The organism is Curtobacterium sp. BRB10, from assembly GCF_031844325.1.
Lineage (GTDB): Bacteria > Actinomycetota > Actinomycetes > Actinomycetales > Microbacteriaceae > Curtobacterium > Curtobacterium poinsettiae_A.
In genome coordinates this window covers 1-112804 of the sequence record NZ_JAUZVA010000009.1, presented here as the reverse complement: position 1 = coordinate 112804, position 112804 = coordinate 1, and the positions used below count along the sequence as shown (strand labels likewise).

General features: G+C 71.6%; 98 protein-coding genes and 2 tRNA genes. 34 read left to right on the top strand and 66 right to left on the bottom strand.

Annotated features, from left to right (window positions below; translation table 11 throughout):
- Positions 1-15 precede the first annotated feature (15 nt).
- Together Q9R26_RS17190 and mca are read right to left on the bottom strand one after the other, a co-directional pair.
- The gene (locus tag Q9R26_RS17190) at positions 16-306 is read right to left on the bottom strand and encodes a hypothetical protein (protein WP_209133640.1); all 291 of its coding nucleotides are present in this window, start codon (positions 304-306) and stop codon (positions 16-18) included.
- Positions 303-1193, bottom strand: a complete 891-nt coding sequence (mca, locus tag Q9R26_RS17185) for a mycothiol conjugate amidase Mca (RefSeq protein ID WP_311228002.1) — start codon at positions 1191-1193, stop codon at positions 303-305. The genes Q9R26_RS17190 and mca overlap by 4 nt, the downstream gene beginning before the upstream one ends.
- A 19-nt stretch (positions 1194-1212) precedes the next feature.
- Here mca and Q9R26_RS17180 point away from each other — a divergent pair, with 19 nt between their 5' ends.
- Together Q9R26_RS17180 and greA are read left to right on the top strand one after the other, a co-directional pair.
- The gene (locus Q9R26_RS17180; protein WP_017886738.1) at positions 1213-1704 is read left to right on the top strand and encodes a DUF4307 domain-containing protein; all 492 of its coding nucleotides are present in this window, start codon (positions 1213-1215) and stop codon (positions 1702-1704) included.
- Between the two features lie 71 nt (positions 1705-1775).
- A complete protein-coding gene (gene greA / locus Q9R26_RS17175; RefSeq protein ID WP_182067140.1) occupies positions 1776-2264 on the top strand; it encodes a transcription elongation factor GreA in 489 nt (162 codons plus the stop codon).
- Positions 2265-2396: 132 nt separating this feature from the next.
- On the opposite strand, the gene ilvA is transcribed toward greA, so the two are convergent.
- Positions 2397-3656, bottom strand: a complete 1260-nt coding sequence (gene ilvA, locus Q9R26_RS17170; protein WP_209133644.1) for a threonine ammonia-lyase — start codon at positions 3654-3656, stop codon at positions 2397-2399.
- 48 nt (positions 3657-3704) lie between these two features.
- On the bottom strand, positions 3705-4964 hold the full coding sequence (locus Q9R26_RS17165) for an AI-2E family transporter (protein WP_311228001.1): 1260 nt from the start codon (positions 4962-4964) through the stop codon (positions 3705-3707).
- Positions 4965-5057: 93 nt separating this feature from the next.
- Here Q9R26_RS17165 and Q9R26_RS17160 point away from each other — a divergent pair, with 93 nt between their 5' ends.
- On the top strand, positions 5058-6341 hold the full coding sequence (locus Q9R26_RS17160; RefSeq protein ID WP_311228000.1) for a DNA glycosylase AlkZ-like family protein: 1284 nt from the start codon (positions 5058-5060) through the stop codon (positions 6339-6341).
- 4 nt (positions 6342-6345) lie between these two features.
- Here the strand turns inward: Q9R26_RS17160 and Q9R26_RS17155 are convergent, their stop codons facing one another.
- Both Q9R26_RS17155 and Q9R26_RS17150 read right to left on the bottom strand, forming a co-directional pair.
- Positions 6346-7248, bottom strand: a complete 903-nt coding sequence (locus tag Q9R26_RS17155) for a M48 family metalloprotease (protein ID WP_182067134.1) — start codon at positions 7246-7248, stop codon at positions 6346-6348.
- A gap of 19 nt (positions 7249-7267) precedes the next feature.
- Positions 7268-7849 (bottom strand): LemA family protein, encoded by a 582-nt coding sequence (locus Q9R26_RS17150; protein WP_027464499.1) that lies wholly within the window; start codon positions 7847-7849, stop codon positions 7268-7270.
- A gap of 218 nt (positions 7850-8067) precedes the next feature.
- Between Q9R26_RS17150 and Q9R26_RS17145 the strand changes: the two genes are divergently transcribed.
- Positions 8068-10440, top strand: a complete 2373-nt coding sequence (locus Q9R26_RS17145) for an Ig-like domain-containing protein (protein ID WP_311227999.1) — start codon at positions 8068-8070, stop codon at positions 10438-10440.
- Between the two features lie 239 nt (positions 10441-10679).
- Complete coding sequence (locus Q9R26_RS17140) at positions 10680-12365, top strand: AMP-binding protein (RefSeq protein ID WP_311227998.1); 1686 nt, start codon at positions 10680-10682, stop codon at positions 12363-12365.
- A 67-nt stretch (positions 12366-12432) separates the two neighbouring features.
- Here the strand turns inward: Q9R26_RS17140 and Q9R26_RS17135 are convergent, their stop codons facing one another.
- The 9 genes from Q9R26_RS17135 to Q9R26_RS17095 form a co-directional block, all read right to left on the bottom strand.
- A complete protein-coding gene (locus Q9R26_RS17135; protein ID WP_027464496.1) occupies positions 12433-13773 on the bottom strand; it encodes a threonine/serine exporter family protein in 1341 nt (446 codons plus the stop codon).
- Positions 13774-13806: 33 nt separating this feature from the next.
- Positions 13807-13873, bottom strand: a tRNA-Ser gene (locus Q9R26_RS17130).
- A tRNA-Leu gene (locus tag Q9R26_RS17125) sits at positions 13873-13946 on the bottom strand. The genes Q9R26_RS17130 and Q9R26_RS17125 overlap by 1 nt, the downstream gene beginning before the upstream one ends.
- Before the next feature lie 71 nt (positions 13947-14017).
- A complete protein-coding gene (locus Q9R26_RS17120) occupies positions 14018-15493 on the bottom strand; it encodes an NAD(P)/FAD-dependent oxidoreductase (RefSeq protein ID WP_182066284.1) in 1476 nt (491 codons plus the stop codon).
- 40 nt (positions 15494-15533) lie between these two features.
- Complete coding sequence (locus tag Q9R26_RS17115) at positions 15534-16082, bottom strand: DUF501 domain-containing protein (RefSeq protein WP_182066283.1); 549 nt, start codon at positions 16080-16082, stop codon at positions 15534-15536.
- A 76-nt stretch (positions 16083-16158) separates the two neighbouring features.
- A complete protein-coding gene (locus tag Q9R26_RS17110; RefSeq protein ID WP_311227997.1) occupies positions 16159-16692 on the bottom strand; it encodes a septum formation initiator family protein in 534 nt (177 codons plus the stop codon).
- Positions 16693-17035: 343 nt separating this feature from the next.
- Entirely contained in the window at positions 17036-18319 is a 1284-nt protein-coding gene (eno, locus tag Q9R26_RS17105; RefSeq protein ID WP_027464494.1) for a phosphopyruvate hydratase, read from the bottom strand.
- A gap of 123 nt (positions 18320-18442) precedes the next feature.
- A complete protein-coding gene (gene hisS, locus Q9R26_RS17100; protein WP_182066281.1) occupies positions 18443-19687 on the bottom strand; it encodes a histidine--tRNA ligase in 1245 nt (414 codons plus the stop codon).
- A gap of 286 nt (positions 19688-19973) precedes the next feature.
- On the bottom strand, positions 19974-20669 hold the full coding sequence (locus Q9R26_RS17095) for a MazG family protein (RefSeq protein ID WP_311227996.1): 696 nt from the start codon (positions 20667-20669) through the stop codon (positions 19974-19976).
- Positions 20670-20759: 90 nt separating this feature from the next.
- On the opposite strand from Q9R26_RS17095, the gene nhaA reads away from it, so the two are divergent.
- A complete protein-coding gene (nhaA, locus tag Q9R26_RS17090) occupies positions 20760-21938 on the top strand; it encodes a Na+/H+ antiporter NhaA (RefSeq protein ID WP_311227995.1) in 1179 nt (392 codons plus the stop codon).
- Between the two features lie 159 nt (positions 21939-22097).
- On the opposite strand, the gene mfd is transcribed toward nhaA, so the two are convergent.
- From mfd to Q9R26_RS17010, 16 genes are all read right to left on the bottom strand, one after another.
- Positions 22098-25706: a transcription-repair coupling factor gene (gene mfd / locus Q9R26_RS17085; RefSeq protein WP_311227994.1), complete on the bottom strand. Its 3609-nt coding sequence runs from the start codon at positions 25704-25706 to the stop codon at positions 22098-22100.
- A gap of 86 nt (positions 25707-25792) precedes the next feature.
- The gene (locus tag Q9R26_RS17080; protein ID WP_311227993.1) at positions 25793-27214 is read right to left on the bottom strand and encodes a hypothetical protein; all 1422 of its coding nucleotides are present in this window, start codon (positions 27212-27214) and stop codon (positions 25793-25795) included.
- 156 nt (positions 27215-27370) lie between these two features.
- Positions 27371-27955: an aminoacyl-tRNA hydrolase gene (pth, locus tag Q9R26_RS17075; RefSeq protein ID WP_182066276.1), complete on the bottom strand. Its 585-nt coding sequence runs from the start codon at positions 27953-27955 to the stop codon at positions 27371-27373.
- A 29-nt stretch (positions 27956-27984) separates the two neighbouring features.
- Entirely contained in the window at positions 27985-28614 is a 630-nt protein-coding gene (locus Q9R26_RS17070) for a 50S ribosomal protein L25/general stress protein Ctc (RefSeq protein ID WP_182066275.1), read from the bottom strand.
- A gap of 328 nt (positions 28615-28942) precedes the next feature.
- Positions 28943-29917, bottom strand: a complete 975-nt coding sequence (locus Q9R26_RS17065; protein ID WP_311227992.1) for a hypothetical protein — start codon at positions 29915-29917, stop codon at positions 28943-28945.
- Between the two features lie 8 nt (positions 29918-29925).
- Positions 29926-30582 carry a response regulator transcription factor gene (locus Q9R26_RS17060; protein WP_182066273.1) on the bottom strand — a complete coding sequence of 219 codons (657 nt, stop codon included), beginning with the start codon at positions 30580-30582 and terminating at the stop codon, positions 29926-29928.
- Positions 30579-31853, bottom strand: coding sequence for a histidine kinase (locus Q9R26_RS17055; RefSeq protein WP_311227991.1), 1275 nt, complete (start codon positions 31851-31853; stop codon positions 30579-30581). The genes Q9R26_RS17060 and Q9R26_RS17055 overlap by 4 nt, the downstream gene beginning before the upstream one ends.
- Before the next feature lie 84 nt (positions 31854-31937).
- Positions 31938-32858 (bottom strand): hypothetical protein, encoded by a 921-nt coding sequence (locus tag Q9R26_RS17050; RefSeq protein WP_311227990.1) that lies wholly within the window; start codon positions 32856-32858, stop codon positions 31938-31940.
- Between the two features lie 143 nt (positions 32859-33001).
- Positions 33002-34354, bottom strand: coding sequence for a D-mannonate dehydratase ManD (manD, locus tag Q9R26_RS17045; RefSeq protein ID WP_259362876.1), 1353 nt, complete (start codon positions 34352-34354; stop codon positions 33002-33004).
- Positions 34351-35634: a mannitol dehydrogenase family protein gene (locus Q9R26_RS17040; protein ID WP_311227989.1), complete on the bottom strand. Its 1284-nt coding sequence runs from the start codon at positions 35632-35634 to the stop codon at positions 34351-34353. The genes manD and Q9R26_RS17040 overlap by 4 nt, the downstream gene beginning before the upstream one ends.
- Positions 35631-36518, bottom strand: a complete 888-nt coding sequence (locus Q9R26_RS17035; RefSeq protein ID WP_311227988.1) for a sugar phosphate isomerase/epimerase family protein — start codon at positions 36516-36518, stop codon at positions 35631-35633. Before Q9R26_RS17035 ends, Q9R26_RS17040 begins: the two co-directional genes overlap by 4 nt.
- A complete protein-coding gene (locus tag Q9R26_RS17030; protein WP_311227987.1) occupies positions 36515-37726 on the bottom strand; it encodes a Gfo/Idh/MocA family oxidoreductase in 1212 nt (403 codons plus the stop codon). Before Q9R26_RS17030 ends, Q9R26_RS17035 begins: the two co-directional genes overlap by 4 nt.
- A complete protein-coding gene (locus tag Q9R26_RS17025; RefSeq protein WP_182066267.1) occupies positions 37723-38562 on the bottom strand; it encodes a sugar phosphate isomerase/epimerase in 840 nt (279 codons plus the stop codon). Before Q9R26_RS17025 ends, Q9R26_RS17030 begins: the two co-directional genes overlap by 4 nt.
- A 73-nt stretch (positions 38563-38635) precedes the next feature.
- Positions 38636-39595 (bottom strand): carbohydrate ABC transporter permease, encoded by a 960-nt coding sequence (locus Q9R26_RS17020; protein WP_206647628.1) that lies wholly within the window; start codon positions 39593-39595, stop codon positions 38636-38638.
- Positions 39592-40614: a carbohydrate ABC transporter permease gene (locus Q9R26_RS17015; RefSeq protein ID WP_182066266.1), complete on the bottom strand. Its 1023-nt coding sequence runs from the start codon at positions 40612-40614 to the stop codon at positions 39592-39594. Before Q9R26_RS17015 ends, Q9R26_RS17020 begins: the two co-directional genes overlap by 4 nt.
- Complete coding sequence (locus tag Q9R26_RS17010; RefSeq protein ID WP_311227986.1) at positions 40614-41969, bottom strand: extracellular solute-binding protein; 1356 nt, start codon at positions 41967-41969, stop codon at positions 40614-40616. The genes Q9R26_RS17015 and Q9R26_RS17010 overlap by 1 nt, the downstream gene beginning before the upstream one ends.
- Positions 41970-42089: 120 nt before the next feature.
- On the opposite strand from Q9R26_RS17010, the gene Q9R26_RS17005 reads away from it, so the two are divergent.
- From Q9R26_RS17005 to Q9R26_RS16995, 3 genes are all read left to right on the top strand, one after another.
- A complete protein-coding gene (locus Q9R26_RS17005; RefSeq protein WP_311227985.1) occupies positions 42090-43169 on the top strand; it encodes a LacI family DNA-binding transcriptional regulator in 1080 nt (359 codons plus the stop codon).
- 61 nt (positions 43170-43230) lie between these two features.
- Complete coding sequence (gene uxaC, locus Q9R26_RS17000; RefSeq protein ID WP_311227984.1) at positions 43231-44670, top strand: glucuronate isomerase; 1440 nt, start codon at positions 43231-43233, stop codon at positions 44668-44670.
- Between the two features lie 156 nt (positions 44671-44826).
- Positions 44827-45426: a class I SAM-dependent methyltransferase gene (locus Q9R26_RS16995; protein WP_311227983.1), complete on the top strand. Its 600-nt coding sequence runs from the start codon at positions 44827-44829 to the stop codon at positions 45424-45426.
- Positions 45427-45546: 120 nt separating this feature from the next.
- Here the strand turns inward: Q9R26_RS16995 and Q9R26_RS16990 are convergent, their stop codons facing one another.
- Entirely contained in the window at positions 45547-46086 is a 540-nt protein-coding gene (locus Q9R26_RS16990; RefSeq protein ID WP_311227982.1) for a gluconokinase, read from the bottom strand.
- Positions 46087-46198: 112 nt separating this feature from the next.
- Between Q9R26_RS16990 and gndA the strand changes: the two genes are divergently transcribed.
- On the top strand, positions 46199-47656 hold the full coding sequence (gene gndA, locus Q9R26_RS16985) for an NADP-dependent phosphogluconate dehydrogenase (protein ID WP_311227981.1): 1458 nt from the start codon (positions 46199-46201) through the stop codon (positions 47654-47656).
- 80 nt (positions 47657-47736) lie between these two features.
- Here the strand turns inward: gndA and Q9R26_RS16980 are convergent, their stop codons facing one another.
- Entirely contained in the window at positions 47737-48474 is a 738-nt protein-coding gene (locus Q9R26_RS16980; protein WP_311227980.1) for a hypothetical protein, read from the bottom strand.
- Between the two features lie 109 nt (positions 48475-48583).
- Between Q9R26_RS16980 and Q9R26_RS16975 the strand changes: the two genes are divergently transcribed.
- Positions 48584-50218, top strand: coding sequence for a molybdopterin-dependent oxidoreductase (locus Q9R26_RS16975; protein WP_311227979.1), 1635 nt, complete (start codon positions 48584-48586; stop codon positions 50216-50218).
- A 156-nt stretch (positions 50219-50374) separates the two neighbouring features.
- Here Q9R26_RS16975 and Q9R26_RS16970 read toward each other — a convergent pair whose 3' ends face one another.
- The 10 genes from Q9R26_RS16970 to Q9R26_RS16925 all read right to left on the bottom strand — a co-directional run bounded on the left by Q9R26_RS16970 (position 50375) and on the right by Q9R26_RS16925 (position 62001).
- Positions 50375-51154 carry a putative protein N(5)-glutamine methyltransferase gene (locus Q9R26_RS16970; protein ID WP_311227978.1) on the bottom strand — a complete coding sequence of 260 codons (780 nt, stop codon included), beginning with the start codon at positions 51152-51154 and terminating at the stop codon, positions 50375-50377.
- 74 nt (positions 51155-51228) lie between these two features.
- Positions 51229-52206, bottom strand: a complete 978-nt coding sequence (locus Q9R26_RS16965) for a ribose-phosphate diphosphokinase (RefSeq protein ID WP_182066255.1) — start codon at positions 52204-52206, stop codon at positions 51229-51231.
- 61 nt (positions 52207-52267) lie between these two features.
- Entirely contained in the window at positions 52268-53695 is a 1428-nt protein-coding gene (gene glmU / locus Q9R26_RS16960; RefSeq protein ID WP_182066254.1) for a bifunctional UDP-N-acetylglucosamine diphosphorylase/glucosamine-1-phosphate N-acetyltransferase GlmU, read from the bottom strand.
- A 133-nt stretch (positions 53696-53828) separates the two neighbouring features.
- On the bottom strand, positions 53829-55211 hold the full coding sequence (locus Q9R26_RS16955; protein ID WP_311227977.1) for an MFS transporter: 1383 nt from the start codon (positions 55209-55211) through the stop codon (positions 53829-53831).
- A 212-nt stretch (positions 55212-55423) separates the two neighbouring features.
- Positions 55424-56455 (bottom strand): NAD(P)-dependent alcohol dehydrogenase, encoded by a 1032-nt coding sequence (locus Q9R26_RS16950; protein WP_311227976.1) that lies wholly within the window; start codon positions 56453-56455, stop codon positions 55424-55426.
- Entirely contained in the window at positions 56452-57744 is a 1293-nt protein-coding gene (locus tag Q9R26_RS16945) for an ROK family transcriptional regulator (RefSeq protein WP_311227975.1), read from the bottom strand. Before Q9R26_RS16945 ends, Q9R26_RS16950 begins: the two co-directional genes overlap by 4 nt.
- A 151-nt stretch (positions 57745-57895) precedes the next feature.
- The gene (locus tag Q9R26_RS16940; protein ID WP_182066251.1) at positions 57896-58945 is read right to left on the bottom strand and encodes a sugar phosphate isomerase/epimerase; all 1050 of its coding nucleotides are present in this window, start codon (positions 58943-58945) and stop codon (positions 57896-57898) included.
- 34 nt (positions 58946-58979) lie between these two features.
- Entirely contained in the window at positions 58980-60116 is a 1137-nt protein-coding gene (locus tag Q9R26_RS16935; RefSeq protein WP_311227974.1) for a Gfo/Idh/MocA family oxidoreductase, read from the bottom strand.
- The gene (locus Q9R26_RS16930; RefSeq protein ID WP_182066249.1) at positions 60101-60808 is read right to left on the bottom strand and encodes a ThuA domain-containing protein; all 708 of its coding nucleotides are present in this window, start codon (positions 60806-60808) and stop codon (positions 60101-60103) included. Before Q9R26_RS16930 ends, Q9R26_RS16935 begins: the two co-directional genes overlap by 16 nt.
- Positions 60805-62001, bottom strand: a complete 1197-nt coding sequence (locus Q9R26_RS16925) for a Gfo/Idh/MocA family oxidoreductase (RefSeq protein ID WP_311227973.1) — start codon at positions 61999-62001, stop codon at positions 60805-60807. The genes Q9R26_RS16930 and Q9R26_RS16925 overlap by 4 nt, the downstream gene beginning before the upstream one ends.
- Before the next feature lie 97 nt (positions 62002-62098).
- Between Q9R26_RS16925 and xylA the strand changes: the two genes are divergently transcribed.
- The 3 genes from xylA (at position 62099) to Q9R26_RS16910 (ending at position 65902) form a co-directional block, all read left to right on the top strand.
- The gene (gene xylA, locus Q9R26_RS16920; RefSeq protein ID WP_182066248.1) at positions 62099-63292 is read left to right on the top strand and encodes a xylose isomerase; all 1194 of its coding nucleotides are present in this window, start codon (positions 62099-62101) and stop codon (positions 63290-63292) included.
- A gap of 32 nt (positions 63293-63324) precedes the next feature.
- The gene (gene xylB / locus Q9R26_RS16915; RefSeq protein WP_311228005.1) at positions 63325-64830 is read left to right on the top strand and encodes a xylulokinase; all 1506 of its coding nucleotides are present in this window, start codon (positions 63325-63327) and stop codon (positions 64828-64830) included.
- Between the two features lie 82 nt (positions 64831-64912).
- The gene (locus Q9R26_RS16910) at positions 64913-65902 is read left to right on the top strand and encodes an acetylxylan esterase (RefSeq protein ID WP_311227972.1); all 990 of its coding nucleotides are present in this window, start codon (positions 64913-64915) and stop codon (positions 65900-65902) included.
- A 13-nt stretch (positions 65903-65915) separates the two neighbouring features.
- Here Q9R26_RS16910 and Q9R26_RS16905 read toward each other — a convergent pair whose 3' ends face one another.
- Both Q9R26_RS16905 and Q9R26_RS16900 read right to left on the bottom strand, forming a co-directional pair.
- Positions 65916-66878 carry a helix-turn-helix transcriptional regulator gene (locus Q9R26_RS16905; protein ID WP_259580558.1) on the bottom strand — a complete coding sequence of 321 codons (963 nt, stop codon included), beginning with the start codon at positions 66876-66878 and terminating at the stop codon, positions 65916-65918.
- The gene (locus tag Q9R26_RS16900) at positions 66875-67042 is read right to left on the bottom strand and encodes a hypothetical protein (RefSeq protein WP_311227971.1); all 168 of its coding nucleotides are present in this window, start codon (positions 67040-67042) and stop codon (positions 66875-66877) included. The genes Q9R26_RS16905 and Q9R26_RS16900 overlap by 4 nt, the downstream gene beginning before the upstream one ends.
- 196 nt (positions 67043-67238) lie before the next feature.
- Here Q9R26_RS16900 and Q9R26_RS16895 point away from each other — a divergent pair, with 196 nt between their 5' ends.
- Positions 67239-68561, top strand: a complete 1323-nt coding sequence (locus tag Q9R26_RS16895) for a glycosyl hydrolase family 18 protein (RefSeq protein ID WP_311227970.1) — start codon at positions 67239-67241, stop codon at positions 68559-68561.
- 97 nt (positions 68562-68658) lie between these two features.
- Here Q9R26_RS16895 and Q9R26_RS16890 read toward each other — a convergent pair whose 3' ends face one another.
- The 4 genes from Q9R26_RS16890 to Q9R26_RS16875 are packed head-to-tail and all read right to left on the bottom strand — an operon-like array spanning position 68659 to position 74388.
- Entirely contained in the window at positions 68659-71190 is a 2532-nt protein-coding gene (locus tag Q9R26_RS16890; protein WP_396136841.1) for a glycoside hydrolase family 3 N-terminal domain-containing protein, read from the bottom strand.
- Positions 71187-72068, bottom strand: coding sequence for a carbohydrate ABC transporter permease (locus Q9R26_RS16885; RefSeq protein WP_111024614.1), 882 nt, complete (start codon positions 72066-72068; stop codon positions 71187-71189). The genes Q9R26_RS16890 and Q9R26_RS16885 overlap by 4 nt, the downstream gene beginning before the upstream one ends.
- Positions 72068-73090, bottom strand: a complete 1023-nt coding sequence (locus tag Q9R26_RS16880) for a carbohydrate ABC transporter permease (RefSeq protein WP_182066460.1) — start codon at positions 73088-73090, stop codon at positions 72068-72070. The genes Q9R26_RS16885 and Q9R26_RS16880 overlap by 1 nt, the downstream gene beginning before the upstream one ends.
- 2 nt (positions 73091-73092) lie before the next feature.
- The gene (locus tag Q9R26_RS16875; RefSeq protein ID WP_182066459.1) at positions 73093-74388 is read right to left on the bottom strand and encodes an ABC transporter substrate-binding protein; all 1296 of its coding nucleotides are present in this window, start codon (positions 74386-74388) and stop codon (positions 73093-73095) included.
- Positions 74389-74534: 146 nt separating this feature from the next.
- On the opposite strand from Q9R26_RS16875, the gene Q9R26_RS16870 reads away from it, so the two are divergent.
- Positions 74535-75578 (top strand): LacI family DNA-binding transcriptional regulator, encoded by a 1044-nt coding sequence (locus tag Q9R26_RS16870; RefSeq protein ID WP_182066458.1) that lies wholly within the window; start codon positions 74535-74537, stop codon positions 75576-75578.
- A 13-nt stretch (positions 75579-75591) separates the two neighbouring features.
- Here the strand turns inward: Q9R26_RS16870 and Q9R26_RS16865 are convergent, their stop codons facing one another.
- Positions 75592-76587 (bottom strand): helix-turn-helix domain-containing protein, encoded by a 996-nt coding sequence (locus tag Q9R26_RS16865; protein ID WP_311227969.1) that lies wholly within the window; start codon positions 76585-76587, stop codon positions 75592-75594.
- Between the two features lie 109 nt (positions 76588-76696).
- On the opposite strand from Q9R26_RS16865, the gene Q9R26_RS16860 reads away from it, so the two are divergent.
- Positions 76697-77143: a MarR family winged helix-turn-helix transcriptional regulator gene (locus Q9R26_RS16860; protein ID WP_182066456.1), complete on the top strand. Its 447-nt coding sequence runs from the start codon at positions 76697-76699 to the stop codon at positions 77141-77143.
- A gap of 95 nt (positions 77144-77238) precedes the next feature.
- Here the strand turns inward: Q9R26_RS16860 and Q9R26_RS16855 are convergent, their stop codons facing one another.
- From Q9R26_RS16855 to Q9R26_RS16840, 4 genes are all read right to left on the bottom strand, one after another.
- A complete protein-coding gene (locus Q9R26_RS16855) occupies positions 77239-78087 on the bottom strand; it encodes a carbohydrate ABC transporter permease (RefSeq protein WP_247737520.1) in 849 nt (282 codons plus the stop codon).
- Positions 78087-79055, bottom strand: coding sequence for a carbohydrate ABC transporter permease (locus Q9R26_RS16850; protein ID WP_182066455.1), 969 nt, complete (start codon positions 79053-79055; stop codon positions 78087-78089). The genes Q9R26_RS16855 and Q9R26_RS16850 overlap by 1 nt, the downstream gene beginning before the upstream one ends.
- Positions 79052-80371, bottom strand: coding sequence for an ABC transporter substrate-binding protein (locus tag Q9R26_RS16845; protein ID WP_311227968.1), 1320 nt, complete (start codon positions 80369-80371; stop codon positions 79052-79054). The genes Q9R26_RS16850 and Q9R26_RS16845 overlap by 4 nt, the downstream gene beginning before the upstream one ends.
- A 232-nt stretch (positions 80372-80603) precedes the next feature.
- Positions 80604-81620 carry a LacI family DNA-binding transcriptional regulator gene (locus Q9R26_RS16840; protein ID WP_259362898.1) on the bottom strand — a complete coding sequence of 339 codons (1017 nt, stop codon included), beginning with the start codon at positions 81618-81620 and terminating at the stop codon, positions 80604-80606.
- Between the two features lie 201 nt (positions 81621-81821).
- Between Q9R26_RS16840 and Q9R26_RS16835 the strand changes: the two genes are divergently transcribed.
- The 8 genes from Q9R26_RS16835 (at position 81822) to Q9R26_RS16800 (ending at position 90059) form a co-directional block, all read left to right on the top strand.
- Positions 81822-83057: an ABC transporter substrate-binding protein gene (locus tag Q9R26_RS16835; RefSeq protein ID WP_182066453.1), complete on the top strand. Its 1236-nt coding sequence runs from the start codon at positions 81822-81824 to the stop codon at positions 83055-83057.
- Between the two features lie 2 nt (positions 83058-83059).
- On the top strand, positions 83060-84025 hold the full coding sequence (locus Q9R26_RS16830) for a carbohydrate ABC transporter permease (protein ID WP_111033625.1): 966 nt from the start codon (positions 83060-83062) through the stop codon (positions 84023-84025).
- The gene (locus tag Q9R26_RS16825) at positions 84018-84905 is read left to right on the top strand and encodes a carbohydrate ABC transporter permease (protein WP_396136840.1); all 888 of its coding nucleotides are present in this window, start codon (positions 84018-84020) and stop codon (positions 84903-84905) included. The genes Q9R26_RS16830 and Q9R26_RS16825 overlap by 8 nt, the downstream gene beginning before the upstream one ends.
- A gap of 32 nt (positions 84906-84937) precedes the next feature.
- Positions 84938-85771 carry a ThuA domain-containing protein gene (locus tag Q9R26_RS16820; RefSeq protein WP_311227967.1) on the top strand — a complete coding sequence of 278 codons (834 nt, stop codon included), beginning with the start codon at positions 84938-84940 and terminating at the stop codon, positions 85769-85771.
- On the top strand, positions 85768-86871 hold the full coding sequence (locus Q9R26_RS16815) for a Gfo/Idh/MocA family oxidoreductase (RefSeq protein WP_311227966.1): 1104 nt from the start codon (positions 85768-85770) through the stop codon (positions 86869-86871). Before Q9R26_RS16820 ends, Q9R26_RS16815 begins: the two co-directional genes overlap by 4 nt.
- A gap of 181 nt (positions 86872-87052) precedes the next feature.
- Positions 87053-88426 (top strand): ATP-binding protein, encoded by a 1374-nt coding sequence (locus Q9R26_RS16810; protein ID WP_182066448.1) that lies wholly within the window; start codon positions 87053-87055, stop codon positions 88424-88426.
- Positions 88423-89046, top strand: a complete 624-nt coding sequence (locus Q9R26_RS16805; RefSeq protein ID WP_182066447.1) for a response regulator transcription factor — start codon at positions 88423-88425, stop codon at positions 89044-89046. Before Q9R26_RS16810 ends, Q9R26_RS16805 begins: the two co-directional genes overlap by 4 nt.
- A gap of 131 nt (positions 89047-89177) precedes the next feature.
- On the top strand, positions 89178-90059 hold the full coding sequence (locus Q9R26_RS16800) for a hypothetical protein (RefSeq protein ID WP_311227965.1): 882 nt from the start codon (positions 89178-89180) through the stop codon (positions 90057-90059).
- Positions 90060-90124: 65 nt separating this feature from the next.
- On the opposite strand, the gene opgC is transcribed toward Q9R26_RS16800, so the two are convergent.
- The 4 genes from opgC to Q9R26_RS16780 form a co-directional block, all read right to left on the bottom strand.
- Entirely contained in the window at positions 90125-92614 is a 2490-nt protein-coding gene (opgC, locus tag Q9R26_RS16795) for an OpgC domain-containing protein (RefSeq protein WP_311227964.1), read from the bottom strand.
- Positions 92611-93021: an ATP-binding protein gene (locus Q9R26_RS16790; RefSeq protein ID WP_182066444.1), complete on the bottom strand. Its 411-nt coding sequence runs from the start codon at positions 93019-93021 to the stop codon at positions 92611-92613. The genes opgC and Q9R26_RS16790 overlap by 4 nt, the downstream gene beginning before the upstream one ends.
- Entirely contained in the window at positions 93018-95090 is a 2073-nt protein-coding gene (locus Q9R26_RS16785; protein WP_259580543.1) for a glycosyltransferase, read from the bottom strand. The genes Q9R26_RS16790 and Q9R26_RS16785 overlap by 4 nt, the downstream gene beginning before the upstream one ends.
- Positions 95091-95279: 189 nt before the next feature.
- Positions 95280-96038, bottom strand: coding sequence for a TetR/AcrR family transcriptional regulator (locus tag Q9R26_RS16780; RefSeq protein ID WP_311227963.1), 759 nt, complete (start codon positions 96036-96038; stop codon positions 95280-95282).
- A gap of 155 nt (positions 96039-96193) precedes the next feature.
- Between Q9R26_RS16780 and Q9R26_RS16775 the strand changes: the two genes are divergently transcribed.
- Positions 96194-97117: an NAD-dependent epimerase/dehydratase family protein gene (locus Q9R26_RS16775; RefSeq protein ID WP_311227962.1), complete on the top strand. Its 924-nt coding sequence runs from the start codon at positions 96194-96196 to the stop codon at positions 97115-97117.
- Positions 97118-97233: 116 nt separating this feature from the next.
- Here the strand turns inward: Q9R26_RS16775 and Q9R26_RS16770 are convergent, their stop codons facing one another.
- The 3 genes from Q9R26_RS16770 to Q9R26_RS16760 form a co-directional block, all read right to left on the bottom strand.
- On the bottom strand, positions 97234-98568 hold the full coding sequence (locus Q9R26_RS16770) for a fibronectin type III domain-containing protein (RefSeq protein ID WP_209133733.1): 1335 nt from the start codon (positions 98566-98568) through the stop codon (positions 97234-97236).
- A 217-nt stretch (positions 98569-98785) separates the two neighbouring features.
- On the bottom strand, positions 98786-100615 hold the full coding sequence (locus Q9R26_RS16765) for a DEAD/DEAH box helicase (RefSeq protein WP_209133735.1): 1830 nt from the start codon (positions 100613-100615) through the stop codon (positions 98786-98788).
- Positions 100616-100706: 91 nt separating this feature from the next.
- On the bottom strand, positions 100707-101171 hold the full coding sequence (locus Q9R26_RS16760; RefSeq protein WP_259580537.1) for a MarR family winged helix-turn-helix transcriptional regulator: 465 nt from the start codon (positions 101169-101171) through the stop codon (positions 100707-100709).
- A 96-nt stretch (positions 101172-101267) separates the two neighbouring features.
- On the opposite strand from Q9R26_RS16760, the gene Q9R26_RS16755 reads away from it, so the two are divergent.
- Together Q9R26_RS16755 and Q9R26_RS16750 are read left to right on the top strand one after the other, a co-directional pair.
- On the top strand, positions 101268-103472 hold the full coding sequence (locus tag Q9R26_RS16755) for an MDR family MFS transporter (RefSeq protein WP_311227961.1): 2205 nt from the start codon (positions 101268-101270) through the stop codon (positions 103470-103472).
- A gap of 81 nt (positions 103473-103553) precedes the next feature.
- Positions 103554-104141: a TetR/AcrR family transcriptional regulator gene (locus Q9R26_RS16750; protein WP_311227960.1), complete on the top strand. Its 588-nt coding sequence runs from the start codon at positions 103554-103556 to the stop codon at positions 104139-104141.
- Between the two features lie 188 nt (positions 104142-104329).
- Here Q9R26_RS16750 and Q9R26_RS16745 read toward each other — a convergent pair whose 3' ends face one another.
- Positions 104330-105091, bottom strand: a complete 762-nt coding sequence (locus tag Q9R26_RS16745; protein ID WP_262137040.1) for an SDR family NAD(P)-dependent oxidoreductase — start codon at positions 105089-105091, stop codon at positions 104330-104332.
- Between the two features lie 68 nt (positions 105092-105159).
- Between Q9R26_RS16745 and Q9R26_RS16740 the strand changes: the two genes are divergently transcribed.
- Entirely contained in the window at positions 105160-105738 is a 579-nt protein-coding gene (locus Q9R26_RS16740; protein WP_311227959.1) for a TetR family transcriptional regulator, read from the top strand.
- Positions 105739-105786: 48 nt separating this feature from the next.
- Positions 105787-106197, top strand: a complete 411-nt coding sequence (locus Q9R26_RS16735; protein ID WP_311227958.1) for a VOC family protein — start codon at positions 105787-105789, stop codon at positions 106195-106197.
- Positions 106198-106230: 33 nt separating this feature from the next.
- Here the strand turns inward: Q9R26_RS16735 and Q9R26_RS16730 are convergent, their stop codons facing one another.
- Positions 106231-106500, bottom strand: a complete 270-nt coding sequence (locus Q9R26_RS16730; protein ID WP_182066433.1) for a hypothetical protein — start codon at positions 106498-106500, stop codon at positions 106231-106233.
- A 94-nt stretch (positions 106501-106594) separates the two neighbouring features.
- On the opposite strand from Q9R26_RS16730, the gene Q9R26_RS16725 reads away from it, so the two are divergent.
- Positions 106595-107470: a DUF808 domain-containing protein gene (locus tag Q9R26_RS16725; RefSeq protein WP_311227957.1), complete on the top strand. Its 876-nt coding sequence runs from the start codon at positions 106595-106597 to the stop codon at positions 107468-107470.
- Between the two features lie 96 nt (positions 107471-107566).
- Here the strand turns inward: Q9R26_RS16725 and Q9R26_RS16720 are convergent, their stop codons facing one another.
- Entirely contained in the window at positions 107567-108448 is an 882-nt protein-coding gene (locus Q9R26_RS16720; RefSeq protein ID WP_209133746.1) for an SDR family oxidoreductase, read from the bottom strand.
- Between the two features lie 85 nt (positions 108449-108533).
- On the opposite strand from Q9R26_RS16720, the gene Q9R26_RS16715 reads away from it, so the two are divergent.
- The gene (locus tag Q9R26_RS16715; RefSeq protein WP_311227956.1) at positions 108534-109112 is read left to right on the top strand and encodes a helix-turn-helix domain-containing protein; all 579 of its coding nucleotides are present in this window, start codon (positions 108534-108536) and stop codon (positions 109110-109112) included.
- Positions 109113-109190: 78 nt separating this feature from the next.
- Positions 109191-109625 carry a VOC family protein gene (locus Q9R26_RS16710; RefSeq protein WP_311227955.1) on the top strand — a complete coding sequence of 145 codons (435 nt, stop codon included), beginning with the start codon at positions 109191-109193 and terminating at the stop codon, positions 109623-109625.
- A 64-nt stretch (positions 109626-109689) separates the two neighbouring features.
- Here Q9R26_RS16710 and Q9R26_RS16705 read toward each other — a convergent pair whose 3' ends face one another.
- Positions 109690-110643, bottom strand: a complete 954-nt coding sequence (locus Q9R26_RS16705; protein ID WP_311227954.1) for a manganese catalase family protein — start codon at positions 110641-110643, stop codon at positions 109690-109692.
- A 141-nt stretch (positions 110644-110784) separates the two neighbouring features.
- Here Q9R26_RS16705 and Q9R26_RS16700 point away from each other — a divergent pair, with 141 nt between their 5' ends.
- Positions 110785-112170 (top strand): FAD-linked oxidase C-terminal domain-containing protein, encoded by a 1386-nt coding sequence (locus Q9R26_RS16700; RefSeq protein WP_311227953.1) that lies wholly within the window; start codon positions 110785-110787, stop codon positions 112168-112170.
- A 122-nt stretch (positions 112171-112292) separates the two neighbouring features.
- On the opposite strand, the gene Q9R26_RS16695 is transcribed toward Q9R26_RS16700, so the two are convergent.
- Positions 112293-112688: a hypothetical protein gene (locus tag Q9R26_RS16695; RefSeq protein ID WP_182066426.1), complete on the bottom strand. Its 396-nt coding sequence runs from the start codon at positions 112686-112688 to the stop codon at positions 112293-112295.
- Positions 112689-112804: the final 116 nt, after the last annotated feature.

Sequence of the window (112804 nt, the reverse complement as noted above, 5' to 3'; positions counted from 1 at the left end):
CGCTTCGGAGTCGCGTCAGCCGCGCTCGGTGTCGTCGCCGACGTCGGCCCGGCCGCCCTCGGCCGCGCGCCGCTCCGGCTCGTCCGTCGCGGTGCCGTTCGCCTCGGCCTCGAGCCGCTCGCGCACCTCGGCGCGGTAGCGGGTCCGACGGATGCGTCGGGTCATGTCCACCACGAGCAGGATCGTCACGATCGCGACGAGTGCGATCGCGATGAACCCGACGACACCCGGGGTGACGTCGACGTCGGGGACGACCGAGGGGCTGGGACTGGGGGTGGCGGCGAGTGCCGCCGCGATGGTGCTCACGAGGTCGGTTCCTTGTCGGCTGGGATCCCGGCGAACAGGTCGGTCTCCGGGAGCTCGGTCGGCACGCGTGCCTCCACGAGCTGGTAGTCCTCGGTCGGCCACACCGTCGCGAGGAGGTCGTTCGGCCAGTAGAAGAAGGCGCTGTCCAGTGCGACCTGGCTGGCGTGCGCGCGGAGTGCGGCGTCACGCTGGTCGAAGTACTCGTGCACGTCGACGTGGGTGGTGGCGAGGTCGGGCCGGTCGGCGAACCGCTCGACCCACTCGCGCAGCTGCTCGACGGCGGGGCTGTCCGGGTCGCGCTCCTGCAGGGCCTCGAAGATCGTGCTGAAGCGGCGCGGGTTCATCGTGCGCTCGTAGTAGAGCTTCGCGATCGACCACGGGGCACCGGCGGACGGGTACGCCGACGGGTCGGCGGCAGCGGACCACGCGGCCATCGACACCTCGTGTGTGCGGATGTGGTCGGGGTGCGGGTAGCCGCCGTTCTCGTCGTAGGTGACGAGCACGTGCGGGCGGAACCGGCGGATCACGCGGACGAGGGCCTCGGTGCTGTACTCGAGCGGCACCGTGGAGAACGTGCCCTGCCGGACCGTCTCGCCCTTCTCGGCGTCGGGCAACCCCGAGTCGTGGTAGCCGAGCCACACGTGGTCGATGCCGAGCGCCTGCTGCGCCGCGGCCATCTCGGTGCGGCGGTACCCCGCCATGTCACGGTGCGCACGGCTCGTCGCCGGCTCGCCGAGCTGGTCATTCAGGATGTCGCCGGCCTCGCCACCGGTGCAGGACACGACGAGCACCTGGTGCCCGTCGGCCACGTACTTCGCGGCGGTCGCGGCGCCCTTGCTCGACTCGTCGTCGGGGTGGGCGTGGACGGCCAGCAGACGGTAGGGCACGTGGGGTTCCTCACTGCGGGTGAGCGGCGTCGGACGCGGGCAGCGCACAGCATCGCGTGAACTACCCTGGGATCAGGATATCCACCCCGGGAGCCCCGAACTGTCCGAACAGCACCAGACCGCCACCCTCGACGAGCGCTACGGCCGCACCCCGGCCCGCAAGCGCCGCAGCCGCCTCTTCGCGATCGTCGCGGCCATCGCGGTCGTCGTGGTCTTCGGTGCGTGGGTGATCTGGGCCGGGCTCGACCAGTCCGACCGCGGCCTCGACCAGGACGTCATCGGGTACGAGGTCCTGTCCGAGCACAGCACCGTCGTCCACTCGCAGGTGTCCGTCGACCCGGGCGTGGAGGCGAAGTGCGCCGTGCAGGTCCTCGACAAGAGCTACTCGATCGTGGGCTGGAAGGAGATCACCGTCCCGGCGTCCGAACAGCGCAGCCGGAGCATCTCCACGCAGGTCACCACGACGACGCGGGGCGTGACCGGCTTGATCCACGACTGCTGGATTCCCTAGACTGTCCTGATTCGCCTCTCGAGACCGACCACTCGGCCGGTCTCGTTTTTTCATGGTCGAAGGGACAGAACATGAGCAACGACACGCAGGTCACCTGGCTGACCCAGGAGGCGCACGACCGTCTCAAGGCGGAGCTCGACGAGCTGAGCGGCGAGGGCCGTGCCGAGATCGCGCGCCGCATCGAGGCGGCTCGCGAGGAGGGCGACCTCAAGGAGAACGGCGGCTACCACGCCGCGAAGGACGAGCAGGGCAAGATCGAGGCCCGCATCCGCGTCCTCACCGAGCTCCTCAAGCACGCCACCGTCAGCGAAGCCGAGTTCGACGGCACCGTCGAGCCGGGTACCGTCGTCACGGCGGTCATCGCCGGCGACGAGTCCACCTTCCTGGTCGGCAGCCGCGAGATCGTCGCCGAGGGCTCCGACCTGACGGTCTACAGCCCCGTCAGCCCCGTCGGGGCGGCCATCGTCGGCCTCAAGGCCGGCGACGAGGCCACGTACACGGCGCCGAACGGCAAGGAGATCGCCGTCGAGGTCGTCAAGATCGAGCGCTACGAGCCGTAGACCCGGCCCACTGCAGACGGGAGGCCCGTGGCGACGCCGCCACGGGCCTCCCGTCTGTCCGCTGGTCGCGCCCAGGACGCGCACCGCGCGTCCGACGGTCCACGCGTCGAACGACTCGTGGATCGTCGCGGACTAGTGCTCGAGGAGTTCCGGGCGGAAGCCGACCTCGTGCAGGCGCTGGATGACCTCCTGCGCGTGCTCGGGGCCGCGTGCCTCGATCGACAGGTCCAGCGCGACCTCGTTGATGACCAGGCCCTGTCCGTGGCGGGTGTGCAGCACCTCGACCACGTTCGCACCGGCATCCGAGATGACCTGGGCGACTCGGGCGAGCTGACCCGGGCGGTCCGGCAGCATGATGCGGATGCCGATGTAGCGCGAGGCCGCGACGAGCCCACGGGTGATCACGCGCTCCATCATGAGCGGGTCGATGTTGCCGCCGCTCAGCAGCACCACGGTGCGGCCGGTGTCGCGGACGGCACCGGACATGATCGCGGCGACGCCGACGGCCCCCGCTGCCTCGACCACGAGCTTGGCGCGCTCGAGCAGGACGAGCAGTGCGCGGGCGGTGTCGTCGTCCGAGACGGTGACGATGTCGTCGACCAGGTCGCGGATGATCGGGAAGTTCAGGTCGCCGGGGCGTGCCACCGCGATGCCGTCGGAGATGGTCGGCTTCGTGGTGATGGTGACGGGCTCGCCGGCGGTGATCGAGGACGGGTAGGCCGCGGCGTTCTCGGCCTGCACACCGATGACCCGGATCGGCCGTCCGAGGCGCTCGGCCATGCCCTTGACGGCGAGTGCGATGCCGGAGATGACGCCGCCGCCACCGATCGGCACCACGACGGTGTCGACGTCCGGCACCTGGTCGATGATCTCGAGGCCGAGCGTGCCCTGCCCGGCGATCACGGCCGGGTGGTCGAACGGCGGGATGAACACGGCGCCGGTGTGGGCGGCGAAGTCCTTCGCGGCGCTCAACGCCTCTTCCACGGAGTGGCCCCGCAGCACGACGTCGGCGCCGTAGTGGCGGGTGGCCTGCAGCTTGGGCAGTGCGACTCCGACCGGCGTGAAGATCGTCGCGGGGATGCCGAGCTCGCGCGCGGCGAGGGCGACGCCCTGTGCGTGGTTGCCGGCGCTCGCGGCCACGACGCCCTTGGCACGCTGCTCCGCGGACAGGGTCGAGAGGCGGTTGTAGGCACCGCGCACCTTGTAGGCACCCGTGCGCTGCAGGTTCTCGCACTTCAGGTGGACGGGGGACCCGAGCAGCTCGGCGAGGAACTGCGACGTCTCCATCGGGGTGACGCGTGCGACACCCTTGATGGTCTCGCGCGCCGTCTCGATGTCCGCGAGGGTCGGGATCGCGGTGAGCGTGTGCGGAGAGGCGCTGGTGTCGGTCACTCCCCCATCATCGTCGCTCCCGGCCCCCGCGGCGAACTCGTGTGACGCTCAGTTGGTGCTGGCGGTGTCTTCTTCGGCCGAGGGACCCGAGTCGACGCCCGGTGCCGGGACGTCGTCGCCGACCTTGTGCCGACGGCGTCGGAGCAACTGGATCTGCCCGTGCTGCCCGCGCTTCGGCGTCGCTTCGAGGACGTGGTCGGAGTCGAGCCGCCGCCAGCGTCCGCTCGCGATGGTGGTGACCATGGCGTTCAGCGTCGCGATCAGCGGGACGGCGAAGAACGCTCCGGCGATGCCGGCGAGACCGGAGGCCGCGGTGACGCCGAGGACGACCGCCAGCGGGTGGACCTTGACCGCGTTGCCCATGACGAGCGGCTGCAGGATGTGGCCCTCGATCTGCTGGACCAGCAGCACGACCCCGAGCACCAGGACAGCCGCGAGGGGACCGTTGAAGATCAGCGCGACGAACACCGCGAGGAAGCCGGTGACGATGGCACCGACGACCGGGATGAAGGCGCCGAGGAACACGAAGGCGGCGATCGGGATGACCAGCGGCATGCCGCCGAAGAAGAGCCCGACGATGAAGGACCCCAGGCCGATGCCGACCGCGTCGACGAACGCGACGAAGATCTGCACGCGGATGAAGCTCGTCAGGGTGATCCAGCCGGCGACACCGGCGCCGTCCACCGCTGCGCGGGCCTTCCTGGGGAACAGCCGGACGGACCAGCGCCAGACGTTCTTGCCGTCGATCAGCAGGAAGATCGTGGTGAACAGGATGATGAAGAGCGCCTCGAAGGCGTGCGTGGCACCCGAACCCGCGCTGGCGACCCCGGACAGGATCGACGCGGAGTTGTCCTGCAGCCACTTCGTGCCGTCGTCGAGCCAGCCGTTCACGTCGGACTGGCTGATGCCGAACCCGGAGCTCAGGACGAAGTCCTTGATGTTCGCGTACTGGTCGACCGTCCGGTCACGCAGGGACGGGTAGGACGCGATGATCTGGTCGACGACGAGCCAGATCAGGCCGCCGAGTGCCGCGATGCCGCCGAGCAGGCTCATCACGACGGCGAGCCACTTGGGCACGTGGTGCCGCTGCAGCCAGTTCGAGATCGGCACGAGGAGCGCCGAGACCACGATGCCGACCAGGAACGGGATGAGGATCTCGCTGAAGACCGTGACGAGCCAGATGAAGACGGCGATCACGCCCACGACGACGAGCGCCCGCCACGACCACGCACCGGCGATGCGCACGCCGACCGGGACGGATTCCTCGACCACGGGGTCGGGGTGTGTCTGCTTGCTTCCCCATGCCATGGGCCCGAGTGTAGCGATGTGCTTCGCGTCAGGTGCCAGATGCGGCATACGTTCGTGGACCCTCATGTCGGCGGGGTTCGGTAGCGTCGCGGCATGCCCAGGTCGACGCTCTCCGCCGCCGAGGCCCGCCGGGTCGCACTCGCCGCGCAGGGGTTCGGACGACCACCCGTCGAGCCGGTCTCGACGCGTGCACTGAACGCCGCGTTCGGCCGGCTCGGGCTGTTGCAGATCGACTCCGTGAACGTGTTCGAGCGCAGCCACTACCTGCCGCTCTTCGCCCGGCTCGGGGCCTACGACCGGTCGACGCTCGACCGGCTGACGCTCGGACGCTCGGGCCCGTACACCGAGTACTGGGCGCACGAGGCGGCGTTCATCCCCCGCGACGACCTGCGGCTCTTCCGGTGGCGGATGGACGCCCTGCGGGAGCGTGACGCCGGCCCGACCCGGGTCGACGGTGTCACCCGGACCGCTGCCGTCCGGCGCGAACTGCACGCGCGGCTCCGGGCCGAGGGGCCGATGCGGGCGAGCGCGGTGGAGCACGAGTCGAACGTTCGGCGCGGCCCCTGGTGGGGGTGGAGCGACGTGAAGCTCGGGCTCGAGCAGATGTTCCGCTGGGGCGAGGCGGTGAGTGCCGGACGAGCCGGTTTCGAGCGGGTGTACGCCCTGCCGGAGCAGGTGCTGCCCGCAGGCTTCCTCGAGACCGCCCCGCCGCGTGCCGACGCCGTGCGCGAACTCGTGCGCCAGGCCGCACGGGCGCTCGGCATCGGCACCCGAGCGGACATCGCGGACTACTACCGGCTGCGCTCCGACGACACGGCCACCGCGATCGCCGAGCTCACCGACGCCGGCGAGCTCCTGCCGGTTCGGGTCGAGGGGTGGGGCGAGCGGGCCTGGCTGCACGCGGGCGCTCGGGTCCCCCGGCAGATGACCGCGGACGCGGTGCTGAGCCCCTTCGACCCGGTCGTCTGGTTCCGGCGACGGGCCGAGCGGATGTACGGCTTCCACTACCGGATCGAGATCTACACGCCGGCCCCGAAGCGGGTGTTCGGCTACTACGTGCTGCCGGTGCTGCAGGACGACCGGCTCGTCGGCCGGATCGACCTGAAGAGCGACCGGCAGCGCGGCGTGCTCCGCGTCCGGACCGCCTGGCAGGAGCCGGGCGAGCACCTGGACCCCGAGCGTCTCGCCGACACACTGCGACGGACCGCGAGCTGGCAGGGCCTCGGCGCGATCGAGGTGACCGATCGCGGTACCGCTGCTGCGGCCGTCGCCGGGTCGCTCGGAGTGCCCCTGGTGCCGCACGAGTCCGCTGACGACGCGGACGCCCCGGAACCGGTCGAGACGGCCGACGACACGGCCGCCGACCGCGTCTTCTGATCCGTCAGAACCGGTCGGCGTTCGCCCGCAACCGCGCGATGCGGTCGGGCAGCGGCGGGTGGGTCGAGAACAGCCGGTCCATCACGCCGGGGCGCATCGGGTCGGCGATCCACAGGTGCGCCATCGAGGAGTTCTGCGTCTGCATCGGTCGGCCGTACGCACCGAGCTTCTCGAGGGCCCGCGCCAGGCCCTCCGGGTGCCGGGTCGTCATCGCCCCCGTCGCGTCCGCCAGGTACTCGCGCTGCCGGGACACCGCCGCCTGGACGCCGGCCGCGGCGATCGGGGCCACGATGACGGCGACGATCCCGGCGATGAGCAGCACCGGGTTGGCGCTGCCGCCGTTGTCCGAGTTGCGGTTCCGCCCGCCGGACAGGCCGCTGAAGATCGAGATGCGGAGCAGGACGTCGGCGATGAGGCCGACGGCCACGACGAGACCGAAGACCATCGTGGACACCCGGATGTCGTAGTTCCGGACGTGTCCGAGCTCGTGCGCCATCACGCCCTGCAGCTCCTGGTCGTCCATGAGCTCGAGCAACCCCGTCGTCGCCGCCACCACCGCGTGCTCGGGGTCGCGCCCGGTGGCGAAGGCGTTCGGCGAGGGGTCGGGGATGACGAACACCCGGGGCATCGGCATGCCGGTCGCGATGGCGAGGTTCTCGACGGTCCGCCACAGCCGTGGTTCGGAGACGCGGTCGATCTCGACCCCACCGGCGATCGCGGTGGCCTGCCGTGCCGCCAGGAAGTACTGCACCACCGCGTACCCGAGGGCGACCACGAGGACGATGAAGCCGATCGAGACGTTGCCGGCGAGGTACCCGCCGAGGAACCCGAGCGCGCCGATGATCAGCAGGAACACCAGGACGATGACCACGGTGTTGCGCTTGTTCCGCGCGATGGCGCTGTACACGTCGGATCCGACGCTGGGGTCAGAACTGGACGCGCGGCGGCTCGGCGATGGCCGCCGGCTCGTTCGTCTCGAAGAACGGCGCCTCGGAGAAGCCGCGGTTCTTCGCGAACGTGGAGTTCGGGAACACCCGGATCTTCGTGTTCAGCTCACGCACGCCACCGTTGTAGAAGCGGCGGGCGGCCTGGATCTTGTCCTCCGTGTCGACGAGCTCGGACTGCAACTGCAGGAAGTTCTGGCTCGACTGCAGCTGCGGGTACCCCTCGGCCACCGCGAACACGCTCTTCAGCGCCTTCTGCATGTGCCCCTCGGCGGTGGAGGCCGTGTCGGCGTCACCGGCGGACAGGGTCTCGGCGCGGGCCTTCGTCACGTCGTCGAAGACCGCCTTCTCGTGCGTGGCGTACCCCTTGACCGTGTCCACGATGGTGGGGATGAGGTCGGCGCGGCGCTTCAGTTGCACCGAGATGTCGCTCCAGGCTTCGTCGACCCGGACCTTGAGCGTGACGAGGGAGTTGTACGTCACCCAGAGGTAGATCCCGATGATCACCAGGACGACCACCACCACTCCGACGACGATGAGCGTCGTGACGAGTCCGGTGTCCATGCGGGCGTACTCCTTTGCGCGTCGGGATCCGCGGTGCTGCGTTGGCCTGAACGGCCATCGTGAAGTCTATCGACGCGCTGAGCATGCTCCGTTCCGTGAGCAGTGTTCACGGCCGATTCCCGAGTCACGCACACCGGGTTCCCGGACTGCGGCCCGATACCGAACCTCATCCGCGAGGTGTATTGACCGGACGCCCGAGATCCCGTGGGATGGGTCCGGTGAACACGAGCGGGGAGAACGTGGTCGAGGGGGCCGTCGGGGGTGACGGCCCTCGTCGTCGTCCCCGCTTCGCCCTGCTCGCAGCGGCGACGACGGTCCTCGTCGCCGGTCTGCTCGGCGCCGCCGCAGCCCCGGCCGTCGCGGTCGCCGCGGACGGCACGTCGGTGGAGGCTGCCGCTGCGGACGCCCCGGCAGTCCCCGCCGCCCGGGCAGCCGCCACTCCCACTGCGACCCCCGAGCCGAGCGAGATCGCTCCGCCGAGTCCCGGCCGGCCGGGCGCTCCGACGCCCACCCCCACGCGTCCCGCCGTCCGGCCCACCATCGCCGACCCGGGTGACGTCACGACGGGGACGACGCGCTTCCACGGCACCGGCACCCCCGGGCACACCGTCCGGGTGACCGGTCCGGCCGCGACGGGTTCGTCCGGGTGCACGACCCGGGTGGACCCGAACGGTTCCTGGGCCTGCCTCGGCACCGTCCGCTCCGGCCCGCAACAGGTCTTCACGGTGCGCGACCTCGTCGCCGCGCTGCCCGTCGCGAGTGCACCGGCCTCGGACGTCATCGTCCCGCCGACACTGGCGGCCGCCGGGCCCACCGGCGGCACGGTCTCCGGGACGGGGTACCCCGGATCGACGGTGCTGCTGTCGGTGTCCGGGTCGTCGGCCCAGCAGACCGCCCGGGTCGGTGCGGACGGCCGGTGGGTGGCCGCCCTCGGGTCGCTCGCCGACGGCCGGTTCACCGTCACCGCGTCGCAGACCGCCAGCACGGCGCGCGGCTACCGGTCGGACCTGCGGAGCGCGGCCTCCGCTCCCGTGACGGTCACGGTCGACCGCACGGCGCCCGCGGCCCCGCGCATCGCGACACCGGACGACGGCGAACGGATCGGCACCCGTTCGACGACGGTGGCCGGGACCGGTGAGCCGGGCGCCCGCGTGACCGTGTACGTCGACCGTGCGCCGGTGTGCGGCGTCGTGGTCGCGTCGGACGCCTCGTGGTCGTGCTCCACCGCGGGGTCGACGCTGCGCGCCGGCGTGCACCAGCTCACCGCCACGCAGCACGACGCCGCGGGCAACTACTCCCGGTCGTCGGCCGCCGTCCGTGTCACGGCGTGGTCGACCACCACGGCCCCGACCGCCACACCGACCCCGGGCGCCACGGACACCCCGGGGACGCCGGGCGCGTCGACGCCGGGGTCCGGCGCGACGACGGGCACCCCCGGCGCGACCGGCCACGGTGGCACCGGCAACGGCAGCGGTAGCGGCAACGGCAACGGCAACGGCACGAACGCCGCGGGTCACGGGGGCGACGGCGGCAACAGCGACGAAGCCAGCGGCGCAGCAGGCAACGGCACCGGCACCGGCAGCGCCCCGGTCGGCGCCGGCAGCGCCGGAGGCCACCCGGACTGGTCCGGCCCCGCGGGCGACTGGACCGCGGCGACGACGTACGACCGCGCCGTCCCGACCATCCAGGCCGCGTTCTCGTGGCGGATCGTCCTGGTCGCCACCGCCGTCGCCGCCGGGTTCCTCGTGTTGGTCGCCGCGCCGCTCGCCCTCGTGGCCGCGGTCACCCGGGGCCGCCTCCGCTCGCCGTTCGCCGGGCTGCTCGGACGCAACCGCTCGCGGTCGGACCGCTCTCGCGGCGACGACGTCCTGCCGACCTGGGCGTCGATCACCGTCGCGGTTTCCGTCGCGGCGCTGTGCACCCTGCTCGGGGTCGGCGTCGAGCTCGAGGCCCGCTACGCCCGTCTGGCGATCGCCGTCCTCGCCGGTACCGGCGTCCTGACCGCCGCCGTCGTGTTCGCCACGCGGTGGGCAGCCGGCAGCGACCACCGCACCGTCGGGTTCCGGGTGTCGCCGTGGCTCGTGCTCGCAGCCCTCGTGGCGTGCGGCGTCACCCGCGCGGCGGACCTGTCCCCCGCACTCATCGTCGGGGTCGTCCTCGTGCCGTCCGTCCGCCCCGGACTCGGCACCGGGATCGCGACGAGCGCCCGGGGTGCGACCTGGCGGGTGCTGGCCCTGCTCGGACTCGCCGCCGCCGGCTGGGTGCTGCACAGCCTGCTCGGGGGCGGTGGTTTCTGGGTGTCGCTCGGGTCGGAGTTCGCCATCACACTGTGCGTCGGCGGCCTCGGTGCCGTGGTCGCGACCCTGCTGCCCGTCACGGGGTCCGCGGGCAGCGCGCTGCTCGCCGCCTCGCGCGCTCGGTACGTCGCGCTCGCGGTGGTCGCCGTCGCGCTGACCACCGCGGTCTACTCGGGGACGACCGGCACGCACGCCGCACCGGCCCTGCTCGTCGGGATCGCCGCGGCCTGCGTGGCGGCCGCGATCGCGGCCCTGGTCTGGCTGCGCACCGACCGGCGCGCGGCCCGCGTCTGAGCCGAGCCGAGCCTCCCGAGCGGCGCTCCGCACCGGTCGTGGGACAGGAACCGCACATCGGACCCGGTTCGCGGACGGCGGGATAGTGTGACGAGCGGTGCACGTCGCACCGCACGGAGCACCTTCGCCGTCGCGCGCGGCCGACCACGCCGCACCGGACCAGCGGGGCAGCGGCGCCTCGTGACCGGTGCCCGCGCAGGACACTCAGCGTGCACCGCACGACCGCGGCAGGAGCGATGATGACCGACACCCGACCCGACACCGACACCCCCACGCGGTCCGACTACGACGCGACGCGCTTCCGCGAGGTGTTCGAGGGCAGCTTCACCTACGCGAACGGCTTCGTCCGCAACACCCACCGCTTCGCCGGCCGACTCGCTCTGCGCGAGCCCGAGTCGGACCGCTCGTGGACCTACGCCGAGCTCGGCGACGTCGTCGACCGGATCGCCGGGTGGCTCGTCCGGCACGGTGGCGGACGGGGTTCGGTCGTGATGGTCGAGCTGTTCAACACACCCGAGTTCGCGATGCTCTACCTGGCCTGCCACCGCATCGGCGCGGTGTTCTCGCCGACGAACTTCCGGCTCGCCCCCGACGAGGTCGCGTTCATCATCGAGGACTCCGCACCCGCCGTCCTGGTGCACGACACCGAGCGGACGAGTGCGATCACCGCTGCGCTGGGGTCGTCGCCGCACCGGCCGGACCAGGTCGTCCCGGTCGGCGGCGACCACGACCGGTTCGCCGAGCTGCTCGCGTCCGAGCCCCTCTCCCCCGAGGAACTCGCGGCGATCGGTCCGCGCAGCACCTACGACGAGTCCACCCGGCTCTACACCTCGGGCACCACCGGTCGTCCGAAGCCGGTGCCGCTGCCGAGCCTGGTCGAGGTGCTCAGCGCGCACGACGTGGTCATGCACTTCCCGCTCAGTCCGTTCGACAAGACGCTCAACATGTCGCCGCTGTTCCACCGCGGCGGCCTGTACTCGGGCGGCCCGAACCCGGTGTTCTACGTCGGCGCGGAACTCACGACCCTGCGCCACTTCGACGCCGACCGGGTGCTCGACCTGGTCGAGTCCGAACGCCTGACGTTCCTGATCGGCGCTCCGCCGAACCTGGTGCAGCTCGCCGACGCGCAGGAACGTCAGGCGCGGGACCTGTCGAGTCTGAACGGCATCGTCACGATGGGCGCACCGCTCGACCGCGCCGCGGCCCTGCGCTACCAGGAGCTGCTGTCGCCGCGGATCTTCAACGGCTACGGCACCACCGAGACCTTCTGGAACACGTTCCTCCGGCCAGAGGACTTCCCGGACGGCGCCGGTTCGACCGGTCGCGCATCGACGGACGACGACGTCGCCGTCGTCCGCGTGCACGAGGACCGTCTGGCAGACCCGACCGACACGGTGGCGAAGGACGGCGCCGAGATCGGCGAGTTCGCCGTGCGGACCGTGAAGTCCGGCTACTCGTACCGGAACCCCGGGCTCGAGGCCGAGAAGTTCGCGAACGGCTGGTTCTACCCCGGCGACCTCGCCACGTGGGACGAACACGAGCGGGTGACGATAGTGGGCCGCAAGGACGACATGGTCATCTCCGGCGGCGAGAACGTGCACCCCGTCCAGGTCGAGGCGGTGCTGCAGGAGCACCCCGGGGTCGCCGACTCCATCGTGGTGGGCGTGCCGGACCCGCGGTGGGGCGAGGTCGTCACGGCGTACGTCGTCCGTGCCGGCGATCGGCTGCCGGCCGACGACGCCGAGGCAGCCGCCGTGCTCGAGGAGTGGACCGGATCCCATCCGGGCCTCGCCCGGTACAAGCGCCCGCGGCGGTACCGCTTCGTCACGGACGTCCCCTACAACGCCACCGGCAAGAAGGTGCACTACCTGGCGAAGGACACGGCCGCGGCGGACCAGGCAGCCGGCCGGCTGATCGAGCCGTAGCGGGCCCGGTACCCGACCGGTGACGGACTGGAGGCCCGTGGCGGCGCCGCACCGGGCCTCCGGTCCGTCAGCTGGTCGCGTCCACCGCGCGCCGGGGCGCGTTGCGGGCGAAGAGCCCAGGTAGGAGCCCGCCGATCTTCGTCCCGATGCACAGGCTGACGAAGGTCGCGAGCGGGGTCGCGAGCGCCTCGGGATCGAAGGTGGCCACCGCCACGAGCCCGACCGTCCCCGGCACGAGCAGCAGGAACGCCGGGAAGAACGACACCGTCGCCGGGATCGCCGGCACGAGCCGCTCGAGCAACCGGGTCGCGACGAACAGCAGCGCCGCTGCGGCACCGGTCGCGACGACGCTGCCCCAGAGCGGCGTCGTCGTGCTCACCACGGCGTAGGCGGTGACCATGACCGCCACCGACACGAGCGTCAGGCGCCACCCGGACCGGAACACCAGACCGAGCCCGACCGCGAGCACCACGACGGCGACCCACGACACCCAGTACGCCGGCACGGACTCCCAGCCGGCCAGGTCCGTGCCGACCCCCGCGACCTCGCCGACGAGCGCGGCCGACGACGGGTCGACGTGCAACCCGGTCAGGGCGCTGCCGGACGCGATGCCGGCGGCCATGAAGCCGAGCATGATGAGGCCCTGCACCAGCCGCGACGACCCGGTGACGATGTCCGCGGCGGTGAGTTCGAGCAACGCGTTGGTGATGAGCGCGCCCGGGACGAACACCGCCACCGGGGCGCAGACCGCGAAGAGCGGGACCTGCTCGAACCCGGTGCCCGCGGCGACCAGGCCGACGATCGCCGTCGACACGAACGCGGCCAGGAACGGGATGATCGCCACGGCCTCGCGGAAGCGTCGGAGCACCAGTCCGATCACGCCGACCAGGCCACCGACGACCAGCGCCAGCACGATCGCCCACCACGGGCACCGGAAGACGACGGCCAGGCCGGCGGAGGTCAGGGCGTTGCCGAGGATCCACGGCAGGGCGGGTGGCGGGACGGTGCCGGCGCGGATGGCCCGGACGCGGGCCGGGATCTCGGCGAGGGCGATCGAGCCGCTCTCGAGCCCGAGCACGACGCGGTTGGCGCGGGCGGCCTGGCGGGAGGACAGTTCGACGCCCTCGGCGTTGACGATGGTGGCGGCGCCCGTCGAGACCTCGCTCACCATCACCAGGGCGGGCAGGACGCCGATCGCGAGCGTCGGTCCGACCCCGGCGGCGTCCCGCGCCTTCTCGAGCGCCGACCGGACGTCGGTGACGGAGCTGCCGGCGTCCAGGAGCAGGGCTCCGAGGGTGCCGAGGAGCATGCCGACCGGGACGCTCTCGCCGTCGACGACCTCGACGTGGGCCTCCGGTCGGCGGAGGGCGTTCTGCAGGTTGGCGAGTGCGCTTCCGAGTCCGACCACGATCGTCGATGCTACTGGGCGCGCGGTGTTCGGTACCCCCGGTGGGACTCGAACCCACAACTCGGCGATTGTGAGTCGCGTGTCGGTTCACGAAGTCGGTACCCCCGGTGGGACTCGAACCCACAACTCGGCGATTTTAAGTCGCATGCCTCTACCGGTTGGGCCACGGGGGCGGGCCGCAACAGCCTACCGATGCACGAAGGCGGTCACCCTTCGCAGGTGACCGCCTTCGTGACGAGTGGTGCTACTTGGCGTCGGCCGGGGCCGTCACCGGCTCGGCGGCGTTGGAGACGTCCTTCGCGGGTTCGCCGTAGACGGGGCCGGCGGCACCGGCGACCTTGCCCTCTTCCGGAGCCTGGGCTGCGGCGGGCGCGGCCGGAGCCTCGGCAGCGGGCTTCGGACGGGACGCGAACGCCTCGAACGCGGCACGGGGGGTCTCGCGGTCGTCGAGCGACACGATGTCGCGGCCGAGGAAGAAGCCACCGACCCAGTCGCCGATGACGCGCCACTTGCGCTCCCACGACGGCATGGCCAGGCCGTGGTAGCCGCGGTGTGCACCCCAGGCCAGGAAGCCCTTCATGGCGAACTTGCCGGACTGGAACACACCGGTTCCCAGGCCGAGGCCGGCGACGGCGCCGAGGTTCTCGTGCTTGTAGTCGGTCGTCGCCTCGCCACGGATGGTCGCTACGACGTTCTTCGCGAGCTGCTTGGCCTGGCGCACGGCGTGCTGGGCGTTCGGCACGCAGAACCCGCCGACACCGCCACCGGTCAGGTCCGGCACGGCTGCGACGTCGCCGCAGGCCCATGCGTCGGCGATCACGCCGTTGTCGTCGACCACGCGCAGGTCGGGCTGCACGCGGATGCGGCCACGCTGCTCGAGCGGGAAGTCGGTGCCCTTGACCATCGGGTTCGCCATGACACCGGCGGTCCAGATGATGAGGTCGGACGGGATCGTCTCGATCGCTCCGTCGCTCGTCTTGAGCTCGCAGACGCCACCGACGGCCGAGGCCAGCTGGGTCTCGAGGTGCACGGTCGCGCCCCGCTCGGCGAGGTTCTTGAGCACCCAGTGCGAGGTCTCGAGCGAGACCTCGGGCATGATGCGGCCCATCGCCTCGACCAGGTGGAAGTGCGTGTCGTCGAAGGACAGCTGCGGGTGGCTCTTCAGCAGGTCGGTGACGAAGGAGCGGAGCTCGGCGAACACCTCGATGCCGGCGAAGCCACCACCGACGACGACGACGGTGAGCAGGCGGTCGCGCTCGGGACCGGCCGGCAGGTTCGCCGCCTTGTGGAAGTTGCTGAGGATGCGGTCGCGGATCGACGCGGCTTCCTCGATGGTCTTCAGGCCGATGGCCTCGTCCGCGACGCCCGGGATCGGGAACGTGCGGGACACCGCGCCGGCGGTCATGACGATCTGGTCGTAGGACTCCTCCCACGCCTCGCCCTCGGTCGGGGTGATCGTCGCCGTCTTGGTGGCGTGGTCGACCCCGGTGACCTTCGCCGTGACGACGCGGGTCTTCTTGAGGTGACGACGGTGCGCGACGACCGCGTGACGCGGCTCGATGGAACCGGCGGCGACCTCGGGCAGGAACGGCTGGTACGTCATGTACGGCAGCGGGTCCACCATGACGACCTCGGCTTCGCCCTGGCGAAGGTGCTTCTCGAGCTTCCATGCGGTGTAGAAACCGGCGTAACCGCCGCCGACGACGAGGATCTTGGGCACGGGGGATGATCTCCTTGGATGGGGGTGTGCGGGAGTCGAGTCAGACTTCGCCGCCACCCGCCCCGACTCCAGCGTCTGCACCGTCATCATACGCCCGGCATGTACACCGGGAGGGCGACCAGTCCGCGCGCTCGAGCGCGAGGTCACCGATGGGGTTGACGCCGGGTCCGGCGGCGAGGGCGTGGCCGACGAGGGCGTGCAGGCACTTCACGCGGGTGGGCATGCCACCGGCGCTGATGCCGTCGATCTCGTCGACGTGTTCGATCGACTCGCGATCGGCCAGGTAGGACTCGTGGGCCGCGCGGTACTGCGCGGCGACTTCGGGGTCCTCGAGCAGGGCTGCCAGCTCGGGCATGACCTGGTTGGCCTCGAGGGTGCTGACCGCAGCGGTGGCCGCGGGGTGGCACAGGTAGTAGAACGTCGGGAACGGGGTGCCGTTCGACAGCCGGGGCTTCGTGGAGACGACGGTGGGGTTGCCACAGACGCAGCGTGCCGCGATCCCGATGACGTCACGTGCCGGTCGGCCGAGCTGCGCCGACACGACCTGGACGTCGTGGTCGGAGGGCGGGTCGAAGGGAGGGGTCGTCACGGGAACGTGAGCCTACCGGAGAAGCGGAACCCCTCGCACCGTCGGGCCGGACGGCTCCGCGCCCCGCGGTCCGGGACTACTTGCTCTCGCCCGTCCCGGAGACGTCGGGGGCGACGAGGTCGGCTGCCCGCTCGTCGGTGAGCCCGGACTGCAGCACCGACGAGAGCATCGCCTGCACCCAGTCGACCTTGGGCGTCTGCACCTTCGCGCTCACGGGGGTGCCCGAGTCGGTGGTGGGGGTCGTGTCGGCGGCCTCGTCCTCGGCGCCCATCACGAGGTAGCTCTCCTCGCCCGGGTACACGTAGAGCAGCCGATCGCGGGCCTGTGCCTCGATGTACGCCGGGTCGTCCCAGCGCGCGACGTCCTTCTTCTTCTGCGCGACGTCGGCCTTCTGGCTCGCGACCTCCTGCTGCTGCTGGGCGATCTGCTCCTGCTGCTGGATGAGCGTCCGGAGCGACGGCGCGAGCACCACCACGAAGAGCACGATGATCGCGAGCATGAGCAGGCTGAACCCGGAGAAGTGGATCGAGCGGTACCAGGGCTGCGCGGGCGTGCTGCCGTCGGGCAACGCCACGGGGACGCGGCGGACGCGGGGCTTCTGGCTGGGCACGGTCCGACGATAACCCGGCACGGTCGGTCGGGGCCGCCCGGCACGCGGCCGTTCGGCGCCCTCCCAGCGTCCCGCCTCGTCACGCCGAGGCAGCCGGGAGGCACGGCTCCGGCCCGTCCCTCCCGTCCCGCACCTGGAGTGGTCACCACACACCGCCCGGTGCACGTCCGGTGGTCACGTCCCGTCGGCCAGACCCGGTCCAGCCGACGACTGGTGACCACTCGACGCAGCACGCGCGGCACGTCCTGACCGCTCGGCACTCCGGGGCCACACGCACGACGAGACGCCGTCCTCCCGGAGGAGAACGGCGTCTCGGTGGTGCGGGTGCTGCTGGCCGGGCTGGTTACAGCGACGCGGCGCGCGGGAAGGCCGAGCGACCGGCGTACACCGCGGCGTCGCCGAGCTCTTCCTCGATGCGGAGCAGCTGGTTGTACTTCGCGACACGGTCCGAGCGGGCCGGGGCACCGGTCTTGATCTGGCCACCGTCGACCGCGACCGCGATGTCCGCGATCGTGGTGTCCTCGGTCTCGCCGGAGCGGTGCGACAGGATCGAGGTCAGGCCGTGACGGTGCGCGAGCGAGACCGCGTCGAGGGTCTCGGTGAGCGTGCCGATCTGGTTGACCTTGACGAGGATCGAGTTCGCGGCCTTCTCGTCGATGCCCCGCTGCAGACGCTTCGGGTTGGTGACGAACAGGTCGTCGCCGACGATCTGGACCTTGTCGCCGAGCTCGGCGGTCAGGTGCGACCAGCCCTCCCAGTCGTCCTCGGCCAGCGGGTCCTCGATGGTGACGAGTGGGTAGTTCGCGACGAGCTCGGCGAAGTAGGAGGTGAACTCCTGGCTCGAGAGCTGCTTGCCCTCGAACTGGTACTTGCCGTCCGAGAAGAACTCGGTGGACGCGACGTCGAGGCCGACGGCGATGTCCTTGCCGGGCGTGTAGCCGGCCTTCTCGATCGCGGTGAGCAGGAAGTCGAGCGCCGCGCGGTTCGACGCGAGCTCCGGCGCGAAGCCGCCCTCGTCGCCGAGGCCGGTGGCCAGGCCCTGCTTCTTCAGCTCACCCTTGAGGGCGTGGTACGTCTCGACGCCCCAGCGGAGTGCCTCGGAGAAGGACTCGGCGCCGTAGGGCACCAGGAAGAACTCCTGGATGTCGACGTTGGTGTCCGCGTGGGCACCACCGTTGACGACGTTCATCAGCGGGACGGGCAGCGTGTGCGCGTTCGGGCCGCCGAGGTAGCGGAAGAGCGGCAGGTCGACCGAGTCGGCCGCGGCACGGGCGACGGCGAGCGAGGCACCGAGGATCGCGTTCGCGCCGAGGCGGGACTTGTTCTCGGTGCCGTCGAGCTCGATGAGCGCGGCGTCGACGAGGCGCTGGTCGGTGGCGTCGAAGCCCTCGAGCGCCGGGCCGATCTCGTCGAGGACGGCGTCGACGGCCTTGAGCACGCCCTTGCCGCCGTAGCGCGAGGCGTCGCCGTCGCGCAGCTCGTACGCCTCGAACGCGCCGGTGGATGCACCGGACGGGACGAGCGCGCGGGACACGACGCCGTCGTCGAGGAGGACCTCGACCTCGACCGTCGGGTTGCCTCGGGAATCGAGGACTTCGCGTGCGCCTACGGCATCGATCAGGGCCACGGGGTACTCCCTACACATTGGTTGTGGTGATTGCGGTGTCGATCCTAGCGAGCGGAGGTGAACACGACATCGGCCGTGACGCCCCGCCGTTGACGAGTCCGCGCTGGAACGAGGACCGGGTGCTCAGTCGAGCGGGCGGAACTCGACGCCCTCGAGCGACGCGGTGTCCGCCGAGACGGTCGCGAACGCCGTGAAGCCCTGGGCGGCGAGGCCGGCGAGCAGGTTCTTCGTGTTCTTCGTGCGGCGCTCGAGCCGGACGCGTCGGTGGGACGCCATCGCCTCGGTCTTCAGCGCGGCGAGCCGGACCGGGTCGACGTCCTTGTCGTACACGAGCACGACGGCGTCGGCCTCGGCGGACTCCGGGAGGGTCACGAGGTCGACGAGCCGCTCGAACCCGAGCGAGAACCCGACCGCGGGGACGTCCTGCCCGAGGAACCGGCCGATCATCCCGTCGTACCGGCCGCCGCCACCGAGGCTGTAGCCGAAGTCGGGGTGCGCGACCTCGAAGATCGTGCCCGTGTAGTAGCCCATGCCGCGCACGAGCGTCGGGTCGAAGCGCAGGTCGACCCCGGGGAGCGCCTCGCGCAGGCGGAGCAGGTCGGCGAAGGCCTCGGTGTCGAGCCAGGGCGCCCCCTCGACCGACGTCCAGTCGGCGGCCTCGAGTGCGCGGATGGTGTCCTCGAGCCCGGGCAGGTCGGCGCCCACGGTGCTGCGGAGTTCCGCCGCGACGCCGTCGGCGCCGATCTTGTCGAGCTTGTCGATCGTGATGAGTGCGCGGTCGGCGGCGGCCGTCCCGGTGATCCCCCACGACGCGAGGAGCGCCAGCAGGATCCGGCGGTCGTTGATCCGGATCGTCGTCCCGCTGACCCCGAGGGCGTCGAGGGCCGCGGTCGTCGCGCGGATGAGCTCGATCTCGGCGAGCTGCCCCGGCTCACCCAGGATGTCGATGTCGCACTGCACGAACTGGCGGTAGCGGCCCTTCTGCGGGCGCTCGGCACGCCAGACCGGGGCGATCTGCACGGATCGGAACACCGACGGCAGCTCCGCGCGGTGGGAGGCGTAGAACCGGGCCAGCGGGACCGTCAGGTCGAACCGGAGACCGAGGTCGGCGAGGTCCAGCGGTGCTTCGGCCGCCCGCAGGTCGTCGGTGGTGAGCCCGCGCTTCATCACCGCGAACGCCAGCTTCTCGTTGTCACCGCCGAGTCCGGAGTGCAGCCGCGCAGCGTCCTCGACCACCGGGGTCTCGATCTCGTCGAAACCGTGTCGCGAGTAGACGTCCCGCACGACACCGAGCACGTGCTCGCGCCGGGCCTTGTCCGCCGGGAGGAAGTCACGCATGCCACGGGGTGCCGTCACGGTCGTTGCCATGCGGTCAATCCTGGCAGATGGGCGTCCCGGCCTTGCGCATCCGCCGACCTGCTGACATACTGCATGCAGAACCTCGGTCCGGATCGTGCCTGATCCGCGCTCCGGACCGATTCGCGGGGCGACGTGCTGCAGTGCGTCCCGCGGTTCGAGCGGGCTTCCCTGTCGGCCCCTCTCCCTGGTGGAGCCGACGCCCGCTCCCGGGCGCCCTCTCTTTTTCGGGTTGGGAGGGCGCCCGTTCCCCCTGCCCGGATCCTCCGAGCCCCGAGACGACGTCGCGCGCCGGGGATCACTCCACAGCGCGACCGGCCTCCTCCAGCGCTGAGACGGCGGCCCGCAGACTCGCGACCGGGTCCACCCCTCGTCCTGCCGCAGCCGCGACCTCCCCGAGCACCGCTCGCCCCCACTCGGCGTCGACCGTCCCCACCCCGTCGTCCGCAGCCGGCGCAGCGGACGAACCACGGGCCTCCAGGCCAGCGCCGGAACCGACGCCGACGACGGACGCGACGACCGCGTCGGCGTCCCCACGTTCCTCCAGGCGTTCCAGCAGCTTCACCGCACGCTCCAGGGGCGGCATCGCCCGCGGCACCCCGTCGAACGCACTCCGCCGACTCGCCTTCTCGGCGGCCTTGGCCGCACGCCAGACCCGGACGACGTCCTCGACGGTGTCCGCGGTCTCGTCCCCGAACACGTGCGGGTGCCGCCGGGTCATCTTGTCCCGCACCCCGGCGGCGACGTCCTCGAGGGTGAAGTCCCCCGCCCGGGCGGCGATCCCCGCGTGCAGGACCACCTGGTAGAGCAGGTCGCCGAGTTCCTCGCGGACGTCGTCCGGGTCGCCGTCGTCGACGGCGTCGACGAGTTCGTACGACTCCTCGACGGCGTAGCGGGCGAGCGAGGCGTGGGTCTGCGCCTGGTTCCAGACGCACCCGCCGTCCTCGGCGAGCAGGCGGTCGACGACGGTCACGAGGTCCGGTACGGCGGTCATCTGGTCATCGTGCCACCCGCGTAGACTGGTCGTGGTGTGTCGGGAAGTCTGGTCGACGGACAATCACCCGACCCCTCGAGACGGAGATCCATGTCGTCCCTCGTCCGCTCCCCCCGCTTCAGCGCCATCGCGCTCCTCACCGCCGCCGTGCTCGGCCTGGTGGTGGCGAACTCCCCCGTCGGCCCCGGCCTCGAACGACTGCTCGACGCGCACCTGCCGCTCGGTGCCCTCGGCCTCGACCTGTCGATCGCGCACTGGATCAGCGACGGGCTGCTCGCGGTCTTCTTCCTGCTCGTCGCCATCGAGCTCAAGCAGGAACTCGTCGACGGCGAGCTGTCGAACCCCAAGACCGCGATCATCCCCGCCATCGCGGCGGTCGGCGGGGTGCTCGTCCCGGCCGGTGTCTTCCTGCTCGTCACCGCGGGCACGCCGTACACGCACGGGTGGCCGATCCCGACGGCGACGGACATCGCGTTCGCGCTCGGGGTGCTCGCCATGTTCGGTCGCGGGCTGCCGAGCGGCATCCGGGTGTTCCTGCTCGCGCTGGCTGTGCTGGACGACCTCATCGCGATCATCATCATCGCCGTGGTGTTCGCCCACGACACCGACTTCCTGGCCCTCGTGGGTGCTGTGGTCGCGCTCGCGGCGTTCTGGCTGCTCGGCCGCATGCTCCGCCCGGGGCGCAGCGGCCAGACGCTGATCATCGTGGCGATGGTCCTGGTGGGGCTCGTGACGTGGTGGCTCGTGTACCACTCCGGTGTGCACGCCACGATCGCCGGCGTCGCCCTCGGTCTCGTGCTCCCCCGCCGCCCTGGCCACACCCTGCACGAGAACGTCGAACCGTGGTCGAATGCCGTCGTGCTGCCGGTGTTCGCGTTCGCATCGGCCGCCGTCGTCATCCCCGCGGTCGGCATCAGCGAGCTCTCCCCCACGTTCTGGGCGGTCGTCGTCGCCCTGCCGGTCGGCAAGGTCATCGGCATCACGCTGTTCGGCACGGTCGCCACGCGGATCTTCCGCTCGCCCGGCCGCTCGTCGCTGTCGTTCTTCTCGATCATCACCGTCGGCGTGCTCGGCGGCATCGGGTTCACGGTGTCGCTGCTCATGAACGAACTGGCGTTCGCCCGCAACGAGGAGATCCTCGACGAGGGCGTCCTCGCCGTGCTCGTCGGATCGGGCATCGCGATCGTCGCGTCGGCGGTCGTCGTCACCCTCCGGGCGCGCGCCTACCGCGCACGCCGCGAGCTGTCCGAGGCCGAAGACACCGAGTAGCGACTCGCCGGCCGGGGTTCGCACCCGTTCCGCGACGATCCACGCGTCGTTCGACGCGTGCTCTGTCGCAGACGGCGTGTGCGCCGTGGACGTGGCGACGGACGGACTGGAGGCACGGTGCCAGCTGGCACCGTGCCTCCGGTCCGTGTGCGCTCGCGTCTACGCGGCCGGCGCCTCGGCCGGGGTCGTCGCCCCGTACACGGCGGTGAGGATGCTCTCCACCCACCGGATGAGGGCGTCGTCCGGCAGCGCCTGGTCGTGCGGACGCGGCATCGGGATGCTCGTCGCGTTCTGCTGCGGGAACCAGCGCGCCCCCGGGAACATGCGCTTCAGCCGCACCTGCGACGAGTCGGCGAGTTCCTTGCCGGCGACCCGCAGGTTCGAGCCCATCACCACGACGTCGGACAGGCCGACCTGCTGCGCCATGCGACGGAGGCGGGAGACCTCGACCAGGGTCTGCACGGCCTGCGGCGGCTGTCCGTAGCGGTCGGTGAGCTCGTCGAGCACCATGTCGATCGCGTTCGGTTGCGCCGTCGGGGCCGAGGCGGCCGAGAGCTTCTGGTACGCCTCGAGCCGGAGCCGCTCGGACTCGACGTAGTCCTCGGGGATGTGCGCGTCGACGGGGATCTCGAGCCGGAGCTCGGTCTGCCCCTCGGCGACGTCGCCGCGGAACTGCGACACCGCTTCGCCGATCATCCGCAGGTACAGGTCGAAGCCGACGCCGGCGATGTGTCCGGACTGCTCCCCGCCGAGCAGGTTTCCGGCCCCGCGGATCTCGAGGTCCTTCATGGCGACCTGCATGCCCGCGCCGAGCTCGTTGTTCGCGGCGATGGTCTCGAGGCGGTCCTGCGCGGTCTCGGACAGCGGCTTCTCGGAGTCGTAGAGGAAGTACGCGTACCCGCGCTCCCGCCCGCGGCCGACCCGACCGCGCAGCTGGTGCAGCTGGGACAGACCGTACTTGTCCGCCTTGTCGATGATGAGCGTGTTCGCGTTGGCGATGTCGAGGCCCGTCTCGATGATCGTCGTCGAGACCAGGACGTCGAAGCGGCGCTCCCAGAAGTCGACCATGACCTGCTCGAGGGTGCTCTCCGACATCTGCCCGTGCGCCACGGCGATGCGGGCGTCCGGCACGATCTCGGCCAGGTGCGCGGCGACCGACTGGATGTCCTTCACGCGGTTGTGCACGTAGAACACCTGCCCCTCGCGCAGCAGCTCGCGGCGGATCGCCGCCGCCACCTGCAGGTCCGACTGCGGCCCGACGAAGGTCAGGATGGGGTGGCGGTCCTCGGGCGGGGTGGCGAGGGTCGACATCTCGCGGATGCCCGTGACCGCCATCTCGAGCGAGCGCGGGATCGGGGTCGCCGACATCGCCAGGACGTCGACGTTCGTCTTGAACTTCTTGAGCTGGTCCTTGTGCTCGACGCCGAACCGCTGTTCCTCGTCGATGATGACGAGCCCGACGTCCTTGAACGTGATGCCCTGCGAGAGGATCCGGTGGGTCGCGATGACGATGTCGACCGTGCCGTCGGCGAGCCCGGCGATGGTCTCCTTCGACTCCTTCTCGGTCTGGAACCGGCTGAGGGCGCGCAGGTGCACGGGGAACCCGGCGAAGCGCTCCTGGAACGTCTCCATGTGCTGGCGGACGAGCAGGGTCGTCGGGACGAGCATGACGACCTGCTTGCCGTCCTGCACGGCCTTGAACGCGGCACGGATCGCGACCTCGGTCTTGCCGTAGCCGACGTCGCCGGAGAGCAGGCGGTCCATCGGGATCGGGCGTTCCATGTCGCGTTTGATCTCGTCGATCGTGGTGAGCTGGTCGGCGGTCTCGGCGAACGGGAACGCCTCTTCCAGCTCGCGCTGCCACGGGGTGTCCGGACCGAACGCGTGCCCCTTCGACGCCATGCGCGCCGAGTACAGCTTGACCAGGTCGACGGCGATGTCGCGGACGGCCTTGCGCGCCTTCGACTTGGCGGCGGACCAGTCCGAGCCGCCCATCTTCGACAGGGTCGGGGACTCGCCGCCGACGTACCGTGACAGCTGGTCGAGCTGGTCGGTCGGCACGAAGAGCTTGTCGCCCGGGTAGTTGCGCTTCGACGGCGCGTACTCGAGCACGAGGTACTCGCGCTGCGTCTTCACGGCGTTGCGGCCGCCGCTGGAGACCTCGCGGCTGACGAGCTCGACGAACTTGCCGATGCCGTGGGTCGCGTGCACGACGACGTCCCCCGGCTTGAGCTGCAGCGGGTCGACGACGTTCTTGCGCCGGCTCGCGAGCTTCTTGACGGTGCGGGCGCCCTGCTGGACGCTGCGGCCGTAGAACTCGGCCTCGCTCAGCACCACGATGCGGGGGTCGGGGATCGCGAAGCCGTGCTCGACGCTCGCCGTCGTCACGACGGCAACGCCGGGCTCGGGCGGCGCGGTCACGGCGTCGGCACGTGCGGCGACCCCGGCGTCGGCGAGGACCTGCACCGCACGCTCGACGAGGCCCTGGCCCTGCGCGGTCACGACGACCGCCCACCCGTCGTCCGTCAGCGACTTGACGTGCGCGATCGCCCCGTCGGCACTGCCGGCGAAGCTCGGGACGGCCTCGGCCCGGACGCGGATGTACTCGCCGGCCTCAGCGGCGGCCTCGGCGTCGGTGAGGACGCGCTCCGTGTCCCCTTCGTCGAGGCCGGAGTCGAACGGCGACACCGTCCACCAGGTGCGCTGGCCGCGGGTGTTCTTGAGCTGCTGCACGGTCAGGAAGTTGCCCGCGTCGAGGTCGATCGGGGCCTGGGCACCGGCGACCGCGGCGCTCCAGGCCGCCTGCAGGAACTCGGTGTTCGTCTCGGCCAGGCTGTTCGCGCGGCCGTTCACCCGCTCGGGCGAGAACACCGCGATGGTGGCGTCGTCCGGCAGGTAGGAGGTCATCGGCACGAGGTCCTGCACGAGCGCCGGTGCGAGGGACTCCATGCCCTCGACCGGGATGCCCTCGGCGATCTTCGCGAGCATCTGGGACAGGTTCGGGAACTCGTGCAGCATCTCGCGCGCCCGCTGCCGGACGTCGTCGCTGAGCAGGAGTTCGCGCGAGGCCGTCAGCTCGACCGAGCCGAGGTCGTCCTCTGTGGTGCGCTGGTCGGCGACGGAGAACGCCTTGATCGCCTCGATCTCGTCGCCGAAGAAGTCGACGCGTGCCGGGTGGTCGGCCGTCGGCGGGAAGACGTCGAGGATGCCACCGCGCACCGCGAACTCACCACGGCGGGTGACGAGGTCGACGCGCGAGTAGGCGAGGTCCACCAGCTGGGACGCGATCGCCGCCAGGTCGTTGCCCCGCGAGTCGGTCCGCAGCACCACCGGCGCCAGGGACGTCAGATTGCTCGCGATCGGCTGCAGCGCGGCGCGGACGCTCGCGACGACGATGGTCTGGCGACGCTCGGCCGGGTCCGCCGCCTGCCACGCCGCGAGCTTCCGGAGCGTCGCGATGCGCGTGCCGACGGTCTGGGCACTCGGGCTGAGGCGTTCGTGCGGCAGGGTCTCCCACGCCGGGAACTCGAGCACGTCGGCGTCGGGGACGTAGCTGCCGAACGCTTCTCGGACCGCCTCGGCTTCACGCCCGGTCGCCGTGATGACGAGGACGCACTGCGGACCGTTGCGTTCGGCGAGCAGCGCGCCGAGCAGCGGCACGCGCAGGCCGTCCACGACGGAGAAGTCGGCGTCGCGCGGTGCGGCGCGCAGCACGCGATCGAAGGCGGAGGCGCGCGAGAGCGCAGGGATGATGCCCGAGATCGTCACTCCGCCCATGGTACCGGCGAGGTCCGACACCCGGACCGGTGTGCGCAGCGGGCGAACAGGGGCCGGTGTGCGGGGTGGTGGTGCGGTCAGCCGCGGTTCCGGCGGGTGCGAGAGCTGCGGACCACGAGCCCGAGCCCGAGCAGGACCGCGGCGGCGACGAGCGGACCGGCGACGGAGGCACCGGTGACGGCGAGGGCCGACCGTGTCGGAGGAACGGCAGGGGCGGCGGTCCCGGCGGCCGTGGTCGGAGTGGCAGCACCGCCGGCTGTGGTGGGACCCGCGGCTGCCGCGCCCCCGGTGACCACCGGCGCCGTGGGGGCCGTCGCCCCGGGTGTCGGAGCGACGGGCGTGGAGACCTCGGGGGTCGGTGGCACGGGCCCGGTCGTGGGGGCGGGCACGGTCGGTACCGGAACAGGGGCGGTCGTCGGCCGTTCCGTCGGGGTGACCGTGGCCGTCGGGACCGGAACCGGCGTCGGCGCACCGGTCGGTTCGGGTGCAGGGGTCGTCGGCACCGGTTCCGGGGCCTGCGTCGTCGGCGGCCCCACGACCGTCGTGCTCGCGGTCGGCTCGGCCGCGAGGGAGCGCGTGGCCGTGACGACACGACGTCGGTTGTAGTCCGCGACCACCATCCGGGGTCCGTCGACGGACACCGCCGTCGGGTTCGCGAGCGGGGACCCGTCAGGCGCTGCGTCGAGTGCCACCGTCCAGGCCTCGCCGTCGTACGACCACACCCTCCCGCCACTGTTGTCGACGGCGAACACCGAGTCGTCGTCGTCCACCGCGACCCCGAGCAGACGGGCGCGCTCGGTGGCCGGGAACCCGAGGGCCTGGACGCTGCCGTCCGACCGTTGCATCCGCCAGACCTCATCGCGCTGGGCATCGGTGACGACGAGCGCGCTGCCGTCCGCACTGAGGGCGACCCCGCCCGGGTCCGTCCAGGGGCCGGTGACCGTCGTCCAGTCGCCCGATCCCAGGTCCGCGGTCCACAGTTCGCCGCTCCCGGGGACGGCAGCCCACACCGTCGTGCCGTCCACGGCGAGCTCGGAGACCGACCGGCGGACGGGTGGTGCGGGGATGCGTCGGACCGAGCCGCCGTCGAGCACCGCGACGGTGCGTCGACCGGCCTCCGCCACGACGAAGCGCCCGTCCGCCAGGGCCACGACGGCCGATGGGTTCCACATCGCCGCGTCGTGCGTGCCGAACCCGGCGACGGTCTCCCAGGTGCCGTCGACGTCACGACGCAGGACCCCGTTCGCCGCGAAGTCGGCCACGACGAGGCGTCCGAGTGCGTCGTGGTCGACGTCGTTCGGTGCCGAGAAGGACGCCGCCACCGGCGGTGCTGTGGTCTCCGCGGTCTGGGGAGCCCACTCGTCCGGCACGGCGCCGACCGCGGGGACGGTGAACCCGTTGAGCACACCGACGGTGACCAACCCGGCGACGAGCACGGCGACGCCGCCCGGCAGCACGGCGGCCCGGAGCGCGCCGGAGATCGTCGTGCCCTGCGTCATCCGTGCCCCCGGCCTTCGTCGTGGGACCCGTCGCCCCGACGAGAACCTACCCGCGGCGGGGTACGCCGTCGGTCCCCCAGTTCGGGGACTGCGCGGGAACAGGACAGCGACGGGACCGAGCCCGCGCGAGCACGTGCGCCGGGCTGACGGACGGGATCAGGACGGGGCGTGCACGCGCTGCTGTGCGGCGAGCAGCCCGACCTCGGCGATCGCCTGTACCGCGTCGGCGGCGTCGGCCAACAGGATCGGAAGGGTCTTCTTCTCGGCTGCGGAGAAGTCGCGCAGCACGTAGTCGGCCGGGTCCTGCCGACCGGGCGGACGTCCGATGCCGACCCGGACGCGCGTGAACTCGTTCGTGCCGGTGGCCTTGATGATGTCGCGCAGACCGTTGTGGCCGCCGTGCCCGCCGTTGCCCTTCAGGCGGACGGTGTCGAACGGCAGGTCGAGTTCGTCGTGCACGACGACGAGGTCGGCCGGGGTGGCGCTGTAGAAACCGAGTACCGAGGAGACCGGTCCGCCCGAGGTGTTCATGAACGACCCGGGCTTCGCCAGCACGAGTCGCGTGCCGCCGGGCACCAGGCGCCCCTCGGCGACCTGGTTCGGCGTCTTGTGCTTCTTGAACGTCGCACCCATGCGCGAGGCGAGTTCGTCGAGGACCATCTGGCCGACGTTGTGGCGGTTGCCGGCGTAGTCGGGCCCGGGGTTCCCGAGCCCGACCACGACGAGGATTCGATCCGTCACAGCGTCGACCAGATGTCTTCGGAGGGGTGTTACTCGGAGACCGGCTCGGAGCCGCCCTCGGCACCCGCTTCGGCGCCGGCCTCGGCCGATGCCTCGTCCGCGGCGTCGTCGTCCGCGGTGCCACGCGGGGTGACGATCTGCACGACGAGCGCCTCGCCGTCGGTCTCGAGCTCGGCGCCCTCGGGGAGGGTCAGCTCGGCGGCCGTGATCTGCTTGCCGTCCTCGAGGCCCTCGACATCGACCGTGACGTGCTCCGGGATGTCGGTCGCGAGCACGAGCAGCGAGACCGTGTTGAGGTCCTGCACGTGGATGGTGCCGGAGAAGGACTCGCCCTCGACGACGACGGGCACGTCGACCGTGACCTTCTCGCCGCGGCGGAGGACCACGAGGTCGATGTGCTCGATGATCTGGCGCACCGGGTCACGCTGGACGTCCTTGACGAGGGCGAGCTGCGCAGCGCCCTCGATGTCGAGGTCCACGACCGCGTTGGCGGTACGGACGAGCAGCATGGTCTCGTGACCGGGCAGCGAGATGTGCTTCGGCTCGGTGCCGTGGCCGTAGACGACCGCGGGGATCTTGTCGGCCGCGCGGAGCTTGCGAGCAGCGCCCTTGCCGAACTTGGTGCGGACTTCCGCTGCGAGCTTGGTGTAGTCGGCCATGGTGCCTCCTGGTGTCGGGGACGACGCCGGGGTGCCGGCATCGTGGGGGTCTGTGGTGTTGCAACTCGAACGCGTGCACGCGTGAGGAACGATCCCAGGGTCTTGCCGGGTATCCCACCGCGTCGATCACGGCCGCGCGTACGCAGCCCTCGCCGAAGTCAGGGACTGAGTCTAGCAGGACCGTCCGGGCGTGTCGCGCGCCACGGTCCGGACGCACACCAGTGACGGACGGGAGGCCCGTGGCGGTCCCGCCACGGGCCTCCCGTCCGTCGCCCCGCGCGGCGGGCGCGGGGCGCTCCCCCCAGGACCGCTCCCCGCGACTGCCGGGTCAGTCGACGTCTGCAGGCGCCGCCGGCGCGAGCCGCGCGATCGCCCTGTCGAGGCGGGCGTCGACCTGCAGCTGCCTCGTCGAGCCCTTCCGGAGCACGACCGCATCGGTCGCGGTGACGTGCAGCAGCCGCTCCCACTCCGCCGCGTACAGCGCGTTGCGGTAGCCGGAGGACCCCTGGCACGCGACGTCCCGTCCGGCGACGGCGATCTCGGCCTTCCCCGGATCGTCCGAGAACAGGACGACCTGGTCGCCGTCACGTGCGCTGACGTGCATCGAGGGGGTCGGCATGCCCTCCGGACCCTCAGGCAGGTCCAGCACACCGGACGGCGCCATGCAGGTACGCCACCCGGCCGCGGCTGTACGGACCCGGTCGTCCTGGCGCGCGTCCAGCGCCGCCAGGTACGTCAGGCGCTGGGCCAGTTCTGACGCCGCCTGCTCGGTGCCGCGCAGCGTGGTACCGAGGGTCTTCCGGGCCGCGTTCCAGCAGCGGGCGGCCACGCCGTCCGGGAGCGCGGCGAAAGCCGCCTGACGGTCGGGGTCGTACCCCCACTTCCGCATGCCCTCCTGGTTCGCACCGGCGGTGGACGGCCCGTGGTAGCCGCGGGTCTCGGCGAGCGCCGCGGTCAAGGGCCGGGTGGTCGCGAGTGCGGGTGACGGGTTCGCCCGAGCGGCGGTGTCGCCAGCGTCGTCGTCGGCCTGCAGCCCGGCCCCGGTCGCCCAGGGAGCCGCGTCGTCGATGCCAGCCTTCCGCAGGCAGGGTTGTGCCACCAGGTTCTCCGCGTACGTGCTCTTCGACGAGGCCGGTGCGGCGAAGGCGTCAAGCGGCATCGTCCACGCCGTGCTGTCCTGTTCGACGGTGGGTGCGACCGCGACGTCGGCGCGATCGGGCAGCCCGTGGACCACGGCGCTGGCCAGTCCGGCGAGGACGACGACGAGGGTGCCGGTCTTCGCGATGCGGTTGGTGATCTGCATGGTTCCCCCTAGGCGCGGACGAGGCCGCGTTCGTGTGCGGTGATGACGACCTGGATCCGGTTCCGGAGTCCGAGCTTCATCAGGACGGCGCGGACGTGGGTCTTCACGGTGGCGTCGCTCAGGAAGACGGACTCGGCGATCTCGGCGTTGCTGAGCCCCTTCGCGACGAGCAGGAAGACCTCGCGCTCGCGGGCGGTCAACGCGTCGAGGACCTCTTCTCGCCGATCGGTCACGGCCGGGGTGCCCTGCGCGCGAAGCAGGTCGAGCGCCTCGGCTTCGGTCGGTGCCGGTCGGCCAGCGTGCACGTCGCGGATGGTCGCGGTCACGACATCGGGCAGGGCGTCCTTCGTCAGGAAGGCGGCGGCTCCGGCACGGAGTGCTGCGAGGACGGCGTCGTCGCGGCGGATGGTGGTGAGCGCGACGACCCGCGGGCGGTCGTGGGTCGAGTCGGCGAGACGCGTCAAGGTCTCGATGCCGTTCATGACCGGCATCCGCAGGTCGAGCAGCAGCACGTCGGGGTGCTCGGCGGCGCAGAGCTCGAGGGCGGCGGCACCGTCACCGGCGGTCCCGACGCAGGACATGTCGTCCTGGGCGTCGACGAGCATCTGCATCCCGGTGGCGAACAGTCGCTGGTCGTCGACGACTGCGACGCGGACGGCGGTCATCGGACGTGCTCCGGCAGGCCGGTCTCGGTCTCAGCCGTCGCTGCGGTCGGCAGCACCCCGGCCGTCGCCGCGGGCGGCACCACCGCGGTCGTCGGGATCCACGCCGTGACCACCCACTCGTCCGGGGTGTCGCCGACACCGGCGCGCAGCCAGCCGCCAGCCAGTCGGGCGCGCTCCTGCATCCCGGCCACACCGGACCCCGTGCCGTCGAGCTCCACGAGGGGTTCGCTCCCCCGCGACGACACGACGACGCCGAGCCCCGGTCCGCGCCAGTCGAGCGCAACCCGCGCCGTCGCTGTCCGGCCCTGGTGCTTCAGCACGTTCGTCAGGCTCTCCTGCGCGATCCGGTGCACCGCGCTGGCGCCGCCCGCGGGCAACAGCCCGGCCCCGTGCTCCTCGAACGTCGCGGTCATACCGAGCTCCCGCATGTCCTCGACCAGGTCGGGGACGTCGCGCAGCCCGTGGCGATCGGCGTCGTCGCTCGCCTGGATGCGTTCCACCAGGGCGCGGACGTCGCCCAATGCCGAGCGGCTCACGTCGGCGATGTCCTGCAACGCTCGGGCGGCGTGGTCGTCCCGCACGGCGATGGCCGCGGCACCCTGGGCCTGGGAGACGACGACCGCCAGCGAGTGGGCGAGCGAATCGTGCACGTCACGGGCGATCCGCGCGCGGTCCTGCTCGGCCCGGAGCTCTGTCGTGGTCACCTCGGTGCGGCGCTGTGCCTCGACCACCCGGACCCGGGCGAGGCCGATCCGCCACGCGGCACCGATGGCCACGCCGACCGCCCAGGCGACACCGCTGACCCCCACGAACGCGAACGCGATCGTGACGAGGTCGGACCGGGTCCCGCCCGAGTGCCCCACCCAGCTGCTCCAGACATCCTGGTCGGCAGCGGTCGGGACCGCCATCGCCCAGGCGGCCGCCGCACTCGCGAGCAGGAGCACGGGGACGGCCAGGTAGCGGAGCAGGTCGGACCGGCCGGCGCCGACGACGCCGACGACGATCGCGATCGCCAGGTACTCCGGCCAGGTCGTGTCGGTCGGCCGGGTGAGCAGTCGGGCCGCCTGCAGGAGCGGGATGCCGACGACCAGTCCGAGCGCGGTCCCGGGCATCCACGCGGCGAGGCCGATGGCGACGGCGAAGGCCGACACCACGACGACGTGATCGGCGAGCTCCGCGCGCCCGGCTTCGGCGACGATCCAGAGCACGAGGTACACGGCGCCGGTGGCGGGGGCCAGCAGGTGCCGGTACCGGCGGAGGAGGGAGGTCATGACGCGAGCGTATGGGCCGCGCCAGACGGGGACCGAGCCGTGCGGCCGCTTTTCATCCGAGGTGATGAGGTCCGACCGGACGGCTCAGCGGCCGACCTTGCGGCGGTGCTCCTGCGCGGCGTGCAGGACGTCGCGGGCCCGGTCGCTCGCAGCCTCGGCCTCGTCGCGGGCTGCCTCGAGGCGGGTGATGTCGGCTTCGGCCTGCTCGAGGGCACGCTGGAGCTCCGCGCGGCGCTCCTCAGCCTGTTCGAGGTCGGCCTCGGCGGTGTCGAGTGCGGCGTCGGCGTCGCGGGACTCCGTGCGCGCTGCGGTCTCGGCCTGGCGCGCGGCCTTCCGATCGGCGGCCGGGTCGCTGTCCGCTTCGGGCTCAGGTTCGAGTTCGGGTTCGGCGTCCGGTTCCGGGGCATCGCGCTGCGCGGCCCTGGAGGCACGGCTCGCCTGCCGCGCACCCCTCGCCTGGGAGATGGGGATGGGCGGGGCATCGCTGCCGGACCAGGCATCGGGGACCGCGTCCGGGTCCGCGAGCGCCCCGTCGAGGTCGACCGCGTCGAACCCCACGCTCTCGAGCGCCGTCACGAGCAGCCCCGACCGGACGGCCGCGCCGGCGTGCGGGTCTGCCATCGCCGCCTCGATCGTCGCCCGGACCTGCTCGAGCACCGCCGGGGTCACGGGGTGTCCGGCGTCGGACGCCAGGTCCGCACCGGCCTGCGCGAGGGCGTCGACGACCTCGGTGCGCTGCCGACGGAGGGTCCGGATCGCGTCGGGGTCGGCGTCGGCCTGGGCCCTGCGGAGCGCCGGCCCGAGGTCGACGGCGTCGTCGAGGGCACCGTCGTGGGCGAGCAGGTCGATCACCCAGGCCGCCGGGGCGGGCTTCCGGAGCCGCCCGATCGCCGTGGCGAGGGCACGGTCGTCCTTCCGCACCGCGCGCTGCCGAGCGGTGCGCTCAGCGACGAAGTCCTGCGGCGCGACGAGCAGCAGCTCCCTGGCGACGTCTGCGAACTCCACGCGACCACTGTGCCCGTTGAACACCAGGCCCGTTCAACACCAGGCCCGTTCAACACCGCTCCCGTTCAACACCGCGCCCGTTCAACACCGCGCCCGTTCAACACCGCGCCCGTTCAACACCGCGCCCGCCACAGCGTCGAGGACTACCAGTCGTGGACGGTGCCGTCGGCCAGGCGGTTGAACGGCAGGTACGCCTGCTCGTAGGGGTACTTGCCGGCCTCGTCGACGTCGAGGCTGACCCCGAGGCCCGGCTCGTCGCCCGGGTGCAGGTAGCCGTCGGTGAACGTGAACGTCTGGTGGAACACCTGGTTGGTCTGCGGCCCGTGCTGCATGTACTCCTGGATGCCGAAGTTGTGGATCGCGAGCCCGAGGTGCATCTGCGCGGCGAGTCCCACCGGGGAGATGTCGGTCGGCCCGTGGAAGCCGGACCTGACCTGGTACAGCGCCGCGTACTCCATCGTCTTCTTGAGCGGGGTGACGCCGCCCATGTGCGTGACGGCTCCGCGGACGTAGTCGATGAGCTGGTCGCGGATGATGTCCTTGAAGTCCCAGATGGTGTTGAAGACCTCGCCGATCGCCAGCGGCGTCGTGGTGTGCTGCCGGACGAGCTTCAGGGCCTCCTGGTTCTCGGCGGGGGTGCAGTCCTCGAGCCAGAACAGGTCGTACGGCTCGAGCGACTTGCCGAGCTTGGCGGCCTGCAGCGGGGTCATCCGGTGGTGCCCGTCGTGCAGCAGCGGCAGTTCGGGACCGAACTCGTTGCGGACGGCCTCGAACACGGTGGGGACGTGGCGCAGGTAGGCGCGGGTGTCCCAGTCCTCCATCGCCGGGTGGGCACCGCGCTGCGCGGGCTCGAAGTCGTAGCGGACGCCGGCGTTGCCCTCGGTGGTCCTGTTCGACGCGATGCCGTAGATGGACTCGAGGCCGGGGACGCCGGTCTGCACCCGGATCGAGCGGTAGCCCTCTTCCTGGTGTTCGCGGATGGAGTCGAACAGCTCGGGCAGCTCCTTGCCCGAGGCGTGGCCGTACGCCATGAGCCCGGTGCGCGACGCCCCGCCGAGCAGCTGGTAGAGCGGCATGCCGGCGACCTTCGCCTTGATGTCCCAGAGGGCCATGTCGACGGCGGCGATCGCGGCCATCGTGACCGGACCACGGCGCCAGTACGACGACCGGTACAGGAACTGCCAGGCGTCCTCGATGCGGCTGGCGTCACGGCCGACGAGCAGCGGGACGACGTGCTCGGACAGGTAGGCGGAGACCGCGAGCTCACGGCCGTTCAGGGTGGCGTCGCCGAGTCCGGTCACGCCGTCGGCCGTGGTGAGCTTGAGCGTCACGAAGTTCCGGTTCGGGCTGGTCACGATGACCTCGGCCCGCTCGATCAGCTGGCCGCGGTCCGCCGAGGCCCAGGTGTCCGGACGGCCAGCGGTGGTCTCGGCCGGCCCGCTGTCGGTGGCGCCGGGGACCGGGGCCGCAGGGTTGGTGGTGTTCGTGTCGGTCATGCGTGGACTCCTCCGTTGGAGCGTTCGCGGGCGCGTGCCGCGGCGGTGCGGATGCGGTCGGCCGCCGCCGTCACGGCGACGACCACGGGGGTGGTGTCGAGCTCGGGCGCGACGACAGCCAGGACGTCGTGCACGTCCGAGTCTGGCCCGGGGGCACCGGGGTCGTCCACCAGGTCGGGTTGCTGGGAGACGTGCAACCACCACGCGGCGAGGGCGGTGGCCGCTCCGGTGCCGATGCCGACCGAGGGGTCACGGGCGAGCCGGTGGCGCACGACGTCGACGACACGGACGGGCAGCTTCTGCGAGCCGCCGGACGCGATCTGCCGCAGGGTGTGCCGGATGCGCGGGTTGGCGAACCGCTCGACCAGGGCCGCGCGGGCGTCGGTGACCTCGGCCTCGGGCAGCGGGAGCTCGAGTGCGGCTTCGTCCCAGAGCTGCTCGACGGCGGTGCGGCAGACCGGGTCCTCCATCGCCGAGGCCACGGTGTCGTGGCCGAGCTGCAGCCCCAGGTAGGCGAGGAGCGAGTGCGAGCCGTTCAGCAGCCAGAGCTTCCGCTGCTCGTACGGGGTGACGTCGTCGACGACGCGCACCCCGGCGGTCTCCCACGCCGGGCGGTCGATCCCGTCGAAGGCGTCCTCGAGCACCCACTCCGCGAACGGCTCGGTGACGACGGGGACCCGGTCTCCGGCGAGCGCACCCGGCAGTTCCGACAGGTCCGCAAGGTCGGTGTCGGTGGTGGCCGGGGTGATCCGGTCGACCATCGAACTCGGGAACGCGACGTTCGCCTCGATCCAGTCGCGCAGGTCGTCGTCGGTGACGGCGTCGAGCACGGCACCGCGCAGGACCACCCCGTTGTGCGTCAGGTTGTCGAGACTGACCAGGGCGATGCGCCCGGAGCCGGCGGCACGGCGGGCGTCGAGCCCCGCGACCAACCGAGCGGGGACGTCGGAACCGGCCCGGTAGCCCTGCTCGGTGACCGTCAGCGTGACGATGGTCGTCGCCGGCGACGCGACCACGTGCCTCCAGGCCGCGACGTCGCTGCCCGGGTGGGCGGCCACGATCGTGTCGAGCACCTCGGCGTCGTCGCCGGACGCGGCTCGGGTGACCAGCGTGTACCGGCAGTCCTGCGCGGCCAACGCGTCCGCTGCCGCGGGCGAGCGGCCGGTGAAGGCGGTGATGCCCCACGGCTCCCCCGTGGTGTGGGCGGTGTACCAGGCGAGGTGGGCGCGCGCGAACGCGCCCACCCCGACGTGGACGATGCCCGGACGGCGCTCCGTCATGCCGTCACCGGCACGAGGGAGCGGAGGTACGCGAGGTTGTCGGCGGTGCGGGCCCCGAGCGGCAGGTCGGTGGAGAAGTCCTCGATCGTGACCCACCCGTCGTAGCCCACCTGGCGGAGCGCGTCGAGGTACTCGGACACCGACGCCTGGCCGGCGCGCAGGGGTGCCCACTCGTGCTGCCAGATCGAGCTGCCGTCGGCACGGGTGTCGCCGGTGTCGACCCAGCGGGCGTTCTTCACGTGGGCGTGAGCCAGGTACGGCCCGAGCAGTTCGAACGCGGCGAGGTGGTCCTCGTACCCCTCGATCACGAGGTTGCCGAGGTCGTGGATGACGCCGACGTGTGCGGGGTCGAGACCGTCGATCAGTCGCAGTGCCGCGGAGGCCGACGGCGTGATCGTCATGTGGTGCAGCTCGACGAGTGCCTTCACGCCGAGCTCCGACGCACGCGACGCGACCCACTCGAGGTCGGCGCGGGTACGGTCGACGAGCTGCGGGTAGGTCTCGCCGGTGCGTTCCGTCTCGGCGCGGTAGTTCGGCATCGTGACGCGGACCTGCCGGGCACCCAGTTCGCTGGTCACGCGCAGCATCGTCTCGACGCCGTCGTGGTCGGCGGCCGGCTGGTAGCCGCCGATGCCCGAGTACTCGAGCCCGGCGGCGTCGGTGACCCGGGCGATCTCGCCGACCCGGTCGCGGATGCCGGTGTACTGCCACGTCGAGTTGTTACCCGCCCAGAACGACCGCTCGGCGGAGACCTCGGTGCCGTCGGCCGGGCGGTCGTCGACGATGCGCCACTCGATGCCGTCCCAGCCCTGTGCGGCCAGGGTCTCGGCGGCTTCGGACGGGGTCCAGTCGGGGGTCGAGGCGGTGAACACGGAGAACTTCATCGGGTGGCTCCTTCGGTCGTGGGGGCGGTTGCGGGTGTGCCGACGACCGGCACCACGTCGTCGTACGTCCCCTCGATCACGTCGTCGATGCGCACGGGTCGTCCGAGCGTCGCGCTGACGTAGAGCCCGCGGACGGTGGCGAGCGACACCAGGGCTGCGTCGACGGTGACACCCGGTTCGCGTCCGTGCCGGATCGCGTCGACGATGTCCGTGTACTGCCGAGCGTGCCCCGCGGCGAAGTGGTCGGGCTCAGCGGGGCCGCCGACGACGTGCTCGGGCGGGACGACGTCGTCCTTCTGGTCGACGGCTCCGGCGACCGCGGTGGCGTTCGACGTGGTCGCGGCGGACTCGAGCGTGGCGGTGTCCGGGGCGATGTGGAAGTACGCGAGCCGGTCGTCGTCGACGATGGCGGAGCCGTGCGTGCCGTACACGGCGTAGCGCGCGGACAGCCCCGGGTACGCGGCGGTCGTGCAGTGGACGACGCCGAGCGCGCCGCCGGCGAACCGGACGGTGGCGACGGCGGTGTCCTCGACCTCGATGCGGTCGTGCGCGAGCAGCCCGGTCTGCGCCGAGATCTCGACCGGGCGACCGAGTGCCCAGACGAGCAGGTCGACGGTGTGGACGCCCTGGTTCATCACCGCCCCGCCGCCGTCGAGGGCCCAGGTGCCGCGCCAGTCGCCGGAGTCGTAGTACCCCTGCGACCGGTACCACGCGACGCTCGCGAGCCCCGAGGTCACGGTGCCGAACCCGCCGTCGTGCGCGGCCCGGGCGACGGCTGCCGACGCCGGGTCGAAGCGGTGCTGGCTGATGACGCTCGTGACGAGCCCGCGGTCACGAGCGGCTGCGGCGAGCGCCGCGATCTGCCGTGCACGGGGCATCGTGGTGTCGAGCGGCTTCTCGATGACGACGTGCTTGCCGGCGGCCAGGGCGGCCTCGGCGAGCTGCACGTGCATGCCGGACGGCGAGCAGATCGCGACGACGTCGATGTCGGTCTGTTCGATCGCCTCCTCGATGGTGGACGTCGTGATCGGGCGGGCGGCACCCAGCTCCTGGACCGCGTCCGCGGCGCTCGTGGCGGCTTCGGGCACGGCGTCGACGAGGGCGACGACCTGCAGGTCGGGGTGGCGGACGGCGACGGTGGCGTGGTGGCGTCCGATGACGCCGGTGCCGACGACGGCCAGGCGGAGCGGGTTGGTGGGGTCGGTCATCGCAGGGTGACTCCGATCTGGTCGGTGAGGGTGCGGAAGGCCCGTCCGGCACGACCGAAGGCCGCGGGGCCGGAGAACCCGCCGAGGGAGGTGAAGTCGCTGAGGTGCGGCTCGAGCGAGGCGTACCCGGAGTACCCGGCGTCGCGCAGCGCGCTGAGGGTCTGGAGCAGTTCGCCGTCGCCCTCGCCCGCGGGCACCACCGACGAGTCGGCGGCCAGTGCGTCCTTGACCTGCAGGTAGTCGACGTACGGGGCGAGCTGCGCCCACCCGTCGGTGAACGGCTTGACGCCGCACTGCACGTAGTTCGCGTTGTCCCAGGCCAGTCGGAGCGCCGGGGACCCGACGCTCTCGACGATGTCGAGCACCCGCGCGGGGACGTCGCCGTAGATGTCCTTCTCGTTCTCGTGCAGCAGGGTCACGCCCTCGCGTGCGGCGAGGTCGGCCAGGGCGCGCATCCGGACGAGGACGTCGTCGCGGACGTCCTCCGGCTGCCGGCCTTCGAAGTAGAACGAGAAGATCCGGATGTTCGTCGTGCCGAGGGCGTGCGCGGCACGGATCGCACGGGCGAGTCGGGACACCTCGTGCTCGACGGGTTCGTCGACGGGCACCTTGCCGATCGGCGAGGCGATCGCGGACACGGTCTGTCCGCGCTCCTCGAGCAGGCGGTGGAGTCCGGCGAGCTGGTCCTCGTCGAGGTCGACGACGTTCACGCCCCAGGCGCTGCGGACCTCGATGGCGCTCGCGCCGAGCGCCTGCAGGACCGCGACCTGGACGACGGGGTCGGCGTCGATCTCGTCGCCGAAGCCGGAGAGTTCCCAACTGGGCTGGTCGGTCATGGTGTCCTTTCGTTCGGACGGGAGGCGCGTGGCGGGGCCGCCACGGGCCTCCGGTCCGGTTCTGGGTTGCGGCCTACTTGACGGAGCCGGCGGTGAGCCCGCCGACCAGGTAGCGCTGGAAGATCAGGTACAGGGCGACGACGGGGACGGCGCAGACGATCGAGGCGGCCATCATCTGGCCGTAGATCGGGACGGCGCCGCCCTCTTGGGTGGTGCCGAGCACCTGCAGGACGACGGCGACCGTCCGGGTGTTCGGGGTCGTCATGATCGTGGAGAACAGGACGTCGTTCCAGCCGAGCAGGAAGGCGAAGATCGCGGACACGACGATGCCGGGCCACGACAGCGGGAGCACGATCTTCGTCAGGATCTTCGTCGAGCTGGCGCCGTCGATGCGGGCCGCTTCCTCGAGTTCCTTCGGCAGGCCGCGCAGGTACGTGACCATGACCCACGTGGAGAACGGCAGGGCGAAGGTCAGGTAGGTGACGAACAGTCCCCACCGGGTGCCGATGATCTGCACGCCGGTGGCGCTGGCGATGTTCGAGAACACCACGAAGACCGGCAGGAGCAGGAGCGTGCCGGGGATCGACTGCAGGGCGAGGAGCCCACGCAGGATGGTCAGCCGCCCGAGGAACCGGAACCGGACGAGCACGTAGGCCGTCGACACGGCGAGCGCGGCACTCGCGACGGCGACGGCACCGGCGGTGAGCATCGAGTTCACCAGTCCCTCGCCGAGGGCGACGGTGGACCAGATCTCGACGTAGTTCGACAGGGTGAACTCGGACGGGAAGTACTCGCCGCGGGCGACCGCGACGTCGGAGTTGACCGAGCCGAACAGGATGTAGAGCACCGGGACGGCGATGAAGGCGATGATCACCGCGATGACGGTGACGAGCAGCCAGCGCGGCAGCAGCCGGGTGACGTCGGTGTCGTAGGGGCGCTTGCTCCGTCGCCCGCCGCTGCCGGTCGTGATGCTCTCGGTGAGCGTCGCGGTGGGGCGGGTTCGGGTGCTGAAGGACGTGCTCGGGGTGGTCATGCGCGTGCTCCGTCGATGTCGGCGGCGGTCGGGGCGGCTGCGAGCGTGGCGCGGTCGGCGCGACGCTGCTTCCGGCTGGGCCCGGCGTCGTCACCGGTGTCGAGCTTGACGGCTCGCAGGTAGACGAACAGCGGGATCGCGACGATCACGAGCGAGCAGATCGCCATCGCTGCGGACAGACCGAAGCGGAACGACTGGAAGCTCGCGATGTACGTCAGGACGGGCATCACCTCGACGCTGGACGGCAGCGGGATGCCGAACAGCACGAACGGCAGCGTGAAGTTGTTGATGTTGTGCAGGATCGCGATGATCACGGCGAGGCTGAGGGGTCCGCGCAGGTACGGGAAGATGATGTAGCGGAGCTTCGCCCACCAGGTCACCCCGTCGAGCGCGGCGGCCTCGTGCACCTCGTTGTCCACGGCCTGCAGCCCGGCAAGGGACAGCAGGTAGACGAACGGCCAGCTCGTCCAGATCATCACGCCGGCGAGCGCCCAGTACGACGCCGAGCCGTTCAGCCACAGCACGTCGGTGTGCAGGATCGAGTTCACGACGCCCTGCGGCTGGAGCATCGTGCGGAAGAAGGTGCCGACGACGAACGCGGGCAGCACGTAGGGGATCAGGTAGATCGACCGGACGAGGCCGCGCCCCGGGAACCGGTTCTGCGTGGAGATCGCCGCAGCGACCCCGATCGGCACGGTGACCGCGGTGACCAGCACCGACAGCGACACCGAGATCCAGATCGAGTGGAGCAGGGGCGAGTTCGTGAAGGCCTCGGTGAAGTTCGCGAACCCGACGAACGGGGCGCTGAACCACTGGCGGAGCGTGTACTGGTCGAGGTCGAGCATCGCGATCCAGAAGCCCACCAGGAGCGGCACCACGATGACGGCGAGCATGAGGACCCCGCCGGGGATGAGCATCCAGAGCGGACGCTCGCGTTTGTAGAGGGGCGTCCCGCCGACCGGGCGGACGGGCCGGGGCGGCGCCGCGTCGGTGCGGGGCCTGGTCTGCGTGCTGGTCATCACAGACCTCCGTTCTTCTGACGGTCGAGGGTGGCCTGGGCGTCCTGCTGGGCGTCCTGCAGTCGCTTGCGGAGCTGGTCGTCGGTGACCTCGCCGGACTTCAGCGACGGGATCGACTGCACGACGACGTCGACCAGGGCGAGCTGGATGTCGGACCAGGCGCCGGTGAACGCGGTCGGCTTGGACAGGCGGCCGGCGTCGATGATCGGTTTGAGCTGCGGGTTGTCGGCCGCCAGGTCGGCGGCAGCCGAGGCGTTCGTCGGCAGGTTGCCGAACAGGTCGTAGTACTCGAGCTGGGCCTTCGGGGCGCTGAGCTGCTTGACGAACGCGAACGACAGCTCCTGCTTGGTGCCGTAGTCGGCGACGACCCAGTTGTCGCCGGACAGGATGCTGGCGGCCTCGATGCCGTCGGACGGCCGCTCGGACGCCCCCGGCGGGACGGTGGGCAGCAGTGCGAACTCGTACTTGCCGTCGACCTTGGTGTCCTGGAACGAGTTGATGGCGGTGGTGGTCGTCATCGGGAAGAACGCCGCCTTGCCCTCGGTGAACTGCGCGAGGGCCTGGGCGTTGTTCCAGCCGATCGCGGCCGGGTCGACGACACCGTCCTTCGTCACCCAGTCGAAGTAGGTGCGGTAGGCGTTCTCGACGGCCTCGCTGTCGATCTCGGCCTTCGAGCCGTCGACGATCGTGTTGCCGGCGTTCTGGGCCATCCCCCAGACGAACTTCCAGGGGTCGAAGCCGTCGGCGTAGGCGATCGCCATGCCGTGGTGTCCGTCACCCGTGGTGGCCTTCGCGTCGGCGGTGAGCTCGTCCCACGTCGTGGGCATGTCGGTGATCCCCGCCTCGGCGAGCAGGTCCTTGTTCACCGCCATCACGAACGGACGGCTGGCGAACGGGATCCCGATCTGCTTCGACGGACTCGGACCGGAGATGCCGAACGACGCGGGGTCGAACTGGTCCTTGCCGCCGATCGCGTCCCACTCCTTCGTGCCCATCTCGACGAAGGCCCCGGTGGCGTACGCGGTCGGGGTGAAGGTGGTGCCGATCGCGTAGACGTCGGGGCCCTGCCCGGAGATGACACTCGTCTGGATCGCGGTCAACTCCTCCTGCGCGGACGAGTAGGTCTCCCACTGGATGTCGGCACCGGTCGTGCGCTCGAACTCGGCGGCGGTCTCCCGCTGCCACTGCTTGCGTTCCTCAGGGTAGGTGGTGTCCGCGCCCATCATCACGCGGAGGGTGTTCGGGTCGTCGCCGCTGCCGTTCACCACGGCACATCCCTGCAGGGACAGTGCGGCGAGGGCGACCACGGCGACGGCACCGACGAGGGTGCGGACTTGCAGTCTTCGCGTCTTCACGGGGGTTTCCTCCTCGAGACCTCCTCCGAGCGGCGCTGCTCGGTGGCACCACTGTTCCGCCGTTGGCAACATGCGGCAACCGGTTGCCACTTGTTGCCAGACGCGAATACGTTCGGCCTCGTGAAGGACCTCTCGACGGACGGCGGCGGGCGCACGGGCGGTGCCACGGGCGCTGCGCGTCGCGTCACCATCCGCGACATCGCCGACGCCACCGGGGTCGCTGCGTCCACCGTCTCCCGCGCCCTGTCCCTGCCCGACCGGGTCAACGCCGTCACCCAGGAGCGCATCCAGCGGGCGGCCCGCGAGCTCGGCTACGTCGCCAACTCGCAGGCCCGGGCACTGACCTCGGGCCGTACCCGCGCCGTCGCAGTGCTCGTGTCCGACATCACGAACCCGTTCTACTTCGACGTCATCCGCGGCACCCAGCACCAGCTCGCCGGAGCCGGTTGGACGCAGCTGCTCGTCGACACCGAGGAGTCCGCCGACGCCGAGATGGCCGCGCTCACCGCCGTGGGGGCGAAGGCCGACGGGGTCGTGCTCACGGCGTCACGACTGTCGGACGCGCAGATCGCGCGGTTCGCCGAGCGGATCCCCCTCGTCGTGGTGAACCGTCGGCCCACCGGCGTGCCGTCGGTGCTCATCGACACCCCCGGCGGAGTGGAGCAGGCGGTGCAGCACCTGGTGTCGCTCGGACACCGGGAGATCCTGTACGTCGCCGGGCCGGACAGCTCGTGGTCGAACGAGCGTCGGTGGCGCGCGCTCGTGCAGGTCGCCAAGCGCCTGGGGATCCGCGTCGCCCGGGTCGGGCCGCACGCCCCCTTCGTCGACTCCGGCGCCGCGGCCGCCGACGCCGCCGTCCACGCCGGTGCGACCGCGTGCATCGCCTTCAACGACCTGATCGCCATCGGGATGCTCGCCCGGCTGCGGGAGCGCGGGGTCCGCGTCCCCGAGGACATGAGCATCGTCGGTTGCGACGACATCTTCGGCGCCGACTTCTGCAACCCGCCGCTCACCACGATGACCTCGCCGATCGAACGGGCCGGCCGGGTGGCGATCCGGATGCTGCTCGGACGGCTCGGTGCCCTGCCCGCCGACGAACTGCCCGGGGAGCACATGTCCGGCGCCGTCGCCCTGCCCACCCACCTGACCGTGCGGGAGTCGACCGGGCCGGCGGCCCGCGCCGGCACCGGCACCGGCTGATCCCGCACGAGCAGCCCCCGCTCTCGCAGACCCGAACTCGCCGCCCCCGAAGGAGTCGATGATGACCCGCACCAGCACCCCCACCCGGCTCGCACCGCACCCCGACCGGCTGCTCCCCGCCGACCCCGGAGCGCGAGCCGTGGCACGCACCGTGTACGAGGCGGTCAAGGACGCCCCGATCATCTCGCCGCACGGGCACGTCGACGCGGCGCTGATCGCCTCGGACCAGCCGTTCAGCGACCCCGCGGCGCTGCTCATCACGCCCGACCACTACGTGCTCCGCCTGCTGCACGCAAACGGGGTGGACCTGGCCGCGCTGGGACGCGCGGACCTGTCGGGAACCACCCCCGTTCCTCCAGGCCGCGCCGTCTGGCGGCAGCTGGCGGAGCACTGGGACGACTTCCTCGGAACCCCCGTGCGCTACTGGTTCGAGACGGAGCTGCACGACGTGTTCGGGCTCGACCAGGCGCCGTCCGCCGCGAACGCGGACGACCAGTACGACCACATCGCCGGCCTGCTGGCCGCCCCCGCCTTCCGGCCACGCGCGCTCTTCGACGCCTTCGGCATCGAGGTCCTCGCCACCACGGACGGCCCGGCGGACGACCTCGCTGCGCACGCGCAGCTCGCGGCGGACCCCGGCTTCACCGGCCGCGTGCTCCCCACCTTCCGCGCGGACGCCGTGTTCGACCCGACGCGGTCGGACTGGAGGCCCGTGGTCGCGTCGATCGGCGAGGCGGCCGGCATCGACACGGGCACCCACGCAGGGCTGTTGGCGGCGCTCCGCGCACGTCGCCACCACTTCATCGAGCACGGCGCGACCGCCACGGACACCGGGGTGCTCGACGCGGGCTCCGCTCCCCTGCCCTCGAACGAGCGGGAACGCATCCACGCGGCGGCGCTGCGCGACGCGTCGTCGGTCACCGAGGCCGAGGCGGCGGCGTACCGGCACGACATGCTCTACCGCTGGGCAGAGATGAGTGTCGAGGACGGCCTCGTCATGCAGCTGCACCCCGGGGTGATCCGGAACCACCACACCCCGACGCTCGAGCGCTTCGGGCCGGACACCGGGCACGACCTGCCGGCCGTCGGGTCCTTCACCGAGCCGCTCCGGCCGCTGCTCGAGTCCTTCGGCACCGCTCCGGGCTTCCACCTCGTGCTGTTCACCGTCGACGAGACCGTCTTCTCGCGCGAGATCGGGCCGCTCGCGGGCTTCTACCCCGCCGTGTACGCGGGCGCGCCGTGGTGGTTCATCGACACCCCGGCGGCCATCGGGCGCTACCGGGCGGCCGTCACCGACTCGGCGTCGTTCACCAAGACCTCCGGGTTCATCGACGACACCCGCGCGTACTGCTCCATCCCCGCGCGGCACGACATGGCGCGGCGGGCGGACGCGGCGTACCTGGCGTCGCTCGTGGTCACGCACCAGGTCTCCGAGGAGGACGCCGTCCGCACCGCCCGGCGCATCGTGTCCGACATCCCGCGGGCGACGTTCAAGCTCTGACGCTTGGATGCCGTGGTGCGAGGCGCTGCCGCGTGGCTGCCGTGGTGCGAGGCGCTGCCGCGTGGTGCGAGGTTCCGTGCCTGGTGCGAGGGTTGCCGGGTCGCACGGAACACGGAACCTCGCACGCTTCGGCGCTGCGGCGGTACGGTCGGGCGCATGACGGAGCGGGTGACGGCGGCGTACAGCGCTCGGGCCGACGAGTACGCGGCACTGCTCGGGTCGATGAACGCCGTCCACCCCGACGACCGGGCCTTCGTCGGCGCCTGGGCAGCCGGTCGCAGCGGTCCCCTCGTCGACGCCGGGTGCGGCCCCGGTCACTGGACGGCGCACCTCGCACGGCAGGGGCACCGGGTCACCGGCATCGACGCGGTGCCGGAGTTCGTCGAGCACGCACGACGGACGCACCGCCCCTCGGTCGAGTTCCGGGTCGGGTCGCTCGACGCGCTCCCGCTCGCGGACGGCAGCGTCGACGGGGTCCTGGCCTGGTACTCGGTGATCCACCACGAACCGTCGCGGATCGGTGAGCCGCTCGCCGAGTTCCGCCGGGTGCTCACCCCCGTCGGTGGGCTGCTGCTCGGGTTCTTCGAGGGCGACGCGGTCGAAGTCTTCGACCACGCGGTCGTCAGCGCGTACCGCTGGCCGGTCGCGTCCCTGGTGACGGTGCTGGACGAAGCGGGCTTCGACGTCGTGGACGTCCACACCCGCACGGACCCGGGGAACCGGCCGCACGGGGCGATCAGTGCGGTGCGCCGCTGATCGCTGTCCGTTCAAGCGACCGGTCGGACGTCCGCGACCATCGAGCTCAGAGCCGCAGCGATCTCCGGCACGGCATCGAGGCGCTCACGACGCGGTGTCCTTGCAGGTCGTCGACGCTCGTCAGTGGGTGGTGACCGCGAGCGCGGCGAGGATCTCCCGCACGGTGTCGTCGACCGATCCGTCGATCGGCACCGCGACGGCAGCCTCGTCGGGCTGCGGCCGCTCGAGGGTCGCGAACTGCGAGTCGAGCAGCGTCGTCGGCATGTACTCGTGCTGGCGGTGGGACTGCCGTTCGGCGATGAGGTCGCGCGACCCGTCGAGGAAGGCGATGACGAGACCCGGCGCGGACTCGCGCAGACGGTCCCGGTAGGCGCGCTTGAGCGCCGAGTTCGCCATCACGCACCGGGAGCCGTCCGATTCGACCGCGGCGATCCGCTCCGCGCAGGCGTCGAGCCACGGCCAACGGTCCTCGTCGGTGAGCGGGATCCCCTGCCGCATCTTCTCCTTGTTGGCGACCGGGTGCAGGTCGTCGGCGTCGACGAAGACGCACGGTTCGCCCTGCGCGACCAGGGCGTCGGTGAGCGCCTGGCCGACGGTGGACTTGCCGGAGCCGGAGACGCCCATCACGAGGACCGGCGGGTGGACAGCGAGCTCGCTCATCCCTCCACAGTATTGATTCGCTGCACTCTGATCCCCAGTTCCCGCAACACCTGTGCGGTCCCAGACCACCGGTCGTAGGTTGGGCGCCAACGTCAGGACAAAGGAGGCCCTCGTGGCAGACAACAACGGTCAGGCGAACATCGGAGTCGTCGGACTCGCAGTGATGGGCTCGAACCTCGCCCGCAACCTCGCATCGCGCGAAGGCAACACGGTGGCGGTCTACAACCGCACCTACGCCCGCACCGAGGAGCTGCTCCAGGAGCACGGCGACGCCGGGTTCATCGCGTCCGAGGACATCGACGGGTTCGTCGCCTCGCTGTCGAAGCCCCGGACCGCCATCATCATGGTGCAGGCCGGCAAGGGCACCGACGCCGTGATCGGACAGCTCGCCGAACGCTTCGAACCGGGCGACATCATCGTCGACGGCGGCAACGCGAACTTCCACGACACCATCCGACGTGAGCACGACCTGCGCGAGCAGGGGCTGAACTTCGTCGGCACGGGCATCTCCGGTGGTGAAGAGGGCGCGCTCAAGGGCCCGTCGATCATGCCCGGTGGGTCGAAGGAGGCCTGGGAGACGCTCGGGCCGATCCTGAAGTCGATCGCCGCGGTCGCCGAAGGTGAACCGTGCGTGACCCACATCGGCACCGACGGCGCCGGGCACTTCGTCAAGATGGTGCACAACGGCATCGAGTACGCCGACATGCAGCTCATCGCCGAGTCGTACGACCTGCTCCGTCGCGTCGGCGGGCTCTCGGTGGAGGACCTGGTGCAGGTCTTCGACGAGTGGAACAAGGGCGACCTCGAGTCCTACCTGATCGAGATCACCGGCGAGGTCCTCAAGCAGCGCGACGCAGACACCGGCAAGCCGCTCGTCGACGTCATCCGTGACGCGGCCGGCTCGAAGGGCACCGGCGTCTGGACCGTGCAGAACGCCGTGGGCCTCGGCATCCCCGTCTCGGGCATCGGCGAAGCCGTGTTCGCCCGCGCCATCTCGTCGAAGCCGACGCAGCGTGCCGCCGTGCAGCAGTCGATCAAGAACCGTCCACAGATCGCGGAGGTGCCGGACACCTTCGCCGACGACGTCCGTGCGGCGCTGTACGCCTCGAAGGTCGTCGCGTACGCGCAGGGGTTCGACCTCATCATCGCCGGGGCGAAGGAGTACGGCTGGGACATCGACCTCGGCAACGTCGCGAAGATCTGGCGGGGCGGCTGCATCATCCGCGCCCAGTTCCTGAACCGCATCGTCGACGCGTACGCCGAGAACCCGAAGCTCGAGTCGCTGCTGGTCGACCCGTACTTCGCGAACGCGGTCGCCGAGGGCGAAGCCGCCTGGCGCCGCATCGTCGGCATCGCGGCCGCGTCGGGCGTCCCCGCGCCGGGCTTCTCGTCCGCGCTGTCGTACTTCGACTCGCTCGCGTCCGACCGTCTGCCCGCGTCGCTGATCCAGGGCCAGCGCGACTTCTTCGGCGCGCACACCTACCAGCGCATCGACAAGGACGGCACCTTCCACACGCTGTGGTCCGACGACGACCGCCGCGAGGTCGAGCAGGAGCCGTCCACGCACTGACGGCCACGCCCGCTGCCGACCACGGCGGTCGGTGCGGGCTCTCGAGGAGGGCCTCGCTGACCGCGGGGCCCTCCGTCGCGTCAGGCGACGATGCGTTCCCGTGCCAGGTCGGTGACGAGCCGGTCCAGCCGCGGACCGCGCCCGAGCAGCCGACGCGAACCAGGGGCCGTCCGGACGAAGAAGGTCGCCACGGCGGGGGTGTCGTCCGGCCGCACGTGGTGGATCGCCACCGCACACGCGCGGCGAGCACCACCGGAACGGCCAGGTCGCCCCGGGCCGTCAGAGCCGTCGACGCCGTCCGCCACGTCTTCCAATCCGACGTGCACGACACGACTCCACCGGATCACGAGCAGCCGCGTCGCCCGCCGTTCGTCGAGTTCCCACAGGGAGGCCTCGGTGGCGCCGAAGGCCCAGGTCACGCGCGAACCGAGGTGGGTGTCCGGACGGACTTCGTCGACGATGCCACGGAGTTCCGGTGTCGGCGCCGCCGGCACGAGCCACACCGTCGGGTCGATCCGCCGGATGGCGAGCGCGAGGGCCTCGTCCGCCTGCCGCCGCCGTGCCGTCGCGGTCCGCACGACGGCGACCACGATGACCACGACGCCGAGCGCGATCGCGCCGAACTCGACGATCCCGTACCAGGAGAGGTCGACGCCCGGCGCCGTCGAGACGACGACGATCCGGGTGATCAGGAGGGCCAGCCAGACGGCGACGATGACCCAGCGCAGGGTGGCGAGTCGACGCGCCGGAGACATCGGTGTCCGCCGTGCACCGCGGGCGCGACCGGACCGCGGGACACCATCCGGACGCTGCAGCACGGTCCGATCCTCCCACGAGCCGCGCGCCACCTGCTGGCCGATCCCGATGAACGCGCGGGGAAGCACGCACACACAGCCCACGAGCGGCCGGGCGACCTACGCTCGGGCGGTGACCACCGAGACGACGGACGAACCGATCGGTCGATCGACGGCGGGTCCGTCGGACGGCCCGAACAGGCCCGACGGCCCTGTGGCCCGACGCTGGACGCTGATCGCCGCGATCGTCGGCGTCCTGGCCGTCGCCGCGTTCCTCGGTGTCGCCGAGTTCGGGGCGCTGCTGCTCGGCGGAGCGGGCAGCCCCCTGGTCGCCGTCGGGTCCGCCGTCATCGACCTCGCTCCCCCGGGTGCCAAGGACTTCATGGTCGCCGTGTTCGGCACCGGGGACAAGGTCGCCCTCTTCGTGCTCATGACGGTGATCGTCATCGCGATCAGTGCCGGTGCCGGGGTCCTCGAACGTGTGCGGCCACCCTTCGGCGCCCTCGTGTTCGCCGCCGGGGGTGTGCTGGCGCTGCTCGCCGTCAGCACCCGCTCGGGCAGCGGGACGCTCGACGGTGCCCCGACGGTCCTCGGCATCGCGGCGGCCGTGGTCGTCCTGCGCCTGCTGCTCCAGCGGCTGCGCCGATGGGAGGCCGCGGCGACCGTGCCGACGGCGGCACCGCGACCCGCCTCGGCGGAGCGCCGCACGTTCCTGGTCTGGGGGGTCGCGACGGCGACCCTCGCGATCGTGGTGGGCACCGCCTCCCGGCTGGGGTCGTCCGCGATGCAGGCGGCCGCTGCTGCCAGGCGGGCCGTCCGGCTGCCAGCCGCGGCGACCGCTGCACCGGCGGTCCCCTCGGGTGCGTCGCTCGACGTCGACGGCATCACCCCCTACATCACACCGAACGCCGACTTCTACCGGATCGACACGGCCCTGCGCGTCCCGCAGGTCGATCCGGCCGACTGGTCGCTCCGCATCCACGGCGCGGTCGAGAACGAGATCACGCTGACGTGGGACGAGCTGCTCGCGCTGCCCCTCGAGGAGCACGTGGCGACCCTGAGCTGCGTGTCGAACGAGGTGGGTGGTGACCTCATCGGTACGGCCCGTTGGCTGGGCTACCCGATCCGGGAGCTCCTCGCCCGGGCACGTCCGACGGGCGGCGCCGACATGGTGCTCTCACGGAGCATCGACGGGTTCTCCGCCGGCACCCCGCTCGACGTGCTGCAGGACGACGGCACCGCGGCACTGCTCGCGGTCGGGATGAACGGCGAGCCCCTGCCGACCGAGCACGGGTTCCCGGTACGCATGGTCGTGCCGGGCCTGTTCGGGTACGTCTCGGCCACGAAGTGGGTCACCGAGCTCGAGGTCACCCGGTTCGCCGACGCGCAGGGCTACTGGACACCGCGCGGCTGGTCGGAACGTGGCCCGGTCAAGCTCGAGTCCCGCATCGACACACCCCGGAACGGTTCGACCGTGACCGCGGGCAAGCCGGTTGCGATCGCGGGGGTCGCGTGGCAGCCGCACAAAGGTGTGAAGGCCGTCGAGGTCCGCGTCGGAGGCGGCGACTGGCAGCGCGCCGAACTCGCCGACTCGGTCTCCGCGGACACCTGGCGGCAGTGGGTGGTGCGGTGGACGCCGACCGCCGGCTCGCACCGCATCGAGGTGCGTGCGACCAGTGCGGACGGCGAGGTGCAGACGAGCGTGGACCGGCCGCCGGCGCCGAACGGTGCGACGGGCTGGCACACGGTGACGGTCGACGCGCGCTGACCGTCCGGGAGCGGGTCGGCGACACGCCCGCTGCCTGCCGATGAGGTCGCAGAACGTGTCGGCTCGCAGACGCGCGAGCGACACTTCGTGCCGCCTCGGCGAACCTGAGCGGCATGTCGTGACGGCTCGGCACCGGACCAGGCGGGCACGGCGGGGTCAGGCGGGAAGGGTCGCGACGACGCAGGTGCCGTCGACCTCGGCGTCCCGCTCGACCACGGTGGAGAAGCCCGCGGCCGTGAAGGCAGCGGCGGACGTCTCGGCCTGGGCCTCGGACACCTCGATGACGACGGCACCACCGGGGCGGAGCCACTCCCCCGCACCCGCGGCGATCCGCCGGTGCAGGTCGAGGCCGTCCGCACCACCGTCGAGGGCGACGCGGTGTTCGTGCTCGCGGGCCTCTGCCGGCATGAGCTCGATCGAGGCCGTCGGCACGTACGGGGCGTTCACCGCGATGACCGCCACGGCGCCGCGGAACCGATCGGGCAACGGCGCGAACAGGTCACCCGCGACGACGATGCCGCGGTCGCCGATGTTCTCGGCCGCGACGTCGACGGCGTCCGGGTCGATGTCCGTGGCGACGAGGTCGAGCGCGCCGACCCGACCGAACAGGGCCACCGAGATCGCACCGGCGCCGCAGCACAGGTCGACCACGCGGTCGTAGCGCTGCAGCCGACGCGCAGCTTGCTCGACGACGACCGTGGTGCGAGCTCGCGGCACGAAGACCCCGGGGGTCACCCGGATGCGGTGCCCGTCGAAGGCAGCCCAGCCGAGTACGTACTCGAGCGGATCTCCGGCCAGCCGACGCTGCACGAGGGTGCGGAGTCGCACCGGCTCGCCGTCACCGGCCTCGAGCAGCAGGTCAGCTTCGTCCTCGGCGAAGACGCTCCCCGCGGCCCGGAGCCGGGCCGCGAGGGCGTCACGCGCGGGGTGGGTCACCACGGGAGACGGGACACGTCACGTCGCGGAGGTCGTCCTGCGCCGTCGGCTGTGCCCATGGTTCGCCGGCTCCGCTACGCTGCGCCGTCGAACATCGACGTCACGGAGCCGTCGTCGAAGACCTCGTGGATGGCACGGGCGATGAGCGGGGCGATGGGCAGGACCTCGAGGCGGTCCCAGCGCTTCTCCATCGGCAGGGGCAGGGTGTCCGTCACGACCACGCGGTCGATGAACTCGCTCTGCAGCAGCTCGGTGGCGGGGTCGGAGAAGACGGCGTGGGTCGCGGCGACGACGACACCCGTGGCGCCGGCGTTCTTGAGCGCCTCGGCAGCCTTGGCGATCGTGCGGCCGGTGTCGATGAGGTCGTCGACGAGCAGGCACACGCGGCCGCTGACGTCACCGACGATCTCGTGCACCGAGACCTGGTTCGGCACGAGCGGGTCGCGGCGCTTGTGGATGATGGCGAGCGGGGCGCCGAGCTTCTCGGACCAGATGTCGGCGACACGGACGCGACCCATGTCGGGCGACACGACGGTGAGCGTCTCCGGGTCGAGGATCTGGCGGAAGCGCTCGAGCAGCACCGGCATGGCGAACAGGTGGTCGACGGGGCCGTCGAAGAAGCCCTGGATCTGCGCGGCGTGCAGGTCGACGCTCATGATCCGGTGCGCGCCGGCGGCCTTGAACAGGTCGGCGACGAGCCGGGCCGAGATCGGCTCGCGGCCACGGCCCTTCTTGTCCTGGCGGGCGTAGGGGTAGAACGGCGCCACGACCGTGATGCGCTTCGCCGAGGCACGCTTCAGCGCGTCGACCATGATGAGCTGCTCCATGAGCCACTCGTTGATCGGCGCGGTGTGCGACTGGATGACGAAGGCGTCGCAGCCACGGACCGACTCGTCGAAGCGGGCGTAGAGCTCACCGTTCGCGAAGGTCCGGGCATCGGTCGGCACGAGGTCGACCCCGAGCTCCTCCGCGATCTCGGCAGAGAGCGCCGGGTGTGCTCGCCCCGAGACGAGGACGAGTCGTTTCTGGCCGGTTGTCTTGATTCCGGACAAGTGCGGTGCTCACTCCCTGACCCACGAGGGGTCGATGTCGGCGACGGGTGGTCGCCGGGATCTATTCGCCGTTCGCGAGCCGAGCAGCCTCGGCCGCCGGTGTGCCGGGTCGGTGTTCCTCGACCCATCCGTCGGTGTTGCGCTGTGGGGCGTAGCTGATCGCGAGCGATCCTGCCGGAACGTCCTTGCGGACGGTGGTCCCGGCGCCGGTGTACGCACCGTCACCAATCCTAACGGGGGCGACGAACACGTTGTGCGAGCCTGTCCGGACGTTCGAGCCGACCTCGGTGCGGTGCTTGTGCACGCCGTCGTAGTTCGCGGTGATGGTGTTCGCGCCGATGTTCGAGTCCTCGCCCACCTCGGCGTCGCCGATGTAGGACAGGTGCGGGACCTTGCTGCCGCGGCCGATCCGGGCGTTCTTCGTCTCGACGAAGGTGCCGATCTTGCCGTCATCGCCGAGGATCGTGCCCGGCCGCAGGTAGGCGAACGGGCCGACCGAGGCGCCGTCCCCGATCACGGCGAGGGTGGCGTCGACGCGGTTCACGGTGGCGCGGGCCCCGACCTCGGTGTCGCGGAGCGTGGTGTCCGGCCCGACGACGGCGCCGGCGGCGATCGCGGTGGCGCCGATGAGCTGGGTGCCCGGCAGCACCTCGGCGTCGGGCTCGATGGTGACGTCGAGGTCGATCCAGGTGGTCGCCGGGTCCTGCACGGTGACGCCGGCGAGCTGGTGCCGGCGGACGATGCGGGCGTTGAGTTCACGCGCGGCGTCGGAGAGCTGCGCACGGTCGTTGATGCCGGCGACGAGCCACGGATCGGTCAGGGTGACCACGTCGATGCGGCCGCCCCGCTCGCTGATCAGCGCGGGGGCGTCGGTGATGTACTTCTCGCCCTGGGCGTTCGCCGTGGTGAGCGACGGAAGGGCCGCCCGGAGGCGTGCCACGTCGAACGCGTAGATGCCCGCGTTCGCCTCGGTGATGGTCAGCTGTTCGGCCGTCGCGTCCTTGTGCTCGACGACGCTGACGAAGGCGCCGGAAGCGTCCCGCACGATCCGTCCGAGGCCGGTCGGGTCCGGGGCGATCGCACTCACGAAGGTCGCCCCGTTGCCGCCGCCGACGTGGGCGTCGACGAGGAGCCGGAGCGATGCGGCGTCGAGCAGCGGGACGTCGCCGGACAGCACCACGACGGCGCCGTCGAAGTCGGCCGGCAGTGCTTCGACCGCCACCTCGACCGCGCGGCCGGTGCCGGGGACGTCGTCCTGGTCGACGATGATCGCATCGGGGGCGCGCTCGACGACCTCGGCCGCGACGAGGTCACGCTCGTGCCGCACGACGACGGCGACGTGCTCGGGGCTGAGCGACGACGCCGTGCGCAGGACGTGCCCGATGAGCGGCAGTCCGGCGAGCCGGTGCAGCACCTTGGGCGTGGACGACTTCATGCGCGTGCCCTGCCCGGCGGCGAGGACGACGACGGCGATGCGCTGGTCGGTCATGCACCCATCCTGGCGCACCGCGGCCTGGGCCGCCCGACGCGACCACGGCACTGTGCGGAACCGTGCGCAGAACCGCAGCCTGTGGACGGACGGAGCACCGCGCCTCCGGGCCGCGCCGACGGCACGCCGTGGATCAGGCCCGCGCGCCCTGCGGCTCCCGCTTGACGAACGCCATCAGCACCAGCCCGGCGATGAGCACGACCACCACGCCGAGGATCCCGAACCGGGTCGACCCACCGACGGTCACCGCGACGCCGAACAGCGCCGGCGCGAGGAACGACGCGGCCCGGCCGGTGGTGGCGTAGAGGCCGAAGAGCTCGCCCTCGCGGCCGGGGGTCGCCAGCCGCGCCAGGTACGCGCGGGACGACGACTGCACCGGGCCGACGAACACGGCGAGGGTCAGCCCGAGCACCCAGAACCACTGCGTCTCGTTGCCGGCGGCGAAGACCCCGACCCCGCACACGGCGAGTCCGACGAGCGAGACCATGATGAGCGAACGCGACCCGAACCGGTCGTCGAGGCGACCCGAGACGAACGTCGCGATGCCGGCCACGACGTTCGCGGCGATGGCGAACAGGATGACCTGTGACGGCGTGAACCCGAACACCTGCGCGGCGACGATCCCGCCGAACGTGAAGACGGCCCCGACGCCGTCGCGGAACACCGCGCTGGCGAGCAGGAACGCGAGGACGTTGCGCCGCTCGCGCCACAGCCGTGCGATGTCCCGGCCGAGGTCCGCGTAGGCACTGAACACCCCGCCGCCGCGGGTGCGGTCGGGCACCGCTTCGGGCACGGTGAGGAACAGCGGGATCGAGCTGACGGCCAGCCAGACGGCGGCGATGCCGATCGCGACGCGGACGTCCCACTGCCCGGTGGCGACGGTGGCCGGCAGCTGCAGGAGCCCGCCGACGACCCCGTCGCCCCGGAAGTCCTGGATGCAGAGCACGAGCAGCAGGACGAGCAGGACGATCCCCCCGAAGTACCCGGCCGCCCACCCGATGGCGGAGACGCGGCCGGTGCGTTCCCCGGAGGCGATCTGCCCGATCATGGCGTTGTAGCCGACGCTCGCGATCTCGTAGGCGACGGTCCCGATGCCGAGCAGCGCCGCTCCGAGCAACAGGTACGGCTGGCTCGGCGCGACGAAGACCATGCCACCGATCGACAGCGCGACGCCGATCGTGGCGATGAGGACCGACCTGCGGCGGTGTCCGGACGAGTCCGCGAGCCGCCCCATGGCCGGTGCCACCAGGGCCACGACGATGCCCGCGATGGTCAGTGCGGTGGACACGACGGCGGCGTTGTGCGCGAGCTCGCGTTCCACGATCGCCTTGCCGGCCGCGGACGTGTCGCCGACGAGCGCCGGGTCCACGAACGCCCGGCTGGCCAGGTACGTGCTGAACACGAAGGTGGTGACGACCGCGTTGAACGCGGCGGACCCCCAGTCCCAGAGCGCCCAGGAGACGAGCGCGCGCCGGTCGGTGCGCTGCGGCACGACGGCGGCCGGTGAAGCGGTCATGCGCGAACCGTAGCGCGTCCCGGTGACGCGGCGGTGGCCCCGTTCCGGGTCACGTGCCGGACGGGAGGCACGGGGCGGCCTCGCCCCGCGCCTCCCGTCCGCACCGTGCGTCCGTCGCCACCCCGTGCGCGCTTCCACGCACCGTGCCCGGCTGCAACGCCGCACCAGGTCCGCAACGCGGCCCGGGCCGGCGGGACCCGCACCGTGCCTGTTCAGGCCGGGACGCCACCGGGGTAGACGACGGACTTGAGCGACTCCGGGTCGGTGTCGCTCTCGAGGGCCTCGCGGACGTCGTCGAGCCCGAAGCGACCGGTGACGAGCGAGTCGAGGTCGACCTGCCCGGACGCGACCAGCTCGATGGCGACCGGCCACGTGTTCGTGTACCGGAAGATCCCGGTGACCGTGACCTCGAGGTTCTGGATGTGCTCGACCGGCAGCGTCATCTCGGAGTTGCCGAGCCCGACCAGCACCGCGGCACCTGCCGGGCCGACCGCCTTGATGCCGTCCGACACCGCTCGGGGTGCACCGCTGGCGTCGATGAACGCGTCGACGGGGACGATGTCGGACGCGACGGACACGGCGGCGGGGTCGACGACCTCGGTGGCGCCGTACTCCAGGGCCCGCGCACGGCGCTCCGGCACCAGGTCGCTGACGACGATGCGCGAGGCGCCGAAGGCCTTCGCGACCTGGGCGCAGATGATGCCGATCGGACCGGCGCCGGCGATGAGCACCGACGAACCGGGCACGATGCCGGCCTTGCGGACGGCGGCGATGCCGACGGACAGGGGCTCGAGGAGCGCGCCGGCCTCGAACGAGACGGCTTCGGGCAGGACGTGCGCGAACTCGGCCTCGATGGTGACGAACTCGGTGAAGGCGCCGTCGACCGGCGGCGTCGCGTAGAAGCGCATGTGCGGGCAGAGGTTGTAGCGGCCGGCCAGGCACTGCGCGCAGCGGTGGCAGGGACGCTGCGGCTCGATGGCCACGCGCTCCCCCACGCGGGACGGGTCGACGCCCTCGCCGACGGCCTCGATCGTGCCGGACAGCTCGTGCCCGAGGACGAGGGGCTCCTCGACGACGAAGTCACCGATGCGGCCGTGGCGGTAGTAGTGCACATCGGAGCCGCAGACGCCCACGGCGGCGACCCGGACGAGCACGTCGCCGGGGTCGACGGCGGGGACGGGGCGGTCCTCGACGGTGAGGTCCTGGGTGCCGAGCAGGACGCTGGTGCGCTGGGTGGAGGTCATGCGGTTCTCGCTTCCTCGGTCGCGTCGTCGCGGCCGGACGTGTGGGTGGCGGAGGGGGCGGCTGCGGGTGCCGCGGGCGTGGTCGCTGGCACTGGTGCCGGTGCCGGCGCCGATGCCGATGCCGATGCCGACGGCATCGCGGCGTCGCGCAGCAGCTCCGCGAAGCCGATCTCGGCGGCGCCACGGACCAGGACGTCGCGGCCGAGTGCCGCCGGGACGATGCGGAGCCGGTCGGTCATGGCGGCCATCGTCTGCGCCCGGACGTCGGTCTCGACCCGGTCACCGACGTGCCCGAGCAGCGCACCGAGGAACCCGCCGAGCACGACGACCTCGGGGTCGACGGTGTGGATGGCGTTCCGCAGGGCGGTCGCGAGTGCGGTGACCTGTCGGTCGACGACCAGCTCGACCTCGGGCCGGCCCTCGGCGAGCGCCGCGGCGAGCGCGTCGAGGTCGTCCGGCGGCGTCCCGGTCACCGCGGTGAGGGCTGAGCGTGAGGCCTCGGTCTCCAGGCAGCCGACCGCACCGCAGTGGCAGCGGATCCCGTTCGCCGCGACGAAGGTGTGCCCGAGCTCGCCCGCGTACCCGTCGGCGCCGCTGAAGGGCCGGCCGGCGCTGACGATCCCGCCGCCGATGCCGCTCGCGCCACCGTTCAGGTACACGAGGTCGTCGACGCCGCGCGCGCTGCCGTAGAGCCGTTCCGCCCAGGCGCCGAGGTTGGCGTCGTTCGCGGCCCGGACCGGCAGACCCAGGCGTTCTGCGAGCGGTGCGGCGAGGGGTTCGTCGCGCCATCCCAGGTGCGGGGCGTCGCGCACGGTGCCGTCCTCGACCCGGACGATGCCGGGCACGGCGACGCCGACCCCGACGACCCGGACCGCCGGTCCGGTGCGGGCGAGGAGTGCTGCGAGGACCCGGGCGACGGCGTCGATCGCCTGCGCCGCGGTGGGCACGGTGGTCTGCGGCTCGACCAGCCGGTCACGGACGGTGCCGTCGAGGCCGACGAGGGCGACACCGACGGCGTCGATCTCGACCGTGACCGCGGCGGCGAGGACGTCGCCGGACGCCCGGACGACCCCGCTCGGCCGTCCGACACCGGCACCGGGGGTTCCCGCGGCGGGGGTCTCCTCGTGCGCGAGACCGGCGTCGACGAGTTCCCCGACGAGCGCGAGGATGGTCGAGCGGTTCAGGCCGGTGCGCCGGGTGAGCTCGGCGCGGGTGACGGGGCCGTCCTCGTGGACGAGCCGGAGGACGCGCGCGGCGTTGCCCGGTGTGGCCGTGGGCTGCCGTGCCATGGATCCTCCTCGGTGGTGGGTGGGGTCGTGGGTGGGGTTCCGGGCTGCGCGACGAGTCTCGCACCGGCCGGCCCGTGGACGGTCGCGCAGCGCGAGACCTCGGCGACCGCGACGGCCCGGTCAGCGAGACTCGGCGACCGCGTCGGCCCGGTCAGCGCGACCGCGAGAACGCGGCGTCGAACGCGGCGTCCGGCGGCGCGATGGCACCGAGCCGCCGGACGAACGCCAGCGCCTCGGGCCCGCCGACGAGCCGGTCCATGCCGGCGTCCTCCCACTCGACGCTGGTCGGGCCGGCGTAACCGATGTGGTTCAGCACGCGGAACACCCGCTCCCACGGCACGTCCCCGTGGCCGGCGGTGACGAAGTCCCATCCGCGCCGGGGGTCGCCCCACGGCAGGTGTGAGCCCAGTCGACCGTTGCGCCCGTCGAGCTGCTTCACCGACTCCTTGCAGTGCACGTGGTACACCCGGTCGGCGAAGTCGAGCAGGAACGCCGCGGGGTCGAGGTCCTGCCAGACGAAGTGCGACGGGTCGAAGTTGAACCCGAACGCCGGCCGGTCCGCGAAGACGTCCAACGCCCGACGAGCGGTCCAGTAGTCGTAGGCGATCTCGGACGGGTGCACCTCGAGCGCGAACCGGACCCCGACCTCCTCGAAGACGTCGAGGATCGGTGACCAGCGGTCGTGGAAGTCCTGGTACCCGGCGTCGATCATCCCCGGGGGCACGGGCGGGAACCCGGCGACGGTCTTCCAGATCGACGAGCCGGAGAAGCCGGTGACGGTGTCGACACCGAGCGCCGCGGCGGCACGGGCGGTCCACTGCAGTTCCTCGGCCGCACGCTGCCGCACGCCCTCGGGGTCGCCGTCGCCCCACACGTGCGGCGGGACGATGTCCTCGTGCCGCTGGTCGATGGGGTCGTCGCACACGGCCTGGCCGACCAGGTGGTTCGCGATCGTCCAGACCTGCAGCCCGTTGCGTTCCAGGATCGCCCTGCGCTCGGCGACGTACGAAGGGTCCGTCGCGGCGCGCCGGACGTCCAGGTGGTCACCCCAGCATGCGATCTCCAGCCCGTCGTAGCCCCATCCGCCGGCGAGCCGGGCGACCTCCTCGAAGGGCAGGTCGGCCCACTGTCCGGTGAACAGGGTGACCGGCCTGGAGGCCCGGGTCGTCTCCGTCGTGTCGCTCGCGTCCGTCGTCGTCATCGTCGTCGTCCTTCTTCGCGGTGGTCGGGTTCCGTCACCAGGATCCGGGTGCGGACCCGGCGGCGACGGTGGCGGGTCGCTCGACGCGTGAGTGCACGTCGACGACCGTGTGGTCTCGGGCGGCGGCGGAGACCGCCTCCATGACCTCGAGCACGTGGAACGCGAGGTCGCCGGAGGCTCGGTGCGGCCGGTCCGTCGCGATCGCGTGTGCCATGTCGGCGAGGCCGTAGCCGCGGCCGGCGTCGGCGTACCCGGCGGCGACCGGCAGGTCGCGCCACGAGCGGTCGTCGGCGGTGGCGATCGCGACGGTGTCCGAGAACCGGTTCGGGTCCGGGACGCCGAGGGTGCCGGCGGTGCCGTACACCTCGAACAGCGGGGCGCGGGTGGCCCACACCTCGAACGAGACGGTCACGGTGGAGACCATGCAGCCCTCGTGCTCGAGGATCGCGACGACGTGGGTGTCGATGTCGACCGGGATCGACGTGCCGGCGTTCGGTCCGGTCGCGATCGTCCGTTCCCGGGTGGAGCGGGTCGCACTGCCGCTGACCCGGACGACCGGCCCGAAGAACGTGACGAGGCTGGTCAGGTAGTACGGCCCCATGTCGAGGAGCGGTCCGCCGCCCGGCTGGTAGTAGAACGCCGGGGCGGGGTGCCAGAGCTCGTGCCCGGGTGCGCTCCAGGCGACGGCGGCACCGACCGGGGTGCCGATCGCGCCGTCGTCCAGGGCGGCCCGCGCGGTCTGGATGCCGGTGCCGAGGACGGTGTCCGGGGCGCTGCCGACGCGCAGGCCTGCGGCGCGGGCGGCTTCGAGCACCGGTGCGGCCTCGTCGGTCGACATCGCGAGTGGCTTCTCGCCGTAGACGTGCTTGCCAGCGGCGATCGCGCGGGTGGCGACGTCGGCGTGCGCGGCCGGGATCGTCAGGTTGAGCACCACGTCGACGTCGTCGGCGGCGAGCAGGTCGTCCACGGTGGTCCCGCGCACGCCCTGTGCCGCACCGACCTGCTGGGCACGGGCGACGTCGAGGTCGGCGACCGCGGCGAGCTCGAGGCCGGGCAGCGCCGCGAAATGCTCGAAGTACTGCTGGCTGATGACCCCGACGCCGACGACACCGACGCGGAGCGGCTTGGCAGCAGCGCCGCGGAGCACCCCCTCGTTCACCGTGCTGCCCACAGGAGTCCCCGTTCGATGATGGTGCGGAGCGGTTGCGACTCGACGACCTCGAGTCGGTGACCCGGAGCCGAGACGAACACCCGTCCCTCGCCCCACTGCCTGGTCCAGATCGCGGGCGCGGTGACCGGCCGGTTCCAGGCGTCGAAGTCCCGGGCCTCCTGCGTCGTGGTCGCCAGCACGTCGTTGTACTCGTCGCTGAGCACCCAGTACTGCTCGGTGACGAGGTCGAAGTCCTCGATGCCCTGCGTGATCGGGTGCTCGTGCCCGAGGTCGGTGATGTGCACGGTGTAGGGGATGTAGTTGTCCGACTGCTCGCCGACCCGTTCGTCGGGGTGCTTGCCCGCGTGGTGCGCGAACTGGCCGCCGATCATGTGCAGGTAGTCGGCGGTGTTCCGGAACGCGTCGGCGATGCCGCCGTGCCACCCGGCCAGGCCCGCACCGCCCAGCACGGCGCGCTGCAGCCCGGCGAACTCGTCGTCGGCGATGGTCGACATCGTGACGACCTGGACGATCAGGTCGACCTCGTCCATGACGGACTCGTCGGCGTAGACGGCCGTCGAGTCGGACACCCGGACCGCGAAGCCGCTGTCCTGCAGGAACGGCACGAACAGGTCGGTGGTCTCGACGGGCTGGTGGCCGTCCCACCCGCCGCGGACCACCAGGGCCTGGCGTGTGCCGTCGGCGGCGCTCACGAGGTCACCGTCCAGCTGCTGCCGTCGGCGGCGCTGCGCTCGACGGCGTCGAGCACGCGTTGCACGTGCAGGCCGTCCTCGAACGAGGGCGAGGGGTCGGTGCCGGACGCGATCGCGTCGACGAAGTCCTTCACCTGGTGGCTGAAGGTGTGCTCGTACCCGATGAGGTGCCCAGTCGGCCACCACGCGGCCATGTAGGGGTGCTCGGGTTCGGTGACCAGGATCCGGCGGAAGCCCTGCTCCCCCGCCGGAGCGTTCGACTCGTACAGGCGGAGCTCGTTCATCGCCTCGAGGTCGAACTGGATCGCCCCCTCGGACGCGCTGATCTCGAGCGTCAGGCCGTTCTTCCGGCCGGTCGCGTAGCGCGTCGCCTCGAACGTGCCGATCGCGCCGTCCGCCGCGCCGCCGGTCAGCCGTGCGGTGAAGAACGCGGCGTCGTCGACCGTGACCTGGCCGCGCTCCTCGGAGGCGGTACCGGACAGCCCGACGCCCTCGGCCATGAGCGGCCGCTCGGTGACGAAGGTCTCGAGCGTGCCGGACACCGTGGCGAGGGAACCACCGGTGACGTGCTCGACGAGGTCGATCGCGTGCGCACCGATGTCACCGAGTGCGCCCGAACCGGCGAGCGACTTGTCGAGCCGCCAGGTCATCGGGCCGTCGGCGTCGGCGAGCCAGTCCTGCAGGTAGAGCGCGCGGACCTGGCGCACGGTGCCGATGCGGCCGTCCTGCACCAGCTGCCGGGCGAACGCGATGGCGGGCACGCGTCGGTAGCTGAACCCGACCATCGCCCGGACGCCTCGCGCACGTGCTGCGTCGGCGGCGGCGGTCATCGCCTCGGCCTCGGCGACGGTGTTCGCGAGCGGCTTCTCGCACAGGACGTGCTTGCCGGCCTCGAGCGCGGCGATCGCGATCTCGACGTGCGACGACCCCGGGGACACGACGTCGACCACGTCGATCTCCGGATCGGCGACGACGGCACGCCAGTCTGTGGACGCCGCCTGCCAGCCGTACTGCTGACGGGCAGCCTCGGTGCGTCCGGCATCACGCCCGACGATCACCGCCATCTCGGGTTCGGCGCCGAGGTCGAAGAACCTGGGGGCGGTCCGCCACGCCTGTGAGTGCGCGGCTCCCATGAAGCCGTGCCCCACCATCGCGACCCGCAGTCGTTGCTGCACCGTCGACTCACTTGCCATCCGCTCGCTCCTTTGCGATCACGTGCTTGCCACAGCCAACACTACCGCTTATGTTGGGCGCGGCAACATTTTGTTTCGACGACGAACGGTGACCACCATGGCAACGACGCCCACCCGTGCAGACAAGTTCTCCTTCGGTCTCTGGACCATCGGCTACAACGGCTCAGACCCCTTCGGCGGGCCGACCCGACCCGCCCTCGACGTGGTCGAGGCGGTCGAGAAGCTCGACGAGCTCGGGGCCTACGGCCTGACCTTCCACGACGACGACCTGTTCGCGTTCGGTTCCACCGACGCCGAGCGCCAGACCCAGATCGACCGCCTCAAGGGTGCTCTCGAGTCGACCGGGATCGTCGTGCCGATGGTCACGACGAACCTGTTCTCCGCTCCCGTGTTCAAGGACGGCGGCTTCACCTCGAACGACCGGCAGGTCCGCCGCTTCGCGCTCCGCAAGGTCCTGCGCAACATCGACCTCGCCGCCGAGCTCGGCGCGTCGACGTTCGTGATGTGGGGCGGCCGCGAGGGCTCCGAGTACGACAGCGCGAAGGACGTGCAGGCCGCGCTCGAGCGCTACCGCGAGGCCGTCAACCTGCTCGCCCAGTACGTCACCGACAAGGGCTACGGCATCCGCTTCGCCATCGAGCCGAAGCCGAACGAGCCCCGCGGCGACATCCTGCTGCCGACCCTCGGCCACGCGATCGCCTTCACCGAGACGCTCGAGCGTCCGGAGCTGTTCGGCATCAACCCCGAGGTCGGCCACGAGCAGATGGCGGGCCTGAACTTCACGGCGGGCATCGCCCAGGCGCTCTACCAGGGCAAGCTCTTCCACATCGACCTGAACGGCCAGCGCGGCATCAAGTACGACCAGGACCTGGTGTTCGGTCACGGCGACCTGCAGAACGCGTTCTCGCTCGTCGACCTGCTCGAGCACGGCGCACCGCAGGGCGGCCCGGCCTACGACGGCCCCCGCCACTTCGACTACAAGCCGAGCCGCACCGAGGACATCACCGGCGTCTGGGACTCCGCGTCCGCCAACATGCGCATGTACCTGCTCCTCAAGGAGCGTGCGCAGGCGTTCCGCGCCGACCCCGAGGTGCAGGCAGCGCTCGAGGCCTCGAAGGTCGGCGAGCTGTCGACGCCGACGCTGAACGACGGCGAGTCGTACGACGCGTTCCTCGCCGACCGCTCGGCCTACGAGGACTTCGATGCCGACGCCTACTTCGGTGGCAAGGGCTTCGGCTTCGTCCGCCTGCAGCAGCTCGCCATCGAGCACCTGATGGGCGCGCGGAATTGACCGCAGACGCGCCAGCGGCTGCATTCCGCGCGCTGAGGCGGCCTGCCGCCGAAGGGGCTGAGAACACGGGCGAGCGCCAGCTCGTCGCCGGCGTCGACTCGTCGACCCAGTCCTGCAAGGTCACCATCCGTGACGCCGCGACCGGTGCGGTCGTCCGCGAGGGACGCGCGTCCCACCCGGACGGCACCTCGGTCGACCCCCGCCACTGGTGGGACGCCCTCGGTGCCGCCGTCGCCGACGCCGGCGGCCTCGACGACGTCGGCGCCGTCGCCATCGCCGGGCAGCAGCACGGGATGGTGGCGCTCGACGCCGACGGCCGCGTGGTCCGCGACGCCCTGCTCTGGAACGACGTGCGCAGTGCGGATGCGGCCGCGCAGATGGCCGAGGAGCTCGGCCGGGAGGCGTGGGTCGCCCGGACGGGGCTGGTGCCGGTCGCGTCGTTCACCGGGACCAAGCTGCGGTGGCTCCGCGACACGGAGCCCGGGAACGCCGCCCGCGTCGCGGCCGTGGCGCTGCCCCACGACTGGCTGTCGTGGCGGCTCCGCGGCCACGGCCCGGCGGACGAGAGCCCGCTCGGCCCCGACCTCGACGCCCTGGCGACGGACGCGTCCGACGCCAGCGGCACGGGGTACTGGGACCCGGTGCGCCGCGAGTACGACCCGGAGCTGTTCGAGCTCGCGCTCGGGCGGCCGATGCGTCCGGCGTCGACGGGCGACGACGACGCCGTGGTCGTGCCCCGCGTGGTCGCTCCCGACGAGGCGATGGGCACCCTGTCCACCGACGTCGAGCTGCCCGGCGGCGCGGTCGCGCGGTCGGGCCTCGTCGTCGGCGCCGGACTCGGCGACAACGCCGGGGCAGCGCTCGGCCTGGGTCTCGGCCCGGGTGACGTCGCGGTGTCCCTCGGCACGAGCGGCACGGTCTTCGGGGTCAGCGACGCCGAGGTGCGTGACCCGAGCGGGACCGTGGCGGGCTTCGCCGACGGGACCGGGTCGCGCCTCCCGATCGTGACGACGCTCAACGCGGCCCGCGTGCTCGAGGTGATCGGCGGCCTGCTCGGCGTCGACCACGGCGAGCTCGGCGAGCTGGCGCTGCAGGCACCGGCCGGGGCCGACGGCCTGGTCCTGGTGCCGTACTTCGTCGGCGAGCGCACGCCCAACCGGCCGGACGCGACCGCATCGCTGCTCGGCATGACGCCGGCGACCACCGACCGGGCGCACCTGGCCCGGGCGGCCGTCGAGGGGATGCTCTGCGCCCTCGCCGACGGACTGGCCGCGGTGCAGGGCACCGGGGTGACCGTCGAGCGGCTGCTGCTCATCGGCGGCGCTGCTCGGAACCCGGCGGTCCGTACCGTCGCCGCGCAGGTGTTCGGCCGTGACGTCCTGGTGCCGGAGCCCGGCGAGTACGTCGCCGCGGGTGCTGCGAAGCAGGCCGCGTGGGCGCTCACCGGCGCACTGCCGACGTGGGACACCGCGACGACCACCGTGCCGTCCGACCCGCACCCCGAGGTGCTCGAGCAGTACCGCGCCGCGGCGCGCTGACCGACGCACCGGATCCGACACTCCCCGCCCCCGGCGCCCTCCACCAGGGCACCGGGGGCATCATCGTCCCCGGAGGACCCCCATGCCACTGACCGACCTGCCCCTCGACGCGCTCCGCGACCACCGCTCGGACGTCCGTCGTCCCGCCGACTTCGACGCCTTCTGGGCGGACACGATCGTCGCCGCCCGAACCGCGGGCGAGGGGGTCGAGACGACCCTCGTGCCGGCCGAGACCCCGGTGACCGGTCTCGTCGTCGAGGACCTGACGTTCCCCGGGTTCGCCGGCGATCCGGTGCGCGCCTGGGTCAACCGTCCGGTGTCGGACGACCCGGGCGCACTACCGGTCGTCGTCGAGTTCCTCGGCTACGGCGGCGGCCGTGGTCGCCCGGGCGAGCGCGTGCACTGGGCCCTCGCCGGGTACGTGCACGTCGTGATGGACACCCGCGGCCAGGGCTCCGGGTGGGCCGGCGGCGACACCCCGGACCCGCACGGCTCCGCACCGCACGCCAGCGGCTGGATGACGAACGGCATCGGCTCGCCCGCCGATCACTACTACCGCCGCGTCTACACCGACGCCGTGCGGCTCGTCGAGGCGGTGCGCACGCTGCCAGGGGTCGACCCGGAGCGCATCGCCCTGACCGGCGGCAGCCAGGGCGGCGGCATCACGATCGCCGCGGCGTCCCTGGTCGAAGCGCACGTCGGGCCGGTCGCGGCGGTGCTGCCCGACGTGGCGTTCCTGGCCGACTGGCGGAACGGCACCGACGTCGCGGTGGGTGGGCCGTACCTGGAGCTCGCGCAGTACCTCGCCGTCCACCGCGACGCTGCCGACACCGTGTGGGCGACCGCTGCGTACCTCGACGGCGTGAACCACGCCCCCGGCATCACCGCTCCCGCGCTGTTCTCGGTCGCGCTGATGGACGACGTCGTACCGCCACGCACGACCTTCGCCGCGTTCAACGCCCTCGGCTCCACCGACCGCGAGATCGTCGTGTACCCGTACAACGGGCACGAGGGTGGCGGGTTCCGGCACTGGGAGCGTCAGGCGGCGTTCCTGGCCGACCGCTTGCGCTGACGGGCGTCGGGTGTCAGGCGCTCGTCCGGAGCGTCTCCTTCGGGTACTCGTCGAAGCGCTGGTGGTACGTGCTCGAGAACCGCCCCATGTGGCGGAATCCCCACCGGTGCGCGACCTCGGCCACCGTCGTCTGCGCACAGTCGGCGAGTTGCAGTGCGATCCGCACCCGGTCGAGGCGGACCTGCAGCAGGTACGTCATGGGGCTCACGCCGACGTGCTGCACGAAGTTCTCCTGGAGCGTGCGGGAGCTGACCCCGATGGCACCGCAGACGTCCGCGAGCTGGAGCGGCCGGTCGCAGTGCTCCGCGAGCCAGGCCTGCGCGAGCTGCACGGTGTTCACCGTCCGGGGCAGCGGCCGGGCGTCGGGTTCGGCGTCCGCCCCGCCGTAGGCCCGCAGGACGGACTCGGCCAGCAGCACCTGCGCCGACAGGTGACCGCCCGGGTTGCGGTCGGGGTGCAACGCGTTGACCGCGACCGCGTTGATGCGGGCGACCAGGTGGGGCACCTCGGCCTCGGTCGGGCGTGATCGCAGTCGGCCGGCGAAGCGGTGGTCGAACACGACGCCGTCGACGGCGTCGAGGAATCCCCTTTCCACCCGCAGCACCTGGACGGTCCCCGCCGGCACGAGCAGCGTGAACGGCCGGTCCGTCGGCAGGAGCACCGGCAGGCCGGGCCGGGTGGGCGCATCGTCGTCGACCCGGAGGCAGCCCGCGGTCGACCACGCCAGCACCGGCGTGCCGTCCGGCGTGAACGAGGCGGCGGCGGCCGTCGAGACCGCCGACGAGAGCAGCGCGACGTTGTGGTGGCGCACCGTCCGGTGCCGGAACGCGAACCGGTCGGTGGGCGCGAACCGGACGTCGCGACCGCCGTACACGGCACGCACCGTCCGGACGGCGTCCCCGGGGGTCTGGCCGCACCGCTCGGCCGTCCGGAGCGCGTGGCCGACGGCGACCCGCGGGACGGTGTCGCTGCTCATCGACCCGACCCAATCCGGGCACGGAGGTCCGCGAAGGTGAACCGCTCGCGGTCGACGTCGTCCTCGGACTGCACGATCCACCCGCGTCGGGCGGCGCGTGCCCGCGCCCGGTAGGAGGTGATGTGGACCGGGGTGACCCCCGGTGCACGCTCGTAACCACTCATCAGATCCTCCGATCTGTCCCCGGGCCTCCGACCCTGTTCGGAGGGGGACAGTGTGAGTACGTCTCGGACGATAAGCGCCCTCACCGGGGTCCACAATGGCCCCCGAACGGGTGCGATCCACATCCGCGCACCCCGGATACCGGCGGCGTGGTGGCGTCGGAGGCCGATCCGCCCGACCGCCTCGTACGCTCCACGTATGGACCAGGTACCGACCACGGCGAGTGGTCCCGAGCGCAACGGAGCACGGCTGTCCCGCACCGTGCACGAGGCGCTGCGGTTCGTGCACGCCCACGCCCGCGAAGCGATCTCGGTACCGGACATCGCCGCCGCTGCCCACCTGTCGACCCGCGGCCTGCAGAGCGCGCTCCGACGAGAGCTGCAGACCGCTCCCGCGTCGTACCTGCGCGGTGTACGGCTCGAAGGGGTCCGCCGCGACCGAGCTCACGCCGTGGTCGGCACCCGACCACCCCGAACGACAGGACGGACCCTCCGCATGACTCCCGACCACCGTGCCCGCTGGACGGTACTGCTCGCAGCCGCGCTCACCGCAGGACTCGCGCTCGCCGGCTGCACGGCCCCGACCGCCGCCCGGGCCGACGGGTTCGACGTGACCGGCTTCCAGCCAGAGAACGCCGACACGGCACTGGTGGACGCGAACGCTGCCGCGATGGACGTGGTCGGCGTCGACGGGCTGCTGCTGAACAGCACGGGGACGAAGGTCGCCGCCCCGTCGCGCGCCGCCAAGGCCCAGCGCAACCGGGCCCACGCGAACGGCCTCACCGCGCAGCTGCTCGTGAGCAACTACTCCGAGGCCGACGGGGACTTCAGCGAGCCGATCGCGCGGAAACTGCTCACATCGCCCGCGAACCGCGCCCGGGTCGTCCGTTCGCTCGCCGCCGACGTGGCAACGGGCGGCTGGGACTCGGTCATGATCGACCTCGAGGCGCTGACCCCGGCCGAGAAGCCCGGTCTCACCGCCTTCGCCCGGGAGCTCCGGGCAGCCGTCGGCGACGACGTCCGGCTCGACATCGCCCTGTCCGCGTCGACCACCGCCGCCGGGTACGCCCGTCTCGGCTACGACGTGCGAGCCCTCCGTGCCCCGCTCGACCACCTGACGCTCATGGCGTACGACCAGCACGGCCCCTGGGAGCCGGACGCGCCGGGCCCCGTCGGGTCGCTCGCGTGGTCGTCGAAGGCCGCCCGTGCCCTCGCGACCCTCGCCCCCGCCGACCAGATCGTGCTCGGCGTCGCAGGGTACGGCTACCACTGGAAGGGGACGCGTCCGGCCGGCCAGCTCTCGGACGCCCAGGCACGACTGCGGGTCCGGAAGGCGGGCGCGACCGCCCGGTGGGACACGACGGTCGGCGAGTGGACCGCGACCCTGCGGAGCGGCGAGGTGCTCTGGTGGTCCGACGCACGCTCCCTGCGCGAACGGGTCGCCCTGGCGGAGCGGCTCGGCCTGACCGGCGTCGCCGTCTGGTCACTCGACCTGTCCGACCGGATCGAACCGGTCGGGTGACCGCGACCCGGCGACGGACAGGAGGCGCGGTGCGGGCCCGCCCCGCGCCTCCTGTCCGTCGCCCGGTCACGCCCAGGGCGGGTGGTCCGTCACCAGGTCAGACGACCGACCACTCCACCAGGCGGGGATCGCCCGGGGTGACCTCGTGCACCGCGCCCGTGATCGCGACGGTGGCTCGCTCCGTGGCGGTGCCGGGGACGGGGTGTCGGACCGGCCCGCCTCCGGACGCGACGATCCCACCCGCTGCCACCGGGCCTCCCGGCCGTGACGCCGCCGCGTGCGACGCGACCCAGACCTGCACGTCGCCCGGCTCGACCACCTTGCGCATCCGGCGGTCCGTGAACGCGAAGCGCTGCGCCGGGACGCGGAAGCGGACCCGCGCGGACTCCCCCGCGGCGACCGCGACCCGCGCGTACCCGAGGAGCTGCACCTCGGGCCTGGTGACGCTGCCGTGCACGTCGTGCCCGTACAGCTGCACGACGTCCTCGCCGTCACGTGACCCGGTGTTCCGGACCGTCACGGACGCGGTGAAGACGCCGTCGGACCGGACGTCCGGGTCGACGACGAGCTCGTCGTAGGCGAAGTCGGTGTAGCCGAGGCCGAAGCCGAACGGCCGCACCGGCGTCGAGTCGGCGGCCGTGACGTCCGATGGACCGCCGAGCCGCGGGTGCAGGTAGGTGAACGGCTGCGCACCGGCGGACCGGGGCAGGGACAGCGGCAGGCGGCCCGAGGGCGAGGCAGCACCGGTGAGCAGGTCGGCGATCGCCAGCCCGCCGCCCTCGCCCGGGAAGAACGCCTGCACGACCGCGGCCGGACGCGGCTGGTCGCCGTCGAGCGCCCAGCCGATCGCGTACGGCCGGCCGGTGAGCAGCACCATCACGGTGGGGGTACCGGTCGCGACGACGGCCTCGACCAGCTCACGCTGCACGCCGGGCAGGTCGAGCGACTCGGTGTCGTTGCCCTCGCCGACCGTGCCGCGGCCGAAGAGCCCGGCCTGGTCGCCGACGACGACCACCGCGACGTCCGAGGCGGAGGCCACGGCGACCGCGTCGGCGAAGCCGGCCCGGTCGTCGCCCGTGACGGCGCAGCCCGCTGCGAAGCGGACCGCCGACGGGCCGAGGGCCTGGGCGACGGCTTCGCGGACGGTCGGGATCGCGAAGCCGAGCGGCAGGTCGGGGTGCGAGGCGAGCACGTGGTTCGCGAACGAGTAGCAGCCCTGCAGGGCCTCGGCGCGGTCGGCGTTCGGGCCGATGACCGCGACCGAGCCCCCCGGCGCGAGCGGGAGGACGGGGGCGGTGCCGTCGACGGGGGCGGTGCCGCCGTCGACGGTGGTGCTGCCGCTGCCGTTCGACAGCAGCACGAGCGACTTCGCCGCCAGCTGGCGTGCGAGTACCTGGTGCTGCGGGGTGTCGAGGTCGATGCCGGTGGGGGCGTCCCCGGCGAAGGCGTCCGGTTCGAGCAGGCCGAGCCGCTCCTTCTGCCGGAGCACCCGGAGCACCGCCCGGTCGACGAGGGCCTCGTCCACCTGACCGCTGCGGACGCGCTCGACGAGCGGCGCGAGGTACGCGTCACCGGTCGGGAGCTCGACGTCGATGCCGGCCTCGAGCGCCAGCGCCGCGGCCTCGCCACGGTCGGCGGCGATGCCGTGCATGACCTCGAGGAACGCCACCGAGAAGTAGTCCGCGACGACCGTGCCGTCGAAGCCGAGCCGGTCGCGGAGCAGGTCGGTGAGCAGCTCGCCGTTCGCCGCGACGGGCACGCCGTCGATCTCGGCGTACGAGTTCATGACGCTCCGGGCGCCGCCGTCGCGCAGCGCCATCTCGAACGGCGGCAGGTAGACGTCGGCCACCTCGCGCGCCCCGGCGTGCACGGGGGCGTGGTTCCGCCCCGCCTGCGACGCCGAGTACCCGAGGAAGTGCTTCAGGGTCGCGTCGACCCCGGCGGACTGCAGCCCGCGCACGTACGCGGTGCCGACCGTGCCGACCAGGTAGGGGTCCTCGGCGATGCACTCGTCGACCCGGCCCCAGCGGGGGTCACGGATCACGTCGAGCACCGGTGCGAGCCCCTGGTGGACGCCGAGCTGGCGCATCGACGCACCGATCGCGGCAGCGACCTGCTCGACGAGCTGCGGGTCGAACGACGCACCCCACGCCAGCGGGGTCGGGAACGTCGCGGCCTTCCACGCGGCGAGGCCGGTCAGGCACTCCTCGTGCACGAGCGCGGGGATCCCGAGCCGGGTCTCGCGTTGCAGGCGGCGCTGTTCGGCCCAGAGCCAGGCGGCACGCTCGTCGGGTTCGACGGGGCGGGTGCCGTAGACGCGGGTGAACTGCCCGATGCCGTCGCGGGTGATGTCCGCCAGGGTGCTGCCCTGCTGCACGGCCGCCATCTCGCCCTGCATGGGGGCGACGACGCCGTTCTGGTCGAGCCAGTAGCCGACGAGCTGGGCGACCTTCTCGTCGAGGGTCATCACGGCGAGCAGGGCGTCGGCGCGGGGGCCGGCGGTGGTCGCGGTCGCGTCCGTCGCGGTTGCGTCCGTCGCGGTCGCGTCCGTCGCGGTCGCGTCCGTCGCGGTGTCGGCCTGGAGGCGCGGGTCGCGTCCGGCGGTCCGCGTCGCGTCGGTCGCGGTCACCCCTTCACCGCCCCGGTCAGGCCGCCGACGATGCGGCGCTGGAAGATCGTGAAGAACACGAGCGCCGGGATCATCGACATCGAGGTGAACGCGAGCACCTTGGCGGTGTCGACGGAGTACTGCGACGAGAACGACTGGACCCCGAGCGGCAGCGTGTAGGCGGCCTCGTTGTTCAGGATGAACAGCGGCAGGATGTAGCTGTTCCAGCTGGCGATGAACGCCAGGATGCCGACCGTGACGACCCCGGGCAGCGACAGCGGCACGACCATCCGGAAGAAGAACCCGAGACGGCTCGCCCCGTCGATCGACGCGGCCTCCTCGAGCTCGTCGGGGATCGCCCGCAGGAACGGCACCAGGATGATGACGGTGGTCGGCAGCGCGAACGCGATCTGCGGCAGGATCACGCCGGCCAGGCTGTTCGTCAGTCCGAGGTCCTTGACGAGCAGGTACAGCGGGGTGATCGCGACGGTGATCGGGAACATCAGGCCCGCGGCGAACAGGGCGTAGAGCGCCCCGCGGCCGGCGAACCGGTAGCGGGCGAGCACGAAGCTCACCATCAGCCCGAGCACGACGACCCCGATGGTGGTCGTGACGGCGCTGATCGTGGAGTTGCCGAGCTGCTGCCAGAAGATCCCGCTGGACAGCACGGACCCGTAGTTGCCGAACTCGAACGGCGCCGGCAGCCCGGCGGGGCTCGTGGTGATCTGCGAGTTGGTCCGGAAGCCGCCCAGCACGATGTAGAGCACGGGTGCCAGGTTCGCGGCGACGAACAGGATCGCGACGACGTAGGTCAACGGGTTCGCGCGTCCGATCGCGGCACTGGACCGTCGCTCCCGCACGGCCCGGCGCCCGGGGGCGACGATGCTCGTGGTGGCCATCAGTTCTTCCTCTCGGTGAGTGCACCCGCGGTGTCGCGGCGGAGCACGAAGCGCTGGTAGATCAGGGCGACCACGAGCGAGATCACGAACATCACGACCGCGACGGCGCTGCCGAAGCCGAAGTTGCCCGAGGTCCGGCCGTTGGCGACCATGTACGTCGCCATCGTCGAGGTGCCCGCGGTCGACGCGATGTACTGGCCCCAGATGATGTAGACGAGGTCGAACAGCTGCAGTGAGCCGATGATCGACAGGAACGCCCAGATGCGGATGGTCGGACCGAGCAGCGGCAGGGTGATGCGCCGCTGGATCTGCCAGTAGCCGGCGCCGTCGATCGCGGCGGCCTCGAACAGTTCCTCGGGGATGCTCTGCAGGCCGGCGAGGAACAGGATCACCGCGAAGCCGATGTACTTCCACGAGATGATCACGAGCAGCGTCCAGATGGCGATGTCGGGGTTCGACAGCCAGTCCGCACGGAGTCCGCCCAGGCCGATGCTCTGCAACAGGTCGTTCACGGCGCCGTTCGACTGGAGCATCAGGCTCCACCCGGTGCCGACGATCACCTCGGAGATGACGTACGGCACGAAGACGAGCACGCGGACGAGCCCGCGTCCGTGCATCTTCTGGTTGAGCAGCAGGGCGAGCACGATCGCGATCGGCCCCTGCAGCACCAGCGAGAGCACGACGATGAAGCCGTTGTGCATCAGGACCGCGTGGAACGCCTTGTCCTGGAAGATGATCAGGTAGTTCTGCAGCCCGACGAAGTCCGTGGGCGGCCCGTAGCCCTGCCACTTGAAGAACCCGTAGTACGCGGCGAGCGCCACGGGCAGGATCACGAACGTGACGAAGACGATGACCGCGGGTCCGGCGAGGACCGCGATCTCGACGCGCTTCCGCCAGTCGGCGATGCGGCGCTTGGTCCGCCGACCGGCGGGGAGCGGCGAACCGCTCCCCGCCGGGGACGTCCCCGCGGCCGTGTCCGACCCGGTGGCCGGAGTCGTACCGAGCGAGGTGTCGAGGGTCATGCTCAGCCCTTGGCCGCAGCCTGGTTGGTGGTCTCGACGATGTCCTTCGCGTCACCCTTGCCGGCGAGCAGGTCGACGACGCTGGTGTTCAGCGCGTTGCCGACGTTCTGGCCGTACAGGGTGTCGAGGTACTGCGAGACGAACGGTGCCTCCTGGTAGGCGGCCAGGGCCGACTTCAGGTAGTCCGAGTCGACGACCGACTGCGCTTCCTTGTTGACCGGGATGGCGTTGAAGGCCTTGTAGTAGGCCTCCTGGTTGTCCTTCTGCACGATGAAGTTCAGGAAGTCGGTGCACGCCTTCTTCGGGGCCTGTGCCGAGCAGGAGTTGCCGTCGACACCGCCCATCATCGACTTCGGGTCACCCTTGCCACCGTCGATCGCGGGGAACGGGAACCAGCCGAGGTCGGGCAGCGGCTTGGCGTCCGGCGTCAGCGACGCGATCACGCCCGGGTCCCACGCACCCATGAGCTCCATGGCCGCCTTGTGGTTGGCGAGGAGACCGGCGGAGCTGCCGGCACCCTGCTGTGCGGCGGTGGTCAGGAAGCCGTTGTTGAAGGGCTTGGTGGCGTTGAAGTCCTCGAGCTGCTCGCCGGCCTTCGTCCAGCAGGCGTTGTCGAACTTCAGCGACTTCGCGGCGTCCTCGAGCGTCTTCTGACTGCACTCGCGGAGCGCGAAGTTGTAGTACCAGTGGGCAGCCGGCCAGGCGTCCTTCGCGCCGACGGCGACCGGGTCGATGTCCTTGGCCTTGAGCTTCGTGATCGCGTCGTTCAGCTCGTCCATCGTCGTGGGCGTGCCCTCGATGCCGGCTTCCTTGAACAGGTCCTTCGAGTACCAGATGCCCTCGGGGAGCACCGCGCCCGGCATCGCGTAGGTCTTGCCGTCCTTCTCGTACCCGGCGAACGTGCCCGCGCTGATGGACTTCTTCGCGTCGGCGCTGATGGAGTCGGAGATGTCCATGAGCTGCCCGGCAGCGATCATCGCGTCCATCTTGCCGCCGCCGCGCTGCAGGAAGACGTCGGGTGCGTCGCCGGAGTTGAGGGCGGTCTGGAGCTTGCCGTCCAGGTCTTCGTTCTGGATCGCCTGGGTCTTGATGGTGACGTTCGGGTACTTGTCCTCGAACGCCTTGACCGTCGAGGCCCAGTAGGCCTTGCCCGGTCCGGTGGTCGAGTTGTGCCAGAAGGTCATCGTGACCTTCCCGCCGTCCTCGGAGGCATCGCTGCCCGCCGAGCACCCACTGGCCACCAGTGCTGTGGCCCCGATCAGCGCGATGGCTGCCGCGGCACGGATCTTCCTCGTCATCGTGGAACTCCTGAAGTGTCGTCGTTGACATGCGCGACATCGACTGCCGCTGCGGAGAGCATGCCTGCTGCTCCGGGCCGGTGTCAATCGATATCGATAACGTTTTCTTTACCAAGAGCGTGGTGGCGCAGCGGTACGGTGTGCACATGGACTCGGCAGTCGGCGCGCGTCCCGGTGCCGGCCGGGTGACGATCGGCGACGTGGCGCGGGTGGCCGGGGTCTCGATCCCGACGGTCTCCAAGGTGATCAACCAGCGCGACGGGGTCGCACCCGCCACGATGCTCCGCGTGCAGCAGGTGGTCGAGGACCTCGGGTACGAGACCTCGCTGGTCGCCCGGAGCCTGCGGAGTTCGCGGACCGGGGTCGTCGGCATCCTGGTGCCCGAGTTCGAGCCGTTCTCGACCGAGCTGCTCCGCGGTATCTCGCGGGCGGCCACCGGCACCGGCTACGAGCTCCTCGCCTACGCCGGCCTGATGACCGGCGCCGACCGACCCGGGTGGGAGCGCCGATCGCTGTCCCGCCTGTCCGGCACCCTGATCGACGGCGCGATCGTCGTCACCCCGACCACGGCACTGTCGAGCTCGTCGATCCCCGTCGTGGCGATCGACCCGCACACCGGGCCCGAGGGGCACGCCACCGTCGACGCCGACAACGAGGCCGGAGCCGTGCAGGCCGTCGAACACCTGCTCGCACTCGGGCACACCCGCATCGCGCACCTGCAGGGGCGCGCCGACCTGGCCTCCGCCCAGCTGCGGGCGGCCGGGTACCGCTCGGCCCTCACGGCCGCGGGCATCACGGTCGACGAGTGCCTGCTGCGTGACGGCGGCTACCAGGAGGACCAGTCCGCGGCCGTCGCCCGCGAGCTCCTGACCCTCGCCGACCGCCCCACCGCGGTGTTCGCCGCGAACGACTCGTCGGCGATCGGTGTGCTGCGCGCGGCTGCCGAGGTCGGGCTCCGCGTACCCCAGGACCTGTCGATCGTGGGCTTCGACGACGTGCCGCAGGCGTCCACCACGACGCCGCCGCTCACCACGGTGTCCCAGCCGCTCGCCGAGCTCGGGTCGCACGCGGTGCAGATGCTCCTGACCATGCTCCGTGGCGAACCGACCACGGACCACGTCCGGCTCCCCACGACCCTGCGCGTGCGTGCGAGCACGGGCCCCGCTCCGAGGTCGGCGTCCGGCCGCTGAGCACCGGCCGTCGTCAGCGGCGCAGGGTCTGCTTCGGGTACTCGCCGAACCGCGCAGCGTAGGCCGCCGAGAACCGGCCGAGGTGGGCGAACCCCCACCGTCGGGCGACGTCGCCGACGACACCCGACTGCGGGTCGAGCTCGAGCAGTTCGCCGCGCACCCGGTCGAGTCGGACCTCGCGCAGGTACGTCAGCGGCGACACGTCGAAGACCCGACGGAACGACTCCTGGACCGACCGCACACTCAGGCCCGCGACCTCGGACAGCTCCTGGACCGTGACGGGCTCGGCGGCGTGCGCGTGGATGTACTCCACCGCGGCGCGCAGTCGGGCGTTCCGGGGCAGGCCGAGCACCGCGGGCAGGTCGTCGGCCTGCGGCGGGAAGGTGTCCAGGAACGCTGTGGCCGCCGACCACTTGGCCTCGTGCCAGGCGTCGGAGTCGGGCCCCTCGGCACGCAGGGCCCGGGACAGCGCGACGAGCGCACCCTGCCAGCGCACGGCGGTCTCCGGTTCCGGCATGCGGGTCGGGTCGAACCGCAGCGGCGTCGTCTCGACCTCCAGGTACTCGAACGCGACGCGGTGCACGTACTCCCGCCCGAAGTGCACCAACCGCTGGTCGTGGTCCTCGGCCGTGAACACGAATTCGTCCTCGGGTGGCAGGAGCACGGGGACGTCCCGGTGCAACTCCATCCGGACGTGCCCCGAGTCCAGGTGCGCGGTCCCGCTGGTGATCCACGTCACCACGTAGTCGGCACCGACGGGCACCGAGCCGCGCACGGCACCGCGGAGCTGCGAACGCCGGATGCTCACGTCGGAGTCCCCGACGGCCGTGTACCGGTACGAGAACTCGTCGTCGATGCGCCGGACGAACCACCGATCGGCGCCGTGGACGGCAGCGAGGTCGCGCTCAGCCGAGTCGGGGTCCCCGCCGGAGACCTCGAAACGGACCGGTTCACCGGCGCGGAGAGCGGACACCGGGGTCGGGAAGCGGTCAGCCACGGTGCCGCGCATCCGTCGTCGTCACCTGCGCCGTTCCACGCCCCGCGTTATGTGGATACGCTGGGTCGGTGACTGCGGCGTATCGTGATGCGGACGAGACCCGTGCAGAGGGGGCGTTGTCGTGAGCGATCTCGACCTGGACGCGGCCCTGACCCGGCTCGAGGCCGCGGTGTCCGAACTGCGCGGGCGCCTGCGCGACGAGCTCGGCGTCTCCGGCGGCGACCTGACGCTGCTGCAGTTCGTCTCGCGCGCCGAGGAAGCGGGCCGGACGGTTCGCGTGAAGGACCTGTCGAAGCACCTGGGGCTCACCGGCCCGGCGGTCACCGGGATGGTGGACCGCCTCGAGCACAGCGGACACCTCAGTCGTGTCCCGAACCCGGATGACGGCCGGAGCCGGCACATCGAGCTGACCGATGCTGCCCGCCGCGACTACGCGCGCGCGATGGACGGCACGAACAAGCACCTGCACGACCTGATGGCCTCCTTCTCAGAACGGGAGCGGGCCAGGTTCGTGCGGATCATCGACCGCATCGTCGCAGCCGTCGACCTCGGCGCACCGAGCCCCTGACGGCAGGGTACGGGCGGTCAGGACGACGCCCGGACGAATGTCCAGCATGCGCAGCTAGGTAAGATCCCTACGTATCTCCGCGTGCCCGACACCCGTCATCCCTTCACTGCGCCGGAGGTCAGACCGGACACGATCGAGCGACGGAACACGAGCACCAGGATGACGATCGGCACCGTCGCAGCGACGCTCGCGGCGAAGATCTGCGCGAACGGCACCGTGAACTGCGTCCCGAAGAGCGCGATGCCGACCGGGATCGTCCGGAACGAGTTCTCGCTGTTGAAGGTCAGCGCCATCAGGAACTCGCTCCACGAGGCCGTGAAGGTGAAGACGCCGACCGTGAACAGGCCCGGCTTCGCCATGGGCAGGATCACCGACAGCACGGTCCGCCACGCGCCGGCGCCGTCGATCTCGGACGCCTCCTCGATCGTCGACGGGATCCCCTGCAGGTAGTTCCGCATGATCCAGATGGCGAACGGCAGGTTGAACGCCACGTACGGCACGATCAGGCCCGGGTACGAGTTGAGCAGCCCCAGGTTGCGCTCGAGCAGGTACAGCGGCGTCAGCACCGCGATCGCCGGGAACACCGACAGCATGAGCAGCGAGGTCATGATCGCCGTGCGCCCCCTGATGAACCGGCCGGCCAGGGCGTACCCGGCGAGGAACGCCAGCGCGAGCACGATCACCGTGGTCGACACCGACACGATGACGCTGTTCACCATGTACTGACCGAGCGCGTTGTCGCGGAAGGCCACCACGAAGTTGTCGAAGGTGAACGACCGCGGCCAGACGGTGGGCGGCGACTGCCCGATCTCGGACGCCGGCTTGAGCGACGTCGTGACGAGCCAGTAGAGCGGCAGTGCGGTGAGCACCGCGATGACGACACCGCTGACGTTGACGGTGTTGACCCACTTGCGCCATCCCTTGCGCACACGTTGACGGGGCATCAGTCGTCCCCTCCCTTCGCCTGGTTCCGGAACGCCCGGAGGAACAGCAGACACCCGGCCGCGACGATGACCGCGGTGGAGGTCGCGATCGCCGCGCCCGGTCCGATGTTGATGTCCTGGAAGAGCACCTTGTAGCCCATGATCGCGAGCGACTGGGTGGCGGTTCCCGGTCCGCCGTTCGTCAGCACGAACGGCAGGTCGAACACACCGAACGCCTGCAGGATGCGGAACAGCACCGCGATCGTCAGGGTCGGGGTGAGCTGCGGCAGCACGACGCGCCAGAACGTCTGCCAGGTGCTCGCGCCGTCGAGCTCGGCGGCCTCGTAGTGGTCCTCGGAGATCTGCACGAGCCCGGCCAGCAGGATGATCGCGACGAACGGCGTCGTCTTCCAGATGTCCGCGACCATGAGCCCGGTGATCGCGGGCACCGGTTCGCCGAGGATCACCGGGGCGTCCCCGAACAAGCCGAAGAACCACGTCGCGACGCCGTAGGTGCTGTCGTAGATGTACTTCCACAGCTGCGCGTTGACGATGGTGACGAGGGACCACGGGACGAGCATGAGCGCGAGCATCCAGCCGCGGGTGGCCCCGAGCCGCTCGAGCACCAGCGCGACGAGCATGCCGAGCACGAGCTCGACCGACACCGTCACCACCGTGTAGAGCACCGTGAAGCCGAGCGCCCGGTACCAGTCGGCGCTCTGCAGCAGGGCCGCGTAGTTGTCGAACCCGAACGACTGGATCGTGAAGCCCTCGTAGCCGACCTCGACGTCCGCGAAGCTCAGGACGACCGAGTACACGACCGGGAAGATCGTCACGGCGGCGACCACCAGGAGCGCCGGGGCTGCGAAGCCCCACGCGCCCCGCGCGCGGATGCGGTCGAGACGCGACCGCCCCGTCGGCCGGGGCGGCGGATCGACGCGACCCGTGCCTCCAGGCCGTGCCGGTCGTGTCGCCGTGCCGGCGCTCACAGCGCCGCTCCCTGCAGGGCGAGCGAGATGGCGGAGGCCATCGCGCTGGTGCCGCCGTCGACGGACGCCTGCCCGCCGAGGATGCTGTTGCCGTTCTGGTAGACGCCCTGCGAGACCTTCGGGTAGTAGGCCGTCGAGGTCGGGCGGGGCACGAGCGTGATGCCCGCTGCCGTGTCGTAGGTCGGGCGCTCCTGCCGCTTCGCGTCCGCACTGACGAGGCTCGCAGACCGAGCCGGCAGGACCCCGCCCTCGCGGGTCAGGAACTGCTGCGCGGGCTCGCTCGACATCCAGCGCGCGAAGGTGAGCGCCGCCGCGGGTTCCTGGGTGTGCGGGTTGATGTAGTTCCCCCACCCCCCGATCGTCGAGTGGTGCTCGTCCATGCCGTCGAACGTCGGCCGGGCGGCGAGACCCACCTTGCCGGCGACCTGGCTGTCCGGGCCGTTCGCGATCCCCCAGGCGTACGACCAGTTGCGGAGGAAGGCCGCACGGCCGCCGGAGAAGGCGTCGTTGGTGTCCTGCTCCTGGTACGTCAGGGTGGCCCGTGGAGACGCTCCGGACGTGACCAGCGACCGCATGAACTCGAACGCGCGCTTGGTCTCGGAACTCGTGGTCTCGGGCTTCGTGAGGTCGTCGTTGAGCAGCGACCCGCCCGCGTCGGCGACGAACTCGGTGACGTTGCAGGTCAGCCCCTCGTACACGTCGCCCTGGAACGCGAACCCGTACGACACGTCGCCGGTGTCGACGAGCTTCGCGGCGGTCTCGCGCACTTCCTCCCACGACCCCGGCACCTGCAGGGAGTGCTTCGCGAGCAGGTCCTTCCGGTACAGGAAGAACGACTCGTCGATGTAGAGCGGGAACATGTAGTACGTGCCGTCGACGCTCGCCGCCAGCCGCAGGCCCTCGGGGAACTGGTCGAAGAAGTCCTCGCCGACGAGCTGGTTCACGGGGGTCGCGAGCTTGTTCTTCGCGAACTGCCCGGGCCAGGCGACGTCACCGAGGTAGACGTCCGGCGTGCTGCTGCCGGCCGCGATCTGGGTCGTCAGGCTGGTGCGGTTCGTGTCGGTGTCGCTCGGGGCACTGACGATCCGGACGCGGATGTTCGGGTGCTCCTTCTGGAACTCCGCGATGAGCCGGCGCCGCAGGTCACCGCCGTCCTTCGAGGCGACCTGACCGGCCCACCAGCTGATCGTCGCCTCGCCATCGGGCGGTTCGGTGGGCCAGTCCTCGACCCGCGTGCGCTCGGGTCGGGTGGAGCAGCCGGCGAGCAGCAGCACCCCCGCTCCCCCGAGCATGAACGTCCTCCGGTCGATTGCCATCCGTCCTCCTCGACGTGTGGTGCTGCGAACCTGTACGTCCACACAATCAGGCGGAGCCTGGTCTGTCCGCCAGGCGGTGCCGGCGGCGAGGAGCGGAGCCGAGTCTCGGGTCCGCGGACATTCCACGGGGACACGACGGCGCATCCCGTCCGGCCAGCCGAGACTCGGCTCACCATCCGTCGGCCGGGAGGCGCGTGGCGGGGCCGCCCCGTGCCTCCAGGCCGGCAGGGGGTCAGGCGGGGGCGGGGGCCGTCGAGTCGGCCAGGTGCAGAGCGCACGGGATGAGCGTGTGCGTGCGCTCGGTGCTGCCGCCCTCCAGGCGATCGACCAGCGACTCGACCGCCAGGCGGCCGAGCTCCGGGCCGGGGGCGTTCAGCGTCGTGAGGACCGGTTCGGTCGCGGCGCCGGCGCCGTCGGAGGACACGATCGCGATGACGGAGACGTCCGCGGGGACCCGGCGCCCGCCGGCCCGCAACCCGCTGACGAGCCCGAAGTTCGAGTCGTCCTTCATGATGATCGCGGCCGTGACGTCGGGGTCGCGCACGAGCAGGTCTGCCGCCGCACGGCGCCCGCCCTCGGCGGAGGCACCGGCGGCGACCACGGTGCCGATCAGGCCGCGGCGCTCGATGCCGGCGTGGAACGCCGCCTCGGAGCGGACCTTCGGCCCGTAGTCGGCCATGGTGGTGCCGTCGAGGTCCTCGACCACGAGCCCGATCCGACGGTGCCCGAGCCCGGTGAGGTGGTCGAGGGCATCCTCGACGGTGCGCTCGAAGTCGATGTCGACGTACGAGATGCCCGAGGGGTCGGCGGTGCGGCCGATCGCGACGAACGGGACCTCGAGCTCGGCCAGCCGGGCGATCCGGGGGTCGTGCATCGTGACCTCCATCACCACGACCCCGTCGGCGAGACCGCCCGAGATGAGGTCCTGCACGTCGTCCGCCGTCGTCACCGCCGGCCAGAGCACCAGGTGGTACCCGAGCTCCGAGGCGCGGCTCGCGGCACTCGTGAAGAACTGCAGCGCGGTCTGGCCGAGTCGGTGCTCGAGCACCGGGAACACGAGCGCGAGGATCCGGGTGCGGCGCGATGCCAGCGCCCGGGCGACCACGTTGTTCCGGTAGCCCAGCTCGCGCATCGCCGCCGTGACCCGGGCACGGGTGTCGGCGGACACGCGCTTGTTGCCGTTCACGACGAAGGACACCGTCGCGATCGAGACGCCCGCTCGGTCGGCGACCTGCTGCATCGTCGCCATGCCGCCCCCTCACCCTGTCCCGCTCACTGTAGCGGGGGCGGTGCCCGAAAAAGTTCGTCTAAGCGCTTTACCATCTAACCGCTTCGATGCTAGCTTCGACCCCACTCGGGACGCGACGGAGCGATTCTGGTCCGGTCGTCCCCGATCCACGAGCGACACGTTCGACTCGTGTCCGGCAACCATCCAGAGAAGAGCGAAGCAATGAAGCCTCGACACCGCAGGACGCCTCAGGTCCTCAGCGCGGTCGCCATGCTGGCGGCCGTCCCCCTCGTCCTCGCCGGTTGTTCCGGTGGCTCGTCCGCGAGCTCCGGCGGCAAGGTGGACTCCATCACCGTGCTCGACTACTACAACCAGGGCAACGACAAGAAGGTCATCGGCGAGTACCTCGACAAGTGCGGGGCCGAGAACGACGTCACCATCAAGCGCAGTCTGGTGCCCGGCTCGTCGCTCATCCAGAAGGTCCTGCAGCAGGCGTCGTCGAAGACCCTGCCGGACGTCCTGATGCTCGACAACCCGGACCTGCAGCAGATCGCCGAGACCGGGGCGCTGTCGCCGCTGTCCGACTACGACATCTCGACCGACGGGTACGCAAAGGGCGTGCTGCAGGCCGGCACCTACGAGGACAAGGTGTACGGCCTCGCCCCCACCGTGAACACCATCGCCCTCTTCTACAACAAGAAGGTGCTGTCCGAGGCAGGTGTCACCCCGCCGAAGACGTGGGACGAGCTGCAGTCCGCCGCGGCGAAGCTGACGAAGGGCGACCAGTACGGATTCGCCGTCGACGCCAACGCCACCTACGAGGGCACCTGGCAGTTCCTGCCGTTCATGTGGTCGAACGGCGGCGACGAGAAGGACATCGCGACCCCGGAGACCGAGGAAGCACTGTCGCTCTGGAAGGGCCTGGTCGACGACGGCTCGATGTCGAAGAGCGTCGTGAACTGGACCCAGGCCGACGTGAACGACCAGTTCATGGCCGGCAAGGCCGCGATGATGATCAACGGCCCGTGGCAGATCCCCGGCCTGAAGGAGTCGAAGGTCGACTACGGGATCGCCCAGATCCCCGTGCAGTCGGCCAGCGACAAGGCCGTGGCCCCGCTCGGTGGCGAGGTCTGGACCGTCCCGAACACCGGTGACAAGGCGAAGCAGGCCGTCGCGGCGAAGATCGTGGACTGCATGAACAGCGACGCGAACCAGCTCGCGATGGCGAAGCTGCGGTACACGATCCCCTCGAAGACCGACGTCGCGCAGCAGTTCGGCAAGGACGTCCCCGAGGAGCAGGTGTTCGTCGACCTCGTCGCCGATGCCCGCGCCCGCACGGGCGAGCTCGGTGCGGACTGGCCCAAGGCCGCGACGAAGATCTACACGGCCGTGCAGTCGGCGCTCACCGGGCAGGACTCGCCGGCCGACGCCCTGCAGAACGCGCAGTCGAGCAACTGAGCATGACGAGCACCGCGACCCCCGTCGCCCCACGGCGGGCCGCCGGGGACGGAGCACCCGCTCCGTCCCGGCGGCCCCGCCCGGGCCGCTCGCTGCGCTTCGAACGGATCGCGCAGCTGCTGTTCCTGCTGCCGGCCGTCCTGTTCCTGCTGCTGTTCTTCGGCTACCCGGTGGTCAAGAACATCGTCATGAGCTTCCAGGCGTACACGACGTCGACGTTCTACACGGGCGAGGCTCCGTGGGTCGGCCTGGCGAACTACGCCTCGGTCGTCTCGTCACAGCTGTTCGGCACGGCGATGCTCAACACGGCGCTGTTCACGATCGGGTCGATCGTCGGCCAGTTCGTCCTCGGCCTGCTGCTCGCCCTGTTCTTCCGCCGGAACTTCCCGCTGTCCGGCCTCCTGCGCTCGCTGCTCCTGCTGCCCTGGCTGCTGCCGCTCATCGTCTCGAGCGCGGTCTGGAAGTGGATGCTCGACCAGGACTCGGGCGTCGTCAACCAGTTCCTCGGCACCTTCGGCATCCCGTCGGTCCCGTGGCTGACGAGCCCCGCCGTGGCGCTCATCACCGTCATCGCGGTGAACATCTGGATCGGGATCCCCTTCAACACCACGATCCTGTACGGCGGTCTGCAGGACATCCCCACCGAGCTGTACGAGGCAGCGGCACTCGACGGCGCGACCGGGTGGAAGGCCTTCTGGGCGATCACCTGGCCGATGCTGCGACCGGTCGTGAGCGTCACGCTCGTGCTCGGCGTCGTCTACACGATCAAGGTGCTCGACATCATCCTCGGGTTGACGAACGGCGGTCCGGCGAACGCCACCCAGACCATCGCGACCCAGTCCTACGACCTGTCGTTCAAGCAGTTCGACTTCGGTCAGGGCGCCGCGCTGAGCAACATCCTCATCGTGATCTCCGCCCTGTTCGCGATCGTCTACCTCCGCCTCAACAGGAAGGCCGTCGATGACTGACGCAGCGCCGACCAACGACCTCCTCCGGACCCGCGCGGTGGTCACCCGCGGCACCCGGCGACCCGTCCGTCCCACGAGCGCGAAGCAGTGGGTGCTGTCCGGCGTCGGGATCCTGATCCTCGCCGTGATGCTGTTCCCCGTCTACTGGATGATCAACATCTCGCTGCAGCCGGCCGGTTCCGCGATCGAGGCCGCCTGGTTCCCGATCAACGCGCAGCTCGGCGGTTACGCGCAGGCGATCGCCGACCAGGGCGGCGCCCTGGTCACGAGCCTGGGGATCGCCCTGGGCAGTGTCGTCGTCAGCCTGCTCATCGCGACGCCGGCGTCCTACGCGCTCGCCCAGTTCAAGGTCAAGGGCATCAACGCGGTGCTGTTCGGCATCCTCATCTCGCAGATGATCCCCGGCATCGTCGTCGCGAACGCCCTGTACGCGGCGTACAACGACCTCGGTCTGCTCAACACCGTGCCGGGGCTGATCCTGGCCGACAGCACCGCCGGCGTGCCCTTCGCGATCCTGATCATGCGGGCGTTCATGCAGAACATCCCGCCGTCGATCATCGAGGCCGCGAAGGTCGACGGTGCCGGCAACTTCCGGGCCTTCCGTTCGGTCGTCGTGCCCATCAGTGTCAACGCCCTGATCACCGCCGGACTGTTCACGTTCCTGTTCACCTGGAGCGACTTCCTGTTCGCCCTGACCCTCACCACCACCGAGGACGTCCGGCCGATCACGCTCGGCATCTACAACTACATCGGCACCTTCACCGCCGACTGGTCGACCGTCATGGCCGCCGCGGTGATGGCCTCGATCCCCGCCATCGTGCTGCTGCTCGTGGCGCAGAAGTTCATCGCCGCCGGGGCCACCGGCGGCGCAGTCAAGTGACCGGGTCCCACCACCCCCGAAAGGCACACACCATGACCACCACCCCGCTCCGCATCACCGTCTGGGGCGAGAACGTCCACGAACAGGTCGAGCAGCACGTCGCCGAGCGGTACCCCGACGGCATGCACGGCGCGATCGCGGACGGCATCCGCGAGCACCTGCCCCAGGCCGTCGTCCGGACCGCCACCATGCAGGAGCCCGAGCACGGCCTCACCGACGAGGTCCTCGCGAACACCGACGTCCTCACCTGGTGGGGGCACGCAGCGCACCAGGACGTCGACGACGCCGTGGTCGACCGGGTGCACCGGCACGTGCTCTCCGGCATGGGGCTGCTCGTCCTGCACTCCGGCCACTGGTCGAAGATCTTCGGCAAGCTGATGGGCACCACCTGCACCCTCCGTTGGCGCAGCGAGCACGACCAGGAACTCGTCTGGACCGTCAACCCGCAGCACCCGATCACCCGCGGGGTGCCGAACCCGATCGTCATCCCGGAGCAGGAGATGTACGGCGAGTACTTCGACGTCCCGACGCCCGACGAGCTGGTGTTCATCTCGGGCTTCACGGGCGGCGAGGTGTTCCGGAGCGGCATGACGTACCGCCGCGGCCTCGGGAAGATCTTCTACTTCTCCCCCGGTGACCAGGACTTCCCCGTGTACCACCACCCGGACGTCCGCCGCGTGATCGCGAACGGCGCCGAGTGGGCCCGGCCCGAGCGCGAACGGGAGATCCCGACGCTCCGCCGCTACGACCTGGGCGAGTACTTCGACGGGCAGCACTACCGCGGTCCGTTCGACGACGCCGAGCCCGAGCCCGCCGAACCGACGGCCAGCCAGCCGGCGGCCGAGCGCGACGGGGCGCAGGCGTGAGCCCCCTCCGCGTCCTGCAGGTCGGCGCCGGCGGGATGGGGCGGGCCTGGCTCGCCACCGTCGCCGCCGACCCCGAGGTCGAGCTGGTCGGCATCGTCGACCTCGACCTCGACGCCGCCCGCGCCGGGGCCGAGCTCGCCGGCGACCCGTCGATCCCGGTCGGCACGGACCTGACGGTGTTGGCCGCCGAGACCGGTGCCGAGGCCGTCCTCGACATCACCGTGCCGGTCGCGCACCACCCGGTCACCCTGCAGGCGCTCCGAGCCGGGCTCCCCGTGCTCGGCGAGAAACCGGCCGCACAGACCGTCGCCGAGGCGCTGTCACTCGCCGCCGCCGCCGAGGCCACCGGCAAGCTGTTCATGGTGTCGCAGTCCCGTCGCTACAACGACCAGCTCGTCGCGTTCCGGCAGCACGTCCGCGACCTCGGCGCCGTGGGTGGGCTGAGCACCCGGTTCGCGAAGGCCCCGCACTTCGGTGGTTTCCGCGAGGAGATGGACGACGTCCTGCTGCTCGACATGGCCATCCACGCCTTCGACTCCGCCCGGTACGTGCTCGAACGCGACCCGGTGTCGGTGTACTGCGAATCGTGGAACCCCTCGTGGTCCTGGTACCGGGGCGATGCGGCGGCCGCAGCCGTCTTCACGTTCGAGGACGACGTCCGCTACGTCTACGACGGTTCGTGGTGCGCGCCAGGTGCCGAGACCTCGTGGAACGGCGACTGGCGTGCCTCCGGAGCGGCCGGTACGGCGCTCTGGGACGGCGACCACGACCCGTCGAGCGACCTCGACGGCACACCGGGGTCCCCGGCAGCGGCGCCGTCGGTCGGGCACGAGATCGCCGGTTCGCTGGCGTCCTTCGTCCGGGCGGTCCGCTCGGGGGAGGCGCCGGACGGCGAGGTGCACGGCAACGTGATGAGCCTGACCATGGTCGACGCGGCCATCACCTCGGCCCGCAGCGGCCGCCGCGTCGTCATCGACGAGGTGCTCGAACAGGCGCACCGGGACGCGCTGACCGCCGAGCAGGACGTCGCGATCCGCGACCGCCTGGCCGGGTGGGAGTCGGTCCGCGGCGCCCTGCGCGAGCGGCTCCCCGCTTCGTGAGCAGGAACGGTCGGGTCGCGCACCGCGACCCGACCGTTCCTGCTCACCATGTGCGGTACGACGCACCCCGAGCAGGCCTGGAGGCCCGTGGCGACACCGCCACGGGCCTCCAGGCCTGCGTTCTGCGGCGATCCGGGCCCCGGGCGCGCCCGGTTGGGACGCCGCCGGTTACGGTGTCCGGGTGCACGGACAACGGTCGTCGGACAGTGACACGGCGGCGGAGCCGGTCGTGCTCGTCGCGGCAGACCCGCGCCGGCGGACCGGCCGGACGCCCTGGCGACTCGTCCTGGTCGGCGTCGTGCTCGCCGCGGTCGTCGGCGGCGCCGCGGTCGCGACCGCCGGCACCCTGGTGGCGCAGCGCATCGCGGAGTCGTTCGCCGTCCGTGACGCGACCAGCGACACCGCGGCGCTCGCACGCGTCGTGGTCGAACCCGCACTGCTCGACGCGGTCGCCGACCCGTTGCGGCCGGCCGTCGACCGGGCTGCCGCACGGACGCGCCTGGACGACGCGGTGGCCGGTGAGCTGCGCGCCGGATCGGCCGTCCGGATGAAGCTCTGGGCGGCCGACGGCACGGTGCTCTGGTCGGACGAACGTCGACTGGTCGGCGAGCGCTTCCCGCTGTCCGACGAGGACCTGGAGGCGCTGGAGTCGGACCGCTCCGACGCCGAGGTGTCGGACCTGACCGAGCCGGAGAACCGCTACGAGCGCGGGCACGGGCCGCTGCTCGAGGCGTACCAGGCGGTGCACACGCCGTCCGGCGAGGCGCTGCTGTTCGAGGCGTACCAGCCGTACGACCAGGTGCTCGCGCGCGCCGCGGACCTGCGGCGGTCGTTCGCCGTCCTGGCGTTCGGCACGGTGGCCGTGGTGCTCGCGCTCCTGGTGCCGCTGCTGCTCGGGTTGCTGCTGCGGATCCGTTCCGGGCAGCGCCTGCGGGAGCGGCTGCTCGGTCGCGCACTCGACGCCGAGGCCGCGGAACGCCGACGGATGGCCGCCGAACTGCACGACGGACCGGTGCAGGACGTCGCCGGACTCGCGCTGTCCCTCGGTGCCGATCCCGCCACGCGCGACGCCGCCACGGTGCTCCGGGGTGCGGTGTCGTCGCTGCGGACCTCGATGGCGACGATCCGGCCAGCGGCTCCGACGCCCGAGGGACTCGGCGCCGCCCTCGACGACGTCTGTGCCCGCGCGCGTGCTGCGGGGCTCGCGACCACCGTGCGGGTGCCGGACGTCGTCGAAGCGTCCTCCGCCGCGCTGCTCGCGGTCGTGCGCTTCGTCCGTGAGGCCGTCTGGAACGTCGTCAAGCACGCCGAAGCGACCCGGGTGGACGTCACGGTGACGCAGGCCGGCGGCTCGGTCCGGGTGGTCGTGCACGACGACGGGGCGGGCTTCGACCCCGCCGTGGTCGTCGAGGGCGGCCGCACCGGACACCTCGGCACCACCCTGCTGCGCGAGGTCGCCGAGGACACCGGCGGGTCCCTGCTGCTCCGGACCGCGCCGGGTGCCGGCACCACCTGGGACCTCGAGGTCCCCGTCGACGCGGAGGCCCTGCGTTGAGGGTCCTGCTGGTCGACGACCACGCGCTGGTCCGGAGCGGGCTGCGCGCGGTGCTCGGGACGACGGACGACTGCGAGGTCGTCGGCGAGGCAGCCACCGGCGAAGCAGCGGTGTCGCTCGTGCCGACGCTCCAGCCCGACGTCGTCGTGATGGACCTGTCGATGCCCGGTGCGGGCGGTGTGGAGGCGACCCGGCAGGTGCGGGCGCTCCTGCCGTCGGTCCGGGTCCTCGTCGTCACGACGTTCTCGGACGACCACCGGGTGCGGGCCGCGTTGGCGGCCGGCGCGACGGGCTACCTGCTCAAGGACGCCGCGCCCGACGACGTGGTCGCGGCGGTCCGTGCCGCAGCGCGCGACGAGACGCCGATCGACCCCCGGGTGGCCCGGGCGCTCTTGCCCGGAGCAGCCGCCGGAGCCGCGGTGGACCGGGATCCGGAGCTCCCACCCCGTGAACGGGACGTGCTCGTCCGGATCGCCCGAGGCATGTCGAACCGGCAGATCGGCGCGGAGCTCGGCATCGCGGAGCGGACCGTGAAGGTGCACGTCGGCTCGCTGTTCCGGCGCATCGGCGTCGCGGACCGCACGAGCGCGGCACTGTGGGCGCGCGACCACGGGTGGTGAACGGGCACTGCTGAACCGGCACTGCTGAACGGGCACTGCTGACTGGTACTAGTACCAAGGTCCGATGGTGCGGAGTCGGGCCGGCGGCGACGATGGTCGTACCGGCCAGACAGGCCCACCAGGAGGAACCCATGCACACCCAGCGCTCACGCAGGATCGGCAGCGGCATCGTCGCCGCGATCGCCCTCGGCACCGTCGCCGCCGCTGCCCTCGTCGGGGTCTCCCCCGCGAACGCGTCAGGCAAGACCTCGACCGGTGGCGACTACGCCGTCACCGTGAACGGCGTCACGGCGAACCCCGCTCAGGGCAAGGAACTCAAGGTGCGCGACACCACGGTCTCCGGCACGATCGCGGTACGGGGCAAGCACAACGGCTTCGACATCCGGATCGCCGACCTCGGCGTGTACGACTACACGCTGACCGGCGCTGCCGACACCCAGCGGATGGTGACGAAGCCGACCGTGGTGTTCGCGTCGAAGGTCCCGTCCCTCACTGCCGCGCAGCTCGCCAGCACGAAGCTGTCGTCGCTCGAGGTCAAGGACGACACCCTCGTCGCGATCTTCTCGACGGGTGCCGGGAAGCTCAAGATCCAGGCGAAGGACGGCGCCCAGGGCGGCGTCTTCCAGATGGAGACGGAGTTCGCGGGACCGGTGACCTTCACCCACACCCTCGGGGCGGGACTGTTCTACTTCACGAACCCGTACACCGGCAAGATCAACTTCGGCGACGGCACGGCCGCGGTGTCGTCGGGCAGCGGTGCCCACCAGATGCTCCTCGGCAAGGACAGCCCGCAGGTCGCCACGAAGACCTCGCAGACCACGACCACCACCACGTGGACGGTCCAGCCCGGCGGACGTCTGGGCGGGGTGCTCGGCGAGGACGCCGTCGAACTGTCGCAGGGTGCGACGAACTGCACCAGCGACTGCCAGGCGCAGAACCAGATCCGCGGGTCGCTCCCGGTCCCGCCGGACCCGGTGGACCCGACGCCGCTGACGGTCACGCGGACCGTGTGAGCGCATGACGGACAGGAGGCCCGTGGCGACACCGCCACGGGCCTCCTGTCCGTCCGTGCGCACGATCAGCGCGGGATGACCGAGAACAGGAACTTCTTGCGGACCATGTACCAGGCCAGCAGGATCAGCGCCGTGTGCACCACGAACCCGATCCAGAAGTCGCCCCACGGCACACCGGGGATCGACGCGATCGCCAGGGCGAAGAACACCTGCCAGACGAAGACGTACAGGCTCGCCTGCCCGAGCGGGATCCAGAGCCAGCCGATGGCGGCGGCGATGGGCTTCCAGAACACGGTGAGGATCGCGTAGGACACGATCGCGAAGAACGCGATGTCCACCAGGCGGCCCCACTGCAGGTCCACCCGCTGGTACGCCGTGTTGTACAGCGACTCGTACATCTCCGCCGGGAACGGCACCGGGGTGAACCCGTAGTGGTCGCCCGCCCAGACGTAGACCAGGAACGCCGCGTACCCGCCGACGGCGATGCCGACCAGGACCTTGCCGAGGCGCCCGGTGAGCGCACCGACGATCTGCCGTCGGTAGTAGCCGAGCACGAGCCCGTGGGTGAACACGACCTGCCAGGTGAGCAGGGGGAAGACCGCTTCGAACTGCGAGTTCAGCGGACGGAAGTCGGGGTGGAGCGCCTGGAACACGTACAGCGCCCAGCTGGCGGCGAGGAGCGCCCACCAGAACCCGCGGCGGATCACCCAGATGAACACCGGGATGAACAGGCTCAGCACCACGAACAGGCCCATGATGTTGAACGGCCACGGCCCCATCTCGAGCAGCAGGAACTGGCGGATCGCGTACCAGGGCGGCGGGTAGGCGAGCAGCTGCATCGCGTTCGGGTACAGGTCGTAGACCCGGCCCTCGGCCTCGACGCCGCCGGTACCCGTCCCGCGGTCGGTGAACGTGGTGATGGCGTCGGTGTTCAGGAACGGGACGAAGCTCAGCGCGAAGACCACCAGGATCACCACGAGCGTGACGACGTACTGCTTGCGCGCGCGCTTCCACGCCCCGATGGCCGCCGCCCACTCGCCGAACTTCTTCACGGCGAACGGGTACGTCATGCCGAGGACCATGCCGGACAGGAACACGAACATCTCGGCGCCGGTGATCGCCCCGACGGCGTGCAGTGTGAGGTACGAGTACGGCCCGCCGATCTCGATGTGGGTGATCACCACGGCGAGGATGATGAACCCGCGGAACAGGTCGAGCCGCAGGTCACGGCCGGGCTTGCCGTCGTCGGGGTAGCGCCAGCTCGGCAGGAGCCGCCCGAACACCCCGCTCAGCAGGAACACGATCGCCAGCCCGGCGGCCAGCCAGACGATCCACGCCATCTGGTCGCCGCCGGTCTCGTACTCCTGCGAGATCGCGGCGTTGCCCTGCTGCACGGTCACGCGGTCGGTGACCGGGCCGAAGGCGAAGTCGCCGGACCGCTCGAGGTCGGCGCGGAAGGACTCCGCGACGGCCGGGTCCGCGGTGAGTCGCCAGTCGGCCACGCGGTTGCCGGCCTCGGGCTCGCGTCGCTCCGCCTCGAGCACGGTCATGCCCCGGATCAGCGGACGCTCCTGCACGGCGGCGAGCACCTGCCGCCACCAGCTCCGCTTGACCTGGAGCTCGGCGTCGCCCTGCAGCTCACGGTTGTACAGGGCACCGGTGTCGAGCAGCATCGGACGGTCGTCGGCCACCGCGAACCGGTCGTAGAACGTGTCCGACTGCGGCTGGTCGTAGCCCCAGTCCTCGTCGAACCGCGACTCGACCTCACCGCTGCGGGTGAGCGGCACGGCGCGACCGGCGGCCTCGGTCGGGTCGCCCTTGCCGTACGAGAACATCGAGAGCCCGACCCAGTCGACGGCCTCGGCCCCCGGCCAGTACGGCCCGTACGGGTCGTCGGCGCCGGTGAGCTGTCCGTCGCCGTTCGTGTCCGCCTTCGCGATGTCGACCGGGGACAGGTTCCGCAGCCGCCCGGCGGACTCGCCGAACGGGTAGCCGGCGCCGTACCCCGGCGACCAGACCATGAGCGCGTCCGACGTGCCCGCGTGCACGGTCGTGGAGAGCGCCCGGAACACCCGGACGAACTCCGTGGGCTGCTGGCCCCAGCGGACCCACGTGCCGTTCATCTGCGGTGCGAACCGCACGAGCACCTGGGTGTCGTACTGGTCGTGCAGGTCCTCGAACACGGTGTTGACGGCACGGGTGTCCGCGGTGTCGAGCGACCCGAGTGCACGATCGGGTTCGAGGCTCACCACGAGCACCGCACCCTGGGTCGCCGCCGCACGCGCCGAGCGGAGGAGCTCCTGCTTCGCCGTGCGGTCGAGCGGGTAGTCGACGGACACCCCGTACATCGACGGCGTCGCGCCGAGCCGCCCCGCGTACCCCTCGGGCGAGTCGCTCGCCCAGTCGAGGTCGGGGCCGAACCACGTCGACCCCTCGGCCGGCTGCACGGCGGCCGCCGGGTGCACGGACGCAGCCGACGCCGGCAGCGCACCACCGAGCAGGAGTGTGGCGAACGTGACGAGGAGGGCGACCGCGCGGGCCACGGGCTTCTTCACCGCTCGCACGCAAGGGTCCAGACGTTGTGGCCGGGCTCGTGCCGGTGCTCCAACCGGTCGAGCGCAGCGATGGCGAGCGCGAGGCCCCGGCCGCTCTCCTGCTCGACGTCGGCCATGGTGACGGCGCTCAGGTCGATGTCGACGGGGAGTCCGTTGTCGGTGAGGACCGCCGTCAGTTCGCGGTCGGTCGCCTCGAGCCGCACCGTGTAGCGGCGACCGGTCTGCCGGTCGGTGCGCACGGTGTGCTCGACGATGTTCGCGGCGACCTCGGCGAGCGCGGTCTCGAGCGCGAAACGGATCCGCACGTCGTCGATGCCCAGGCCGTCCCACCACGCGGCGAAGCGGTCCTGGACGACGTCGAGCGACTCGGGCACGGCCGCGACCTCGAACGTGGTGACGGTGCTCACAGTGGCCCTCCGGCGGTGCTCGACTCGTGTTCGGACTGGGCTGGCGTGGCCGGTCCGCGGTACCGGACGGCCCGGATCACGATGCTGAAGATGAACAGGTCGAAGACGACCCACGCGGTGTTCACGAGCGGCGCGATCCCCTCGGCCTGGCCGGTCAGGTAACGGATGCCGATCATGACCAGGGCAGCGACCAGGGCGCCCATCGCGTAGAGCTGGGGCTTGACCAGGTCCCACCGCGGCTTCTGCTCGGTCTCGTCCCGCACCTTCGGGGTGACACGGAACCCGAGCGGCTTGCCGCGGAAGACGTTCTCGAAGGCGCTGGTCACCGACTCGATCCACACGGGGAACAGCGCGAGCGAGTACTGCTGACCGCGCCAGGTCGGTCTGCCGGCGGCCACCACCCAGAACAGCAGCTGGTTCAGGACCAGGAACGGGATGAGCCGGGCGAAGAAGTCGACGCTGTAGGCCTGCACGGGGACGACCCCGAACGACAGGCAGAGCACCGGGGCGGCGATGTAGACGATCGCGGCGAACCCCGACAGGTAGCTCCACATCGTCGAGAAGTACATGAGCCGCTGCCCCCACGACAGCCCCTTCTGCACCAGAGGGTTCTCGCGGAAGAACACCTGCATGGTGCCCTGCGCCCAACGGAGCCGCTGCACGAGCATCGTCGGCAGGTCCTCGGGGGCCAGGCCCTTCGCGAGGATCTCGTCGTGGTACGCCGACTTCCAGCCGAGGCCGTGCAGGCGCATCGCCGTGGCCATGTCCTCGGTCACCGAGATCGTCGCCAGCGGCATGATCGGCTGCGCCTCGTCGTCGCGGTTGACGTCGAGGGCACGGGCGAGCACGGCGATCGACTCGATGGCGGCGACCGGCGAGGCCTCACGCCGGCCGAGCACGTCGAGCGCGGCGTCGTCGAGACCGGCGAAGGTGTTCGCGTCGGTGGACATCGCCGCGAGCTCCTGCAGGTCGTTCCGCACCGACTCGAGGTCGGCGGCGGCGAACCGGAACGCGATGGCGTCGATCCCGCGCTGGAACGCGTACGTCACGTCCCCGAGGGGTTCACCGGCGCGCACCTGCTCGCGAGCCTGGTCGACGACGAGCTCGGCGTCGTCCAGCGCGGCGAGCACGCGCGGGTCGGTCTCGGTCTCCCTGGAACGGGCGAGGAGCTTGCGGGACGTCGCGAGGGTGCGCTGCACGGACGCCTCGACCTCGGCCACGTAGCGCGAGATGCCGAGCTGCATGAGCGCTTCGCGACGCAGGATCGCGTTCGACCCGCAGAAGAACGCGGCGTTCCAGCCGTCCTTCGACTGCTGGATCGGGCCGTAGAACAGCGGTGCCTGGCTGCCGAGGGGATCCGACTCCGGCACGTTCTCGAACCACTGCGGGGTCTGCACGAGCGCCATCCTCGGGTCCTTGAAGTAACCGAGCGTGCGGTCGAGGATCGCCGGGTCCGGCACCTGGTCGGCGTCGAGGATCAGCAGGAACTCGCCCTGGGTCGCGAGCAGGGCGTTGTTGAGGTTGCCGGCCTTGGCGTGCCGGGGCCGGTCGACCCAGTCGGCGCCGCGCGTGATGACGCCGATGCCGAGCGCCTCGGCCGCTGCACGCATCTCGGGGCGGTTGCCGTCGTCGAGGATCCAGGTGGTGTGCGGGTGGGTGATCGCCTTGGCCGCCTTGGCGGTGCGCTCGACCAGATCGATCGGCTCGTTGTAGGTGGTGATGAAGACGTCCACGGTGACGTCGGTGGACGGTTTCGCCGGTGGTTCGCCGCGCTCCCGGAGCCGCCAGGCCCCGAGGGCGAAGAGCAGGGAGTCGATGACGCTGTAGGTCTCGGCGAGGATCAGCGGCACCGCGATCCACCACGAGTGCCAGTTCACCGAGGCCGCCCAGCGCCACACGATGTAGTTGACACCGGCGAGGGACGCCAGGAGCGCCACCGTGCGCACGGTCACCAGGCGTCGGCGGGCGGTGCCGGTGGTGAGCCGGCGGCGGTCCTGTCGGCTGACGTCGAGCGCGGTCACCGGGTCGCCCCGTTCGTGGTGCCGCCGCACGTGCTGCGTCGCAAGCATGCCTCCTGATCCGCGCGGGCCCCGGCCGCTGCGCACGCCCGGGTGTGGTTGCGTCCGGCAGCTGGCCCAGGGGCCACCGTGCCGGTCGTCCGCTCCGGTCCTCGGGCACGACCTCGGCGTGACGACCTGTCTACCGCACCGGCGGCGACTCTGTCAGGCTGCGCACCCGATCTGGGGACAGCATCGGCGTCAGAACGCGGCGGCGAACCCCAGGTCATCCGCCAGGCGCACGATGACCTGGTCGAAGTAGGCGGCCGGGTCGGACACGGAACCGACGAAGTGGCCGAAGAGCTCGAACGAGATGGTCCCGAACACCGTCGTCCAGGCCATCAGGGTGCGGACCAGGACCTCGTCGGGCAGGGCGATGCCGAACGAGCGCAGGGTGACGACCGCGTCCGCGACGGCGGGACCGGCCACCCCGGGAGCCGCCGTGGGAGCGGTGGGCGACCCGGGCCTCCCGGCCGCCTCCGGCGTCGACGTGACGGACGAGCCCGACGCACCAGGCGAACCGGAGCCGACGGCGTCCGCGACCACGCGCACCAGCGCCAACGTCGTCCGTGTCGCGGGCACGACGGTCTCGCGCGGTGCCGCGTAGCCGGGCACGGGTGAGCCGAACAGCAGCGCGAAGTCCCCCGGGTGCGCGATCGACCAGTCCCGGACCGCCCGGCACATCGCCACCCAGCGCGCACCGGGAGCCGGTCCGGCCGCGGCACCGGCGGCCTCGACCGCGGCGCCGAGCTCGTCGTAGTCGGTGATGAGCAGGGCCGTCAGCAGGTCGTCGCGGCTCGGGAAGTACCGGTACACGGCCGACGAGACCATCCCGACGTCACGGGCGACGGCCCGCAGGCTGAGGGCCGCCGGACCCTCGTCGGTCAGGCGGGTGCGTGCCGCGGCCAGGATGTCTGCGGTGACCGTCTGCCGTGCGAGTACTCGGGCGGTTGCTGCCATCCGACGATCCTGGCACGGGAGAACAGCGCACACAAAGGAGAGCACTGCTCTTGCTTTCTCGAAGCCAAAGCGTCATGCTCGACCCCGAGAGCAGTGCTCTCGAATCGACCAGGAAGCGATCGACCAAGACGCGATCGACCAGGAAGCAGGAGACCATGACCCACCACCTCGTCGTCGGCGCCGGCCCCGTCGGCCGGCACGTCGCGGAGCTGTTGACCGTCCGGGGTGACCGCGCCACGGTCGTCTCCCGCTCCGGTCGCAGCACGGGCATCGCCGGTGTCGAGCACCTCGCGCTCGACGCGTCCGATTCCGACGCGCTCTCCCGCGCCACCGAGGGAGCAGCCGTCCTCCACAACTGCGCGAACCCCGGCGACTACACGCAGTGGGAGCACACCTGGCCCCCGCTCGCCGCAGCACTGCTCACCGCGGCCGAACGCACCGGGGCGACCTACGCCATCACCGGGAACCTGTACCCGTACGGCCCGGTCGACGGGCCGATGCACGAGGGACTGCCGGACGCCGCCACCGACCACAAGGGAGTGCTCCGCGCCACCATGTGGGCCGACGCCCTCGCCGCGCACGACGCCGGCCGTGTCCGCGCCGTCGAGGTCCGCGCCTCGGACTACCTCGGCCCCGGGATCGGCGCGAACGGGCACGTCACGCGCGTGCTGCCGGCGGCGCTGCGGGGTCGGGCGGTGTCGATGGTCGGTCGCACGGACCTGCCGCACACCTTCACCGACGTGCTCGACGTCGCCCGGACCCTCGTCGCCGCCGCCGAGGACCAGGGCGCCCACGGCCGCACGTGGACGGTGCCGAGCAACGCACCGCGGACGCAGCGCCAGGCCCTCACCGACGTCCTCGCGGCGGCGGGGAAGCCCGCGGTGCCGGTGCACCGGATGCCCGCGGCCCTGTTCCGCGTCGGCGGGCTCGTGTCGCCGATGATGCGCGAGCTGGCCGACCTGACCTACCAGTGGACCGCGCCGTACGTGGTCGACGACCGCGAGAGCCGGGCGCACTTCGGGATCGAACCGACCCCGTGGGACGAGGTGTGCCGCCGGACGGCCGACGGCGCAGCCTGAACCGCCGCCACCGCCACCACCGCGACACCTCCGCGACACCGCCTGGACAGCCGCCGCACACGGAAGGGGGTGGGACGCGCCGTTGCGTCCCACCCCCTCCCGCCTCGCACCGCCGGTCAGATCACCAGCAGCCTCGAGTACTGCGCCGCGTCGAGCTGCCGGGCAGCTCCACCCGCGGCGGGGACCTTCCACAGCCCGACCGAGGGGCCGCTGTCGATGGAGACGAACACGTCCCCGTCGGCGGAGGCAGCACCCAGGTGCTCGCCACGCGACCCGGCGGTCAGCCCGGTCACCGGCACGGTGGACGTGCCGCCGCTGCCCACCACGAGCTTGTCCGGGATGCCGCGGTCGATCGTGCACCCGCCCGGCCGGTACTCCGACGGGGCGGGGCAGAACTGCGCCGACTGCAGGAGCGAGAAGCCGTCGGCGTTCGCGGCGGCGTACTCGAACGCGTACCGCGGTTCGATCTGCGTCAGTCGGGTCGCGCCGGGCTTGAGCTGGTACCAGACCCACGACCCGGCGCCACCGGTCGATCGGATGTCGACGTAGACGTTGCCGTGCGAGTCGGCGAGCACGCCGGCGGGGTAGCCGACGACCGTGCCGATCGGCCCGGTGAACGTGCGGGGCGCGATGCCGGTGCCCTTGACGTACGGCTGGCTGACCGTTCCGCCGAGTACGACGACCTTGCCGTCCGGGGTGACCGTCCAGAAACGCTGATCGCTCCCGACGGCCTTGCCACCCAGGTCCAGCACGATCTTCGGGGTCGAGGTGCCGACGGACAGCTTCTGCACCGCACCGCTCACCGAGTCCACCCAGTACAGGTTGCCCTCGGCGTCGGAGCGCAGGTCCGGGGTCAGGTGCAGCCCGGACGCGATGATCGAGATCCCGCCACCGTCTGCCGGGTGCAGCAGGATCTCGGTGCCGTCCGCCGACGGGGTGAAGACGTCACCGTCGGCGTTCGCGGCGAAGCCCTCGCCGTCCGTCGCGACCACGGTCTTCGCACCGCCGCCGGAATCCGCGAACCGCACGACGTCACCGTTGCCGTCGAGCGCGAACAGCGACTGCGTCGTCTCCGGCTCGGGCACCGACGGTGACGTCCAGCGCAGCGTGATCGTGCGGCCGGTCCCCCGGTGGCCGAGGGCACGCACCGAGAAGCGGTACGTGGTGGCGGGCGAGAGCTCGTCGAACCGGTCGGAGCGGGCGCGCGGGTGGAGTCGGTCGACCTGGCGGTCGTGCCGGTTCGCGACGGCGGCGACGGCGACCTTCCATCCCGTCACCTTCGCGCCGTGCTTCGGACCGCGCCACGTCAGCGTGGCACTGTCCGCGTCGCCGGTGACGCGGACGGCGGTCGGTGCTCCCGGCACCGACGGAGAGGTGTGCGCCGTCGCCGGCACCGCGCCTCCGAAGACGAGCGCCGCGGCGGCGACCGCGGTGATGAGTGCTCGGTACACGATGGTTCCCCTGCCTTCTCCGCGGCTCCCTGCGTCACGGCTCCGGTCATCACAGCACCGTGCGGACTCCGGGGGAACGCCTGCGGGAGGGATCTGCGGTTCCCCGCACCGCAAGATGCCGCAGGCCCGGGACCCGCACTGACGACGGACGGGAGGCCCGGTGCCAGCTGGCACCGGGCCTCCCGTCAGAAGAGGTCGCGTCGCAGACGCGCGCGTCTCAGTAGCGCGGCCTGCGCTCCGGACGGTCGTCGCGGTCACCGCGCGGGGCGCGGTCGTCCGAGCGGCGACCGCCACCACGGCGATCCGCACGGATCTCGATGAGCTTGCCGCTGATCCGGGTGTCGGTGAGGCGCTCGAGCACACCGGGGTCCATGTCGGCCGGCAGCTCGACGATCGAGAAGTCCGGACGGATCTGGATCGCACCGAAGTCGTCGCGGCGCAGGCCACCTTCGTTGGCCAGGGCACCGACGATCTGGCGCGGCTCGACGCGGTGACGACGGCCGACCTCGATGCGGTACGGGGACATCGGCTGCGAACGGCGCGGGCCGCGGTCGCCGCGGTCACCACGGTCGCGGTCGCCACCACGGTCGCCGCGGTCGCTGCGGCCGCCACGGTCGTCGCGGGCACCACGCTCGTCGCGCTCGCTGCGACGGGCGTCGCGCTCCATCTGGGTGCGGAGGGCGTCGTCGGCTGCGGTGAGGAGCAGCGGCGAGTCGCCCTGCGCCACGACGGCCAGGGCAGCGGCGACGTCGTCCGAGGGGACGTCGTGGTGCTCGACGTAGTGCGCGATGACGTCGCGGAAGGCGGCGATCCGGCCCTGGTCCTCGAGCGCCGCGGTGATGGCGTCGTCGAAGCGCGTCAGGCGGGTCTCGTTGACGTCGTCGATGGTCGGCAACTGCATCTGCGTGAGCGGCTGCTTGGTGTGACGCTCGATCGCGGACAGCAGGCGACGCTCGCGCGGGGTGACGAAGCTGATCGAGTCGCCCGAGCGGCCGGCGCGACCGGTCCGGCCGATGCGGTGCACGTAGGACTCGATGTCGACCGGGATGTCGAAGTTCACGACGTGCGTGATGCGGTCGACGTCGAGGCCACGGGCGGCGACGTCCGTCGCGACCAGGATGTCGAGCTTGCCCGACTTCAGCTGGTTGACCGTGCGCTCGCGCTGGGCCTGGGCCACGTCACCGCTGATCGCGGCGGCTGCGTACCCGCGGGCACGGAGCTTCTCGGCCAGGGTCTCGGTCTCGCTCTTGGTGCGGACGAAGATGATCATGCCCTCGAAGTCCTCGACCTCGAGGATGCGGGTGAGCGCGTCGACCTTCTGCGGGTACGAGACCATCAGGTAGCGCTGCGTGATGTTCGCGGCGGTCTTCGTCTTGGTCTTGACGGTGATCTCGGCCGGGTCGGTCAGGTACTGCTGCGAGATGCGGCGGATCTGCGCGGGCATGGTCGCCGAGAAGAGCGCGACCTGCTTGTCGTCGGGGGTGTCGGCGAGGATCGTCTCGACGTCCTCGGCGAAGCCCATCTTGAGCATCTCGTCGGCCTCGTCGAGCACCAGGTACTTCAGCTCGGACAGGTCGAGCGTGCCCTTCGCCAGGTGGTCCATGATGCGGCCGGGGGTACCGACGACGACGTCGACGCCGCGGCGCAGGGCGGACAGCTGCACGCCGTAGGCCTGGCCGCCGTAGACCGGCAGGACGTGCACGTTCTTCATGTGGGACGCGAACTGCTCGAACGCCTCGCACACCTGCAGGGCGAGCTCACGCGTCGGGGACAGCACGAGCGCCTGGGGCTTCTTGCTGCCGGACTCCATGCGGGACAGGATCGGCAGCGCGAAGGCCGCGGTCTTGCCGGTACCGGTCTGCGCCAGGCCGACGACGTCGCGCCCGGCGAGGAGCGTGGGGATGGTGGCTTCCTGGATGGCGGAAGGGGTCTCGTAGCCGATGTCCTTGACGGCCTTGAGCACAGCGTCGCTCAGGCCGAGACCGGCGAACGTCACCACGGGCCCGTCGTCGAGGGTCTCAGTGGTTGGGGTGGTGTCCGTGCTCATACCACCAACGGTATCTCGGATGCGCGCTCCGCAGGGACGGGAGGCCCGTGGCGATGCCGCCACGGGCCTCCCGTCCCTGCCCTCGGTCACCTCAGGAGCGCGTGGTGCCGATCCCCAGGACCGCGTCCGCCCGGTCGTTCAGTCGCGTCAGCATCTCGGCGAGCGAGCGCAGCTCGTCGGAGGCGAACTCCTCTGTCAGGTCGTCGAACACCTCGGCCCCGGCGGCGTCCAGCTCGTCGAGCAGCCGTCGCCCGGAGGGGGCGAGCGTGACGAGCGTGGCGCGGCCGTCCGCGGGGTCGGGCGACCCGATCAGGTGCTCGGCCTCGATCAGCGAGGCGACCCGGCGGCTGATCACCGGGCGTGACAGCCCCGTCGCGTCGGCGATCGCGGTCGCCCGGACCGGCCCGTGCCCGGCGACGGCTCGCAGGATCACGCGGGCCGTCGGGTCGAGGCCACCGCGGGACTCGATGAGCGAAGAGCGCAGGGTCTGCCGGACCCACAGCCGGTCGAGCTGGGATCGCAGGAGTCGCTCGGCGGCACGCCGGTCGTCGGTCACGCGCTCAGCGTAGCGGGCACATTTAGTTGCTTGCCGGAAGCAACAGATGTATCGTTGCGCGGTCTGCAAAGTTTCACAGCCAGAAAAAGGAGTTCGATGACCGCCACCGCACCCGTCCCGGTGCAGCACGGTCGGCACACCGCCGAGGCCCCCGCGGCCTCCGCGGGCGCCGGCCAGCAGCCGCTGATGACCCACCGTCAGATCCTCCTGGTGATCTACGGCCTGATGGCGGGCATGTTCCTGTCCTCGCTCGGCCAGACGGTGTTCGGCACGGCGATCCGCACGATCGGCGACGACCTGCACGGGCTCGACCAGCAGGCCTGGGTGACGACCGCCTACCTCATCACCTCGACGATCGCGACGCCGATCTACGGCAAGCTCTCCGACATCTTCGGCCGGCGCCCGCTCTACATCTTCGGCATCGTCGTCTTCATCCTCGGCGCCGTCCTGTCGTCGATGTCGACCTCGATGCTCATGCTCGCCGCCTTCCGCGCGGTACAGGGCATCGGCGCCGGCGCGCTGATGTCGCTGCCGCTCGCGATCATGGGCGACATCCTCGCCCCGCGGGAGCGCGCCAAGTACCAGGGGTACTTCCTCGCCGTCTTCGGCATCTCGTCCGTCATCGGCCCGCTCATCGGCGGTCTGCTCGCCGGTTCCTCCGAGATCCTGTGGATCACGGGCTGGCGCTGGGTGCTCCTGATCAACGTGCCGATCGGTGTCGCGGCGCTCCTCATGGTCATCGTGTTCCTGCACCTGCCGAAGGTGCACGGCGCCGGCGACGCGAAGCCGAAGGTCGACTGGTGGGGCGCGACCGCCGTCATCGTCACCCTCGTGCCGCTCCTGCTCGTCGCGGAACAGGGCCGCATCTGGGGCTGGGGCTCCCCCGCCGCCATCGCCTGCTACGTCGTCGGTGTCGTCGGCCTGATCGGTCTGCTGCTCATCGAGTCGAAGATGGGCGACGCGGCGATCATCCCGCTCAAGCTGTTCCGCTCGGGCACGTTCTCGATGGCGACCGTCATCGGGTTCCTGGTCGGCTTCGCGATGTTCGGCGCGATGCTCACCATCCCGCTCTACCTGCAGATCGTCGTCGGACTGACCCCGACCGAGTCCGGCTTCGCCACCCTGCCGCTCGTCGGTGGTCTCATGATCGCCTCGATCACCTCGGGCCAGATCGTCGCACGCGTCGGCCGGTACCGGATCTTCCCGGTCATCGGCACCGCGCTCGTCTCCGCCGGCTACGTCGTCCTGACCTTCATGACGATCGACAAGCCGCTCTGGTTCCTGATGATCGGCATGTTCCTCATCGGGCTCGGCCTCGGATCGGTCATGCAGTCGCTGACCCTGGCGTCGCAGGGTTCCGTCGAGGCCCGTGACATGGGCGTCGCCACGTCGTCCGCCACGTTCTTCCGTCAGATCGGTGGCACGCTCGGCACCGCCGTGCTGCTGTCCATCCTGTTCTCGGTGATGCCGGCGAACATCCTGACGGCCACGGCGAACCAGAAGGACCTCGGTCCGGCACTCGACGCCGCGCTCAACCCGACCGTCGCCAGCGCGAAGGCGAACCAGGGTGCCATGGACAAGATCTGGACGCCCGTCGTCACCCCGCTGACGAAGACCGTGCAGTCGCAGCTCGACGCGGCCTCGGCGAAGGCGGAGCAGGCCGCCGACGCCGCGGTCACCGAGCAGGTCACCGCGGCCGTGCAGCAGCAGGTCACCGCAGGTGCCGTGCCCGCCGCAGCAGCGCAGAGCGTCATCGACCAGCAGGTCGCGGCGGCCACGCCGGCCGCCGAGCAGTCCGCGCTCGAGCAGGTCGCCGACCAGGCGCACGCCAGCGTGCAGGGCGGCACCGTGTCCGTCGACTGGTCGAACGCCGACCAGCGCTCCTACTGGGTCGACGAGCTCACCCCGGAGCTGGCGAAGAAGATCGACGACGGCACCAGCACGAGCGACAGCGCCACCAGCACGAACGACACCTCGTTCCTGACCGGTGCCGACAGCCGCCTGACCCGGCCGTTCATGGCGGGCTTCAACGCCTCGTCCGTGACGATCTACTGGGTCGGTCTCGGCGTCATCCTGCTCGCGTTCGTACTGACCTGGTTCTTCCGGGTGCCGCCGCTGCGCCAGCGTTCCGCGCTCCAGGAGCAGGCCGACATGTCCGCCGAGGCGCAGCTCGAGGCCGAGGCGGGTGCCGCAGCAGCCGAGGCCGGCTCGTTCACCGGACCGATGACCGGGTCCGTACCGACCGGATCGGGTTCGACCGGACAGGGTTCGACCGGATCCACGCCGACGCACCGTCGGTGACCGACCGGGGCGTCCGTCCGTGCCCCCTTTCCGGGCGGGCGCCCCTCCCACACACAGACACACCAACCACCAGGAGTCCACGTGATCACCACACCGGCAGCGGCTGCGGCAACGGAGCCGTGCACGCTGCGTGAACGGAAGAAGCAGCAGACCCGACAGGCACTGCACGACGCAGCGCTCACCCTGGTGTCGGCGCACGGGCTCGACGGCGTCACGGTCGAGCAGATCTGCGCCGACGCCGACGTCTCCCCCCGCACCTTCTTCAACTACTTCTCGTCGAAGGCGCACGCGGCGCTCGGGCTCGACTCCGTCGAGGTCCCGGAGCGTGCCGCGGCCCGGTTCGTCGAGGCCGACGGCGCCCTCGTCGACGACCTGTGCACCCTGGTCGCGGCGACCGTCCCGCTCTCGCAGGACCGCCGTCGCATGAAGGAGCTGCTCGTGCTCCGGCCGGAGATGTCCGCGATGGTGATGCGGTGGATGGCCGAGTCGCGCCAGTCCCTGCTCAGCGTCGTCGGCACCCGCACCGACGCGCAGACCGCCCGCACCGCCGTGACCCTGGTGATGTCCGCGCTCAGCGAGGCGGCGCACCGCGAGACCGTGCGGAGCAACGACGAGCTCGCGGATCGGCTCCGTTCCGTCGTGCGCGAGATGGCGGCGCTCGTCTCCTGAGCCGCCGGCCGCTGGCTCGCCGTGTCGGATCGGGCGTACCGGGCAGGAACTTCCGGCCCGGTACGCCCGGTTCCGCATTCCAGCGCACGCGCTCTGGGAAGGAACCGCGCGTCGTCGACGTGGCCGAAGGCGGACGGGAGGCCCGTGGCGGCGCCGCCACGGGCCTCCCGTCCGTCAGGTGGTCAGCGTCAGACGACGGACCAGCCACCGTCGCTCGGCAGCACCGCGCCGTTGACGTTCGCCGAGTCGTCGCTCAGCAGCCAGGTGATGGCGGCGGCGAGCTGCTCGGGCTGGGCGACCGGCGGGATGGTGGTCTGCATGATCGGACCGACCCGGCGAGCCGCGTACTCGCTGCGCATCGGCGCCTCGATGTTCGTGGCGACCGCACCCGGTGCCACGGCGTTCGCCCGGATGCCCTGCGGCCCGTGGAAGAACGCGACGCTCTTGGTGTACCCGGCGATGGCGTGCTTGGACGAGGTGTAGGCAGCGCCGGCGGCCGAGGCCTTCAAGGCGGCCTCGGACGCGACGTTCACGACCGACCCCTTGCCGGCGGCGATCATCAGGGGCAGCACGGCGCGGGTCAGGCGCATCGGGCCCGTGACGTTGACGCTGAAGACACGCTCCCAGGTGGCGTCGTCGACCTCGTCCGGCGGCAGGAACGCGTCCATGATGCCGGCGACGTTGGCGAGTCCGTCCACCCGGTCACCGGCGGCCGCGATGAGTGCGTCGATGGTCTCGCTCGCGGCGACGTCACCGACGACGGTCTCCACGGCGAAGCCCTCCAGTTCCGTGCGGAGTGCGTCGAGCCGCTCGGTCACGACGTCGGTCGCGATGACGCGGCCGCCCTCGTTCGCGATGCGCGTCGCCGTGGCGCGTCCGATGCCGGAACCCGCTCCGGTGACGATGATGGTCCTGCCGGTGAACCGTCCGGCGGTGGTGGTGTCGGTCATGTCGTCTCCTCGATGCGAGGCGCTCGCTGCGCCACACCGGTTATAGCACTCAGTGCCGAAAGGTCTCCATGAGCTCGACGAACGACCGTCCGACGGGGCGCCCGCGCACCATCGACCCCGACGCCGTGTCCCTCGTCGCGCTCCGGCTGTTCGAGGACCAGGGCTTCGACGCCGTGTCGATGGACGACGTCGCCGCGGCGGCCGGGGTCAGTCGCCGGTCGCTCTTCCGGCTGTTCCCGAACAAGGCGACGCTGGTGTGGGGAGGTCTCGACGAGTTCGCGGCACGGTTCCGCGAAGCCCTCCGGGCACGGCCGGCCGACGAGCCCTCGGCGGTCGCGCTCCGGGCGGCCTACCGGATCGGTGCGACGTTCCCGGACGACGCGGTCGAGGTCACCCGGCACCGGCTCCGGGTCATCCGCGCGAACCCGTCGCTCGAGCACGTCGGCGCAGCCACGGTCACGGCCCTGACCGACGAGATCCTGCGGTACGTGGCCGAGCGGGACGGGGGCACCGCCGACGACCTCGCCGCCGCCGTGCGCGCCCACACGCTGGCCGCCGCCGCGAGCGCAGCACTCACCTGGTGGGCCCTGCACGGCGACGGACGACCGGAGGACGTCGTGGAGCGCGCACTGGCGCTGCTCGACTGACGAACCCCGGGCTTCCCCCACTCCGCACGCCGGAGTACCTTGCCGGGCATGCACACGACCGGACCCGCGCCGTACTTCCAGTTCGCCGGCACCGCCAGGCGTGCCCTCGAGCACTGGCAGCGGGTGTTCGGTGGCGAGGTGCGGATCGCGACCAACGCGGACTTCTCCCGCACGGACGGTCCGGCCGACGCCGTCGCGCACGGCCAGCTGACCGGCGAGCTGCAGCTGTTCGCCGCGGACGCGAGCGAGGGCGACACCCCGTTCTCGGCGACGGGGCTGCTCTTCTCACTGCTCGGCGCTGCGGAACCGGACGTCCTGCGTCGGTGGTTCGACCAGCTCGCCGAGGGCGGTACGGTCGTCGACCCGCTGCAGCAGCGGCCGTGGGGCGACTGGGACGGCACCGTCCGTGACGCGTTCGGGGTCACCTGGCTGATCGGGTTCGAGGGCTCGGCACGCTGACCCAGGCGCGCTGCGTCCCGCGCGCTGCAGCGCCTACTGCTGGTCGGACGGCAGCAGCGGCGCCCAGAAGGCGTCGGGACCGTCGGCCTGCACCGCGTCGCGCTCGAACCGGAACCCGTAGTCACGCACGAAGTCGAGGGCTGCGGCCTGCTCGTCCTCGGCGTCGTCCTGGGCCGCGTCGAACAGGTACACCCCGTGCCCCATCGCGACACCGGCGTCGCTGATGACGGAGAGGTCCCAGCGCCCCTGCTCGGAACGCTCGATCCGGACGACGGCGGCCTGGGATGCGGTGAAGTCAGCCATGCCGCGAGCCTACGGACGTCCGGTGGCTGGCGTTCAGGATGCCCCGCGGCCACTACGCTGTGCACGGTCACAGGTCAGACGAGTGGAGAACGAATTGTCAGTCGGATTGCTCGCCGTGGTGGACGACATCCTCTCCGCAGCCCTCAAGGCCAGCGCGAAGACCGCCGGGGTCGTCATCGACGACGCCGCCGTCACGCCCCAGTACGTGCAGGGCCTCGAGCCCGCCCGCGAGCTGCCGGTCGTCGGGCGCATCGCGCTCGGCAGCCTGTTCAACAAGTTCGTCATCATCATCCCGCTGGCCCTGCTGCTGACGGCCTTCGCGCCCGGCGTGCTGCCGTGGCTCCTGCTGCTCGGCGGCACGTACCTGTGCTTCGAAGGCGCCGAGAAGGTCACCGAGTGGTTCGGCGTGCACCACGAGGGCGGGTCCGACGAGGCCGTCACCGAACCGAAGCTCGTCTTCGGCGCCATCCGCACCGACCTCATCCTGAGCACCGAGATCATGCTCATCGCACTGGCCGGCCTCGACCCCGACCTGGGGCTCTGGCCGACGCTCGGCGCCCTGATCGTGATCGGCCTGGTCATGACCGCGGTTGTCTACGGCGCCGTGGCACTGCTCGTGAAGGTCGACGACATCGGCCTGCAGATGATGAAGAACTCCGTCCGCCGCACCCGTCGGAGCGGTGCCCGCATCGTCCGTGCGATGCCGATGGTCTTCCGGGTCATCAGCGTCATCGGCACGGTCGCGATGCTCTGGGTCGGTGGACACCTGGTCATCGCGAACCTCGCCGAGACCGTCTGGCACGGGCCGTACGACCTGCTGCACGTGATCGAGCACGCGCTCGAGGCCGCAGGCCCCGTCGTCGTGTGGATCGCCGACACCGCCGTGTCGGCCGTGGCCGGCCTCGCGCTGGGCATGGTCGTCGTCGGCATCGTGCTCGGCGTCGGCCGCCTGCGCGGCGGGCAGCACTGACGCGGCTGCACGGCGGACAGGAGGCCCGTGGCGGCCCGGCACCGCGCCTCCCGTCCAGCGCGCCGTCCGCCCACCGCTGACGGTGCTCCGCGGCGCTCAGCGCTGCACGTTCTCCAGGTCCTCGAGCAGGTTCGGGTGTGTCGGGACCCAGCCGAGCGCTTCGCGCGTGTGGGCACTCGACGCCGGTTGGTCCATCGCGAAGATCGGCGCGAACGCGCCGAAGGTCTCGTCGGCCACCCGCTCGACCGGCAGGCCGAGCCGACGCCCGATGACCTCGGCCAGGTCACGCACCCGGTCGCCCTCGTCGGCGACCGCGTGCCAGACGGTCCCCGCCGGAGCACCTTCGAGCGCGAGCCGGAACAGCACCGCCGCGTCCGCGGCGTGCACGGCGGGCCACCGCTGCTCGCCGTCGCCGGGGTAGCCCGCGACCCCCGCCTGTCGGGCCGTCTCCGTCAGGATCCCCGCGAACCCACCCGTGCCGTCGGCGTGCACGGTGCGCGGCAGCCGGATGGCCGAGACCCGGACGCCCCGTGCCGCCAGTTCGAGGGCGGCGAGGACGGATCGGGCGCGACCCGCGACCGGCCCCTCGAGCGGGAGCGGGTCGGTCTCGACCGAGGCTCGACCGGACTCCCACGGCGTGCCAGAGACGACGACGAACGGGCGGTCGCTGCCGACGAGCGCCTCGCCGAGTGCGGCCATGGCGGCGCGCTCCTCGGCGATGCCCCGCTCGAGCGCCTCCGCCGAGCTGAAGTCGTTCGAGAACGCGAGGCTGACGACGCCGTCGGCGGAGCGCGCGCCCTCGCGCAGCACGTCGAGGTCGGTGAGTGCACCGCGGGCGGGGGTCGCCCCCGCGGCGACGAGGGCAGCTGCCGACCGGTCCGATCGGGCCAGTGCCGTGACGGTGTGCCCGGCGGCGATGAGTTCGGTGACGACCGCGGTGCCGATGGTGCCGGTGCCGCCGGTGACGAAGACGTGCATGGGTGCTCCTCAGAAGTGATGGGACTTTTGTACCGTCACGGTACACCCGCGACGGGACAATTGTCCCGTCGCGTATGATCGTCCCATGGCGCGATGGCAACCCGGGGCCCGGGAACGACTGGTCCTGGCCGCGGTCGACCTGTTCTCCGAGCAGGGCTACGACGAGACGACCGTCGCGCAGATCACCGAGCGCGCCGGTGTCACCAAGAGCACGTTCTTCCGGCACTTCCCGGACAAGCGCGAACTGCTCGTCGCCGGGCAGGAGACCCTGAGCCGACTGCTCGCCGAGGGGATCACCGGCGCACCGGCCGACACCACCCCGCTCGACGCCGTCGCAGCAGGACTGGAACGGGCCTCGGACGAGATGGGACCGATGAACCGCGAGCTCGGACCACGACTGCGAGCGGCCGTCTCCGCCAGTGCCGAGCTGCAGGAGCGCGACGCCCTGAAGAGCGTCGGGATGGCCGCGGCCATGACCGACGCCCTCGTCGGCCGTGGCGTCCCCGACGCGCCCGCTCGGCTGGCCGCCGAGATGGGGGTCCTGGCGTTCAAGCAGGGCTTCGAGCGGTGGTCCGGTGTGGGGCGCGCGGACGACGACCGGCTGGCCGACCACGCCACGGCCGCGCTCGCCGAGCTCCGAGCGGCGGCAGCCCAGCTCGGCTGAGCGGGCGCCGGGCGGGCGCGGGGCGGACGCGGGCGGCCCGGGCGGACGCCGGTCGCGCATCGTCGTATCCTCGGCGCCATGGCAACGGTGCGACAGGTCCAGGTGACGTTCGACTGCGCCGAGCCGGAGCGTGTCGCCCGGTTCTGGTGCGAGGTCCTCGGGTACGTGGTCCCACCGCCCCCACCGGGGTTCGCCGACTGGGACGCCTTCGACCGGTCGCTGCCGCCGGAGCACCAGGGGGCGGCCTTCGCGTGCGTCGACCCGACCGGCGCCGGCCCGCGCCTGTTCTTCCAGCGCGTCCCCGAGGGCAAGACGGTGAAGAACCGCGTGCACCTGGACGTCCGGGTCGGAACCGGCATGGTCGGCGCCGAACGGCTCGCGGCCCTCGACGCCGAGAGCGCCCGACTCGTCGCACTCGGCGCCACCCAGATCCGTCGGATGACGGCGGACCAGGTCGACGAGTCGTGCATCGTCATGCAGGACGTCGAGGGCAACGAGTTCTGCCTGGACTGACGACCCGACGCCAGGCCGGCGGCGGACGCGCCACCGGCCTGGCGTCATCACGTCCGGCAGGGTGTCAGGCCACCGGCCCGTAGATCGGCGTCTCCGCCTGGTCGAGCTCGAGTTCGGCGGTCTGCTGGATGAGGGCGAGCAGGTCTGCGTCGAGCCCCGGTGCGAACTCTTCGAGCCGCTCCTCCGCGATGAACGACGGCACACCGACCGGGGCCTGCTCTGTGGCGGACAGGTCGGTGCCGTCCTTCGAGGGCGACGCCCCGCGGAAGATCTTGCCCGCCTCGGACGCGCCGTCGAGATCGAAGCTGTACTGCTTGCTCTGCAGTCCGAGGTCGACGAGCTCCTTGACCTCCGGGAACCGCTCGGCGTTCGTCTTCGGGATCGGCAGGAGCGTCTTCCACTCGACACCCAGCGTCTCGAGCGCCTTCGCGTAGGCGTTCTCGTGCGCCTGGTCACGCACGATCAGGTAGGCGATCGTGCTGCGGGCGGTCGGGTTGTCCGTCATCTCGTAGATCCGGCACTTCTGCAGGCGACCGGTCGACTCGAGCATCAGGTTGTACAGCAGGTCGAGCGGCAGGTTGCCGGAGTTGTAGACGTAGTTGCCGCTCCACGGGTTGCCCGCGGCGTCGACGGGCAGGGCTCCCTGGGCACCGACGAGGTAGTGGTGGATGTTGCTCGTGTCCAGGGCGATGTTCAGCGGCGTCGCGCCCTTCGCTCCCGGGGTGTCGAGCGGGTCGGTGAGCTTGCCGCTGTACTCGGGCGAGCCGTCCAGCAGCCGCGAGATGGTGGTGCCGATGAGCTCGACGTGACTGATCTCCTCGGTGCCGACGCCCTGGATGAGGTCGCGGTACGGCTTGGCGGCGGGGCCGCGGAAGTTCATCGCCTGGAAGAGGTACTGCATCATCGTGCGCATCTCGCCGAACTGTCCGCCGAGCCCCTCCTGCAGGGCGTTCGCGGCGGCGGGGTCCGGTTCACCGTCGGCGATCTCGTTGATCCAGGTCTGTGCGTGGAAGTACATGGGGCCTCCTTGCTCCGTACGACGGTTCCGCCGCGGGCCCAACGCTCCTCAGTGTGGCTGGCAGAGCACACGGACGGACGGCACCGAGGCGTATCGTCGGACGCTCCGCACCGCAGCACGCCGGAAGGACCAGCACTCCGCATGACCGTCACCACCGCAGCCGACGCCACCGCCCTCGAACACCTGCTGGGGTCCGAGCAGGTGCTCCACGACCCGGAGTCACTGGAGCACTACCGCCACGACGACGCCGAGTGGGCCGACTCCGCGGCACCGCTCGCCGTGGTCCTGGCACGCGGCACCGACGACGTCGTCACCGCCGTCCGGTGGGCAGCCGCAGCGGGTCTGCGTGTGGTCCCCCGCGGTGCCGGCACCGGCCTGTCCGGCGGTGCCAACGCGATGGCCGACTCGATCGTCGTGTCGCTCGAGCGGATGAACCGGGTGCTCGAGGTGAACACCGACGAGCGGTACGCGGTCACCGAACCCGGCGTCATCAACGACGCACTCCGCGCCGTCGTCGCCGAGCACGGCCTCTGGTACCCGCCGGACCCCGCGAGCTCGGCGATCTCGACGATCGGCGGCAACGTCGCGACGAACGCCGGCGGCATCTGCTGCGTCAAGTACGGGGTCACCCGCGACTACGTGCTCGGCATGACCGTCGTGCTGGCCGACGGGTCGGTGGTGGAGCTCGGCCGCCGGACGGCGAAGGGCGTCGCCGGGTACGACCTCACCGGACTGATGGTCGGTTCCGAGGGCACGCTCGGCATCGTCGTCTCGGTCACCGTGAAGCTGCTCCCCCTGGCCGGCCGTGACGAACGTGCGGTGATCGGGTACTTCCCCTCGCTGACCGCCGCGGGCGACGCCGTGGCCGCGATCTCGCGTGCGGGGATCGTCCCCGCCGCGCTCGAGATCGTCGACCGCACCTGCCTGCGGGCCGTCGACGACTGGATGCACCTCGGGCTGCCGGCGGACGTCGACACCCTGCTGCTCGCGCGGGTCGACGAGCGCGGTGCCGCCGGGGACGCGATCGCCGACCACGTCGCGGACGTCTTCGCCGAGGCAGGTGGCACGGACGTCGAGCGGGCCACCGACCCTCAGGACATCGACCGACTGTTCCAGGCCCGCCGGCTCGCCTACCCGGCGCTCGAACGGCTCGGTCCGGTGCTGACCGAGGACATCTGCGTGCCACGGAGCGCGGTGCCCGAGATGCTCCGGCGGATCCAGGTGACCGCGGACGCGCAGGACGTCACGATCGCCAACATCGCGCACGCCGGCGACGGCAACCTGCACCCGCTGATCATCGCGCCCGAGGGCGACGACGCCGCGAAGGCCCGCGCGAAGACCGCGTTCGACCAGATCGTGGCGGACTGCCTGGCGCTCGGTGGGACCGTGACCGGTGAGCACGGCGTCGGGCTGCTGAAGCTGCCGGGCCTGCGCGTCGAGCTCGGCGAACGCGTGCTCGCGATGCACCGCTCCGTCAAGGACGCGCTCGACCCGGCAGGGACCCTGAACCCGGGCAAGGCGTTCTGACCCGGGTGGACGACGCAACGGGAGGCCCGGTGCCAGCTGGCACCGGGCCTCCCGTTGCGTCAAGTGGTCGCGTTCAGCGACCGGTGTGCGTCACGCAGGAGCGCCTCCGCACGCACGCCCGCTCAGTGGCGACGGAAGTACCCGTTCGCGCCACCGACGTACATCAGGATCGTCGCGATGAGCACCGCGATGCCGCCGATGAACCCGAAGGCGTTGCCACCCGAGGCCGCACCGACGCCGACACCGATGAGCTGCAGGACCGCGAGGACCGTCAGCACGATGCGGGCCCAGTTGCGGCCGTCGCGCATCTTGAAGACGATGATGAGCTCGATCACGGCGAGGATGAACGCGAAGATCGCGCCACCGACGAGCGGGGCGGTGCCGACGTCCTGTGCGGCGGACGAGCTGCCACCCGAGACCAGACCGATGATGCCCTGCAGGATGTTCGCCAGGACCACCACCAGCCAGATGACGAACGACACGGTGACGGAGGTGGGACGACTGGACGTCGATGCCATGGGGAATGCCTTTCTCGATGAGCCACGTTCAGCGGCCTCACAGCGAACGTACTTGCGGGCGTGACCGCTGTCCGGATGGGCTCGAAGGTCACAGAGCGGTAACGACCGGAGATCGG

Bases quoted from the DNA above. Each gene is read 5' to 3' on its own strand.
- Q9R26_RS16840 (WP_259362898.1), bottom strand. From the start codon at position 81,620: ATGGCGACGATGCAGCAGGTCGCCGACCGAGCGGGCGTCTCGATCGCG.
- Q9R26_RS16835 (WP_182066453.1), top strand. From the start codon at position 81,822: ATGAAGCCTCGACACCGCAGGACGCCTCAGGTCCTCAGCGCGGTCGCC.
- Q9R26_RS16855 (WP_247737520.1), bottom strand. From the start codon at position 78,087: ATGCCCCGTCAACGTGTGCGCAAGGGATGGCGCAAGTGGGTCAACACC.
- Q9R26_RS16775 (WP_311227962.1), top strand. From the start codon at position 96,194: ATGACCCACCACCTCGTCGTCGGCGCCGGCCCCGTCGGCCGGCACGTC.
- Q9R26_RS17065 (WP_311227992.1), bottom strand. From the start codon at position 29,917: ATGCAGATCACCAACCGCATCGCGAAGACCGGCACCCTCGTCGTCGTC.
- uxaC (WP_311227984.1), top strand. From the start codon at position 43,231: ATGACCCGCACCAGCACCCCCACCCGGCTCGCACCGCACCCCGACCGG.
- Q9R26_RS16925 (WP_311227973.1), bottom strand. From the start codon at position 62,001: ATGGCAAGTGAGTCGACGGTGCAGCAACGACTGCGGGTCGCGATGGTG.
- Q9R26_RS16755 (WP_311227961.1), top strand. From the start codon at position 101,268: ATGACCGCCACCGCACCCGTCCCGGTGCAGCACGGTCGGCACACCGCC.
- Q9R26_RS16705 (WP_311227954.1), bottom strand. From the start codon at position 110,643: ATGTACTTCCACGCACAGACCTGGATCAACGAGATCGCCGACGGTGAA.
- Q9R26_RS16830 (WP_111033625.1), top strand. From the start codon at position 83,060: ATGACGAGCACCGCGACCCCCGTCGCCCCACGGCGGGCCGCCGGGGAC.
- Q9R26_RS16990 (WP_311227982.1), bottom strand. From the start codon at position 46,086: ATGAGCGAGCTCGCTGTCCACCCGCCGGTCCTCGTGATGGGCGTCTCC.
- Q9R26_RS16940 (WP_182066251.1), bottom strand. From the start codon at position 58,945: ATGACGACGACGGACGCGAGCGACACGACGGAGACGACCCGGGCCTCC.
- Q9R26_RS17095 (WP_311227996.1), bottom strand. From the start codon at position 20,669: ATGACCGCCGTACCGGACCTCGTGACCGTCGTCGACCGCCTGCTCGCC.
- Q9R26_RS16995 (WP_311227983.1), top strand. From the start codon at position 44,827: ATGACGGAGCGGGTGACGGCGGCGTACAGCGCTCGGGCCGACGAGTAC.
- Q9R26_RS17040 (WP_311227989.1), bottom strand. From the start codon at position 35,634: ATGACGGAGCGCCGTCCGGGCATCGTCCACGTCGGGGTGGGCGCGTTC.
- Q9R26_RS17055 (WP_311227991.1), bottom strand. From the start codon at position 31,853: ATGACCTCCCTCCTCCGCCGGTACCGGCACCTGCTGGCCCCCGCCACC.
- Q9R26_RS17060 (WP_182066273.1), bottom strand. From the start codon at position 30,582: ATGACCGCCGTCCGCGTCGCAGTCGTCGACGACCAGCGACTGTTCGCC.
- Q9R26_RS16875 (WP_182066459.1), bottom strand. From the start codon at position 74,388: ATGACGAGGAAGATCCGTGCCGCGGCAGCCATCGCGCTGATCGGGGCC.
- Q9R26_RS16825 (WP_396136840.1), top strand. From the start codon at position 84,018: ATGACTGACGCAGCGCCGACCAACGACCTCCTCCGGACCCGCGCGGTG.
- nhaA (WP_311227995.1), top strand. From the start codon at position 20,760: ATGTCGTCCCTCGTCCGCTCCCCCCGCTTCAGCGCCATCGCGCTCCTC.
- Q9R26_RS16945 (WP_311227975.1), bottom strand. From the start codon at position 57,744: ATGGCACGGCAGCCCACGGCCACACCGGGCAACGCCGCGCGCGTCCTC.
- glmU (WP_182066254.1), bottom strand. From the start codon at position 53,695: ATGACCGACCAGCGCATCGCCGTCGTCGTCCTCGCCGCCGGGCAGGGC.
- Q9R26_RS16695 (WP_182066426.1), bottom strand. From the start codon at position 112,688: ATGGCATCGACGTCCAGTCGTCCCACCTCCGTCACCGTGTCGTTCGTC.
- Q9R26_RS16780 (WP_311227963.1), bottom strand. From the start codon at position 96,038: ATGGCAGCAACCGCCCGAGTACTCGCACGGCAGACGGTCACCGCAGAC.
- Q9R26_RS17080 (WP_311227993.1), bottom strand. From the start codon at position 27,214: ATGACGCAGGGCACGACGATCTCCGGCGCGCTCCGGGCCGCCGTGCTG.
- Q9R26_RS16885 (WP_111024614.1), bottom strand. From the start codon at position 72,068: ATGGCCACCACGAGCATCGTCGCCCCCGGGCGCCGGGCCGTGCGGGAG.
- Q9R26_RS17165 (WP_311228001.1), bottom strand. From the start codon at position 4,964: ATGGCATGGGGAAGCAAGCAGACACACCCCGACCCCGTGGTCGAGGAA.
- Q9R26_RS16700 (WP_311227953.1), top strand. From the start codon at position 110,785: ATGACCGTCACCACCGCAGCCGACGCCACCGCCCTCGAACACCTGCTG.
- Q9R26_RS16735 (WP_311227958.1), top strand. From the start codon at position 105,787: ATGCACACGACCGGACCCGCGCCGTACTTCCAGTTCGCCGGCACCGCC.
- Q9R26_RS16905 (WP_259580558.1), bottom strand. From the start codon at position 66,878: ATGAGCAGCGACACCGTCCCGCGGGTCGCCGTCGGCCACGCGCTCCGG.
- Q9R26_RS17070 (WP_182066275.1), bottom strand. From the start codon at position 28,614: ATGGCCGACTACACCAAGCTCGCAGCGGAAGTCCGCACCAAGTTCGGC.
- hisS (WP_182066281.1), bottom strand. From the start codon at position 19,687: ATGGCAACGACCGTGACGGCACCCCGTGGCATGCGTGACTTCCTCCCG.
- Q9R26_RS17030 (WP_311227987.1), bottom strand. From the start codon at position 37,726: ATGACCGACCCCACCAACCCGCTCCGCCTGGCCGTCGTCGGCACCGGC.
- Q9R26_RS16745 (WP_262137040.1), bottom strand. From the start codon at position 105,091: ATGACCGACACCACCACCGCCGGACGGTTCACCGGCAGGACCATCATC.
- Q9R26_RS16900 (WP_311227971.1), bottom strand. From the start codon at position 67,042: ATGAGTGGTTACGAGCGTGCACCGGGGGTCACCCCGGTCCACATCACC.
- greA (WP_182067140.1), top strand. From the start codon at position 1,776: ATGAGCAACGACACGCAGGTCACCTGGCTGACCCAGGAGGCGCACGAC.
- Q9R26_RS16740 (WP_311227959.1), top strand. From the start codon at position 105,160: ATGAGCTCGACGAACGACCGTCCGACGGGGCGCCCGCGCACCATCGAC.
- Q9R26_RS16895 (WP_311227970.1), top strand. From the start codon at position 67,239: ATGGACCAGGTACCGACCACGGCGAGTGGTCCCGAGCGCAACGGAGCA.
- Q9R26_RS16955 (WP_311227977.1), bottom strand. From the start codon at position 55,211: ATGACCGCTTCACCGGCCGCCGTCGTGCCGCAGCGCACCGACCGGCGC.
- Q9R26_RS16785 (WP_259580543.1), bottom strand. From the start codon at position 95,090: ATGCTTGCGACGCAGCACGTGCGGCGGCACCACGAACGGGGCGACCCG.
- Q9R26_RS16730 (WP_182066433.1), bottom strand. From the start codon at position 106,500: ATGGCTGACTTCACCGCATCCCAGGCCGCCGTCGTCCGGATCGAGCGT.
- Q9R26_RS16765 (WP_209133735.1), bottom strand. From the start codon at position 100,615: ATGAGCACGGACACCACCCCAACCACTGAGACCCTCGACGACGGGCCC.
- Q9R26_RS16720 (WP_209133746.1), bottom strand. From the start codon at position 108,448: ATGCACGTCTTCGTCACCGGCGGCACCGGCACCATCGGCACCGCGGTC.
- Q9R26_RS17025 (WP_182066267.1), bottom strand. From the start codon at position 38,562: ATGACCGACCAGCCCAGTTGGGAACTCTCCGGCTTCGGCGACGAGATC.
- Q9R26_RS16710 (WP_311227955.1), top strand. From the start codon at position 109,191: ATGGCAACGGTGCGACAGGTCCAGGTGACGTTCGACTGCGCCGAGCCG.
- Q9R26_RS16715 (WP_311227956.1), top strand. From the start codon at position 108,534: ATGGCGCGATGGCAACCCGGGGCCCGGGAACGACTGGTCCTGGCCGCG.
- Q9R26_RS17015 (WP_182066266.1), bottom strand. From the start codon at position 40,614: ATGACCAGCACGCAGACCAGGCCCCGCACCGACGCGGCGCCGCCCCGG.
- Q9R26_RS17150 (WP_027464499.1), bottom strand. From the start codon at position 7,849: ATGGACACCGGACTCGTCACGACGCTCATCGTCGTCGGAGTGGTGGTG.
- manD (WP_259362876.1), bottom strand. From the start codon at position 34,354: ATGACCGACACGAACACCACCAACCCTGCGGCCCCGGTCCCCGGCGCC.
- Q9R26_RS16820 (WP_311227967.1), top strand. From the start codon at position 84,938: ATGACCACCACCCCGCTCCGCATCACCGTCTGGGGCGAGAACGTCCAC.
- Q9R26_RS16865 (WP_311227969.1), bottom strand. From the start codon at position 76,587: ATGCGCGGCACCGTGGCTGACCGCTTCCCGACCCCGGTGTCCGCTCTC.
- Q9R26_RS17035 (WP_311227988.1), bottom strand. From the start codon at position 36,518: ATGAAGTTCTCCGTGTTCACCGCCTCGACCCCCGACTGGACCCCGTCC.
- Q9R26_RS17160 (WP_311228000.1), top strand. From the start codon at position 5,058: ATGCCCAGGTCGACGCTCTCCGCCGCCGAGGCCCGCCGGGTCGCACTC.
- Q9R26_RS16800 (WP_311227965.1), top strand. From the start codon at position 89,178: ATGCACACCCAGCGCTCACGCAGGATCGGCAGCGGCATCGTCGCCGCG.
- Q9R26_RS16950 (WP_311227976.1), bottom strand. From the start codon at position 56,455: ATGACCTCCACCCAGCGCACCAGCGTCCTGCTCGGCACCCAGGACCTC.
- Q9R26_RS16880 (WP_182066460.1), bottom strand. From the start codon at position 73,090: ATGACCCTCGACACCTCGCTCGGTACGACTCCGGCCACCGGGTCGGAC.
- Q9R26_RS16870 (WP_182066458.1), top strand. From the start codon at position 74,535: ATGGACTCGGCAGTCGGCGCGCGTCCCGGTGCCGGCCGGGTGACGATC.
- Q9R26_RS16910 (WP_311227972.1), top strand. From the start codon at position 64,913: ATGCCACTGACCGACCTGCCCCTCGACGCGCTCCGCGACCACCGCTCG.
- Q9R26_RS17020 (WP_206647628.1), bottom strand. From the start codon at position 39,595: ATGACCACCCCGAGCACGTCCTTCAGCACCCGAACCCGCCCCACCGCG.
- Q9R26_RS17140 (WP_311227998.1), top strand. From the start codon at position 10,680: ATGACCGACACCCGACCCGACACCGACACCCCCACGCGGTCCGACTAC.
- xylA (WP_182066248.1), top strand. From the start codon at position 62,099: ATGGCAACGACGCCCACCCGTGCAGACAAGTTCTCCTTCGGTCTCTGG.
- Q9R26_RS16845 (WP_311227968.1), bottom strand. From the start codon at position 80,371: ATGGCAATCGACCGGAGGACGTTCATGCTCGGGGGAGCGGGGGTGCTG.